This window comes from Antribacter gilvus (assembly GCF_003946865.1).
In the GTDB taxonomy this organism is placed as follows: Bacteria; Actinomycetota; Actinomycetes; order Actinomycetales; family Cellulomonadaceae; genus Antribacter; species Antribacter gilvus.
Genome location: NZ_QXTH01000010.1, coordinates 1 through 110278 on the forward strand (window position 1 = coordinate 1; position 110278 = coordinate 110278).

General features: G+C 71.8%; 113 protein-coding genes and 2 pseudogenes (1 of these 115 cut by a window edge). 44 read left to right on the forward strand and 71 right to left on the reverse strand.

Annotated features, from left to right (window positions below):
- Positions 1–77: 77 nt before the first annotated feature.
- Positions 78–1394, reverse strand: a complete 1317-nt coding sequence (locus D1350_RS17040; RefSeq protein WP_164545202.1) for a PAS domain-containing protein — start codon at positions 1392–1394, stop codon at positions 78–80.
- A 366-nt stretch (positions 1395–1760) separates the two neighbouring features.
- Here D1350_RS17040 and D1350_RS23815 point away from each other — a divergent pair, with 366 nt between their 5' ends.
- Positions 1761–2171, forward strand: a complete 411-nt coding sequence (locus tag D1350_RS23815) for a hypothetical protein (protein ID WP_164545203.1) — start codon at positions 1761–1763, stop codon at positions 2169–2171.
- Between the two features lie 43 nt (positions 2172–2214).
- Here D1350_RS23815 and D1350_RS17045 read toward each other — a convergent pair whose 3' ends face one another.
- Positions 2215–2607, reverse strand: a complete 393-nt coding sequence (locus tag D1350_RS17045) for a hypothetical protein (RefSeq protein WP_125777247.1) — start codon at positions 2605–2607, stop codon at positions 2215–2217.
- A 58-nt stretch (positions 2608–2665) separates the two neighbouring features.
- Here D1350_RS17045 and D1350_RS17050 point away from each other — a divergent pair, with 58 nt between their 5' ends.
- Entirely contained in the window at positions 2666–3511 is an 846-nt protein-coding gene (locus tag D1350_RS17050; protein WP_125777248.1) for an SDR family NAD(P)-dependent oxidoreductase, read from the forward strand.
- A 153-nt stretch (positions 3512–3664) separates the two neighbouring features.
- Here the strand turns inward: D1350_RS17050 and D1350_RS17055 are convergent, their stop codons facing one another.
- Together D1350_RS17055 and D1350_RS17060 are read right to left on the reverse strand one after the other, a co-directional pair.
- Positions 3665–4762, reverse strand: coding sequence for an acyl-CoA desaturase (locus D1350_RS17055; RefSeq protein ID WP_125777249.1), 1098 nt, complete (start codon positions 4760–4762; stop codon positions 3665–3667).
- A gap of 87 nt (positions 4763–4849) precedes the next feature.
- Positions 4850–6139 (reverse strand): sensor histidine kinase, encoded by a 1290-nt coding sequence (locus tag D1350_RS17060; RefSeq protein WP_125777250.1) that lies wholly within the window; start codon positions 6137–6139, stop codon positions 4850–4852.
- Between the two features lie 102 nt (positions 6140–6241).
- Here D1350_RS17060 and D1350_RS17065 point away from each other — a divergent pair, with 102 nt between their 5' ends.
- The 5 genes from D1350_RS17065 to D1350_RS17085 all read left to right on the forward strand — a co-directional run bounded on the left by D1350_RS17065 (position 6242) and on the right by D1350_RS17085 (position 11146).
- Entirely contained in the window at positions 6242–6931 is a 690-nt protein-coding gene (locus D1350_RS17065) for a response regulator (RefSeq protein ID WP_125777251.1), read from the forward strand.
- Between the two features lie 72 nt (positions 6932–7003).
- Positions 7004–7876: an oxygenase MpaB family protein gene (locus D1350_RS17070; protein WP_125777252.1), complete on the forward strand. Its 873-nt coding sequence runs from the start codon at positions 7004–7006 to the stop codon at positions 7874–7876.
- Between the two features lie 239 nt (positions 7877–8115).
- Positions 8116–9474, forward strand: coding sequence for an FAD-binding oxidoreductase (locus D1350_RS17075; RefSeq protein WP_125777253.1), 1359 nt, complete (start codon positions 8116–8118; stop codon positions 9472–9474).
- 299 nt (positions 9475–9773) lie between these two features.
- Positions 9774–10316, forward strand: coding sequence for a GNAT family N-acetyltransferase (locus D1350_RS17080; RefSeq protein ID WP_125777254.1), 543 nt, complete (start codon positions 9774–9776; stop codon positions 10314–10316).
- Positions 10313–11146, forward strand: a complete 834-nt coding sequence (locus D1350_RS17085; protein ID WP_125777255.1) for an ATP-grasp domain-containing protein — start codon at positions 10313–10315, stop codon at positions 11144–11146. The genes D1350_RS17080 and D1350_RS17085 overlap by 4 nt, the downstream gene beginning before the upstream one ends.
- Before the next feature lie 27 nt (positions 11147–11173).
- Here D1350_RS17085 and D1350_RS23820 read toward each other — a convergent pair whose 3' ends face one another.
- Genes D1350_RS23820 through D1350_RS17095 form a run of 3 tightly spaced genes read right to left on the reverse strand, consistent with a single transcriptional unit; the run spans position 11174 to position 13995 of the window.
- On the reverse strand, positions 11174–11737 hold the full coding sequence (locus D1350_RS23820; RefSeq protein WP_164545204.1) for a nucleotidyl transferase AbiEii/AbiGii toxin family protein: 564 nt from the start codon (positions 11735–11737) through the stop codon (positions 11174–11176).
- Positions 11676–12761, reverse strand: coding sequence for a hypothetical protein (locus tag D1350_RS23825; protein WP_164545205.1), 1086 nt, complete (start codon positions 12759–12761; stop codon positions 11676–11678). The genes D1350_RS23820 and D1350_RS23825 overlap by 62 nt, the downstream gene beginning before the upstream one ends.
- Before the next feature lie 55 nt (positions 12762–12816).
- The gene (locus D1350_RS17095) at positions 12817–13995 is read right to left on the reverse strand and encodes a phosphotransferase (protein WP_125777257.1); all 1179 of its coding nucleotides are present in this window, start codon (positions 13993–13995) and stop codon (positions 12817–12819) included.
- A gap of 223 nt (positions 13996–14218) precedes the next feature.
- On the opposite strand from D1350_RS17095, the gene D1350_RS17100 reads away from it, so the two are divergent.
- Positions 14219–14644 (forward strand): hypothetical protein, encoded by a 426-nt coding sequence (locus D1350_RS17100; protein WP_125777258.1) that lies wholly within the window; start codon positions 14219–14221, stop codon positions 14642–14644.
- A 482-nt stretch (positions 14645–15126) separates the two neighbouring features.
- On the forward strand, positions 15127–16539 hold the full coding sequence (locus D1350_RS17105) for an alkaline phosphatase (protein ID WP_164545206.1): 1413 nt from the start codon (positions 15127–15129) through the stop codon (positions 16537–16539).
- 502 nt (positions 16540–17041) lie between these two features.
- On the opposite strand, the gene D1350_RS17110 is transcribed toward D1350_RS17105, so the two are convergent.
- The 8 genes and pseudogenes from D1350_RS17110 to D1350_RS17140 all read right to left on the reverse strand — a co-directional run bounded on the left by D1350_RS17110 (position 17042) and on the right by D1350_RS17140 (position 22383).
- Positions 17042–19087 carry a heavy metal translocating P-type ATPase gene (locus tag D1350_RS17110; RefSeq protein WP_420807817.1) on the reverse strand — a complete coding sequence of 682 codons (2046 nt, stop codon included), beginning with the start codon at positions 19085–19087 and terminating at the stop codon, positions 17042–17044.
- Complete coding sequence (gene cmtR / locus D1350_RS17115; protein ID WP_125777260.1) at positions 19084–19488, reverse strand: Cd(II)/Pb(II)-sensing metalloregulatory transcriptional regulator CmtR; 405 nt, start codon at positions 19486–19488, stop codon at positions 19084–19086. Before cmtR ends, D1350_RS17110 begins: the two co-directional genes overlap by 4 nt.
- A gap of 82 nt (positions 19489–19570) precedes the next feature.
- Entirely contained in the window at positions 19571–19996 is a 426-nt protein-coding gene (locus D1350_RS24540) for an NAD(P)/FAD-dependent oxidoreductase (protein WP_240644171.1), read from the reverse strand.
- A 97-nt stretch (positions 19997–20093) separates the two neighbouring features.
- A pseudogene (locus D1350_RS24940) lies at positions 20094–20309 on the reverse strand (FAD-dependent oxidoreductase); the annotation flags it as partial.
- A gap of 98 nt (positions 20310–20407) precedes the next feature.
- Positions 20408–20653, reverse strand: coding sequence for an NAD(P)-binding protein (locus tag D1350_RS24945; protein ID WP_125777262.1), 246 nt, complete (start codon positions 20651–20653; stop codon positions 20408–20410).
- A complete protein-coding gene (locus D1350_RS17130; protein WP_206074582.1) occupies positions 20646–20969 on the reverse strand; it encodes a hypothetical protein in 324 nt (107 codons plus the stop codon). Before D1350_RS17130 ends, D1350_RS24945 begins: the two co-directional genes overlap by 8 nt.
- Positions 20970–21064: 95 nt before the next feature.
- Positions 21065–21985 carry a cation diffusion facilitator family transporter gene (locus tag D1350_RS17135; protein ID WP_125777263.1) on the reverse strand — a complete coding sequence of 307 codons (921 nt, stop codon included), beginning with the start codon at positions 21983–21985 and terminating at the stop codon, positions 21065–21067.
- Positions 21982–22383, reverse strand: coding sequence for an ArsR/SmtB family transcription factor (locus D1350_RS17140; RefSeq protein ID WP_125777264.1), 402 nt, complete (start codon positions 22381–22383; stop codon positions 21982–21984). Before D1350_RS17140 ends, D1350_RS17135 begins: the two co-directional genes overlap by 4 nt.
- A gap of 204 nt (positions 22384–22587) precedes the next feature.
- Between D1350_RS17140 and D1350_RS17145 the strand changes: the two are divergent.
- Positions 22588–23159, forward strand: a pseudogene (locus D1350_RS17145) (Nramp family divalent metal transporter); the annotation flags it as partial.
- Positions 23160–23517: 358 nt separating this feature from the next.
- Here the strand turns inward: D1350_RS17145 and D1350_RS17150 are convergent.
- From D1350_RS17150 to D1350_RS17165, 4 genes are all read right to left on the reverse strand, one after another.
- On the reverse strand, positions 23518–24537 hold the full coding sequence (locus tag D1350_RS17150; RefSeq protein WP_125777265.1) for a cytochrome c oxidase assembly protein: 1020 nt from the start codon (positions 24535–24537) through the stop codon (positions 23518–23520).
- On the reverse strand, positions 24507–25280 hold the full coding sequence (locus D1350_RS17155) for a copper resistance CopC family protein (protein WP_164545207.1): 774 nt from the start codon (positions 25278–25280) through the stop codon (positions 24507–24509). Before D1350_RS17155 ends, D1350_RS17150 begins: the two co-directional genes overlap by 31 nt.
- 89 nt (positions 25281–25369) lie before the next feature.
- The gene (locus D1350_RS17160; RefSeq protein ID WP_125777267.1) at positions 25370–26125 is read right to left on the reverse strand and encodes a C40 family peptidase; all 756 of its coding nucleotides are present in this window, start codon (positions 26123–26125) and stop codon (positions 25370–25372) included.
- A 108-nt stretch (positions 26126–26233) separates the two neighbouring features.
- Positions 26234–26674, reverse strand: a complete 441-nt coding sequence (locus tag D1350_RS17165; RefSeq protein WP_125777268.1) for a hypothetical protein — start codon at positions 26672–26674, stop codon at positions 26234–26236.
- Positions 26675–26884: 210 nt separating this feature from the next.
- Here D1350_RS17165 and D1350_RS17170 point away from each other — a divergent pair, with 210 nt between their 5' ends.
- The 5 genes from D1350_RS17170 (at position 26885) to lnt (ending at position 31817) form a co-directional block, all read left to right on the forward strand.
- On the forward strand, positions 26885–27253 hold the full coding sequence (locus D1350_RS17170) for a hypothetical protein (protein ID WP_125777269.1): 369 nt from the start codon (positions 26885–26887) through the stop codon (positions 27251–27253).
- A 277-nt stretch (positions 27254–27530) separates the two neighbouring features.
- The gene (ccsB, locus tag D1350_RS17175) at positions 27531–28445 is read left to right on the forward strand and encodes a c-type cytochrome biogenesis protein CcsB (RefSeq protein WP_125777270.1); all 915 of its coding nucleotides are present in this window, start codon (positions 27531–27533) and stop codon (positions 28443–28445) included.
- Between the two features lie 152 nt (positions 28446–28597).
- On the forward strand, positions 28598–29290 hold the full coding sequence (locus D1350_RS17180; RefSeq protein WP_125777271.1) for a DsbA family protein: 693 nt from the start codon (positions 28598–28600) through the stop codon (positions 29288–29290).
- A 7-nt stretch (positions 29291–29297) separates the two neighbouring features.
- A complete protein-coding gene (locus tag D1350_RS17185; RefSeq protein WP_125777272.1) occupies positions 29298–30026 on the forward strand; it encodes a cytochrome c biogenesis CcdA family protein in 729 nt (242 codons plus the stop codon).
- Between the two features lie 81 nt (positions 30027–30107).
- Positions 30108–31817 (forward strand): apolipoprotein N-acyltransferase, encoded by a 1710-nt coding sequence (lnt, locus tag D1350_RS17190; RefSeq protein WP_240644172.1) that lies wholly within the window; start codon positions 30108–30110, stop codon positions 31815–31817.
- Between the two features lie 158 nt (positions 31818–31975).
- On the opposite strand, the gene D1350_RS17195 is transcribed toward lnt, so the two are convergent.
- From D1350_RS17195 to D1350_RS17215, 4 genes are all read right to left on the reverse strand, one after another.
- Positions 31976–32548, reverse strand: a complete 573-nt coding sequence (locus tag D1350_RS17195) for a tyrosine-type recombinase/integrase (RefSeq protein ID WP_206074583.1) — start codon at positions 32546–32548, stop codon at positions 31976–31978.
- Between the two features lie 782 nt (positions 32549–33330).
- Positions 33331–34110 (reverse strand): F510_1955 family glycosylhydrolase, encoded by a 780-nt coding sequence (locus D1350_RS17205; RefSeq protein ID WP_125777274.1) that lies wholly within the window; start codon positions 34108–34110, stop codon positions 33331–33333.
- A gap of 155 nt (positions 34111–34265) precedes the next feature.
- Positions 34266–35276, reverse strand: coding sequence for a M56 family metallopeptidase (locus tag D1350_RS17210; RefSeq protein WP_125777275.1), 1011 nt, complete (start codon positions 35274–35276; stop codon positions 34266–34268).
- Positions 35273–35635: a BlaI/MecI/CopY family transcriptional regulator gene (locus D1350_RS17215; protein ID WP_240644173.1), complete on the reverse strand. Its 363-nt coding sequence runs from the start codon at positions 35633–35635 to the stop codon at positions 35273–35275. The genes D1350_RS17210 and D1350_RS17215 overlap by 4 nt, the downstream gene beginning before the upstream one ends.
- A 98-nt stretch (positions 35636–35733) precedes the next feature.
- Here D1350_RS17215 and D1350_RS17220 point away from each other — a divergent pair, with 98 nt between their 5' ends.
- On the forward strand, positions 35734–36192 hold the full coding sequence (locus D1350_RS17220) for a DUF2752 domain-containing protein (protein ID WP_206074584.1): 459 nt from the start codon (positions 35734–35736) through the stop codon (positions 36190–36192).
- A 55-nt stretch (positions 36193–36247) separates the two neighbouring features.
- On the opposite strand, the gene D1350_RS17225 is transcribed toward D1350_RS17220, so the two are convergent.
- The 6 genes from D1350_RS17225 to D1350_RS17250 form a co-directional block, all read right to left on the reverse strand.
- Complete coding sequence (locus D1350_RS17225; protein ID WP_125777277.1) at positions 36248–37030, reverse strand: cytochrome c biogenesis CcdA family protein; 783 nt, start codon at positions 37028–37030, stop codon at positions 36248–36250.
- Entirely contained in the window at positions 37027–37698 is a 672-nt protein-coding gene (locus D1350_RS17230; RefSeq protein ID WP_125777278.1) for a TlpA family protein disulfide reductase, read from the reverse strand. The genes D1350_RS17225 and D1350_RS17230 overlap by 4 nt, the downstream gene beginning before the upstream one ends.
- Before the next feature lie 199 nt (positions 37699–37897).
- Entirely contained in the window at positions 37898–39268 is a 1371-nt protein-coding gene (locus D1350_RS17235) for a phenylacetate--CoA ligase family protein (RefSeq protein WP_125777279.1), read from the reverse strand.
- A complete protein-coding gene (locus tag D1350_RS17240) occupies positions 39265–39918 on the reverse strand; it encodes a cation diffusion facilitator family transporter (protein WP_125777280.1) in 654 nt (217 codons plus the stop codon). The genes D1350_RS17235 and D1350_RS17240 overlap by 4 nt, the downstream gene beginning before the upstream one ends.
- On the reverse strand, positions 39915–40391 hold the full coding sequence (gene lspA, locus D1350_RS17245) for a signal peptidase II (RefSeq protein ID WP_240644174.1): 477 nt from the start codon (positions 40389–40391) through the stop codon (positions 39915–39917). The genes D1350_RS17240 and lspA overlap by 4 nt, the downstream gene beginning before the upstream one ends.
- 127 nt (positions 40392–40518) lie before the next feature.
- The gene (locus D1350_RS17250; RefSeq protein ID WP_476692389.1) at positions 40519–40908 is read right to left on the reverse strand and encodes an ArsR/SmtB family transcription factor; all 390 of its coding nucleotides are present in this window, start codon (positions 40906–40908) and stop codon (positions 40519–40521) included.
- Positions 40909–40958: 50 nt separating this feature from the next.
- Between D1350_RS17250 and D1350_RS17255 the strand changes: the two genes are divergently transcribed.
- From D1350_RS17255 to D1350_RS17270, 4 genes are all read left to right on the forward strand, one after another.
- A complete protein-coding gene (locus tag D1350_RS17255) occupies positions 40959–41591 on the forward strand; it encodes a class I SAM-dependent methyltransferase (RefSeq protein ID WP_206074585.1) in 633 nt (210 codons plus the stop codon).
- Positions 41588–42217 (forward strand): methyltransferase family protein, encoded by a 630-nt coding sequence (locus D1350_RS17260; protein ID WP_240644175.1) that lies wholly within the window; start codon positions 41588–41590, stop codon positions 42215–42217. Before D1350_RS17255 ends, D1350_RS17260 begins: the two co-directional genes overlap by 4 nt.
- A 2-nt stretch (positions 42218–42219) precedes the next feature.
- A complete protein-coding gene (locus D1350_RS17265) occupies positions 42220–42981 on the forward strand; it encodes an AraC family transcriptional regulator (protein WP_125777283.1) in 762 nt (253 codons plus the stop codon).
- A 94-nt stretch (positions 42982–43075) separates the two neighbouring features.
- Positions 43076–43984, forward strand: a complete 909-nt coding sequence (locus D1350_RS17270) for a sterol desaturase family protein (protein ID WP_125777284.1) — start codon at positions 43076–43078, stop codon at positions 43982–43984.
- A gap of 51 nt (positions 43985–44035) precedes the next feature.
- Here the strand turns inward: D1350_RS17270 and D1350_RS17275 are convergent, their stop codons facing one another.
- From D1350_RS17275 to D1350_RS17290, 4 genes are all read right to left on the reverse strand, one after another.
- Positions 44036–44644 (reverse strand): cadmium resistance transporter, encoded by a 609-nt coding sequence (locus tag D1350_RS17275; RefSeq protein WP_125777285.1) that lies wholly within the window; start codon positions 44642–44644, stop codon positions 44036–44038.
- Entirely contained in the window at positions 44638–45009 is a 372-nt protein-coding gene (locus D1350_RS17280; protein ID WP_125777286.1) for an ArsR/SmtB family transcription factor, read from the reverse strand. The genes D1350_RS17275 and D1350_RS17280 overlap by 7 nt, the downstream gene beginning before the upstream one ends.
- A 224-nt stretch (positions 45010–45233) precedes the next feature.
- On the reverse strand, positions 45234–47507 hold the full coding sequence (locus D1350_RS17285) for a tyrosine-type recombinase/integrase (protein ID WP_164545208.1): 2274 nt from the start codon (positions 47505–47507) through the stop codon (positions 45234–45236).
- Positions 47508–47566: 59 nt separating this feature from the next.
- A complete protein-coding gene (locus tag D1350_RS17290) occupies positions 47567–48805 on the reverse strand; it encodes a tyrosine-type recombinase/integrase (RefSeq protein ID WP_125777288.1) in 1239 nt (412 codons plus the stop codon).
- Positions 48806–48807: 2 nt separating this feature from the next.
- Between D1350_RS17290 and D1350_RS17295 the strand changes: the two genes are divergently transcribed.
- Both D1350_RS17295 and D1350_RS17300 read left to right on the forward strand, forming a co-directional pair.
- On the forward strand, positions 48808–49881 hold the full coding sequence (locus D1350_RS17295; protein WP_125777289.1) for a class I SAM-dependent methyltransferase: 1074 nt from the start codon (positions 48808–48810) through the stop codon (positions 49879–49881).
- Positions 49882–49902: 21 nt separating this feature from the next.
- Positions 49903–50907, forward strand: a complete 1005-nt coding sequence (locus tag D1350_RS17300; RefSeq protein WP_125777290.1) for a hypothetical protein — start codon at positions 49903–49905, stop codon at positions 50905–50907.
- A gap of 37 nt (positions 50908–50944) precedes the next feature.
- Here D1350_RS17300 and D1350_RS17305 read toward each other — a convergent pair whose 3' ends face one another.
- Positions 50945–51580 carry a transcriptional regulator gene (locus D1350_RS17305; RefSeq protein ID WP_125777291.1) on the reverse strand — a complete coding sequence of 212 codons (636 nt, stop codon included), beginning with the start codon at positions 51578–51580 and terminating at the stop codon, positions 50945–50947.
- Complete coding sequence (locus D1350_RS17310; RefSeq protein ID WP_125777292.1) at positions 51577–51969, reverse strand: DNA-binding protein; 393 nt, start codon at positions 51967–51969, stop codon at positions 51577–51579. The genes D1350_RS17305 and D1350_RS17310 overlap by 4 nt, the downstream gene beginning before the upstream one ends.
- 56 nt (positions 51970–52025) lie before the next feature.
- Between D1350_RS17310 and D1350_RS17315 the strand changes: the two genes are divergently transcribed.
- Complete coding sequence (locus tag D1350_RS17315; protein WP_125777293.1) at positions 52026–53204, forward strand: PEP/pyruvate-binding domain-containing protein; 1179 nt, start codon at positions 52026–52028, stop codon at positions 53202–53204.
- A 10-nt stretch (positions 53205–53214) separates the two neighbouring features.
- Positions 53215–53817, forward strand: a complete 603-nt coding sequence (locus D1350_RS17320; protein WP_125777294.1) for a histidine phosphatase family protein — start codon at positions 53215–53217, stop codon at positions 53815–53817.
- Between the two features lie 13 nt (positions 53818–53830).
- Here the strand turns inward: D1350_RS17320 and D1350_RS17325 are convergent, their stop codons facing one another.
- Positions 53831–54454 (reverse strand): HEAT repeat domain-containing protein, encoded by a 624-nt coding sequence (locus D1350_RS17325; protein ID WP_206074586.1) that lies wholly within the window; start codon positions 54452–54454, stop codon positions 53831–53833.
- Positions 54455–54722: 268 nt separating this feature from the next.
- Here D1350_RS17325 and D1350_RS17330 point away from each other — a divergent pair, with 268 nt between their 5' ends.
- Together D1350_RS17330 and D1350_RS17335 are read left to right on the forward strand one after the other, a co-directional pair.
- Positions 54723–55253, forward strand: coding sequence for an NUDIX domain-containing protein (locus D1350_RS17330; protein ID WP_125777295.1), 531 nt, complete (start codon positions 54723–54725; stop codon positions 55251–55253).
- Positions 55250–56053: a hypothetical protein gene (locus tag D1350_RS17335; RefSeq protein ID WP_125777296.1), complete on the forward strand. Its 804-nt coding sequence runs from the start codon at positions 55250–55252 to the stop codon at positions 56051–56053. The genes D1350_RS17330 and D1350_RS17335 overlap by 4 nt, the downstream gene beginning before the upstream one ends.
- A 22-nt stretch (positions 56054–56075) precedes the next feature.
- On the opposite strand, the gene D1350_RS17340 is transcribed toward D1350_RS17335, so the two are convergent.
- The 6 genes from D1350_RS17340 to D1350_RS17365 form a co-directional block, all read right to left on the reverse strand.
- Positions 56076–58892 carry a tetratricopeptide repeat protein gene (locus D1350_RS17340; protein WP_125777297.1) on the reverse strand — a complete coding sequence of 939 codons (2817 nt, stop codon included), beginning with the start codon at positions 58890–58892 and terminating at the stop codon, positions 56076–56078.
- 96 nt (positions 58893–58988) lie between these two features.
- Positions 58989–59699, reverse strand: a complete 711-nt coding sequence (locus D1350_RS17345; RefSeq protein ID WP_125777298.1) for a hypothetical protein — start codon at positions 59697–59699, stop codon at positions 58989–58991.
- The gene (locus tag D1350_RS17350) at positions 59696–60088 is read right to left on the reverse strand and encodes a PadR family transcriptional regulator (RefSeq protein WP_420807818.1); all 393 of its coding nucleotides are present in this window, start codon (positions 60086–60088) and stop codon (positions 59696–59698) included. The genes D1350_RS17345 and D1350_RS17350 overlap by 4 nt, the downstream gene beginning before the upstream one ends.
- A gap of 42 nt (positions 60089–60130) precedes the next feature.
- A complete protein-coding gene (locus tag D1350_RS17355) occupies positions 60131–60514 on the reverse strand; it encodes an ACT domain-containing protein (RefSeq protein ID WP_125777300.1) in 384 nt (127 codons plus the stop codon).
- 78 nt (positions 60515–60592) lie between these two features.
- On the reverse strand, positions 60593–61225 hold the full coding sequence (locus D1350_RS17360) for a dihydrofolate reductase family protein (RefSeq protein ID WP_125777301.1): 633 nt from the start codon (positions 61223–61225) through the stop codon (positions 60593–60595).
- Between the two features lie 118 nt (positions 61226–61343).
- Positions 61344–63146, reverse strand: a complete 1803-nt coding sequence (locus D1350_RS17365; RefSeq protein WP_240644176.1) for a cellulose-binding domain-containing protein — start codon at positions 63144–63146, stop codon at positions 61344–61346.
- Positions 63147–63300: 154 nt separating this feature from the next.
- On the opposite strand from D1350_RS17365, the gene D1350_RS24545 reads away from it, so the two are divergent.
- Positions 63301–63681: an MmcQ/YjbR family DNA-binding protein gene (locus D1350_RS24545; RefSeq protein ID WP_240644177.1), complete on the forward strand. Its 381-nt coding sequence runs from the start codon at positions 63301–63303 to the stop codon at positions 63679–63681.
- A gap of 12 nt (positions 63682–63693) precedes the next feature.
- Here the strand turns inward: D1350_RS24545 and D1350_RS17375 are convergent, their stop codons facing one another.
- Genes D1350_RS17375 through D1350_RS17385 form a run of 3 tightly spaced genes read right to left on the reverse strand, consistent with a single transcriptional unit; the run spans position 63694 to position 65966 of the window.
- Positions 63694–64116, reverse strand: coding sequence for a hypothetical protein (locus D1350_RS17375; RefSeq protein ID WP_125777303.1), 423 nt, complete (start codon positions 64114–64116; stop codon positions 63694–63696).
- Complete coding sequence (locus D1350_RS17380) at positions 64113–65312, reverse strand: sulfotransferase family protein (protein WP_125777304.1); 1200 nt, start codon at positions 65310–65312, stop codon at positions 64113–64115. The genes D1350_RS17375 and D1350_RS17380 overlap by 4 nt, the downstream gene beginning before the upstream one ends.
- A 48-nt stretch (positions 65313–65360) precedes the next feature.
- Positions 65361–65966, reverse strand: coding sequence for a dihydrofolate reductase family protein (locus D1350_RS17385; protein ID WP_125777305.1), 606 nt, complete (start codon positions 65964–65966; stop codon positions 65361–65363).
- 143 nt (positions 65967–66109) lie between these two features.
- Between D1350_RS17385 and D1350_RS17390 the strand changes: the two genes are divergently transcribed.
- The 4 genes from D1350_RS17390 (at position 66110) to D1350_RS17405 (ending at position 69806) form a co-directional block, all read left to right on the forward strand.
- A complete protein-coding gene (locus D1350_RS17390) occupies positions 66110–67216 on the forward strand; it encodes an FUSC family protein (protein WP_125777306.1) in 1107 nt (368 codons plus the stop codon).
- A 105-nt stretch (positions 67217–67321) separates the two neighbouring features.
- Positions 67322–68371, forward strand: a complete 1050-nt coding sequence (locus D1350_RS17395) for a LacI family DNA-binding transcriptional regulator (protein ID WP_125777307.1) — start codon at positions 67322–67324, stop codon at positions 68369–68371.
- A gap of 12 nt (positions 68372–68383) precedes the next feature.
- Positions 68384–68968 carry an NADPH-dependent FMN reductase gene (locus D1350_RS17400; protein WP_125777308.1) on the forward strand — a complete coding sequence of 195 codons (585 nt, stop codon included), beginning with the start codon at positions 68384–68386 and terminating at the stop codon, positions 68966–68968.
- Positions 68969–68972: 4 nt separating this feature from the next.
- Positions 68973–69806, forward strand: coding sequence for an arylamine N-acetyltransferase family protein (locus D1350_RS17405; protein WP_125777309.1), 834 nt, complete (start codon positions 68973–68975; stop codon positions 69804–69806).
- A gap of 6 nt (positions 69807–69812) precedes the next feature.
- On the opposite strand, the gene D1350_RS17410 is transcribed toward D1350_RS17405, so the two are convergent.
- Complete coding sequence (locus D1350_RS17410; protein WP_125777310.1) at positions 69813–71225, reverse strand: serine/threonine-protein kinase; 1413 nt, start codon at positions 71223–71225, stop codon at positions 69813–69815.
- 84 nt (positions 71226–71309) lie between these two features.
- Between D1350_RS17410 and D1350_RS17415 the strand changes: the two genes are divergently transcribed.
- Positions 71310–71759: an SRPBCC family protein gene (locus D1350_RS17415; protein ID WP_125777311.1), complete on the forward strand. Its 450-nt coding sequence runs from the start codon at positions 71310–71312 to the stop codon at positions 71757–71759.
- Between the two features lie 74 nt (positions 71760–71833).
- On the opposite strand, the gene D1350_RS17420 is transcribed toward D1350_RS17415, so the two are convergent.
- Positions 71834–72208, reverse strand: a complete 375-nt coding sequence (locus tag D1350_RS17420; protein WP_125777312.1) for a VOC family protein — start codon at positions 72206–72208, stop codon at positions 71834–71836.
- A 154-nt stretch (positions 72209–72362) separates the two neighbouring features.
- Here D1350_RS17420 and D1350_RS17425 point away from each other — a divergent pair, with 154 nt between their 5' ends.
- Entirely contained in the window at positions 72363–73187 is an 825-nt protein-coding gene (locus D1350_RS17425) for an HAD family hydrolase (protein WP_125777313.1), read from the forward strand.
- A 55-nt stretch (positions 73188–73242) separates the two neighbouring features.
- Positions 73243–74109, forward strand: a complete 867-nt coding sequence (locus D1350_RS17430; RefSeq protein WP_125777314.1) for a GNAT family N-acetyltransferase — start codon at positions 73243–73245, stop codon at positions 74107–74109.
- A gap of 72 nt (positions 74110–74181) precedes the next feature.
- Here D1350_RS17430 and D1350_RS17435 read toward each other — a convergent pair whose 3' ends face one another.
- Together D1350_RS17435 and D1350_RS17440 are read right to left on the reverse strand one after the other, a co-directional pair.
- Entirely contained in the window at positions 74182–75378 is a 1197-nt protein-coding gene (locus D1350_RS17435; protein WP_125777315.1) for a cellulose binding domain-containing protein, read from the reverse strand.
- 110 nt (positions 75379–75488) lie between these two features.
- Positions 75489–76388 carry a potassium channel family protein gene (locus D1350_RS17440; RefSeq protein WP_125777316.1) on the reverse strand — a complete coding sequence of 300 codons (900 nt, stop codon included), beginning with the start codon at positions 76386–76388 and terminating at the stop codon, positions 75489–75491.
- Between the two features lie 105 nt (positions 76389–76493).
- Between D1350_RS17440 and D1350_RS17445 the strand changes: the two genes are divergently transcribed.
- Positions 76494–77024 (forward strand): GNAT family N-acetyltransferase, encoded by a 531-nt coding sequence (locus D1350_RS17445; RefSeq protein WP_125777317.1) that lies wholly within the window; start codon positions 76494–76496, stop codon positions 77022–77024.
- A 33-nt stretch (positions 77025–77057) separates the two neighbouring features.
- Here D1350_RS17445 and D1350_RS17450 read toward each other — a convergent pair whose 3' ends face one another.
- Together D1350_RS17450 and D1350_RS17455 are read right to left on the reverse strand one after the other, a co-directional pair.
- Positions 77058–77603, reverse strand: a complete 546-nt coding sequence (locus D1350_RS17450; RefSeq protein ID WP_125777318.1) for a putative immunity protein — start codon at positions 77601–77603, stop codon at positions 77058–77060.
- Positions 77604–77614: 11 nt separating this feature from the next.
- A complete protein-coding gene (locus D1350_RS17455) occupies positions 77615–78874 on the reverse strand; it encodes a glycosyltransferase (protein ID WP_164545210.1) in 1260 nt (419 codons plus the stop codon).
- Between the two features lie 240 nt (positions 78875–79114).
- On the opposite strand from D1350_RS17455, the gene D1350_RS17460 reads away from it, so the two are divergent.
- The gene (locus D1350_RS17460; protein ID WP_125777320.1) at positions 79115–79600 is read left to right on the forward strand and encodes an aromatic ring-opening dioxygenase LigA; all 486 of its coding nucleotides are present in this window, start codon (positions 79115–79117) and stop codon (positions 79598–79600) included.
- Between the two features lie 142 nt (positions 79601–79742).
- A complete protein-coding gene (locus tag D1350_RS17465; RefSeq protein WP_164545211.1) occupies positions 79743–80018 on the forward strand; it encodes a zf-HC2 domain-containing protein in 276 nt (91 codons plus the stop codon).
- A gap of 6 nt (positions 80019–80024) precedes the next feature.
- Here the strand turns inward: D1350_RS17465 and D1350_RS17470 are convergent, their stop codons facing one another.
- From D1350_RS17470 to D1350_RS17520, 11 genes are all read right to left on the reverse strand, one after another.
- The gene (locus D1350_RS17470; RefSeq protein WP_125777322.1) at positions 80025–80312 is read right to left on the reverse strand and encodes a DUF1905 domain-containing protein; all 288 of its coding nucleotides are present in this window, start codon (positions 80310–80312) and stop codon (positions 80025–80027) included.
- A 28-nt stretch (positions 80313–80340) separates the two neighbouring features.
- Complete coding sequence (locus D1350_RS17475; RefSeq protein ID WP_164545212.1) at positions 80341–84807, reverse strand: FtsK/SpoIIIE domain-containing protein; 4467 nt, start codon at positions 84805–84807, stop codon at positions 80341–80343.
- Position 84808: 1 nt separating this feature from the next.
- Positions 84809–86224, reverse strand: coding sequence for a LysM peptidoglycan-binding domain-containing protein (locus D1350_RS17480; protein WP_125777324.1), 1416 nt, complete (start codon positions 86222–86224; stop codon positions 84809–84811).
- Positions 86225–86258: 34 nt separating this feature from the next.
- Positions 86259–86963 (reverse strand): hypothetical protein, encoded by a 705-nt coding sequence (locus D1350_RS17485; protein WP_206074587.1) that lies wholly within the window; start codon positions 86961–86963, stop codon positions 86259–86261.
- Positions 86960–87586 (reverse strand): hypothetical protein, encoded by a 627-nt coding sequence (locus tag D1350_RS17490; protein ID WP_125777325.1) that lies wholly within the window; start codon positions 87584–87586, stop codon positions 86960–86962. Before D1350_RS17490 ends, D1350_RS17485 begins: the two co-directional genes overlap by 4 nt.
- On the reverse strand, positions 87583–88992 hold the full coding sequence (locus tag D1350_RS17495) for a hypothetical protein (RefSeq protein WP_125777326.1): 1410 nt from the start codon (positions 88990–88992) through the stop codon (positions 87583–87585). Before D1350_RS17495 ends, D1350_RS17490 begins: the two co-directional genes overlap by 4 nt.
- A complete protein-coding gene (locus tag D1350_RS17500; RefSeq protein ID WP_125777327.1) occupies positions 88992–89285 on the reverse strand; it encodes a hypothetical protein in 294 nt (97 codons plus the stop codon). The genes D1350_RS17495 and D1350_RS17500 overlap by 1 nt, the downstream gene beginning before the upstream one ends.
- 33 nt (positions 89286–89318) lie before the next feature.
- The gene (locus tag D1350_RS17505; protein WP_125777328.1) at positions 89319–89615 is read right to left on the reverse strand and encodes a WXG100 family type VII secretion target; all 297 of its coding nucleotides are present in this window, start codon (positions 89613–89615) and stop codon (positions 89319–89321) included.
- 183 nt (positions 89616–89798) lie between these two features.
- Complete coding sequence (locus tag D1350_RS17510; protein WP_240644178.1) at positions 89799–90428, reverse strand: DUF6580 family putative transport protein; 630 nt, start codon at positions 90426–90428, stop codon at positions 89799–89801.
- Positions 90407–90820: a DUF4430 domain-containing protein gene (locus D1350_RS17515; protein WP_240644182.1), complete on the reverse strand. Its 414-nt coding sequence runs from the start codon at positions 90818–90820 to the stop codon at positions 90407–90409. The genes D1350_RS17510 and D1350_RS17515 overlap by 22 nt, the downstream gene beginning before the upstream one ends.
- A gap of 91 nt (positions 90821–90911) precedes the next feature.
- Positions 90912–93038 (reverse strand): DNA gyrase/topoisomerase IV subunit B, encoded by a 2127-nt coding sequence (locus D1350_RS17520; RefSeq protein ID WP_125777330.1) that lies wholly within the window; start codon positions 93036–93038, stop codon positions 90912–90914.
- 210 nt (positions 93039–93248) lie between these two features.
- On the opposite strand from D1350_RS17520, the gene D1350_RS17525 reads away from it, so the two are divergent.
- Both D1350_RS17525 and D1350_RS17530 read left to right on the forward strand, forming a co-directional pair.
- Positions 93249–93446 carry a DUF7455 domain-containing protein gene (locus tag D1350_RS17525; RefSeq protein WP_240644183.1) on the forward strand — a complete coding sequence of 66 codons (198 nt, stop codon included), beginning with the start codon at positions 93249–93251 and terminating at the stop codon, positions 93444–93446.
- Positions 93447–93541: 95 nt separating this feature from the next.
- Positions 93542–94042: a hypothetical protein gene (locus tag D1350_RS17530; RefSeq protein ID WP_125777332.1), complete on the forward strand. Its 501-nt coding sequence runs from the start codon at positions 93542–93544 to the stop codon at positions 94040–94042.
- A 62-nt stretch (positions 94043–94104) separates the two neighbouring features.
- Here D1350_RS17530 and D1350_RS17535 read toward each other — a convergent pair whose 3' ends face one another.
- From D1350_RS17535 to D1350_RS17545, 3 genes are all read right to left on the reverse strand, one after another.
- On the reverse strand, positions 94105–95757 hold the full coding sequence (locus D1350_RS17535) for an RNA polymerase sigma factor (RefSeq protein ID WP_420807819.1): 1653 nt from the start codon (positions 95755–95757) through the stop codon (positions 94105–94107).
- Between the two features lie 253 nt (positions 95758–96010).
- Complete coding sequence (locus D1350_RS17540; RefSeq protein ID WP_125777333.1) at positions 96011–96379, reverse strand: universal stress protein; 369 nt, start codon at positions 96377–96379, stop codon at positions 96011–96013.
- Positions 96380–96452: 73 nt separating this feature from the next.
- The gene (locus D1350_RS17545; protein WP_125777334.1) at positions 96453–97778 is read right to left on the reverse strand and encodes a DUF4192 domain-containing protein; all 1326 of its coding nucleotides are present in this window, start codon (positions 97776–97778) and stop codon (positions 96453–96455) included.
- 129 nt (positions 97779–97907) lie between these two features.
- On the opposite strand from D1350_RS17545, the gene D1350_RS17550 reads away from it, so the two are divergent.
- Positions 97908–98474: a hypothetical protein gene (locus tag D1350_RS17550; RefSeq protein ID WP_125777335.1), complete on the forward strand. Its 567-nt coding sequence runs from the start codon at positions 97908–97910 to the stop codon at positions 98472–98474.
- A gap of 73 nt (positions 98475–98547) precedes the next feature.
- The gene (locus D1350_RS17555) at positions 98548–99699 is read left to right on the forward strand and encodes a polyprenyl synthetase family protein (protein ID WP_125777336.1); all 1152 of its coding nucleotides are present in this window, start codon (positions 98548–98550) and stop codon (positions 99697–99699) included.
- A 9-nt stretch (positions 99700–99708) separates the two neighbouring features.
- Here D1350_RS17555 and D1350_RS17560 read toward each other — a convergent pair whose 3' ends face one another.
- Positions 99709–101814, reverse strand: coding sequence for a Stk1 family PASTA domain-containing Ser/Thr kinase (locus D1350_RS17560; protein WP_125777437.1), 2106 nt, complete (start codon positions 101812–101814; stop codon positions 99709–99711).
- Between the two features lie 178 nt (positions 101815–101992).
- Between D1350_RS17560 and D1350_RS17565 the strand changes: the two genes are divergently transcribed.
- Entirely contained in the window at positions 101993–102412 is a 420-nt protein-coding gene (locus tag D1350_RS17565) for an Rv2175c family DNA-binding protein (RefSeq protein WP_125777337.1), read from the forward strand.
- A 3-nt stretch (positions 102413–102415) separates the two neighbouring features.
- Here D1350_RS17565 and D1350_RS17570 read toward each other — a convergent pair whose 3' ends face one another.
- The 3 genes from D1350_RS17570 to D1350_RS17580 all read right to left on the reverse strand — a co-directional run bounded on the left by D1350_RS17570 (position 102416) and on the right by D1350_RS17580 (position 105922).
- Complete coding sequence (locus tag D1350_RS17570; RefSeq protein WP_125777338.1) at positions 102416–103765, reverse strand: class II 3-deoxy-7-phosphoheptulonate synthase; 1350 nt, start codon at positions 103763–103765, stop codon at positions 102416–102418.
- A 55-nt stretch (positions 103766–103820) separates the two neighbouring features.
- Positions 103821–105047 (reverse strand): pyrophosphate--fructose-6-phosphate 1-phosphotransferase, encoded by a 1227-nt coding sequence (locus tag D1350_RS17575; RefSeq protein WP_125777339.1) that lies wholly within the window; start codon positions 105045–105047, stop codon positions 103821–103823.
- A gap of 125 nt (positions 105048–105172) precedes the next feature.
- Positions 105173–105922, reverse strand: coding sequence for a lysophospholipid acyltransferase family protein (locus D1350_RS17580; protein WP_125777340.1), 750 nt, complete (start codon positions 105920–105922; stop codon positions 105173–105175).
- A gap of 53 nt (positions 105923–105975) precedes the next feature.
- On the opposite strand from D1350_RS17580, the gene D1350_RS17585 reads away from it, so the two are divergent.
- Positions 105976–106542, forward strand: a complete 567-nt coding sequence (locus D1350_RS17585; protein ID WP_125777341.1) for a hypothetical protein — start codon at positions 105976–105978, stop codon at positions 106540–106542.
- Positions 106543–106822: 280 nt separating this feature from the next.
- Here the strand turns inward: D1350_RS17585 and D1350_RS17590 are convergent, their stop codons facing one another.
- Complete coding sequence (locus D1350_RS17590) at positions 106823–107767, reverse strand: ROK family glucokinase (RefSeq protein ID WP_125777342.1); 945 nt, start codon at positions 107765–107767, stop codon at positions 106823–106825.
- Between the two features lie 225 nt (positions 107768–107992).
- On the opposite strand from D1350_RS17590, the gene D1350_RS17595 reads away from it, so the two are divergent.
- Positions 107993–109822, forward strand: coding sequence for an AMP-dependent synthetase/ligase (locus D1350_RS17595; RefSeq protein WP_125777343.1), 1830 nt, complete (start codon positions 107993–107995; stop codon positions 109820–109822).
- Positions 109823–109895: 73 nt separating this feature from the next.
- On the opposite strand, the gene D1350_RS17600 is transcribed toward D1350_RS17595, so the two are convergent.
- A protein-coding gene (locus D1350_RS17600) for a carbohydrate ABC transporter permease (protein WP_125777344.1) crosses the window boundary here: on the reverse strand, positions 109896–110278 show its 3' portion. The gene runs 526 nt beyond the window's last position; the window shows 383 of its 909 coding nt (coding positions 527–909); its start codon lies beyond the right edge, outside the window — the gene reads right to left on this strand; it ends in the stop codon at positions 109896–109898.

Genomic DNA, 110278 nt, shown 5'->3' on the forward strand with positions numbered 1-110278 from the left:
CCACCCGATACACCAAACGAGCCGCCTACTACCGGTCCGAACTCACGATCGCAGCCATCATCCTCTGGCTCCGCGATTCACAGGACACGCCCTAGGGCGAGCTCCTCGGCCGTCAACGCGTCCCTGCCCGACCCTCGGAACAGGCTCAGGGCGCCCACCGTTCGGCCACGCGCCCGCATCGGCAGTGCTGCGGCCGACATGGGGGCAAGCCGTGCGAGCAGGTCACGCGCCTCCCCTGGGTTTATCACGGACTGGATCAGGCGGGTGGTGGTAGGGCCGTGGATCTGAACAGCCGTGCGCGAGGCCAGCGCCCGTCGCAGGAACGAGTCGTCCTTGAGGTGGGCGAGGCGGATCTCGGCGTACCGCTCGACGATCGGACGGGCACGCTCGTCGACGTGCCACCAGCCGATGTCGCGCAGCCTCCTCTCCTGCTGCTCGTCCGCCAGCCAGGGCGCGATGTCGCGCAGCCGCCGGACAGCCCCGCTCCCGTCGTCGCCCTCGACGATGCTCACCACGCACCAGTCGGCAAGGGTCGGCACGACGATCCGGGCAAGACGAGCCACTGCCTCCTCCACGTCGAACGTCTCCGCGAGCTCCGTGCTCACCCGCGCCTCCAGGTCGGCGCGCTGCGTAGCCCGCGCCGACCGGTCCTCGGCCTCGCGGTGCGCGGTGATATCGAGGAAGTACACCGACAGACCGTCGGGGCTCGGCCACGCCCGCACCTCGTACCACCGGTCGAGAGGCGCCGGGTAGTAGGCCTCGAACCGCACCTGCTCCCCCGTGGTCATCGCCTGGCGGTAGTGGCGCTCGAAGTCGGAGCCGACAGTGGCGGGGAACAGCTCCCACAGGTCGCCGCCGAGGAGCTTCTCGCGCGAGCTGGACAGGATGCGTTCCGCCTCCGCGTTCACGTAGGTGAACCGCCACTCTCGGTTCAGGGAGAGGAAGGCCGAGGGCATGCACTCCAGGACCCGCTGGACGCGCACCTCGCTGTCCCGGGCGGCGGTGGCGTCGAAGGCGACCCCGACAAGTCGTACCGCCCGGCCGTCCTCGCCCGGGACGGCGCGACCGCGGCCCATGATCCAGCGTGTGGTCCCGTCGGGGAGGCAGGCCCGAGCCTCCGCCTCGTACTCACCGCAGGTGTCCCGCGCGCGCTTCATCGCCTCGCTGACGCGTGCCACATCGTCCGGGTGCAACCGGCGGAGGAGGCTGTCGATGGTGTGGTCGAACAAGCCGTCGTCGTACCCGAACAGCTCCAGCGCCCGACGGTCCCAGTGCAGCTCTCCCGTGACCAGATCCCACTCGAACGTGCCGATCTGGGCAGCCTGGACGGCGGCGGACAGCCCTGCCACCCCGGCCTGCGGGGTCGCCGGAAGACCCTCGCCTTCCTGGCCCAAAGGGCGCTCCTTCGTGTCGGGTTTTCGACCATATCGCGGGCGGACCAGGGCCCGCATGACGGAGAAAGGGCCCGCGTTGGTTTCCACCCGCCCAAGCCCCTGCGGGTCTTCCTCCGGCGGCGTTCGCCCGACCCGGCCGGGATGGTCGCTAGAGTCCGCCGCCATGGGACTCACGGCGACCACGATCTGGATAGGCGGCGAGGGCGGCCTCCCGACGCGGGGAGGGAGCCTGGCGCAGGGAGGGAGCCTGGCGCGCCGCGACATTCCAGTCCCGGGCGGCTGGTCGGTGTGGCGCCTCGATGCGCCGTCCTGGATTCCCGACGGCCCGGGCCCTGGCCTGCCCTGGCGGAGCAGGCAGGTGCGGCCTTGCTGGCCGCTACCGTCTTCGACTCCGACAGCGCCCACCTCGTCTTCTGTGACCGTACCGCCGGCACGTGGGAAGCATGCCTCGCAGCGGAGCAGCTCGTGTGGCACTTCCTCGGGGGCGTCGTCCCGTACGAGGTCCTCGCCGAGTTCCAGCCCATGTCTGCCGGCGAGTACGAGGACTACGCCCGTGAACGGGACGACGAGATGAACCGGGCGATCAACGGCCTCACGTCCCGTCTCGTCACCGGGGACGCCGTCGGAGCGCGGGCGCATCAGTGGGCGGTCGACGCGGGCCTACGCCCCGACTCCGCCGATGCACTCTCGGGCGCGGTGAACGAACCCTCAGAACCCTTCGCCGAGGACGCCGTCGACGGCCTGGTCCACGCGCTGGGCCTCCGCTCTCCGCGGTGATTCGCCGTGCCCCACACGTCGAGCGGCGCCCCTGGACGTCGAGCTACGCACCGACCCGCAGCACCACCGACCGCAGCCCGAAGCGCTGCGGCCCCTCTGCGAGCATCCCGGCCTCGATCAGCGCGTCGAGACCGACCCGCACCTTGTCGCGGTCGAAAGAGCTGGTGGTCGTCCCGGTCTTCTCGTACGACAGGACCTTCATGAGGCCGTCGTGGTCTCGCGGGTCGGTACCCGAGGCGAGCACGCGGGTCATCGCCTCGCGGAGGTCGTCGACAGAGGCGTCGTCCAGCAGGTACGGAGCCTGCGGGTCGTCGTCGGGCACCAGCCACGCGATGCGGATGAGCATCGGCATCGCGGCCGCCGCCCACCCCTCCTCGGGGATGACGTACTGGTCGCCGCCCACATCGAACGTGTAGGCGTTGCCGGGACTCGGCATGTCTTGCTCCACGGAGGAAGCATGCCACGGGTTCACCCGGCCACGGCATGATGTGCCCATGACCAGCACGAACGCCCAGAAGACCGTCATCATCACCGGAGCGAGCGACGGGATCGGCGCCGCGGCGGCCAGGCGGCTCGCGGGAGACGGGCACCGCGTCGTCGTCGTCGGGCGCTCGCGCGAGAAGACCGAGCGCGTGGCCGCCGAGACCGGCGCAGACCACTACGTGGCCGACTTCAGCCGGCTGGAGGAGGTCCGCGGGCTCGCCAAGGACCTCCTCGCCTCCTACGACCGCATCGACGTGCTGGCGAACAACGCGGGCGGGATGTTCGGCGACCGCACCCGCACGGCCGACGGCTTCGAGACCACCCTGCAGGTCAACCACCTCGCGCCGTTCCTCCTGACCACCCTGCTGATGGACCGGCTCGTGGAGAGCCACGCCTCGGTGATCCAGACGTCCAGCGTCGGCGCGCGTCTGATCGGCGGGCGGATCGAGCTGGACGACCTGAACCATGACCGGGACTTCAGGCCCGAGATCGCGTACGGCACGTCCAAGCTGGCCAACATCCTGTTCACCACGGAGCTGCACCGCCGCTACCACGCAGCAGGTCTGTCCGCGGCGGCCTTCCACCCGGGCGTCGTCGCGTCCGCCTTCGCGGCCGACAGCCAGAGCTTCATGAAGCGCGTCTACACCAGCCGGATCGGCCGGGCGTTCATGGTCACGCCAGAGAAGGGGGCGAGCCAGCTCGTGTGGCTGGCGGCGACCGAGCCCGGCACGGAGTGGCAGTCGGGCACCTACTATGAGAGCAAGCGCCCGGCCCGACGCCTCCACCCCCAGGCGCACGACGCCGAGCTCGCGCGGCAGCTCTGGGACCGCTCGGCCGAGCTCACGTCGGGCGACTGAGCGCAGCCCCGGACCGCCGTCGCACCGGGGGCAGGCGGTGGTGCGGCTGAGCCCGCCTGATCACGCTCGCTGTGACACCTTCCTCGCCAGCGATGTCACTCCTGGTGACGATGTCTACGCAGAGTGACAACGTGAGCACGCCCACCGCGCGTGTTACCGGTACTGCGCGGCGATCGGGCAGTCCATGGGGTCGGCGTAGCCGAGCCCCACGCGGTTCAGGTAGGCGGTGATGATCCCGTAGGACTCGAACAGCCCGGTCTCGGTGTAGGGGATGTCGCGCTCGGCGCAGAACGCCTGCACGATCGGTCGTACCTGCTTCAGGTTGACGCTGGCCATCCGCGGGAAGACGTGGTGCTCGATCTGGTAGTTCAGGCCGCCCATGGCGATGTCCGTGAACCAGCCGCCGCGGATGTTGCGGGAGGTGAGCACCTGGCGGCGCAGGAAGTCGATCGTGAGGTCCTTGGGCAGCAGCGGCATGCCCTTGTGGTTCGGTGCGAAGGTCGCGCCCATGTACAGGCCGAACGTCGCGAGCTGTACGACCATGAACGCCGCGCCGAGGGCGGGGCCGAGCGTGAGGAAAACAAGGGTCGGGAACCCGATGAGGCGGAGGCCCAGCAGCCAGCTCTCGGCGGCGCGGTGCTTGATCGCCGGGGTGGTGGCGAGGGTCTGGACGGCGTTGGCGTGCAGCACCGGGCCGAACAGCATCAGCATCGGGAAGAACAGGTAGCCCTGGTGGCGGGTGACCCAGCCCATGAACCCGGTGCGTCCTACCTCTTCGCCGGGCACGAACACGAGGGCGCCGGTGGCGATGTCGCCGTCCTTGCCGATGACGTTCGGGTTGCCGTGGTGCTTGTTGTGCTTGCGGGCCCACCAGCCGTGGCTGAGGCCGACGACGAGGTTGGCGATGATCCGCGCGAACCACTCGTTGTGGCGCCCCGAGCGGAAGACCTGCAGGTGCCCGGCGTCATGGCCGAGGAACGCGCCCTGGGTGAACACGATGCCGAACAGGACTGCCACGAGGAGCTGCCACCACGTGTCGCCCAGCGTCAGCAGCAGCGTGAACGCGAGCGCCAGGCCTGCCGCGAGGATGGCGGTGCGGGCTGCGTACCAGCCGACGCGACGCCCCATCAGGCCGGCGGCGGTGGCGCGCTCGGCGAGATCGAAGTAGTCGTTGGTCTGCTGGTTGCGCGCGGTGCGTGCTGGGCGGGGCTGGCGGGCCGAGCGAGGCGGCGCTTCGGTCGTGGTCGTCATAGGTGTCAACCTAGGAACCGGGTTGCTGGTTGCGCGTCACCCATGGGAGCCAACATCATCCCCTACGTGAGTAGTGGGTGGTCTCGCCTATGCGAGCCGTGGGTGCTCGTCCTCGCCGACGGGGAGGGTCGCGGAGATCTCGAAGCCGCCGTCCGGGGTGGGGTGGGAGGTGACCGTGCCGCCGAGGGCGGCTGCGCGTTCGCGGATGCCCGCCAGGCCCAGCTGGGCGCCTGGGGTGGTTTCCTCGCTGCGTGCGGGGGCCGTGTTGGTGATGCGGACGCGCAGGTCGTGCCCGCCCTCGGTGACGGTGACCGCGATCGCCGAGCCGGGAGCGTGCCGCAGGGCGTTGCTGAGGGCCTCCTGGACGACGCGGAAGCCGGTGAGCCCTACTGCGTCGGGAACCACTGCTTCCGTGCCCACGTAGGTGATCTCGGCGCCGGAGGCACGGGTCGCTCTGACGAGCTCGGCGATGTCGGACAGGCCTGGCATCGGTGCGGTGGGTGCGGTGTCCTGGCCGCGCAGGAGGCCGAGCAGTCCGCGCATCTCGCCCAGGGCGCGCCGGGAGGAGGCGGCGATCTCCTCGAACTCCTGCTGGATCGCGTCGTCGAGGCCGGGCTGCCGGTAGCGCGCGGTCGAGGCCTGGACGGTGATGACCGACATGCTGTGCGCGACGACGTCGTGCAGCTCCCTGGCGATCCGGTTGCGTTCCTCGAGCTCCCGGCGTCTGCCCGCCTCGGCGGCGCTGAGCCGTTCGGCCTGTTCCATGCGGACGACGCTGAGGATCCACAGACGCACGAGCACGCCGACCAGAGCGATCCCGCCGCTGAGGGAGACCAGCACTACACCGTTGGCGCCGGCGGACGCGTCGGCGTCGCCGACGATCAGCGCGGGGGCGAGGACCGTCAGCATGGCTCCCGCGAGCCAGAGGGATGCCGCCCAGTACCAGGAGTGGCGCAGGGCGAGCACGAACACCGTCAGGCAGTGCGTGAGCAGCACGGTGACCGGCCACGGCCAGGGCCACTCGGGGGCCGCGCCGGCGGTCACGATCATCAGGCCGAGCGCGGCCGGGACGGATGCGCCGAGCCCGGCCCATGCCCAGCGCACCGCCATGATCGCGGCGGCGCAGTGCACGATGGTCAGGGCCATGGCGGCTACCGGGTGGGTGTTGTACCCGGACGCGGTCACCGGCCAGCCGACGGCGACGAGCGCCACCGCGGCGATGGAGACCACTGTCCACATCCAGACGACCTCGCGCCGAGCGATCGAGAACGTGCTGAGGTCCAGCCGGGTCAGCGAACGCAGCCGCCAGTACCGGGCGCCACGGCTGGCCGGGGCGACGGCGCCCGGCGCCTGTGGAGGAGCATGTGGGTGGTCCATTCTCTGCAGGTTATGCGGCGCACGTGTGCGGCGCGTCACCCGCGAGAGGGATCCGGCGTCATACTTTCGGGTTTCCTTTCGGGCGTCGGTTACGTTGGTCCCATGCCTCCAGCTCCCGACGTTGCCGATAGTGCGATCCGGGTGCTGATCGTCGACGACCAGTCGATGATCAGGGCTGGGTTCGCCGCCCTGCTCGACGCCCACGAAGGGATCACGGTCGTCGGCACCGCCGAGGACGGCGCGGGGATCACCGACGTCGTGCGCCGCACCCAGCCCGACGTCGTGCTGATGGACATCCGCATGCCGAAGGTCAACGGGCTGGACGCGACCCGCACGATCATGGCCATGCCCGGCACACCGCCGAAGGTGATCATGCTGACCACCTTCGACGCCGACGACTACGTGTTCTCGGCCCTGCGCGCGGGAGCGAGCGGGTTCCTGCTGAAGGACTCCCCGCCCGAGGAGCTCACCCAGGCGGTCCGCGTGGTCGCCGCGGGCGAGGCGCTCCTGTCCCCGAAGATCACGCGGGCACTCATCGCCGACTATGCGGCCCGCCCGGAGCGGCCGGCCTCCGCGGACGCCAGGCTGTCCTCGCTGACCGACCGCGAGCTCGACGTCATGAAGCTGGTCGCCGCCGGCCAGTCGAATGCCGAGATCGCCACCGAGCTGTACCTGGCCGAGCAGACGGTCAAGACGCACGTCTCGCGCATCCTGAACAAGCTCGAGCTGCGCGACCGGACGCAGATGGTGGTCTGCGCCTACGAGTCGGGTCTGGTGCGCGCAGGCCACTGACCTGTCAGCGCCCACCCGTATACACCGGCCGCGGCATCGACCCACCGTCGGCGGCCGCGCCATACTGGCGCCATGTCCGTCGCGACGAACCCCATCAAGCAGGCCCGCGCGCGGGTGGGCGAGGCGATCTTCCTGCGCGTGGCGGGGCCGGACGGCTACGAAGCCCGCGACCGGATCCACCTCACCCCGGGTCCGCGCTGGTTCCCGCCCGAGAGCGCGGTGCGCGTGGTGCACGCCGACGCTGCCACGTTCGCGGGCGGGCTGCGGGCCCTGCTCCTGCAGTCGCTGCACCCGCTCGCGATGGCGGGGGTGGCCGGGCACTCGGGCTACCGCAGCGACCCGTGGGGTCGTCTGGCACGGACCGCCACCTTCCTCGCGGAGACGATCCACGGGACGGCCGACGACGCCCAGGCCGCCGTCGACCGGGTCCGCGCCGTCCACGAACGCATCCGCGGCAGGACGGCGGACGGCACCCCGTACCGCGCGAGCGACCCGCACCTCCTGACCTGGGTGCACGCCGCTGAGGCGGACTCGTTCCTCACCGCGCACCAGCATTTCGGGGCCCGACGCCTGAGCCCCGCCCAGGCCGACGAGTACGTGGCGCAGATCGGCCGGGTCGCGTCGGCGCTCGGCGCGCAGGACGTACCGCGCACCGTCGACGAGCTGGCCGCCTGCCTCGACGCGTACCGCCCCGAGCTGCGGCCCTCCCCCGAGGCGCTCGACACCACCCAGTTCCTCCTCCGCGAGCCACCCCTCCCGGGCCCCGTCCGCGCGCCGTACGCGCTCCTGGCCGCGGGCGCGGTCGCCACCCTGCCCACCTGGGCTCGCACCGAGCTCGGCCTGCAGCGGTGGCCCGACGGCGCCGCGGCTCGCCTGGCCGGCCGGGTCGCCGTCAGCGGGATCCGCTGGAGCCTGGGCGCGACACCCCCGCCGGGCAGGCGCTGAGCCGAGCCGCCGGCGCGTCCCGGAACGGACAGCTCGCCGCTTGGCACACTGCTTCTGGGCCTCAGTCGCTTGCGTTCGTGCCGCGGCCGAGCGACGACACGTCCTCACGCTTCCGGCTGATTCCTGACCGACCTGGGTGAAGTCACCTTCTCGTCAGGCGCGCCCCGGTGTGTCGCGCCTCGGGTCGGTGCACCATGCCAGGACAAAGGCGTGGCGCGAGACGACACCTGGGAGTGCGCATGACCACGGACTACGCAACGGACGCCGCGCGAGAGCTCTCGGAGCAGATCGGAGCGGAGCGGGTCCTGCAGCCCGGTGACGCCGCCTACGACGAGACGCTGCCGATCTGGAACGGCGCGGTGCGGAGCCGGCCGGCAGTGGTGGTGCGACCCGGGACCACAGCCCACGTCCAGGCGGCGGTCCGAGCCGCCGTCGCGCACGGCCTGTCCCTGTCGGTACGCGGCGGGGGTCACGACTGGGCTGGCCGGTCGCTGAGCGACGGCGGGCTGACGATCGACCTGTCGGCGATGCGCAGCGTCACGGTCGACGCGACGGCGCGGGTCGCTGTCGTATCCGGCGGCGCGCTGATCGGCGACGTGATCGCCGCCGCGGCCGGCCACGGCCTCGCGGCCGCAACGGGCACGGTCGGCGCCGTCGGGTTCGCCGGGCTCACCCTCGGCGGCGGGTACGGCCCGCTGGGCGGCATCGCCGGGCTGGCGCTGGACAACCTGCTGGGAGCCGACGTCGTGCTGGCGGACGGGCGCCTGGTCAGCACCGACAAGGACCACGAGCCGGAGCTGTTCTGGGCGTTGCGAGGCGGAGGCGGCAACTTCGGCGTCGTGACGTCGCTGCGCGTCCGGCTGCACGAGGTCTCGACAGTCCTGGCGGGCTTCGTCTTCTTCCCCTGGGACCAGGCGGCCGACGTATGGCGCGGCTACGCGGAGCTGGTCGCCGACGCCCCGGACGAGCTCACGGTGCAGACGGGCGTGCTGAGCGGCCCGGACGGCTCACCGTTGGTCCTCGTGTCACCGGTGTGGAGCGGGGACCCGGCCGACGGCGCCCACTGGGCCGAGCGGGTACGACAGCTCGGTACCCCGGTGATGTCGCAGCTCGCCCCGATGACCTACCAGGCGATGCTCAGCCTCTACGACGCGCACATCGCCAACGGTCGGCACTACACGATGCGCACGCGGGCGCTCACCGCCCTCACCGACGAGGCGATCGCCGTGCTGGTCGAGGCGGGCGCGACGCGCACCTCGCCGACCTCGGGCGTCGTCGTGCACCATTTCCACGGCGCGGCCACCCGGGTTGCCCCTGAGTCCACCGCGTTCGGGCTGCGTCAGCCGCACCTCATGCTGGAGATCCTCTCCGCCTGGGAGCCGTCGGATCAGGCCGCGACCCATGAGGCCTGGGCAGATCACCTGTCGGAGGCGCTGAGGCCGCACGCTCTTCCCTGGAGCTACCCGAACGTGCTCGGACCCGACGCGACCGACCAGATCGCCGACGCCTACGGCGCCAACACCGCGAGGCTCCTCGCGGCGAAGCGACGCTTCGACCCCGACGGCGTCTTCACGGCGATCCCCTTGCCCGCGGCCTGAGCCCGGCGAGGACGTCCGCGCAGGAGATCCCCTCCCGGACCGATCAGAATTTCCTCCGTCCGGAGTCAGCGTTGGAGCGGTCGAGCCCGGCCGCCCGATCAAGGGAGTCCTGCGATGAAGCGTTTCCTGATCTCGTTCACCGATACCGCGATGACCTTTCCGGGGGAAGACCTGCCCGAGGTGTCCAGGGCCGCGCACGCGGTGGTCCAGGAGGCCAAGGACGCCGGAGTGTGGTCCTTCTCAGCGATGAAGGGCGAGGCCCAGCATGCGTACGTCCCGCCACCGGTAGCCTGCGCCGCATGGCATACCTGGGACCAGTCACCTGGCCACCTGCCCCCATCCGGACCGGGCGGCTCGTGCTCCGCGCACCGGAGGCCCGCGATCGCGCAGCGGTCATCGAGCTGTATGCCTCCCCGGAGGTGGGCACGTACATCGGCGGCGCCCGGTCACGCGAGGAGCTCGAGCGGGCGATTCCGCAGGTTCCCACTGAGCGGCCCGGCGGATTCGTGGTCGAGCTCGACGGGGCGACGATCGGCGTCGTCACGCTGGATCGGCGCGACGCCGAAAACTTCCCCCGCCAGGTGGTGGGCAAGGTCGAGCTCGGCTACCTGATCCTCCCGGAGTTCTGGGGGCACGGCTACGCAACCGAAGCGTGTGCGGTTGCCCTCGACTGGTTCGCCGACGCGCTTCCCGCCGAGCCTGTGGCGCTGGTCACCCAGACCGCCAATCGTCCCTCGGTCCGCCTCGCGGAGAAGCTGGGGTTCACCGAGGTGGAGCGGTTCGAGGCGTACGGCGCGGAGCAGTGGCTGGGCGTGCGTGCCGCGCACGTGCCGTCGGTATGACCGCCCACGACCCGCGCGCCCGGGGGCGGGACGTCCTGCAGTTCGCGCCCGGGGTCCGCGAGCGGACGCCGCTCGCGCGAGCCGCCTGGTGGCGCGGGCTCCTGCCGGACGAGGCCCGGCCGGACGACCAGGTGCACTACTACGGTGGCCCCCTCTACGCGGACACTGTCCTGGACGAGCTCGGGCTCGGGCTGCTCGAACCATCCGACACGTGGCTCACCTCGTTGCCGTACGACCTGGTCAACCGGTCGATCCGCCTCACGACGCTCGAGGAGGCGTGGGGGCTCGACGAGCGGGCGTTCGTCAAGCCGCCGTCGTCCAAGGACTTCCCCGCGCGGGTCTACGACGACGGCGCCGACCTGGCCACCACGACCCTCGACCTGCCCGGCGAGACCGTCGCGCAGGTCGCGGAGGTCGTGCAGTTCGCAGCCGAATACCGGCTCTTCCTCCTCGACGGCCGTGTGCACGCGGCCTCCCGCTACCTGACGTGGGGCCATCTCGATCCTGCGCCCCTGAACGGGTCTCCTCACGAGGCGCGGGTGCTCGACCTTGTGGCCGTACTCGACCGGGCCGTCGGCGCGAGCCTGCCGAGCGCCGTGGTGCTCGACGTCGGGCTCCACGGCCCCGCCGACGACCCCGAACGCCACGTCAGCGCCGTCGAGGCGAACATGGCCTGGTACTCGCAGCCCTACCACGCAGACCTCGACCGCGTCCTCGACGTGGTCCTGCGCGCCGCGGGGCCTTTGACCCGGGTCACCGAGCGCGATCGGCCCTTCGTCCGAGCGGAGCAGGGGCTCGCCGTGCCCGACCCACAGAGGACGCCGCAGTGACGCTCGCCATCTCGGTGGACTTCCGGCCTACGCGGGTTTCGTAGCACGCTCCGAACGGTGGAGCGCGATCGCAAGCCGGTCGAGCCAGTCGCGCTGAGTGCCTGCGGTCCCAGGGCTTCCGGCGAGGTGGTTGTCCCAGTCGACGTCGAGGTCGAGGATCTTCTCGGCGGTGAAGGCATCGGCGTCGGCTCGCCGCTCGGGCCGGAGGACCTCTGCCAGGAGCGGCCACGGGACGTCGACGGCCTCAGCGAGAAGGACGGCGTCGTAGAGGTCCTTGCCCTGAGGAAACCCGTCCGTGGTGAGCCACAGGATCTTCCAGGCGAGCTGGAGCTCAGGCGGCGCGGCCCGGAGCCGCGCCCCGGACGGTGTCAGGGCGACCTCCACCGGGTCGACGGCGAGGGCTTCGTCGAACACGATGTCGATCTGGACCGTCGCCTCAGGCCACGGTCCCGGCTGGTCGATGTCGTAAGGGACAAGGAGGCGGCGACCTTCGGCGCGCTCGTACGTCCAGATGTCTTCAAGCACCGCATCAGCCGCGCGCAGCCCGGGGCCTGGATTCGCGGCGAGGGCCGCGACGATCCCTTCGAGCATCGCGGTGGCTTCCTCCGAGCCCGGCCCGGATGGTGCGGGGCGTGACGACGAAGTCGAGGTCGCCGGGTTCGCGGGCGGCCTCGCCGACCCAGGCGGACAGCGTCGCGCTTCCACGCGCGACGAGGTGGGTCTTCCACGGGCAGGCGGCAACGACGTCCAGGATGTGGTCCCGGGCAGCGGTCCGCCGGGCGGCCCACACGACGGCCCGCTCCGGGTCGTCGAACAGGGGCGCTCCGGCCTTGAACGCGTTGGGGAGCTGCTTGTGGGCGGGCTCGAAGATCGCATGCTGCTCGACGCCCTCGATCTCCACGATCGGGACGAAGCCGGCGGGGAATCCCTCGCGCTCGAGTGAAAGCATCTGTCGTACCCGCTGGTCGGTCTGCTCGGCATAGGTGGGCCCGATGACTGGCCCGTGGCCGACGAACCATCCGGCGTCGCACGCGAGGTTGTCGTCGACGGGGACGTACTCCTCCTCGACCTCGAGCACGTCGAACGCCGCCTGCTGGAGCGATGCAAGCAGAGCGTCGAGCCTGGGCCGGGAGGTAGCGCGCCCGACGCCGAAGCACCGCTGGGTCACGAACCGCTCCTCCCACCCGTCGGCGTCGGTACGTCGAGCGTTGCGCGACGGGCGTGCGTCATGAGTGCGGGCAACGCGGTCAAGCTCGAGCCGGCGCGCGAGGTCCCCGGCTGGGAGACGGACCTTGACGTGGTGCTCGAAGTACAGGCCGGCCGACGCCTCGTCGTCGGTCTGGGGGACGTCCGCGTTCCACGGTGTGGTCTCGATCTTGGCCCGCCTCACCTGCACCTGCGCCGCTCTCAGCTCGGCGCGCAGCTCCTCGACGCGCGCCTGAGCGTCGCTCAGAGACCCGCGAAGGGTGAGCGTGAGCATGGGCTGCAGCGGGTTGTCGCCCCGGTCGAGCTCGATCCGGGTCACCTTGATCCCGCGTGCTGCCGCGAACCCGTCGAGGTAGTCGGCATCGAAGTCGTCGACGGTCAGGTGGATCTCGAGCTCGCCTTCGTACACGGCCGTGATCCTGCCACAGGCCTGACGGCCCCCTGCGGCAGGGTCACCCACTCCCCTACGGCGCCAGCGGCACAACGACCGCGTCGAGGAGCCGCTCGAACGCCCGCTCGCTCGGCAGGTGCTCCAGCAGGTGCGCGACCGCCCGGTCGCTGTCGCTCCCCCTCGCCGACCTCCCGGACAGCACCGCCCCGACCAAGCCGTCGAGGTAGTTGACGATCCCGGTCACGTGCCCACGGAAGTCCTCCATGACCAGGTCCGGGACCTCCCCGGCGCCGTCGGCGTAGCCGTCCACGAGCGCCCTCGCCCCCACCACGTCGACCTCACCGCCAGGGGTCACGGCCCAGCTCGCCAGCGCGTCGGCCAGCTCCCACCGCGGCGGCTGCCCGCCGGCGTGCTCCCACGCGAGGATGACGAGTCGCCCGTCGGACCGCACCCGGCACTGCCCCGGCCCGAGCGTGTTGTGCGAGAGCACCGGCTCACCCGGGTCGCACCCCTCGCCCAGTGCGACGAGCCGGGCCAGCGTCGTCGCGGCGTCGTCGTACGCGGGGGCCCAGGCGAGCCCCGCCCTGCGGGCCTCGGCCGCCCGGTCCCGGAACGGCGTCCGGTCGAGCCGGGCCGTGTTCCACGGGCTGACCCGCTCCACGGGGAGATTCAGCCGGTGCAGGGTCCCGAGCGCCGCGCCCACCTGACGAAGGACGACGGCGCCGGCCGGTGCGGCGAGCGGCGGTCCGGCGGGCACGTGCTCGTGCGTCCACCACGTGTGCCCGACGGCGTCCTGGGTCACCTCGCCGGACACGCTGCGGACGGGCCGCGGGAGCGTCAGGCCCGCTTCGCGGGCCTCGGTCTGGAGAGCGAACGCGGTCTCCGCGTCCACGATGGGCCACCAGGTGTCCAGGGTGCGCGCCTCGAACCGGCCCTCGTCGGTGGTGAGGAGCCAGCGTCGGCCCGACTCGTCCGGCGGGGCGAGGGACCGCAGGGGGCCCGCGGCCCGGCCGAGGCCGAACGCGTCGGCGACCAGCTGGGCCCGCGCCACGTCGATCGTCTCGCCGGTCCCGGCACGGCGGTCCACCTCAGCCTTGAGCGCGGGCCACGAGGGGAAGCCGTACTGGGCGGCGAGCGCCTTCTGCGCACCCGCGAGGGTGGTGGACGGGTCGGTGTCGCGGAGCCCGGCGAGGAGGTCCTTGGCCTGGCGTCGCAGGTTGGTCATGTCCGGGCTGTCGGGGAGCGTCTTCATGATGAGCACCTGGGCCCGGGCTCGCTCGGGCGGTCAGGAGCGGGTCCGCTCACGTGAAGCCTCGGTTGCGGGGATGGCTTCGAGCCTGCCGGCGAGCCGCGGCGCGATCCCCGTCGCGCTCTCGCCAGCCTAGCCGCGCGATGCCGGGATGTGTCAACCGTTCGGCAACCCCGCCTCTGCTGAGCTCCGGTCGATAGTGTGGCGGGAGCCGACAGGAGGCGCCATGACGCAGACCGAGCCCGTCATCGCCGGTGCGACGCCGGACGAGTTGCCCGACAGCGCGACGCTGCGCGAGCAGCTGATCACCGACCTGATCGAGTCGGGCGTGCTGACAGACCGCCGGATCGAGGCCGCGTTCCGTGCGGTGCCGCGCGAGGTGTTCGCCCCACCCGGTACGCCGCTCGCCCTGCCGTACGCGCTCCACGACGTGGTCCTCACCCGGTTCACCGAGGACGGCACCCTGGTCTCCTCGTTGTCGGCGCCGTACATGCTTCTCCGCACTAATTCATCTATCTGGACAGGTCCTGAGTCGTGTGCGGGGGTCGCCCTGCGGTGCACCGGCATCGGTCTCGCTTGCGAGCCGCGTTCGCAGGTCAGCCGTCTGGGCGGCCTAGGCATCCAGGTCGCATGTGCGCGCGAAGCTGGATGAGGGTCCAAGAGGGGCGGTCGCGAGAGACAGTGTTTCCCACGTGACCGACAGCCCTTCAGCCCTGGACACCTTGGGCCACCTCCGCCCGTCCTGAGAGCACCGACTCGGCAAAAGTCTCCGCGGGCGCCAGGTCTCCAGCATGACCTCGGCCGAGACCGGCAGACCGGACCCGTCGCCGGATCCCCAGCCTGTCCACCTGCGCCAGATCCACGTCCGCCGGTGGGGTGTCCGATGTGCGGGAGTCGCCTTCGACCAAGGGAACCGCTCTACCACGGCCACCGCCATCGCGTGGTCGTCGACGCCGATGCACGGCGCCGACATTGCGACCGGGGGCACGTCCTACATGCCACCGGCGCAGGGCCTCCGCCGTCGTACTCCGATAAGGGGTCACCGGTTAGTCGTGCACATGACCACTCATGTTCGCCTTGCAGCCATCGTGCCGGACGAGCCTTCAGTCGTCGTTCCGACCGAGAGGATCATCCATGCGTCACAGCAAGACTGTCGTCGCCGTCGCAGTGCTCGCCAGCCTGATGGCAGCGGGGTCGGTAGGGGCGTACGCCGCCACCCAGAACGCCGCATCGAACCAGGGCTTCGCCGAGGGCTTCACCGCGGACCGTTCCACAGCCCTGGCCCAGCAGATCAGGTCGTCGAAGCCGCGCAACGTCATCTTGATCATCGGTGACGGCATGGACGACTCGATGATCACGGCCGCCCGCAACTACGAGCTCGGTGCCGGCGGCCGTTTCGCCGGTCTTGACTCGCTCCCGTTCACCGGTTCGATGACGACTTATGGCCTGAAGGTCGGCGCCGGGCCTGACTACCCCATCGCCTACGTGTCGGACTCCGCTCCGACAGCGAGCGGCTGGTCGACCGGCAAGAAGACCGTCGACAGCCGGATCTCCCAGGGGCCCAGCACCGCGGCTGACGTGCCAGGCGAGGACTACGAGACCGTTCTGGAGAAGTTCAGGGACAGCGGCAAGCTGGTCGGCAACATCACGACGTCCGAGCTCACCGACGCCACCCCCGCCGCAGCCGCGTCCCACATCAACGCCCGGGCATGTCAGGGACCGCTGGACATGGCAGCCTGCACATCCGCACGCAAGTCGGCCGACGGCAAGGGCTCGATCGCGGAGCAGCTGGTCGACAACGAGGTCGACGTCCTGATGGGCGGCGGGCTGAACCGGTACTCCCAGGCCACTGACGCCGGGCCCACCGTTCTGGACTACGCCCAGCAGGAACACGGTTACCGGGTGCTCGACGACAAGACCGACCTTGCTGGCGTCACCTCTCTGAAGAAGGGCCCGGTGCTCGGACTGTTCGCGCCCGGCAACATGACCCCGATGTACCAGCCGCTGGTCGCGACGGCACCTCCGGGCACCGGCGGCGCCACCACCAAGTGCCAGGACGCCGACCGCGGCAGCCAGCCCGACCTGTCCACGATGACCGCGAAGGCCATCCAGCTGTTGGACAACCGCAAGGGCTTCTTCCTTCAGGCCGAGTCCGCGATGATCGACAAGCAGGAGCACGGCTCAGACATCTGCGGCGCCATCGGCGACCTGCGCGAGCTCGACGAGGCGGTGCAGGTTGCCCTCGCCTTCCAGAAGAAGAACCCGGACACCCTGATCATCGTCACCGGTGACCACGCACACTCCACCCAGATCGTCGGCGGCGTCACCGACGGCAAGCAGGTTGCCACCCTGCAGACCGCCGACGGCGACCCGATGACCGTCGCCTACTCCACCAGCGACGTCGGCTCCGACCACACCGGCGCCCAAATCCGAGTGGCCGCCTCCGGGCCGCAAGGCGCCAACGTGACCGGCGTCATCGACCAGACAGACCTCTACCGCACCATGCTCGGACGCTCGCCGAGCAGGACGGTGGACTCCAGAGATTGAGCGGTAGGCAGCGCCCCGGCACCGCGGTGCCGGGGCGCTGTGGTCCCGAGCGCTGTATCTGAGTAGCATTCGGCAGATTCGGGACGAGACGTGGCAGGGCAGGCCGCTTCCCGTCCTCGTCCGAGCGTGAGGACATCGCGTTGCGTCAGCAGTGTCGGACTTCTCTGCAGTTAAGTTCAGCGGTGCCCGCCTCCAGCGCGGGCTGCTGGTCGGGTGCAAGTAAGGGTCGTTGTTGGCTGATGCGCCGATCGCCCGGCGCCCGTCGCCGATCTGGGAGAGCGACTTGCCTTCGCTGCGGTTCGTAGCGCAGCTGCCGGCGATTGTGCTGTGCGGTGGGCTGCTGACAGCCTGGCGGAAGGCTCGCGGGCACCTTCCTTTCTGTTGGCGAGTCCGGCATTTGCCGCGCCGAGGGGTCAGCTACGGATCGCGGCGTGGCTTGGGCGCCGCCCGGTGGCGTTGGCTGACTCCCTAGCCTTGCTCGGCGGGGACTGGCAGGGATCGATCAGGTCTGGCTCGGTGAGTTAAGGGCCCGCTGCTGGGTGGCGGTAGTAGTGGACGGCCGACGGGCGGCGCGGATGCCGTTGAGGATGACGATGACCTCGGCGATCTCGTGGACCAGGACCACGCCGGCCAGGCCGAGCACGCCGAACAGGGCCAGTGGTAGCAGCACGATGATGATGGCCAGGGACAGGCCGATGTTGCCGGTCATGATGCGGCGTCCGCGGCGGGCGTGGAGCATCGCCTGGGGGATGAGGCGCAGGTCGCTGCCGGTGAAGGCGACGGAGGCGGACTCGATGGCGGCGTCGGAGCCGGTGACGCCCATGGCGATACCGACGTCGGCCGCCGCGAGGGCCGGGGCGTCGTTGATGCCGTCGCCGATCATCGCGGTCGTGTGTCGTGCACTGTAGGCCTCGATGGTGGCGGCCTTGTCGGCGGGCAGGAGTTCCGCCCGCACGTTCTGGATACCGGCCTGGGCGGCGAGGGCGCCGGCGGTGCGTTCGTTGTCGCCGGTGAGCATGACGGTCTCGAAGCCCGCCGAGGTGAGGTCGCGGATCGCTTCGGCGGCTTCGGGCTTGAGCTCGTCGCGGATGCCGATCACTCCGGCGACGGCTCCAGCGATCTCGACGACGGCGACCGTCATGCCCTGGGACTCGAGGGCGCGCGCCGCCTCGTCCAGGGAGCGAGGTGGGACCCAGCGGGGTGAGCCGACCCGGACGGGAACGTCGTCGTGGAGCCCGGTGATGCCCTGGCCGGAGTGCTCGGTGATGTCGGTGAGTCGGGCAGGTTCGGGTGCGGCGGCCAGGATCGCGGTGGCCAGGGGGTGGGTGCTGTGGGCCTCGAGCCCGGCCGCGATGGCCAGCACCTGGTCCCGGTGACGGGTGCCGGTGGTCTCCACGGCGACGACCTCGGGTCGTCCGCGGGTGAGGGTTCCGGTCTTGTCCAGGGCGACGGTCCGGACTGCTCCGAGCTGTTCGAAGGCTTCGCCGGACTTGATGATCACGCCGAACTTGCTGGCGGCGCCGATGGCGGAGATCACGGTGACCGGGACCGCGATGGCCAGCGCACACGGGGACGCCGCAACGAGGACGACCAGGGCGCGTTCGGTCCACAGTGCGGGGTCGCCGACGATGAAGCCGAACACGACGACGAGGGCGGCGAGGATCAGCACGCCCGGGACGAGGGGGCGCGCGATGCGGTCGGCCAGGCGGGCGCGTTCGCCCTTGCGGGCGTTGGCATGCTCGACGAGTCGGACGATGGTGGTCAGGGAGTTGTCGCGGCCGTTCGACGTCGCCTCGATCTGCAGCGGGCCGTTGCCGTTGATCGATCCGGCTGCCACCGGGTCACCGGGTCTGATCTCGACGGGGATGGACTCGCCGGTGATCGCGGAGGTGTCGACGCTGCTGGTGCCCTTGACGACGACGCCGTCGGTGGCGACCCGCTCCCCGGGGCGCACCACGAGGATGTCGAGCTCCTGGATGTCTGCGGCCGGGATCTCGACGTCGCCGGACAGCTTGGAGACGGTTGCGGTCTCGGGGATCAGGGACAGCAGGGCGCGCAGGCCGTGGCGGGCGCGGTCCATCGCCCGGTCCTCCAGCGCTTCGGCGATGGAGAACAGGAACGCCAGCGCCGCGGCCTCACCCACGTGCCCGAGCAGGACTGCGCCGACGGCGGCGATCGTCATGAGCAGGCCGACACCGAGCCGGCCCTTCATCAGGCGCCTGATCGCCCCGGGGACGAACGTCCACGCGCCCACGGCCAGGGACAGGGCGAGCACGACGGTTGCGGCAGGTGCGAGGCCGGTCCATTCCAGGATGTAGCCGGCCAGTAGGAGCAGGCCGGAGCCCAGGGGCAGGAGCATCCCCGGGTCACGCCACCACGGACCCGCTTCGTCGTCGCCATGGTCGTGCTCGTCATCGTGGTCATCGACGTGGTCGTGGTCGTCGTGGGACTCGCTGCCGTGGTAACCGTCGGCGACAGGGGTCTGGAGTGCGAGGCGACGCTGGGTAGTCGTGTCCTCGGGGTCGGGACCGCAGCAGATGTCGTTCACCACGCACCCTCCCGCCCCGTAGGCAGGGTCGCGCCCGGGTTGTCCTGCGCTGAACCTGGCCCGCAGCACAGCGGCAAGTCGCAGTCCTCGTCCACACAGGGGACGCCGTCGTCGACCGCGAGCACCGTCTCCACCAGGGCGCCGATCGCGCGGGTCAGGTGGGGGTCGGCGATCTCGTACCGGGTCTGCCGCCCCTCGGGCGTGGTCACGACGATCCCGCACCCGCGCAGGCAGGCGAGGTGGTTGGACACGTTGGTCCGGGTCAGGTCAAGGTCGCGGGCCAGCTGGGCCGGGTAGCCCGGTTCGTCGATCAGGCTCAGCAAGATCCGGGACCGGGTGGGGTCGGCCATCGCCCGGCCCAGCCGGTTCATCACGTCCAACCTCGAAGCAAGAGTCAGCATGCGCTGACTATACAGTCAGCGCTGACCTATCGGGAGCTTGAGTGAGGTGTCTCATGGTCGGTTGTGCCTTGGTCACGGCGCCTCACCGTCGGGGAACTGTCCCTTTGGTCGCCATGCGTGTGGCGAGGAGGCGGGCGTCCTGGGCGACGAATCCCAGCAGGGCGGACCCGCGGCTGCGTTGCCAGCTCCGGCCCAGCACATGGAGCCCCGGTGTGGGGGTGTCCAGTCCGCTCGTGCGCACGGCACCGTCGTCGTCGAGAGCCCCGGGGATCTTGATCCAGCGGTCGTCGTGCCGGTAGCCCTTGGCCCACAGGACCGAGTCCGGGCGCAGAGAAGTACCGTCGGCGAAGGAGATGGTCCGGCCGGCGCCGGTCGCGGCGCGAGGACGGAACCGGATGCCGGCGGCGCGCAGGGCGGTGCGGCTGGTGTCGATGATCGGGTCGTTCGCGCGCAGACGTCGCCCGATCCTGGAGTCGGCCGGGGCGCTGACCACGCGGGTGCGGGTCAACCACCAGAAGATGTCGCGGGCCGCGATCCGTTGTGGGACGGTGCGCGCGCTGGCGCCATGGGCCAGGTGCACGGCCCGTGCCCGTGCCCGTGCCCGCGAGCTCGAGCGCGAGCTGGTATCCGGTGTTCCCGGAGCCGACGATCAGGACCACTCCTGCAGGGACATCTTGCGGGCGCCGGTAGTCGTCAGAGTGCAAGTTCGGCAGCTCAGTTTCGAGGTGGCGAGCGAACGCGGGCATGGCCGGCGTACTGAAGGCGCCGCTCGCTACGACCACCCTGTGCACCGAGACCGGCCCGGTGGGTGTGTCGAGAGTGAACCCGCTGTTGCCCCTTCACCAGCGATCGGACCGGTGACGCGGTGCGAACGGGCAGGTCGAAGTGCTCGGCGTAGTCGGCCAGGTGTCGGGCAACGTTATGGCCGCTCGGGTACCGGTCGCCCGGGCCGGGGAACGGGAGGCCGGGCAGCGCGCTGTAGGCGGCGGGCGGTGAACAGGCGCAGGGAGTCCCACCGGTTGGTCCAGCTCGCCCCGGGCTGGCCGGCTGCTTCGAGCACCAGGTGCTTAACGTCGGAGCGGGTCAGGTAGTAGCTGATCGCCAGCCCGGCCTGTCCGCCGCCGACCACGACGACCTCATGATTGGCCGTGCTCGCCTCAGCCATCCGTACCTGCCGCGGTCAGGGCCGCGGCGAGCGCAGCAGCGCTGGGGACGCCTCGCGGGCCCGCGGGCGTCACGTATACCCGGCAGGCCATGGCGGGCGTGCTGCCCCGGGGGAACAAGTCGCGCCCGTCGAGGTGGAACGAGGGCGACCCAACGAAGCCGAGGCGTTCGGCCTGGTCGAGGTCATCGACCTCAACGGTCTCGATCGTGGCCGCCAGGCCCGTAGCGGCCAGGGCGTCCCGCGTGAGCTCGATCGCGGAAGTGGCGTGCGGGCAGCCGGGAACGACGAGGATGGTCAGGGTGTGCTGGTCAGACAACGGCGTCTCCTTGGTGAGGGAACGAGCCCAGCGGGGGCTCGAGGCTCGCGGGCCGGTTCTTGAAATCGTGGCCGTCGGGACCGGGCCTCGGCCGGTCAGGCGTGGCTGGGGGCTTCGTGGTCGCGGTGGGCGACGGGCTCGATCTGGAAGGTCGAGTGCTCGACGGGCACGTCGAAGTGGGTCGCGACGCACTCCTGGAGACGGTCCAGGATCTGTGGAGCGTGCCCGTCCTTGAAGCATCCCTCCTCGACGACGACGTGGGCGCTGATGATCGGCAGGCCCGTCGAGATCAGGGAGGCGTGCATGTCGTGGACCCCGCGCACGTGGTCGATCTCGGTCAGATGGGTCCTGACCTGGTCGAGGTCGAGGCCGGGTGGCGTGGTCTCCAGCAGCACCGAGGCGGTCTCGCGCAGCAGCTTGATCGCGCGGGGCACGATCAGGGCGCCGATGAGCAGGCCGGCGATCGCGTCGGCCTGCTGCCAGCCGGTGGTGGCGATCACGATGGCCGCGACGATCACGCCGACCGATCCGAGCGCATCGTTGAGGACCTCGAGGAACGCGGCCCGTAGGTTGAAGTTGGCCGAGCGCCTGCTGGCGAGCACCAGCATGGAGGCGACGTTGCCGACCAGGCCGATGATGCCGAAGAGGAGCAGCTCGGTGGACGGGATCTCTGGTGGGCCGAACAGGCGCTGTACGCCCTCGATCAGGACGTAGACACCCACGGCCAGCAGGACCGCAGACTGGCCGAGCGCGGCCAGGACCTCGGCGCGCCGGAAGCCCCACGTGCGGCGAGAGGAGGCCGGGCGCAGCGTGAGGGAGGCGGTGATCAGGGCCAGCAGCAGGCCCGAGGCGTCGGTGAGCATGTGCGCGGTATCCACCAGCAGCGCCAGGCTCCCGGTCAGCAGCGCACCGATCGCCTGCGCCACCAGGATCGCGGCGGTGATCCCGAACGCGACCGCCAGCCGTCCGCGGTGGTCCTCCGCGCCCATGGAGCCGTGGTCGTGGTCGTGGCTCATCGCTCATCCTCCAGCCTGGCGCGCTCCTGCGGCCCGAGGTGGGTGCACAACGCAGCAGCTGACCCGGTGGCCTCCAGCAGACCTTCGGTGACGGCGAACAGCGACACCAGCCGCTCCGGGTCCACCAGGGAGAACATCGAGGCGCGGCCGTGCACCCGGGAGGTGACCAGCCCGCAGTCGCGCAAGCACGCCAGGTGCGCACTGACCGTGCTCTGCGCCAGGCCGAGATGTTCGGTCAGCTCTCGCACACGGTGCTCTCCGGAGAACAGGTGCTGCACGATCAGCAACCGGGTCGGCTCCCCGAGTGCCCGGTAGAGCGCTGCAGCCGGAGCAACCGCCGCGCCCTCGTCCAGCGGGGCATCCAGCCCCGGCCCTTCAACTTCCTGACTCATCGCCATGCACCGATGATATCGACGCGCGGCGGAATAGTCCAGGCCTGGCAACCGGAGCAGCCATGCCCCTCCTGCCTGCCCCGTGGGGTCCGACCTGCTCCGCGCCGCTAGTTCCGTGCGCCTGCGAGGCGGCGAAGTAACAACTGAAGGGGTATGAGTCCGGATGTCCGCGCGCTAGAGTTCTGATACCCGAACTTCTTGGGGGGGTGGATGACTCGCACCGTCGCAGAGCCACGCACACGCCGCGTACGCCTATTCATGCTGCTGGACCCGCGTTCGTAGCGGCCATCGCCTACGTGGATCCCGGCAACGTCGCCGCAAACCTCACGCCGGCGCCCGGTACGGCTACCTGCTCATCTGGGTGCTCCTGCGGCCAACGCGATGGCGGTGCTGGTGCAGTACCTGTCGGCCAAGCTCGGCGTCGTGACCGGCCGGTCGCTGCCCGAGGTGCTTGGGGACCGGCTGCCTCGCCCGGCGCGGATCGCCATCTGGGTGCAGGCCGAGATCGTCGCCGCGGCGACCGACCTCGCCGAGGTCATCGGTGGCGCCATCGCCCTCTACCTGCTGTTCGGCGTTCCGCCCGTACTGGGCGGGATCCTCACCGGGTGGTGTCGCTGCTGGTCCTGGCGGTCCAGCAGACCCGTGGGCAGCGAGCCTTCGAGGGCGTCATCACCACCATGCTCGCCGTGCTCACCGTCGGCTTCTGCGCCGGGCTCTTCTTCTCCCCACCCGACCCGGCAGGCATGCTCGCCGGCCTGGTGCCCCGCCTGGCCGGCGCCGATCCCGCACCCGTTCCTCCAACCCAGGCGCGCCGGCCAAACTCACACGGAGCTGCTGTGCACCGAAGCGCTCGGCCTGCTGCGCGCCGGCCAGCAGCGCACCGAACTCGGCCAACCGGAACGGTCGCTCGACGCTCGGAAGCGTGCATGCCTGCGGTGCCCAATCCAGACCTGCGGTTGTGTCCATGACCTCACGGCAAACCCGTACCCGGGTACCGGATGCAAGCCCCGGAGCCACTCGTCAGAGACCCATTTTTCGTGCTTGCGTCCCGGGTTCCTCGGCGAGCACATCCTGGACCAGGCTTTCCAGCGTCGAACGTTCGACCTCGCCAGCGGCGCAGCACTGTGCTCCGCCATATGGTCAGAGCCGTTGGTCACGGGCTGCCAGGCCCTTGAGGTAAGCGTTGTAGGCGTCCAGCTCCGGGTCGTGGTGCAAGGTCTGCTGGTCGGCGGCGGCAGTCTGCCGGGACTCGTCCTTGCGCCAGCGGACGAAGATGATCAACAGCACGATCAGGGCCGGCAGCTCGCCGTAGGACCAGGCCAGGCCCCCGGCGGTGACCTGGTCGGCCAGGACGTCGATGTCCCAGGACTGCGGCGGGTGAGTGAAGGCGCTGACCATCGGGGTGGTGGACATCATCACGATGACGCCGAAGAAGGCGTGGGTCGGCATCTCGATGAACATGTCGGCCGCTCGACCGAGGTGCCCCTGCGGACTGGGCAGAGGGTCCCGGGACAACACCGGGACCGTGAACAGGATGCCGGCGATCAGGAACAGCAGCTCCAGGCCGAGGTGGCCGGTCCAGGTGCTGAGCAGGCGCCCGGCCAGCGAGCTGAAGTAGAGGGCGTAGAAGCACAGCAGGAACACCGGGATCCTCAGCGCCGGATGCAGGAGCACGCGCCCGGCTCCGGAACGCAGCCCCCACCGGGCTGCGACCAGCACCGCGCTGCCGAAGCCGTGGTGGGGCACGGCGCGCAGCAGGAGCGTGCCGGGCCGGCCGAGCACGAGCAGGGGCGGGATGGCCATCATCAGGGTCAGCTGCTGGAACATAAACACGGAGAACATCTCCAGCCCGTAGCCCTCCACACCTGCGCCCATGACGACCACCAGCACCGCGCACCCGGTCAGGAACGACAGCGTCGCCCACGGCGACCAGCGCCTCCCGGTGATCCAGACCCGGATGGCTCCGGCCAGGTAGAGAGCAGCCAGTGCGAGCCCGATGATCGGGATCACCGGGATCGGCTGGATGGTGGGCGCCAGATACGTCTCCCACGAGGGCGGATCGGTGGGGATCCAGACAGGGCCGTCGACGTGGGTCGTGATCCCGGCCGCAGATCGGGTCGTCACCTGCGTCAGGGCCTCGCCGAGGGTGGCCGGGACCATTCCACTGTGTCGGGGCCGGTGATATCAGCAGGATCAGCGGTGCGGTCTCTGCGTCGGGTGACGTACGTGATCACGATCAGGACGGCGATGGCGACGGCGATGCCGACCGTCACCACCACGAGGGGGTCGGTGGTCCTGCCGTTGTCATGGGAGCCCGCCGCGGCTACTTGTCTCTGCCCTGCCGAGGACGACTCCTGGGTGTCCTGGGGCGGGGCAGCGCTGGTCGAGACCGAGCCGGGTTCGTTCTGCGCCGACCGAGTAGGTCCCGGAGACGACGCGGTGCCGGTCTCCGCGTCGGTCGGTTCGAGGCTGAACTCGAAGGCGCCCTCGATCGGGTGCCCGTCGGAGGACACCACATGCCAGGCCACGGTGTAAGCGCCGGACGGCCCTTGCCCGGTGACCGGGACGGTCACCCTCGCGGTGGCCTCATCGACGCTGATCGTTCCGGTGGGGACCATGTCGCCGTCCGCCGCCGTGATGACGACCTGTGCGCCGGTGGCCAGCGGCGCTTCGGACAGGGTCAGGATGATCTCGGGCGGCAGCGCGGTGATCGTCTTGCCGTCGCCAGGGGTGGAGGACAGCAGCTGGTCGTGCGCCCACGCGGGTGCCTGGGGCAGCACGAAGAGCATCAGCGTGACCAGCGCGGCGCCGGCCTGCCGCTGCCGCCGTCGGGAGGGCGGGACCGAACCTGATGTGGTGCCGGGTGCGGTGGTTGTCGGGTCAGGAATCACAAAGGGGTGCATCAGGGCTTTCATCTCAAGTGCAGGAGGCCTCGGGGCGGGCACCGTCTGGCGTGAGGGACGGGCTCGGGACCGCCCCTCACGCACGCGGGTCAGCCGACCCGGATGAACGTCGGGTTGGACTGCCAGATGCTGGTGTATCGCACGGTCTGGCCCGGGACCGGGGCCTCGATCTGCATCCCGTCGCCAGCGTAGATCGCGATGTGTCCGGGCGACCAGATCAGGTCACCGGGCTGTGCCTGGGAGGCCGGTACCTCGGGTCCGGCGTAACGCTGCTCGGACGAGGTGCGCGGCAGGTTGATCCCGACCTGTGCGTACACGTACGAGGTGAACCCGGAGCAGTCCATCCCCGCCGGGGTTGATCCGCCCCACAGGTACGGCACCCCCAGATACCGCATCCCGATCGACACCACCGCTGAACCTCGTTCTGCGGCCTCCTCGGCGGCGACCTGTGCCCGGTACTCCTCGTTCTCCGCAGCGGAAGTCACGGAGACAGCGGTCGTTTCGACCTTCAGCTCCGCATCAGGAGCGACGGTCACGACAGCGGCGGCGGCGACTGCTTGGCGGGCCTGCGAAGTCAGGGCATTGAGGCTTGCCGAGTCGAGCGTGCCCTGAATGGGCTTACCTGCCAGTGAGGTGTTGACCGCCGTACTGGCTGGGGCCGCCTGTGCCGGGGTGGCCACCAGGGTCAGTAGCACGCCGGAGCCGGCTGCGGCGACCACAGCGGTGCGTCCGGCAAACGCGCTCACGTGCTCGGTGGCCGCTTGGGCCACGGTAGCCAGAATGGGGCGGCGGACCGCCCGGTGACGACCACGGCTGGGCGTGGTGGAGGTGAAGCTGGGCTCCATGAAAGCGGGGACCTTTCGGATCGAGTAGAACCACGCACGCGTCCCGGGTCAGGGGCGTGCTGAACCGGTCGACACCCAAAGGGGTTGGTGCCGACGGGGTGTGGTGGTCTACGTCCGAGAGATCCCCAGCGCAGTCAACGATGGCGCAGCTGCGACCGTCCCGATGTGCCGGGCCGCGCGCTCCGCGTGCGCCAGATCCGAGACGAGCCATTGCACGCTGGAAGTCGGCGCCACGGCGGGCCCGGGCGAGGTCGGAGTGACCGGGTCGCACTGCGCGGTCGCCGAGTGGTGATCGGAGCAGCCGTGCGATCCGCCGCCCAGTGGTGCGGGAGCTGCCTCGACGACGGACGTCGGCGCGGACGCCTGCTCTGCGTCCGGCACGGGGGCCTGGTGCGAGTGCCCCGCGCTCTGAGCTGGTTCGTCCAGGTGCACGTTGCACAGGACATGCACGCTGACGACCGCGAGGACCAGGAACATGACGGTCAGGACGCTCGCAGTCTCTCGCCGGGGATCGGCGAGCAGCGAACGGAGGTGACGTGTCAGGCTCATGGCGAGCCAACAGTAACGGAGCGGACACGGTGCCTGGCAACACGGTGCGGTGATGCGGCCTTCCGCCCATGACGACCTGGCCGGGGCGTATGACAGCGCGCAACCGCATAGGCGCTGGGATCTCGCGCCTCGGTCGGAGCGTCAAGGTTGTGCGTCTAGGATGCTCCCACTATGAGTGTCCCGGTCCGACGTCGAGCAGGCTCGAGCGCCGTGCAGCGCGTGCTCGTGATCGTGCTGCTGGCGCTGACCGGTGTGCTCGGTGTGACCGCAGCAGAGCCGTCCTCCCCGACGGCCTCGGCAACGTCGGGTGTCGAACTGGTGGCGTGGCTCGGCGGCGAGAGCGCCGCCTCGGCCCATGATCCGGCTCCGGACGCCGGGACGCATGCCCACGACACGATCAGCCTGCTGTGCCTGTGCGCGCTTGTGGTTGCCGGAGTCCTCCTCGCTGCCGGGCGGAGTGCGCCGCTGCACCGGCTGCGCCGACGCGTCCCTGCGTCCGCGTGGCCGACCTGGGTGATGCGTGATGTCGCTCCGTTCACGTCGACGGACCCGTTGTCGTGGGGTGTGTGTCGACGGTAGACACGGCGAGCCGTTCGATGGTGAACGCTCTCCCGCATCGCTGATTCCGTAGCCGCTCCTGCACCTAGTGGCGGCTTGGCCGCGACCGCATCGTCGGCGTGAGGCCGGAATCGTGGCTCATCTCTGCCTGATTCCCCGAACGTCGGCATGCCGTCGCAAGCCCTCTGCGCGCCCCTGCAACAACTCACCCCTGCCGGTCGGCGCGCTGTTGATGACTACATCGCCTGTCCCACCTCCGGCGTCGGACATGGCTGATCTTTGGAAGGGACCCCCCTCGATGGAGATCTCTGCTCTGAGCGTGCTCCTTGTCTGGTCGGCGGCCACCGTTCTGGTGGTGGCGCTGATCGCGTTCGCGATCGACCTTTCGCGGCAAGCCGAGCACCGCGCAGCGCCCGCCTTCACCGGCGCGTCAGCGGTGGTCGCGCCCCGGCGCGCTGCGGCCGTTGGCGTGGCCACGACGTGGCTGGCCACGAGCCTGCTCATCGCGGCCATCGTGCTACGCGGCGTCGCGGCCGGCCGCACACCATGGTCGAACATGTACGAGTTCACGCTCGTGGGGACCTGCGCGGCACTGCTCGCGTTCGTCCTGCTCAACCTGCGCCGAGACGTGCGCTTCCTAGGAACCTTCGTCACCGGCATCGCGACGCTGTTCCTGGTGCTGGCCGTCAACGCGTTCTACACCCCGGCCACCGGCCTGTTCCCCGCCCTGCAGTCCTACTGGCTGGTCATCCATGTCGGCGTCGCCGTCGGCGCCGCAGGGATCTTCACCGTCAGCTTCCTGACCTCCTCGCTGCAGCTCCTGCGCGACGCGCGTGACAGCGGCGGGGCGATCGTGGGACGCCCCGGGTGGCGCTGGCTGGACAACCTCCCCACCGCCACCGCGCTGGAGGCGCTGTCGTTCCGGCTGACCGCTGTCGGGTTCGTGGCCTGGACGTTCACCCTCATCGGTGGAGCGATCTGGGCCGAGAGCGCCTGGGGCCGGTACTGGGGATGGGACCCCAAGGAGGTGTGGACCTTCATCATCTGGGTCGTCTACGCGGCCTACCTCCACGCCCGCACCACCCGGGGCTGGGCCGGCCGCAAGTCTGCCTACTTCGTCCTGGTGGGCTACGCCTGCGTCCTGTTCAACTTCACCGCAGTCAACCTGATCATCAACGGCAAGCACTCCTACTCCGGGCTGACCGCCGGATGAGCGGTCACCCCGGACGGCCGCATTCATCGCGGCATCCGCCCCTCGTCCTGCGCCAGTCGCCCTTCCCACTTTCTACAGAGGAACCCATGTCCGCTAAGCGTCCGACCGCCAATCCAGCCATCAAGCGTCCGAACGCTCAGGGTCCGGCGCCTATGCGCCCGGCCGCCAAGGGCCCGGCGCCCAAACGGCCGGGCAAGCAGCGCCTGACCTCCCAGCGTCTGCTGCAGTTCGTCCTGCTCGTCGGGGTGCTCACCTTGATCGGGCTCCTCGTTGCGGCGATCCTGTCCTCCGAACCCGAGACGCCTGCCTCCGACGCTCAGGTCGTGCGGGAGAACAGCCACGTCCTGAACCAGGCATCCGACGAGAAGGCGGTGCTGGTGGAGTTCCTGGACTTCGAGTGCGAGGTCTGCCGCGCCTATTACCCGACGGTCGAGCAGCTCCGTGAGGAGCACGCCGACGAGCTCACGCTCGTGATGCGGTACTTCCCGATCCCGGGGCACACCAACTCCGCCACCGCCGCGGTCGCCGTCGAGGCTGCAGCCGGTCAGGGACAGCTGGAGCCCATGTACCAGCGGATGTACGAGACGCAGGCCGAGTGGGGCGAGTCCCAGGACTCCAAGGCAGACGTGTTCCGCGGCTTCGCCCAGGGCCTCGGCCTGGACATGGACGCCTTCGACACCGCCGTCGCCGACCCCGCCACCACGGAACGAGTCCAGGCCGACTTCGAAGAGGGCCGCGCCCTGGGCGTGGAAGGTACCCCGACGTTCTTCCTGGACGGCGAACGGCTAGAAGTGGAGACCCCGGAGGACCTCGTCCAGGCCGTGCAGGCCGCGATCGAGGAATGAGCCGGCGATGAGCATCCCGGAGGTCGTCTTCTCCGGCGGCCTACTCCTTGCCGTGCCGCTCGCGATGCTCGCGGGGCTGGTGTCGTTCGCCTCACCCTGCATCCTTCCCTTGGTTCCCGGGTACCTGGGGTACGTCGGCGGCATGGGTCAGGACAGCTCGAGGAGACGCCTCCTGGCGGGGGTGGGGCTGTTCATCACGGGCTTCACGGTCGTGTTCGTCGCTTACGGTGCCCTGTTCGGGGCGCTCGGGTCCTGGCTGGTCCAGCGCCAGGGGTTCCTCCTACAGGTCCTCGGCGTCGTCGTGTTCCTGATGGGGTTGGTGTTCATCGGCCAGGTCGGACCGTTGCAGCGCACCGTCCGCCCGTCCTGGAAGCCTCGGGTCGGGCTGGCCGGTGCCCCGGTGCTGGGGATCGTGTTCGGCCTGGGCTGGACGCCCTGCCTGGGACCGACGCTCGTGGCGATCTCGGCCCTGAGCATCGATACAGGAACAGCGGCACGCGGCGCCCTGCTCGCCCTTGCCTACTGCCTGGGCCTCGGGCTTCCGTTCCTGGCCCTGGCGTGGGGCTTCGGCTGGGCCCGCCGCTCGACCACCTTCTTGCGCACCCATGTCCGTGCGATCAACCTGACCGGCGGGGCAGTGCTCATGCTCATCGGCCTGGCGATGGTCACCGGCCTGTGGACGAGCCTGATGGGCGCGATGCAGGGCTGGGTCGGCGGCTTCGTCACCCCCATCTAAGCCGCATCGACGACCAGAGTTGGCCGGAGACCGCTCGCACTCATCACGACTTCCGACTTCCGACTTCCGACTTCCAGGAGCGTGGGCATCGACCTCGACGACCGTACGACCGTGAACGACGCCGCGCATGCGTCTGACCCCACTCGCGGCTCCGGGCTCCGGAGACGATTGCCAAGCAGGACCACCCTGAAGGCAAGAGACGGCGAGCCGCCGCTCGTGCCTATGCCAGTTGCGCTCGCGCTGGCGGCGGCTGGCGGGTACGCGCTCGATGGGGCGTTTCCCGCGTTCGCTTGGTGGCCGCTCGCATTCGTCGCCGTCCCCCTCGCGCTCGTCTCTTTCATCGGACGGACCGTCGGTGGCGGGGTGCTCATCGGTGCGGCGTTCGGCGCCACTTTCTACTTTCCGCACCTGTCCTGGGCTAGGCAGTTCCTCGGCGACAACCCCTTCGGCTGGGTGCCGTGGGTGGCGCTGGCAACGGTGGAGACTGTTCTCTTCGCTGCGCTCTCTCCGCTCATCGTGCTGACCTATCGGTGGCTACCTCGCTGGCGTGATACCCGGATCGTGCGGCTCCTGGTGCTCCCTGCTCTGGTCGCAGGAGCGTGGATGGCGCGGGAACTGATCCTGGGTTCCTGGCCGTACGGCGGATTTCCCTGGGGGCGGCTGGGGATGAGCCAGTCGGCAAGCCCGATCGCGCCTGTCGCGTCCTGGCTGGGCGTGTCCGGGCTCGGGTTCCTCATGGTCGCCGTGTGCGCCGGCTCCATCGAGGCCGTCCGGTGGACCGTCCGCACGCGCGCGGTGCCAGGGGCGGACAATGGCGTTCGTCCAAGGTGCCGCTACTTTCTGCTGAGCGCGATCCCGGTCGGCCTGATCGCCATGGTCCTGCTCGTCGTCCCTCAGTTCCCGACCCGCGACGCCGGCATGATCCGGGTCGGTGCGGTGCAGGGCAACGGGCCCGCCGCGTATGCGGACGAGCGCGCCGCACACGAGGTGCTCGACTCGCAGCTGGCAGCCTCTGCCGCTTTGGAGGACGAGCAGGTAGACGTCGTGGTGTGGCCGGAGGGCAGCGTCGACAGCGATCCTGCCGCAGATCGTGACACCGCTCGGGTCCTTAGCGCGGCGGTCGCCGCCTACGGCGCTCCAGTGCTCCTGAACGCGGCGTCGGCCGAGGAAGGCCGCTTCTACAACACCTCGTTCCTCTGGACCAACGCCGGTCCTGAGGCCACGCACGCGAAACGCCACCCCGTCCCGTTCGGTGAGTATGTGCCCGACCGAGAACTGTACGAGGCGATTGCTCCGGGGCTCGTCGCCCTCCTCCAGCGCGAGTACACCCCGGGGAACGACTCGCCGGTCCTTGACGTGGATCAGGTGAGCGTCGGGCTGGCGATCTGCTTCGACGTGGTCTTCGACGACGTCATCCAGGAAGGCATACGCGACGGCGCGCAGGTGTTCATGTTCCAGACGAACAACGCCGACTTCCGTGGCACCGACGAAAACCTGCAGCAGGTCGCCATCGCACGCATGCGCGCGGTCGAGACCGGCCGCAGCGTCGTCAACGTCTCCACCACGGGCACCAGCCAGACCTTCACGGCCGAAGGACGCACGGTCCAGACTCTTGCGAGCGACGAGGCAGGGCTCATGATCGCCGGGGTCGAGCTCCGCGACGGTCTCACCGCCGGAGTCGTCCTCGGCCCATGGATTCAGAAGCTGTTGCTGTGGGGACCCTTGTTGAGCCTCGTGGCCGTGGCCTTCTGCGTTCGATGTTCACCACCCCTGAGCACCGTCGCGCAGTGATCGCGGGGTGGGCTTCGCACCCGATCGGTTCTTTGTCGGGATCGCTCAGGATGGGGCCCGAGTGGAAGTCCAGCTCTCCTTGGAGTCTCCGGACCGAGCGCACAGCTCCACCAGCACGCAGATTGCGCTGTCACGCGGAACCGACCCTGGGTGGGCATTTAGGCGAGCGCGTCAGACCCCGCTTCGTCGTTGTCGGCTTGCTGCAGCTGCCTTTCGGCCTGGCGTTTCTTGTCGGCGATGTGCCGCAGGTTCTCTTCGAGCGCGGAGACCTCGCCGAGCCATTGCAGGCGGTGGGCTTCCTCGAGGCGTTCGTGGGTATTGCGTTCGATCTGGAGCAGGCGTGGCATCTGGGCGGGGGCCATGCGGAGCATGGGGCAGCGGACGCAGGCGTGTTCGTGTTGGCAGGGGGTTCCGTAGGGGCGTTCGCAGGTGCCGAGTGCGACTTTGCGGAGGCTGAAGTGGTCGCGAAACTCGTTCCATTCGGCGTCGCTGGGTTCGCGGTATTCCTCGCTCGGGCGGCGCCCGCGGCGTTCGTCGATGAAGGCTCGGTAGCGGTTGATGACTTCTTCGGGGTAGACCGCGACGTAGCCCTGGGTGGTGTTCAGGTCCAGGTGGCCCAGTAGCTTCGCGGCGATGTGGATGGGCAGGCCGCCGTTGACGACCTCGGTGGAGAACACGCGGCGGAAGTCGTGCGGGGTGAACCGCAGTGGTGTTCCATCGACGTCGCGCACATGGTTGATCGTGCCGTCGCGTATCCGGCCGACGGCGACGGCCGGTCGGTCCGCGCGTTGATTGCCCCCGGCGCCGGCGAGCCTGGCCGAGACCGCTTCCTTGCGGGATTAACGCTCGTACGCAGCCACAGCACGACGTCACGAACCTCTACGCGCTGCGCCCGGTTCCATGGCACATCTACCGCAGCCAGAAACCGGAATCAGCGCAACAGGTCGTATGGGCACGAGCGGCACGACGACGCCCCGTTCCCGCACGCCAGGAGCTCACGCAGGAACTCGCTGACGGGCTCGATCGCCACGCCCGCGCCGACAAACGCGGCCCACGGCAGATCTGGGTTGCTGGTCGACCGGACCGCGCAGGTCCGCGCCACGACGAGTCCCGTGACAGAACGACCGCCGCCTTCACCATCTACGTCCAGTGCCATCGATGCCGCTCCTCGAGGTCGGGCCAGAGGGCATCAGCGTCAGCGCCGCCATCACGTGTTTCGGGGACGACACGCCAGTAGCGCGGTCAACAAGACTGGCTGCGTTCCTCAACAGCCAGGCCTGCTCCGAACAGCTGCCGCTGCGGCTCGCGATCTCCGCAGTGCGCAGTCCGGGGCGAGGAACCTCGCCCAGCTGGTGCTCGGTGCGGCGCCGATGTGGTTCTTCCTGACCATCTACCTGCAGCAGGTCCTCGGCGCCGGTGCGTCGCCGCTGGAAGCGGCCGTGCTGCCGATGACCGTGCTGATCGGACAAGCGCTTCTTCGCGCTTCAGGGACCCGGCGTGCGCGATGGGCCGCTCACTGGTCGAGCATCGGGGTGAACGTGGCGCCACCGTCGGTGGAGGCGAGCACGGTGGCGTTTGCTGCGGCGTAGATCTCCGTGGCCGAGTCGATGGTCAGTGCCTCAGGCTGCCCGTCCAGGCGGGCCCGCTCGGCCCACTCGCCATCGGGGTCTTCCGCTGTGTAAACGACGCCGTCGGGGGTCACGCCGGCCAGCGTGCCGTCGTCGGCCCAGCTCACGAAGACCATTACAGGTGCCGAGGCGACGAGCTCGAACGTGGCCCCGCCGTCGGCGCTCCGGGTCAGGCCCTGCTCGGTGGTGGCCACCAGCACGTCGGGGTCTTCCGGGCTGACCGCGAAGTCCGCGATCTCCTCCTGGCCTAGCGGTTCCCAGGTCTGCTTGTCCGTGCTGGTCAGCAGCTGGCCCGTCATGGAGTTGAGCCCGTACACCCGGTCGTGACGGTACTCGAGCGCGTGGAAGTCGGCCTCGCCGCTCAGGGAGAGCGTCTCCCAGGTCTCGCCGCCGTCGGTGCTCTCGATGAGCCCGACCGAGCCCGGGCCGCCCTGCCCCTCCCCGGGATGGCCACTTGCCAGGAAGTCGCCCGGGCCGGCGACCGTGAACCCCATGTAGTCCTGCACCTGCGAGACCCTCGTCGCGCGGCCGTCGGCGATCCGGAAGAGCCCATAGTGCGTCCCCGCGTAGACCGCACCGTCCGCAGGGTCGACGCCGATCCCGTGAATGTGCTCCATCTCCGGTGCCGCGCCGCCGCCGGCGTCGGCCGGGGTCTCGCTGTTCATCCTCAGAGCAACGAACGCGGCCACCACGAGAGCGATCGCGAGTATGACGGCCGCTGCAATCAGGATGGAGCTTCGACGAGCCACGACTGGGCCTCTCGGTAGGACTTCCCGGACCCCATCTACTATAACGGATAGTAGATGGGGCTGGCGCCGGATCAGCCCAGCCCGGCCACGCAGACCGGCATGGCCGCCGCGCACACGGCAGGTGCCATGACAACGGAGATCAGCTCCGCCAGCGCCAGCCCGGCACCGGCGACCAGCAGCATGGTCTGGGGCAGCCGTAGCCGCACCCGAGGCCCGCTGAGCCGGCGGACACGTGCCACCGCCGAGCCGCCCGCGCCGAGTGCGCCGGAAGGGGTGGCTTGTGCGCCGGCGAGCGTGACCAGCGCGTGAGCCAGCCGACGGCGGACGGCGGCCCGGTCGTTGGTGGCGGTCGCCGGACGCTCGACGCGCACTGCCCCGTCGTCGGCCGCCATCTCCAGGAGCGGGGGAACCTGCTGCTCCGCCCGGCGGAACGACCTCGTCCGGCCGAACGCATGCGCGAGGGCCACGGAGAGCTGGATCGCCAGGTGGTGCCGCTGGTGCAGGTGCGCGCTCTCGTGGGCGAGCACGAGGCGCACCTGGTCCTCGTCGAGCAGGGCCAGCGTGCCTGAGCTCACCACTATCGTGCCTCTGCCGATCAGGCCGCCGGGGAGGCAGTAGGCGGCAGGACGGGCATCGTCCAGGAGGATGCGGTTGTCTCGGTGCCGACTCGGAAGCCTGCGCCCGACGAGGGCGAGGCGGTCAAGCTGTTCATGTCGCTCGCGCCGCGCCCGCCAGGACTCCCGGACGAGGCTTCCCAGCAGCCGGGCAGTGACGACCAGCGCCAGCAGCATCCCGGCGACGCCGAGAACGACTCCGTGCGGACCAGTAGCCTCCGAGCGCAGGACAACCGCGCAATGCGCGAGAAAGCCACCAAGCACGGCGACCAAGGCGGGCGGTGCCACCAGCAGCACCGATGCCAAGCCGGCCAGCAGGACCGACGCGAGCGAGCCGAGACCGAGCAGGTGCCAGGAGGCGACGGTCAGCCGGGGCGCTGACGGTGCCCACGGAGCCCGCACCAGCAGCTGCCCGCAAACGATTCCGATGCCGACGACAGCAAGGAGCAGAAGCAGTATGGTCGTCACGAGCGGCCGGCCTCGTCCAGCAGCGCCTTGAGCTGGGCTGACTCCTCGGGTGTGAGCTGCTCGACGAAGTGCAGCAGGGCCGCACCCCGGTCGCCACCACCACTGGCCAGCGCGTCCTCCATCGCCTTGGCGGTGTGCTCGGCGCGGCCCTGTGTCGCCCAGTACACGTAGGCCCGGCCGGAACGCTCTCGCTCGACAAAGCCCTTCTGGAACAGGTTGTCCAGCACCGTCATGACAGTCGTATAGGCGCGTGTGCGCCCGTCCGGTAGGGCGTCTAGCACCTGGCGCACCGCCAAACGCCCGCCCGAGGACCAGAGCTGCTCCATCACGAGCGCCTCCAGGTCACCCAGCTTCCGCATCCTTGCTCCCATCCCTCGCCAACCTTGGCTGCCCGCCACGCAGGCATATCCTATGCAGGTTAGTAGATCGCTACTGCCGCCATGAAACAGGGCTCGCATTGCCGACAGCCACGACGCCCTTTCTCGGTCTCCAGGCCGAGCAGACCGATCGCCACCGGTGGCTGACCGGGGGCGCCACGCTGGCACTCGGGGCCGCCATCCTGATGGCCGTCTTCGGCCTGCCTCCGGTGGACCTGCACGGCCCGCTGCACCTGCTCGGGATCATGGACCCGTTCTGCGGCGGTACCCGCGCGGCCCGGTACGCCGCGCTGGGGAACCTCGTCGAGGCGTGGCGCTACAACCCGCTGAGCATCGTGATCGTGTACGGCGCGCTGACGGCGGTCGTCCGGGCCGGAGTGGGCCTGGTCACCCGGCGGTGGTTCACGCTGACGATCGGGTGGACTCCGGTCCGACGGCGCTGGGTGATCGCCGTCGCCCTCGTGCTGCTGGTTTTACTCGAGGTCCGACAGCAGCTGCGCGCCGACCTGCTCATGGCGGGCACCAGCACCTGGCCCTGACGCGGTCCATCCGGCACCTCTCAGGTCCCGGTACCACTCAAGGTCCAGGTATCGCTCAAAGGAGTGTGTTGAATCCGCCGATCCACCCCTGCATCTGACCGGTCAGGTAGCTCCAGAGACCCGTGGCCAGGGCCAGTCCGATCAGGACCAGCATCCCGCCGCCGGCCCGCATGATCGCGAGCCGGTGCCGGCGCAGGAACCCGAGCATCCGGTCCGACCCCAGGCCGAGCGCCACCAGCAGGAACGGGACCCCGAGCCCCAGGCTGTAGGCCAGGCCCAGGCCCACCCCACGCCCGGCCGACGCCTCGTCCAGGGCGAGCGCCTGCACCGCGGCCAGGGTCGGGCCCATGCAGGGCGTCCAGCCCAGGCCGAACACGATGCCCAGCAGCGGCGCACCCCACAGACCGGCGCGCGGGCCGATGTGCAGCCGTGCCTCGCGCTGCAGGAACGGGAGCGCGCCGAGGAACGCGAGGCCCATCAGGATCACCACGACGCCCAGGACCCGGGTGAGGACCTCTTCCCAGCGCACCAGGTACGCGCCGACCGCGCCGGCCGCCGCCATTAGCGCCACGAAGACGATGGTGAACCCGAGCACGAACAGCGCGACGCCGAGCACCACCCGGCCGCGCCCGGACAGGCCCGCCCGGCGGGGCGGCGTCGTCCCGCCCGAACCGGGGGGCGCCGCGCCGGCCGCCGCCATCCCGCTGACGTAGCCCACGTACCCGGGCACGAGCGGTAGCACGCACGGGGACGCGAACGAGACCGCGCCGGCGAGCACGGCGATCGGCACGGCGAGCAGCATCGAGCCGCTGAACGCCAGCTCGGCCAGACCGGTCATCGGGTGCTCCCGGAGCCCGTGCTCACAGAGCCCGTACCCTCGGCGAGCACGTCCTCGACCAGCGTCTCGAGGGTGGACCGATCGGCCTGCCCGATGACACGTGCCGCCACCATCCCGTCGCCGTCCACCACCACCGTGGTCGGCACCGCCTGCAGCGGCACGACGCCGTTCAGGTCGGCCACCACCCGCCCGGTGCGGTCCTGGATGCTCGGGTAGGGGATGTCGAAGGTGCGCTCGAAAGCCTTGGCCGTCGGGGCCTCGTCCTCGGTGTTGATCCCGAGGAACCGCACGCCGTCCGCCTCGAGCTGCCCGGCCAGGGTCACCAGATCTGGTGCCTCGGCGCGGCACGGCGGGCATGCGGCGTACCAGGTGTTCAGCACGAGGACGTCGGCCACCCAGTCGTCGGTGTCGACCTCCTTGCCGTCGAAGTCGGTCCCCGTGACCCGCACGGGACCCTCGCGGTCGCCCGGGTCCCAGGTCCGCACCGAGCCGTCACCGGACACGTAGCCCTGGTCCACCGCCTGGCCGGCGCCTGACTGAGCGGCACACCCGGCGAGAAGAACCACGGCCAAGACCGCGGCAAGTGCCACCACGGCACGACGACGGCGAAGGGCGTAACGCGTCGTTGCGCCCGTGGCGACGCTGGCAGGGGTACAGGTTGTGTTCATAGATGGGTTTCTCCTCATGCTCGACGGATGTGCCGAGCCTATTACTAGGTCGCATAGTAGTTTGTCGGGTGGTAGTTCGATCCGCGCACCCGGGTCGCGAGTGCTGGCAACTTGTGACCGGAGCTATCGTGTCCAATCGTCCAGGCCGAGGTGTGCCGAGGTGTGCAGGGTCGCCTCCGGTCGGCTGGGGCCTGTCCCGTCAGGTCAAGGGGATGACTGCGCGGTACTTCCCGCCCGAGGTGTACTGCGGTCGTTCGTCGGTGCGGGTGACCGTGACGTGGCCGAGTCGGTGGTCGGTGAGCAGCCGGGTGAGCGCGGTGTTCAGCGTCTGCCAGACCTGTTCGGTGTCGGCGCCGGGCGCTGGTCGCAGGCGAATGCTGAGGTTCGTCGGAGTGGTCTGCACGACCTGGAAGCGCTCAACTCCGGGCAGGCGTTCGAGGGCCAGGCTGATGCTCAGAGGCGCGATCGTGACCGGCTGGCCGCTGTGCGCCGGGAAGGTGAGCAGGTCGGCCGCGCGGCCTTGAACCTGGAGCGCGGGCAGCGGGTCGCCGCACGGGCAGGGGTCAGGCCGGACCAGGACGGCGTCGCCGAGGTCGTAGCGCACGATCGGCTGGGTGCGGTTGGCGAGGTTGGTCAGCAGCGCGGTGTGGGACCGCTGACCGGGCGGGACCGGTTGATGGTCCGCGTCGACTGGTTCGAAGATGGCCCAGTCGCTGTTGAGGTGTAGCCAGCCGTGCGCGCAGCTTTGGCTGAGGAAGGGGCATTCGTTCGCCGCGTAGCTGTGGCGCACCTTGGCGCCGAACGCTGTGGCGATTCGGTCGTACTCGGGTGCGGGCAGACCCTCGGCGGACAGGACCACCAGGGCCGGGTCGATGCGCAGGCGGCCGGCCTGCTGCTCGGTGGCCAGCAGGGCGCCCACGCTGGCGTAGGGGGCCAGGAGGGCTGGGCCGAAGGCGTTGAGCGCCTCGACCAGCTCGGGCATCGGGGTGTGCACGCCGAAGACCGCGATCCTGTTGCGGCGCAACCGGTTCTTGCGCAGCGCGGCGGCGGCGGTGGTGGAGGCGAAGTGGTCGCCGGTGGCGATGACCATGGCGGTGCGCCCGCCGCGAGCCACGACACGGGCGACGTCGGCCGCGGTGAGCCAGGAACTCAGCGTGCGTGCACCCACCGCGCCGGTGACGGCGAGGACACGCTGGTCGGTCAGGAAGATGCCGGGCGTGCCGGTGGTCCCCGAGGTGGTGGAGACCGTGTAGCGGCCGAGGAACTTCTGTCCGATCAGCGCGGGGACCTCGACGAACGCGCGTACCGCGGCGAGGGTGACGGACGGGTCGGTGACCCAGTCGTCGAACCGCGGCATGAGCTCGGCCTTGCTGGTGACCGGCAGCAGCGTCGGGTCGGTGACGCGTTCGGGCACGTTGCGGTAGTGCTCGCGGTAGTAGGGCGAGCGGGCGCGGGCGAAGGCGACCAGGTCGGCGAGCCGGTCACGCTGCCGCCGCGCAATCGCGTCCTTGCCTTGCCTGCGGGCGGCGCGCGCGTCACGCAGCAGCGACAAGCGGCTTTCCGTCGTCATGGCTGATCCTTGGTTGTGCTCGGGTGGCCCTCTGCAGGCGCGGTCTCGTTGGTCTCGTGCCAGGCTTTGCGGCCGGACTGCACCGCCAGGCCGGCCACGGCCAGGGCGACCACAGGGTCGGCCCACCACCAGCCGAGCGTGGCGTTGAGCCCTAGTCCGGCCAGCACGGTCACGGACAGCGCGTTGGACATCCAGGTCTCGGTGGACTGCGCCACCAGCACCGGGTTGTTCAGCTCCCGCCCGATGCGGCGCTGAGCCACCGCGACTGGGACCATCACGAGCAGGGCGACCACGTTGAGCACGATCCCGATCAGCGACTCGCCGGCCTTGTCCTGCGTGACCAGGTCACGGATCGACTCGAAGCCCACGAACGCGGCCAGGGCGTAGAAGGTGACCGCGATGGCGCGCAGTGCGGGTCGCTGTCGGGCGTGCGCACCCGCCCGCAGCTGCCAGATCACCACGCTGGCGGCGAAGACCTCGATCGCGGAGTCGATACCGAAGCCGACCAGGGCGATGGAGCCGACCGCCAGCCCGGCGGTCACGGCGACGACTCCTTCGACGACGTCCCAGACGATGATGAACCACGCCAGGGCCAGCCCGCGCCGCACGAGCGTGCCTTGCGCTGGTGTGCCTTGCGCTGGCCGGGTCACGGCGCTGCTTCTCTCACGGTGGTGCTGTCGGTGGTGCGCAGGCTGGCCAGGACGAGTGTTGCGGCGCCGAGAGTGAGGAAGACGTCGGCGAGGTTGAAGGTCGGGAACCAGCCGGAGTGCAGGTAGTCGGTGACGACCCCGTCAGCGGCGCGGTCGGCGAGGTTGGCGACCGCTCCGGCCAACATCGCGGCCAGGCCCAGCCGCACGGGCCAGGTCGCGGTGCGAGCGGTGCGCCAGGCGAACACCGCCAGCCCGGCGACGATGAGCCCGGTGCCGCCGAGCACGACCCCGGTGGGCAGCCTCTCGCCGAGGCTGAACGCCACGCCGGGGTTGAACGTCAGCCGTAGCTGGATCACCTGCAGATCCACGGAGGTGCCGTCGGCCAGTGCCCGGCTCGCCCAGGCCTTCAGGCCGAGGTCGAGCGCAGCCAGCACCGCGGCGGTCGCGGCCAGACCGACACGGGCTCGGATCACCCTGGCTGTCTGGTCTCGATCTTCGATGCTCATGACAGGGCCCCACGACGGCTGCGCGCTTCCGGCTTGCGTGACCCAGCGTCCACACCGAGTGCCGGTTCGTGGTGGGAGAGCCCGCGCGCGTCACTCATCGAGCACGTTCCGTCGTCTCCTGGACCACCTCGGCCGGGAGATCCGTGCCGTAGTTCGGGCACAGCGCCACGGCGTACCCGGTCGCGGCGAGCAGGGTTTCCGCCGCCGCCAGCAGGTCCATCAGCTCCGGGCGGGCGAGGCTGTAGAACACCTGCCGTCCCTGCGGGCGGCCCACCACCAGCGCACAGTCACGCAGGCAGGCCACGTGCGCCGAGATCGTGGACTGCGCCATCCCCAGCTCGGCGACCAGGTCCGCGACCCGCGCCTCACTCCGGGCCAGGCGTTGCACGATCGCCAGCCGCGTGGCGTCCGAGAGGCTGTGGAACAGCGCCACCGCCGGGTCCAGCCCCGCGCTCGACGCGAGGCACCCCTCCGTGCTATTCATCGTCATAACACGATGATACCAGTCATTCCGGATAGAAACGAGGTTGGGCGATGTTGATGAACAAGGCCGAGACCGTCCTGGTGAACTCCCCGCCCCGACGCTGGCTGCAACGCTTCTACGAGGTCCGGGTGCTGTTGCGGTTCGGTGGCCGGCTGCTCCCCGGGGCGCGGGCGCTGGAGATCGGCTGCGGCTCCGGGTACGGCTCGCAGCTGGTGCTGGAGCGGTTCGGCGCAACGAGCGTGGACGCCGTGGACCTCGACCCCGTGATGATCGAGCGTGCCCGGCGGCGCCTGGCTCGTTTCGGCGACCGGGTGCGGCTGGTGCAGGGCAGCGCGAGCGATCTACGTGCGGCGGTGGGTGCCGAGGATGGCGGCTATGACGCGGTGTTCGACTTCGCGATCGTCCACCACATCCCGCACTGGCGTGCGGCCGTCGCCGAGGTCGCCAGGGTGCTCGCCCCGGGCGGCCGGTTCTACTTCGAGGAGGTCACCGCCCACGCCCTGGCCCGCCCCACCTACCAGCGGCTGTTCGACCACCCCAGCGAGGACCGGTTCACCGCCGAGCAGTTCCTCGACGAGCTGGCCCGCCACGGGCTCGTCGTCCTCGGGTCGACCACCCGGATCTGCGGCGACTACCTGCTCGGTGTCGCGGCCAAGCCCGTGCCGGCCGGGAGCGACCGGTGACGGCCGTCGCCGCCTTGGCGCTGTTCGTCGTCTTCATGCTGCTCAGTGGTGGCGTACGGACGCTGATCCAGCGCCGCCGTACCGGTGACACCGGAAACCGGCGCAGGTCGGCGGCACGCGGCACGCCCGAGTGGTGGGGGCTCGCCGTGGCCGATCTCGGGTTCCTGATGGTGGGCCTCGGCGCCCCGGTCGCCGCCCTGGCCGGCGTCCCGCCGCTGACCGTCGCCGATCACCCGGCGGTGCATGGCCTGGGCATCGTGCTCGCGGTAGTCGGCATCCTCGCAACCTTCGGCGCCCAGCTGGTGTTGGGCGCCTCCTGGCGGATTGGGGTCGACCCGAGCGAGCACACCGCGCTGGTGACCACCGGTGCGTTCCGGCTGGTGCGCAACCCGGTCTTCACCGCCGCGCTCGTCACGTTCCTGGGGGTGGCGCTGATGGTGCCCAACGCCGTTGCGATCGCGGGCCTTGCGGTCACGCTCACCGGAATGGAGATCCAGGTCCGCCTGGTCGAAGAGCCGCACCTCCGCCGCGTCCACGGCGCCACCTACACCGACTACTCCTCACGCGTCGGACGCTTCCTGGCTGGCCTGGGCCGGCTGCGGGGCGACCACCCGCACGGGAGCTGACGATGTGGCAGGGAACCGTGGTGCTGCGACCCGGCCGCCTGATCTACGCCGGTCGGCTGGGTGTCGCCCATTCGCACCGGCATGCCGCGGTCCAGCTGGTGCTCGCCACCACCGAGCCGGTGCGGCTGCGCGACGAGTCCGGCGCCGAATGCCAGGGTCACGCGGCCGTCATCCCGTCCGGCGCAGTGCACGAGATGGCCGGCGGCTGCGCGGGGCTGATCGCGTGGATCGACGCCGACGGGCTGCTCGGCCAGGCACTGACCAGGCGGGTGCGGTGCACAGGTCTGCCACTCGACTCCGTCATCGCGTGGGCCGCGGCGGCGCAGCCGCTGCTCGACGACGACATCCGGGCCGCAGCCCTGGCCGGGGGCACCCCGAGCACAGTGATCGACCAGGTCCTGGGCACGCTCGCCGATGCAAGCCCGCTCGCCGAGAAGCCGCTGCACCCGGCGCTGCAGCGAGCAGTCGCCCTGCTGCCGACGCTGCTCGACGACTCGGTCCACCTGGGGCAGCTCGCTGGGGCGGCCGGAATCTCGGCCAGCCGGCTCGGGCACCTGTTCAGCGACGAGCTCGGCCTGCCGTTTCGGGCACATGTACGGTGGGCGCGCCTACAACGGGCGATCGACCATGCCCGGCGCGGCGTCACGCTCACCGAGGCCGCTCACGCCGCCGGGTTCGCGGACAGCGCGCACCTGACCCGCGTCTGCCACGAGATGTTCGGTCTGCCCCCGTCGCTCCTGGCTCGCGCCGTGGACTGGCACTGAACGACGCCCCAGAACGACGCCATGGAAACGCTGCCACGAGGGTTAGCGAGTTTGTTCAAGCCGCGGCGGATGGTCGGGCTGCAGGCTCATGGGCATGCGCACACTCGTCCGGTACGGCTACGTGCCCTTCATGCTCCTGGCCATCAACGGCGCCGGTATCACCATCGCCGCCTCAGGTGGCTCCAAGCTCTGGCTGCTCGGTCTGTTGCTGCTCGCCATCGCCAGCTCGTTCCTCGCCGAGCGCGTCCTGCCCTACCGGGAGGAATGGAACACACCGCACGACGACGACCACCGCGACACCGCCCACGCCACGGTGAACGAGACCCTCACCCTCGCCAGTCTCATCGTGGTGCCGGTCCTGACCGCGCTGACCCCGTTCGACGGACTGTGGCCGCACGAGTGGCCGTTCGTGCTGCAGGTGCTCGCCGCGATCCTGGTCGCCGACCTCGGAATTACGTTGGTCCACCTGGCCAGCCACAAGATCCCCGTGCTGTGGCGGCTGCACGCGGTGCACCACAGCGTCAAGCGCGCCTACGGGTTCAACGGCCTGATGAAGCACCCGCTCCACCAGACCCTGGAGACCGCCGTGGGCTTCGCGCCCCTCATCCTGCTCGGCCTGCCCACCCCCGTCGCCTTCGCCCTCGCGCTCTGCGCCGCCGTCCAGCTCCTCCTGCAGCACTCCAACGTGGACTACCGGGTCGGACCACTACGCACCGTGCTCGCGCTCAACCAGGCCCACCGGTTCCACCACCTCAAGTGGGCCGGTATCGGCGACGTCAACTTCGGACTGTTCACCCTGATCTGGGACCACCTGCTCGGCACCTACTCCTACGACCCAGAGCGCCGGTTCACCAGCGACGACCTCGGCATGGCCGCCAAACCCAACTACCCCAACGACTACCTCGCCCAGCTCGCGGAACCGTTCCGGGCGAGCGGTGCCTGCACAGACGAACCACAACCGGAAGGCGTAACCCAGCGCCAGCCCGACTCAGCAACGCATTGAGCAGCCTGCCCGGTCACGACGATCTCGTGACCGGGCGGGCCGGTGCTGCGGTTACAGCAGTGAGGCGATGTGGGCCAGGGTGCCGGACTCGATCAGGATGAAGACACCGAGGCCGATGAAGACCAGCGGCACGAGCCAGTGCTCGACCTTTTCCAGTGCTTCGGTGACGGTCTCGTTGGTGCCGATCGCCCGGGCGAGCAGGCACCACAGCGCGAGCAGCACGAGGAACACCACGATCGTGACCAGCGCGTCGGTGGTGGACATGGTGCGGAACACCGGGGTGTAGATCGCGATGTTGTCGCCGCCGTTGGCGATCGTGATCCCGGCGACGCCGAGCAGCCCGACGGCCTTGAGCGCGGACTCGGCCTCATCGTCATCGTCGGACCCGCGCAGGGTGCGCACCAGGCCGAGGACACCGATCGCGAGCGGGATCAGGCCGAGCAGGCCGACCCATTCGTCGGGCACGATCGTCAGGCCGAGCGCGGCGAGGAAGCTGACCGCGATCAGGGTGCTGAGGCCGAGGTACTGCCCGGCGACGATCTGCCATCCCCGCAGCCGTCCACCGCGCGCGGCGACGGCGAACAGGACGGTGAGGATCACGATGTCGTCGAGGTTGGTTGCGACGAACAACCCGGCTGCTGCCGCGATCGTGGTCAGCATGCCGAGTCCTGCCCGTCCACGCCGTAGGTCGGGCACAGGGCCACGACGCTACCGGTCGCCGCCAGCAGCGTCTCGGCCGCTGTGAGCAGGTCCAGCAGCTCGGGCCGGGCCAGGGAGTAGTACACCCGCCGGCCCTCCATGCGCCCGACGACCAGCCCGCAGTCCCGCAGGCACGCCACGTGCGCGGACACGGTCGACTGCGCCAGCCCCAGGTCACGAGTCAGCTCTGCGACCCGCGCCTCACCAGACGCGAGCCGTCGCGCGATCGCCAGCCGCGCGGGATCGCCCAGCGACCGGAACAACGCGACCGCCGGCTCGATGTCCGCCGTGCTCGCCGCACGCACCTCAGTTTCTATGATCGTCATACCGCGATGATACCCGGCCTTCGGCGATCATCAAGCCACCGTTGCTCTCCTGCTCGACTCCCACGACGATGGACCGGACACCTGACCGTGGGCGCGTGGCTCCACCCGCTAGGTTCGTGACCTCACGGACCGGGTCACGCGTGCGCTCGTGGAACCCATCACATAGCCCCCGCGGGTGCCAGCCCGGTACTGGGCTCGAAACTGCAGCCGACCTGCATGGCTATTCAGTCCAGCGCGTCAGACCCCGCTTCGTCGTTGTCGGCTTGCTGCAGCTGCCTTTCGGCCTGGCGTTTCTTGTCGGCGATGTGCCGCAGGTTCTCTTCGAGCGCGGAGACCTCGCCGAGCCATTGCAGGCGGTGGGCTTCCTCGAGGCGTTCGTGGGTATTGCGTTCGATCTGGAGCAGGCGTGGCATCTGGGCGGGGGCCATGCGGAGCATGGGGCAGCGGACGCAGGCGTGTTCGTGTTGGCAGGGGGTTCCGTAGGGGCGTTCGCAGGTGCCGAGTGCGACTTTGCGGAGGCTGAAGTGGTCGCGAAACTCGTTCCATTCGGCGTCGCTGGGTTCGCGGTATTCCTCGCTCGGGCGGCGCCCGCGGCGTTCGTCGATGAAGGCTCGGTAGCGGTTGATGACTTCTTCGGGGTAGACCGCGACGTAGCCCTGGGTGGTGTTCAGGTCCAGGTGGCCCAGTAGCTTCGCGGCGATGTGGATGGGCAGGCCGCCGTTGACGACCTCGGTGGAGAACACGCGGCGGAAGTCGTGCGGGGTGAACCGCAGTGGTGTTCCATCGACGTCGCGCAGGTCGGCGCGCCCGGCCACCTTGCGCAGCAGCGTGCGGATGCGTTCGGTTGAGATGACCTGGCGCTGGTAGTTGACGACGTGCTGGAACAGGTGCGGCAGGGGCGGGCCGAAGATCTGTTCGTGCTCGTCGAAACGCTGGACCAGAGGGACGCGTCCCGCCTCGTCCTTGACCCGGCGGATGATCTTCGCCAGCACGGAGACGAGGTCGGGGTCGGCGGGGATGACGCGTTCGGCGTCGGTCTTGGACGGGCTGATCTGCAGCAGGGGCACCATCTCGCCGGTGGGCGCCTGGTACTGGCGCAGTCCCACGTGCGTCAGCTCCAGGAGCTCCTCGACCCGGACGCCCGTGCGGCGCAGGACCTCGATCGTGGCCCAGGTCCAGAACGCGTCGGTATCGCGTTGTGCGACGTCGAACCGGGGGCCGGGATCGTCGAGGGCAAGGGCGTTGATCTTCCAGGTGGTCTTGGTGCGCTGGTAGCGGCGCCCATCGACAGTGACCTCGGCCAACGGTTCAGTGTGCTGCATCGCGGCCAGAAGTCTGCCAGTGTGCTCGAGCTCAGCCTGGGCGGTGGCGACCAGTCGTGGCAGGACCGGGACCAGGGTTCGGGTGCGGGCCTGCATGCGTGCCTTCAGGAGGCGGAGTTCCTTGATCTTGCCGCGGGTATCGGCCTCGGTGATCGGGCTCGGAGCGGCCCACTGGGCCCAGCGGGCTGGGTCTTCCAGAGCCCACTGCTGCAGGTCGAGGTAGAAAGCGCGCACCACGAGGAGGATGAGGTGGGTGCCCTTGCGCGGGCTGCCGTCGGGCAGGACCCGCAAGCGTTCCTTCCATCCCTGGATGGCCTGGTCGGACAGTCGTAGGGAGTTGATCCCGGGGTGGTGGCGTTCCAGGTCGCACCAGAACAGGTCGGCCAGGAGTTGGACCTGGCTGCTCAGGGTGCTGTAGTCCAGGACCGTCGAGCGTTCCACGAGGTAGTGCACGAGCAAGTCACGGATCCCGGAGTCGACGATCGGGTAGCGGTCCACCAGCTCGGCAACCGTGAGCTGCCCGCGGGCGATGGCCTGCCGCAGGGTCGGGGGCTGACCGACGAGTCCGCCGATCGCCTGCAGCGCCTCGTAGGCCAGGGGCAGCCCGATACTGGGACGCCCCGAAGCGGCTCGCGCGGCTCGGTAGGTGTTGAAGTCGGCCGTATCGATGTCTCGCGGCGACTTGCCGGTGACGATCGCGATGTGCGTCAGCACGGTCAGCGCGTAGGTGGCATAGCTGCCCGTGTCCGCGCGAGCGGTGTGAGGCTCGATCGCAGCGAAGACGGCGGCGTGGTTGTGCTGGCGGAACTGGGCGTAGACCCCGAGCAGGCGGCTGGCGAAGAACCACGCGTAGGTGGGCCGGATCGCGCGCAGCACGATCAGCATCCTGATGCCTGAGGTCAGCGAGTGTCGATGCTTGGGTGGGACGTCCGGGAGCCACCGGTGACCGACCTGGTCGGAACCGCTGTGTAGCCACCGCTCCTGCCAGTCCTCACCGTCGTAGGTCTCCAGCCAGTCCAGGGCACGACTGAACGCAAGGACGTGCTCCGCACGTTGCCGGGAGGTGGGCCGGCGGTCCAGCAATCCCTCGGCCAGGCGAACCAGCTCCTGCCGCGTTGCCCCCTCCTGACCCGGCAGCGCTGGGGCGTAGGCGGGAACGGCCGGGGCGGTGAGCACGCCGGGCTCCCGTCGGCTGACCGGTGTCACGCGGGTCGTTTGCCCGTGCCGCCCGACCATCAGTGCTCCCCGAACACGTCGGAGAGATCCTGCTCGTCATAGGTCCAGCCGGCGAGTGGGCGCGGTTCGGGTCGGGGGCGGGTGTAGTGCTCATGGACCCGGGCGATCACCTCGTCGATGCGAGGTCGCAGGTAGCGGCCTGTGGTCGTGATCTGCCGGTGCCGCAAGACCTGCTGGACGTCGACGAGGGTGACCTGTGGATCGGCGATCAGTCGGAGCCCGAGGGTGTGTCGCAGGTCGTGCAGCGTGACGTTCGCGCCGATCGACTCGTTGATGCGCCGCAGCACCGCGCGTACCGCGGTGTAGGACAGCGGCCTGAGCGGGTTACGTCGGGTCCACCACAGTGGCTCGTCCGGTTCGGGCCGGTGCCCCTCGCCCGCGAGCTCGCCGAGGTAGAGAGCGAGCCACGTGAACGCCTCCGGCGCCGCCGGGCACGCCTGCTTGATCCCACCCAGGCCCTTGGTCGCCACGTAGATACGCCCCTCGCCCGGGTGAGCATCCCCGACCGTCATACCCAGCAGCTCCGAAGCCCTCGCCCCACTGGACAAGTACATGCTGAACAGGGCCCTGTCCCTGTTGCAGCTGAGCCGAGCGAACAGGTCGTCCAGCACATCGTCGGGCACTGCACGCGGCGGCAGGTCCGGTCGCTTCTGCCGGTAGCTGCCCCGCTTGTGCAACGCGATCGGATCCATCGGGTTGTGATGGGAGTGGACACGCCCGCCACGACGCGACTGCGTCGGGACCGGCGAGACGATCGGCCCCCTGCCGGTCCGGACGTGGAAGGCGTAGAACGCCGCGACGACCGACAACGCATGATTGATCGTGGCCGGCGCGTATCCCGCGGACAGTGACGGCTTGCCGGTCCGAGCGTTGACCGCGCCCGGCGCCGGCGCGTCAGGCCGGGACCGTGCTCTCGCGGGGTTGACGCTCGTGCGCAGCCACAGCACGAAGTCACGGACCTCTACGCGTTGAGCCCGGTTCCACGGCACGTCTACTGTGGCCAGGAACCGGAACCAGCGCAGCAGGTCGTATGCGTACGAGCGGCACGACGACGTCCCGTTCCCGCACGCCAACAGCTCGCGCAGGAACTCGCTGACCGGCTCGATCACCACGCCCGCGCCGTCGAGCACGACCCACGGCAGATCCGCCACGCGGGTCGGCCGGACTGCGCCGGTCCGCGCCACGACGAGCCCTACGACGGAACGAACGCCGCCCTCACCATCTACGTCCAGTGCCATCGATGCCGCTCCTCGAGATCGGGCCAGAGGGCATCAGCGTCAGCGTCACCATCACGCGTTGCCGGGACGACACGCCAGTAGTGCGGTCAACAAGACACGCGGCGAACCTCGCCCAGGCCCGGGTCGAGCCCGGGCACCGCGTCCTGGAGATCGGGTCGGGCGGGCCGCTGGCCTCGATGCTCGCGCACCTCGTGGGCCCGGACGGCCAGGTCGTCACCGTCGACATCGACGACGGCGTGACCGCCCGCGTCCGTGCCGGGCTCGAGCGCCTCGGCCTGACCGACCGGGTCGAGGTCGTCACCGCCGACGCCGCGCACCATCTCGGGCGCGGGACGTTCGACCGCATCATGGTCACCGTCTCCCCCTGGGCCATCCCGCGGTCCTGGCTGGAGCAGCTCGCGCCCGACGGCGTCCTGGTGGTCCCGCTGCGCGTCGCGCCCGGCATGCAGCGGGTCATCGGGTTCCGCCACGAGAACGGCCACCTGGTGTCCGAGTCGGTGGTGGGCGGCGGTTTCGTGTTCCTCCAGGGCGTGGACCAGTTCGACCCGCCCTCGGTGGACCTGACCGGCCCGTCCGGCCATCGCGTGACGTTCCGCTTCTCCGGCCAGGTCCCGGAAGACTTCGCGGTGTCCGACGACGTCCTGGCCTCCACCGCGGTCGACGCCTGGTCGGGCGCGGCCTACGCGTCCGGGGAGCTGTGGCTCGACCTGCTCACCTGGACGCTGGTGCAGCCGGGAGGGTGCGCCATGGAGGTCGTGGTCCCGACGGACCGCGGCGCCGTGGACTCGTTCTACCCGGCGCTCGTGGACGGCTCGTCGTTCGCGTCCGTCGCCCACCGCTCCCTGCCGGACGGGACCCTGGAGATCGGCGCGGTCGGCAAGGGCCCGGAAGCCGCCCGGCTCACGGCACGGCTCGCCGAGTCGCTCCGGGTCTACGACACCGAGCACCGCGGCGTCGAGCCGCTGTTCCAGTGGTGGCCGGCGGACCACCCGCCGTCGGACCTCGCGCCGGGCGTGACCGTCCTGCCGCGCCCCCACGGCACCCTCACGATCACCTGGCTACCGGCGGGCCGGTAGCGGATTCGATACCTTGCCCCCATGAGCCCGAGCGACCCGTTGGCCGGGCTGGACGACGTCGGCTGGCGGTGGCTGTCCCACGCGTACGGGTCGGCGGCCGACGTCCCTGGCCTGCTCCGGGACCTGCAGTCGCGGGAACCCGAGGTCCGCGAGCGTTCCTTGAGCGTCCTGTCCAACGCCGTCGTCCATCAAGGCAGTCGTTGCTCGGCATCGGCACCGACCGCCCGGTTCGTCGTCGAGCTGGTCCTCTCCGGCGAGAACGATGAACGCGCCGGGCTGGTCGGGTTCCTCGTCCACCTCGCCATCGGCCTGGACTACGAGCTGCTGCCCGACGGCGTCCCGATCGCCCGGTGGCGCGCGGACGCGGCCACGCTCAATGCCGATCTGCCGTCGATCCTGGAGCACCACCGCCGGTGGGCCGAGCAGGACGACATCAGCCAGGAGGAGCGTGAGCTGTGGGAGCGCAACCCGTATGCCGGGCTGCGCGGGAGCCCGGACGACATCGCCGTCTACGACGTCGTCCAGGACGCGCTGCCCCGGCTCGTCCCGTTGCTCGACGCCGAGGACGCGGCTGTGCGCGGCCGGACCGCCTACCTCGTCGGCTGGTTCCCGGAGTCGGCACCCACCACCGCCGCGCACGTCGTGCGGATGCTCGAGCGAGAGACCGATCAGGACGCCGTGGCCCAAGCCCTGATCACCCTCTCGCTCGTCGCGCCGCCCGAGCAGGTCGCCGAGCACGCCGACCGCCACCTGCGCTCCGCCATGCCCCGCGCGCGGTGGGGCGCGGCGAACGCCTTGGCCCGCTGCGCCGTGCTGGCCGGCGCGCCTCCGCACCAGACCGTCGTCGACGAGCTGTTCGAGTGGACCGGGCACCCGGAGGTCCCTGAGCTGCTCGTCCACTACGGCGACGTGGCGATGCACGCCGCCACCAGCCTCCGGACGATCGCCCGGTGGCTCAGCCCTGACGAGCTCGCCCGCCTGCCCGGGCTCCCCCGGTTCGTCGACGACCCGTGGGCCTCGGGCTGATGATCCGAGGCGGAGGCTCGCCCGTCCGTGGGGCCCGTCAGACCTCCGCACCCCGGTCGATCCCCAGGGTCGCGACCAGGTCCTCGTGGAGCTCGAACCAGACGCGGTGACAGGAGTCGACGTCGGTCCGGTCGACCCAGCCGTGCTCCCCTGCCTGCGCGCGCCGCAGTGCCGCGGTAAAGCGCCGGTCGTACCCGCGGAAGCGCGCGAGGACACCCTCGAGCCGGCTCGCGAGCGGGACCAGACCCTGGCTCACGGCGGTGAGCTCGTCGAGGACGGCGGCGTCCCAGGCGGCGTCCCCGTGGTCGTTGGCCGCGAGCGGGTCGCCGGGGCCCGGCCGGAGCTGCCAGTCGGTGCAGGCCCGCTGCAGGCGGGCGTTCAGCGGGAGGAACGCCCGGTAGACCTCGCCGGCCTCCGCCCGGACGCCGGCCCGGTCCAGCTCCGCCGCCAGCTCACGCTCGTTCTCGGCCCTGCCCGAGGCGGTCAGGGACCAGCCCCCGAGCCCGCCGAAGGACGTGTACGTCACCCAGCCCCGCGCCTCGCCGTCGAGCATCAGGGACGCCGTCTCGTCCGGGTCGAGACCGTACCGCTGGGCGACGGCCACCGGCTCGCCGAACCCGAGGACGCGCACCGCGTGCAGCACGAGGAGCCCGGCCGACGACAGGCGGGTCACGCGTCGCCACCCTTCCGTCCGGTCAGGCGGTCGAAACGCTGCTGGCAGGCCTGCGGCGAGCCGTAGCCCATCGCGTCGGCGATCTGCACCCAGGTCAGACCTGCCCCGCGGGCGGTGAACAGCAGCCCCGCCTCGAGGCCCTCGACCTCTTCGCGGGCGGCGGGCAGGAGGGCCAGCGCACTGAGCAGGTCGTCCGGCTCGAGGTCCGTGGAGCGCCAGAGTGCGAAGTGCGCGAGGTCCACGGCCGACGGCGGGGCCGATCCCGGCCGCCAGGGCCGAGGCTCGAGCCCGTCGGCGCCGAGGCCCAGGAGGTGCTTCTGCGCGTCCTGCTCGCGCGCCGCCCGGGCCTGATCTGCGTGCGCTGCGTCCCGTGAATGCTTGCGTGCCATGGTCCGACCCTGCAGAATCAACACGACGTTGTCAATGTTTTGTTGAGAGGTGCGGGATGCTCGTCGGACTCCGGGACGCCACGGTGACCACCAGCGGCGGCAAGGCGGCCACGCTCGGCACGCTGCTGCGCGCGGGCGTACCGGTCCCCGACGGGTTCGTGATCCCCTTCGACGCGTACCGGGAGGTCCACGCGCTGGGCGACGACCGGCCCGGCGACCGGCCCGGCGTCGCGCTCGCCGGGCTGCCCGAGCCGCTCGGCGACGCCCTCGCTCGCGGGCTCCGGCGGCTCGGCGACATCCCGGTCGCGGTACGGTCGTCAGCGTCCGACGAGGACGCCGCGAGCGCCTCCACGGCCGGTCAGTACGAGAGCGTGCTGGGCGTGATCGGCCGGGACCAGGTGGCCCGCGCGGTCCGGCAGGTCTGGGCCTCGCTCGGCTCGGCGCGCGCGACGGCGTACCGCGGGGCCCTGGCGGGCACGCCGGCGATGGCGGTCCTGGTCCAGCCGCTGATCGACGCCGACGCCTCCGGGGTCATGTTCACGCCGTCGGCCGACGACGGCGCGACCGTGATCGAGTCGGCCTGGGGGCTGGGGCCGAGCGTGGTGGGCGGCACGGTCACCCCTGACACCTGTCGTGTCGGCCGCGACGGCTCCGTCACGATCGTCGTCGCGGACAAGCGCACCTTCGTCGGCCGCGACGGACCGCGGCCCGTCCCCGCCGCCGACCGCGAGCGCCCGTCACTGGGCGTCACGACCGCGGTCCAGCTCGCGCGCCTGGGCGAGCAGGTCGCGGAGGTGCTCGGCGGGCAGCAGGACGTCGAGTGGGCGGTCGCGGGCGGCCGGGCTTGGATCCTCCAGGCCCGTCCGGTGACGGCGGGCATCCCGCCGGCGCCCGACGACGTCCGGTTCGCCCCGCCCGGTGCGCTCACCGGGACGCCCGGCAGCGCGGGGTGGGCGTCGGGTCCCGCGCGGGTGGTGCGCGGGCCCGCGGACTTCCCCCGGGTGCGCCCGGGGGACGTGCTGGTCTGCCTGTTCACCGACCCTGCGTGGACGCCGCTGCTGCGGGTCGCGGCGGCGGTGGTCACCCAGACCGGGGGCATGCTCTCCCATGCGGCGATCGTCGCTCGTGAGCGCCGCATCCCCGCCGTCCTCGGCGTCCCGGACGTCACCACGAGGATCCACGACGGCGACCGCGTGACCGTCGACGGCGCCACCGGCGTCGTCACCCTGACCTGAGAGGACCATCATGGGGATCCGCCATCTCTACGTCGCCCGCCACGGCGAGGCCGACGCGTTCGGCGAGCTGACCGACGTCGGGCGACGGCAGGCGGACCTGCTCGGCGTGCGCCTCGCCGCTGTCCCTGTGGGCGTCGTCCGGCACTCGCCGCTCCCTCGTGCCTCCGCCACCGCACACGAGATCGCCCGCCACCTGCCGCCGGGCACGCCGGTCGCGGAGGCGGCCGAGCTGGTCGACCACGTCCCCTACATCCCCGGACCGGAGGAGGTCCCGGCGCCCTGGGCCGGGTTCTTCGACGGCTACGAGGCCGCGGAGGTTGCGGCCGGCCGTCGCACGGCCGACCAGCTGACCGCCCGCTTCCTCGACGCGCCCCCGCCGGACGACGACACGCACGAGGTGCTGGTCACGCACGGTTTCCAGATCGCCTGGATGGTGCGGCATGCCCTCGGCGCGCCGCCCATCCGCTGGCTGGGTCTGGACAGCGGCAACACCGCGCTGACCATGATCGAGCAGCGCCCGGGGCTCCCGCCCGGCGTCGTCATGTTCAACGACATGAGCCACCTGCCGACCGAGCTGCGCTGGACCGGGTTCCCGGGCGCGCGGCGGCCGTGAGCCTCGGTTCGGCTCACAGGTTGAGCTCGGGGTGCTTCTCCTCGATGGCTCGCATCGCCCTGCGCACCGCGCCGAGGAACGCCTTGTCCGTCTTCAGGACGCCCCGCACGACCGCCCAGGTGCCGCCCTTCTTGAGGAGTGGCGCGTACGCGCGCACGTCGCCGATCTTCCCGAGCGACTCGGCCGCGGCTTGCCTCACCTCGGACTCGGCGTCGTCGAGAGCCCTGATGAGCAGGTCGATCGTGCCGGCGTCCCTCGCGTCCGACAGGCAGAGCGCACCGATCGCCCGGACGCTCGGGTCCTTGTCCTCGGTCAGGAGCCGGCGCGCGTGCGGCAGCGCGCGGTCCGGCTCGATCCTGGACAGGGCCATGATGGCGAAGGTCCGGTCGATGGGGTTCTCGGTGCGGAGGACCCGTTCGATCGGCTCCCATGCCCGGATGAGCCGCTGCTCGCCGGCCGCGAACACCGCGCCGTTGCGCGCGCCGCTGTCCAGCATCGGGTCGGACAGCGCTCGGAGCAGCACCGCCTCGACCCGAGGGTCTGTCACGTGGGCGAGCTGGTGGAGCGCGTCACCGCGTCGCCTCGCGTAGGGGTCTGCGGCGATGGTGAGCAGGTCGTCGATCTCCCGCGTCGGCATGGGGTCATGCTGGCAGCGGGGCGAACCGCGCACAAGGGTGATCATCGCTTGCCCGGCGCACCCATTGCAGCCCGAAATCGGTTGACGGGCGACGGCGATTCCGACCGCACCCCGTCGAGCGGGTCTTGTGCCGCGGGGTATCCGATCGGTAGGTTTGCGCCGAACATCCGCTTCTAGGCGGATACGACGGCGCACCTCTGTCCGTGCTCCGTAGCGATCCACCGTCTCGCGACGCGAGCCGCCTTCCCGAGGTCTAGCGTGGAGATTCGTGAAGCTCCTCGAACGTGACGAGTACTACGCGACGCTCCCGCGGAAGCGGATTGCGGCCGGTGTCCTGTTGCGCGACGACGCCGACCGCGTCGTGCTCGTCGAGCCGACGTACAAGCCCACCTGGGAGATACCTGGCGGGGTCGTCGAGTCGGAGGAGCCGCCATGGGCGGCCGCGCGGCGCGAGCTGACCGAGGAGCTGCGCATCAAGCGCGGTGACATGCGCGTCCTTGTCATCGACCACGTCCCCCAGGCCAAGGACGGCCGTCCCGAGGGACTGGTCTGGATCTTCGACGGCGGCCTGCTCAGCACGTCCGAGATGCGTGCGGTCACTCGCCGCGAGGCCGACGACGAGGTCAGGGGCGCAGGCCTCTTCCCGATCGCTACAGCCAAGGACAGGACCTCGGCCGGCCTGGGACGTCGTCTCGAGGTGGCGCTGACCGCGGCCCTCAGCAACTCGGGTCCCGTCCTCTGCAACCACGGGTACCGGACCACCGAGACCATTCGAGAACCCGCAGGAGTAGCTCCTTGACCCTTCTTGCCGCAACACGCGCAGGCGACTCCGACAACAATCAGGACAGGTTCGTGGTGGGCGACGGGTTCGCCCTCGTGCTGGACGGCGCGACCTCCGTGGCTATGGACCGGTCTCACGACCCGGGGTGGTACGCCGAACGTCTGGGCAAGGAGATCGCGTCCCGCCTCCCCGAAGGGGTGTCGCTGCCCGACACCGTGGCGGCGGCGATCACGGCGGTGCGCGACACCTACGGCCTCGTGGCCAGGACAAGTCCGACCAGCACGGTCGCGATCGCCCGCTGGTCGACGCAGACCATCGAGACCTTCGTCCTGTGCGACAGCAGCGTGACCCTTCTCCATGACGACGGCACCGAGAAGGTCCACACCGACCTCGAGGTGGGAACGGCGATCGCCCGCCATCGGGAGCTGTACCGCTCCCGTCTCGCCACAGGCCACGGCTTCGACGACGGGCACCGCGCCCTGCTCGTCGAGCTGCAGGAGGAGCAGGCGCGCCGGCGGAACCGCCCGGGAGGCTACTGGGTCGCCGGCATCGAGCCGGAAGCCGCGTACCACGGCCACGTCGGCACCACGCACCGCGCGGGCGTCACGGCGCTGGTCCTGGCGACCGACGGGGTCGAGCTGGACCGGCACCCCCGTGCCTCGACGTGGCGCGACGTCTACGACGAGGCCCTGGAGCACGGCCCGGCACACGTGCTCGACGCCGTTCACGACGCCGAGGCGACCGACCCGGACGGCGTGCGCTGGGCTCGCGCCAAGCGCCACGACGACAAGACTCTCGTGATCGTCCGTCTCGCCTGACAGCGGGCGACGTCCCACCCGCTCAGCCGTCGCCGTCCAGCGAGATCCGCTCCTCCCTCAGCGCACGCGCCTCGTCCTCCCGGTCGGACCCGAGGAGCTCCGCCGCACAGCTGTCGAGCGCGGCCCGGTAGGCCGTGAGGAACTGGATGGCCCGCGCGCCGCGGGCATGGCAGTGGCGAAACAGGTTGAGAGCCTCGCGGTAGCGGTCGAGCGCCTCCTCGGTACGCCCCAGCCGGACGAGCGCCGAGGCGGCGACCGACTCCGACCAGGCCAGGTTCGGTTGGTACCGGGTGGGATTTCCTGTGGCCGCCGGCCGGTAGAGGCCGATCGCCTCACCGAGGAACGTCAGGGCCTCCTCGGCGCGGCCGAGCCGCTCGTACGCGACACCCAGGTTCGTGAGCGAGCGGGCAAGGCCGGTCTGATGACGGACCGGGTTCTGCGCCGCCAGGTGCCGCCACAGCACCAGCGCCTCCTCGTGCGCGGGCAGCGCGGCCCCCAAACGGCCGAGGAGCACGCACGCCGTACCGAGGTCACCCAGCGTCAGGGCGAGGTCCGGCTCGTAGCGTGTAGGACTCTCCGTCGTGACACGCCGCCAGACGTCCAACGCCTCGGCAAAAATGGTGTGAGCGCCGTCGACGTCCTCCAGGTCCAGGAGGCAACGCCCGATCGAGCTGAGCGACCGGGCGAGCGCGGGCTCGTGGCGCGCAGGGTTCCGCGCCGCGAGACTCCGACGGGTTCGTAGGGCCTCACGGTGGTGGTCGAGCGCCTGCCGCGGCCTTCCGAGGTCCCGGTGCGACACGCCCAGCGTGTACAGGGACTTGGCATAGGCCGGCGCGCGGCGCCGGTCCGCGTCGGCATGATGCCGCCAGAGCTCGACGGCCTCGCGGCGCACGGTGAGGGCATCGTCGTGGCGTCCGAGCACCGCGTACGAGTCGCCGAGGTTGTTGAGCGCCTGCGCGAGGCCCGGACCGTGCCGCTCCCGGTTCTGGGCGGCGAGCCGCCGGAAGACGCCGAGGGCCTGCTCGCGCGCCTCGAGCGCTTCGTTGTAGTGGCCCAGGGTGTAGTACCAGTTGCCCAGGACGTGCTGGGCGTGCGCTGCCTGGTGCCCCGGCGCGAGCCGCCCGTAGAACGGCACCGACTCCACCAGCTTCTTCGCCACATGAAGCCCCGGCTCGTGGAGGGCACGCGGCGGATCAGGCCACGGCAGCACCTCGTGCACCTCGTTCACGAGGTCCCACCGCGCTGGGATCCGGTCGATGAGCTCGAGGGCGAGCCGGGCGACGTCGCTCGCGTGCCGCACGTCGAGCGGCCCCGGCCCGCCCGGGGAACGCGGTCCGGCGGCCGTATCACGCGACGGGTCACCGGCGGCACGTGAGAGGACGATCATCGCCTGGACCGACTGCCGGTCGTCGAGGCCGCCGAGGAGCGCGTCTCGCCGTTCGTCGCTGACCCGCTCCCGCGCGTCGGCCGGCACGTCGGTGGCGGCCAGGGTGGACACCACGAGGTGCTCGGCGAGCCGGTCCGGGTGGAGCGACCCCAGCCACCCCGGGTCGCCGACGAACGCATCGGACTCGCTCGGCGCGGTGTGCGGCGGGTATTGCCCGCGGAGCCAGCGAGCGACCCGCACCGGGTCCAACCGCTCCTCGTGCGGAAAGAGGGCCGAGACCCGGCGCACGAGCGCCTCGGCCTCCGCCGGGTCGGACGCCCCCAGGAGGCACGTGGCCGCGACGAGGGTCCGCAGGATCTCGTCGGCGGCGGGGATCCTCGCCTCCTTCGCCGACCACGTCCAGTGCCCGGCCTCGTGGCGCAGCAGCTCGTCGAAGACGGCGTGCACGGTCGTCTCGAGGTGCGCCGGGCCGCCGTCGGCCCGTAGCACCGCCACGAGCGCGATCGAGAGGAGGTCGAGCATCCGCCCGCCGGGCACCACGCCCGGGAGCTGCACGCGCGGGACGGGCCGTCCGAGGTGGGCCGCGAAGCCGCGCACCGCGATGTCGACGATCGCCTGCTGCTCGGCGAGCAGGCCCCCGGCGACCTCGCCGGGCACCACGCGGGCCTGGAGCTCGAGGACCGGGAACGCGCCGACGACGGCACCGACGTCGGGCAGCTGGCACAGCTCCTTCCACCATCGGCCGCCCTGCCGGGCGAGGAGCAGGATCCGCACGGTCCCGTGGTCGCGGTGGGCCTGCCGCACGAGCTCGGCGATCGCGTCGTCACGGTTCTCCGCGTAGTCCACGATGAAGAGGACAGGAACGTCCCCGTGGACCCGCCGCAGCACGCCCAGCGCCTCGGCCTCAGCGCCTGAACGCAGGTTCCGGCACTCCCAGCCGGCGGTCTCCGTCCGGGTCTGCAGCTCCTGCGCGAGACGCGTCTTGCCGATGCCGCCCGGACCGGTCACGAGACGGACCCGCAGCGAAGCCCGCTCCCGCTCCTGGGCTCCGGTGCACCACCGCACCAGGTCGTCGAGCTCGTGCTCCCGGCCGAGAAATCCGACCACCTGGTACCCGCCCTCGCGGACGGGTGCCAGGAGCCGGCCCGGAGCCTCGTCGTCGCGCATCGCCCGGACGCCGAGACCCAGGGAGGCCAGCCGGTCGGCCTCCTCGCGGCCCGCGTCGTCACGCAGGCGCTCGCGCTCGGCGATCCATCGTTCGACGAGCGGGGCGCCGAGCACTCCCGCGAGCACGCCCAGGACCAGGAGGGCCTCCTTGACCCCGGACGGCACCGAGTCCGGCAGGATCGCCGCGGCGACGAGCACCACGACCGTGAGCGCGGAGGCGATCCCGTACGCCCAGAGCCGCCGGTCGCCGCCGCGGGAGCCTCGTCCAGTACGCCGCTCGGTCACGGCGGCCACGGTAGCCGAAACAGACATTTCGGCCCGGTAGGCTCGCCCGCTAACGCCGGGCTCCCCCGATCGCCTTCGCCGGCCGGGACCCGGCGGTCAGCCGTCCACCCGGCCGGACGGCGATCCGTCCTCGACGGCGTCGAACGGCGTGGTGACGGGATCGGCGAGCCGTCGAAGGTGCCGCACCCAGAGGATGCCGCCGCCGAGCAGCAACGCCAGCCCGGCGACGAGCGCCGGAACAGCCGGTGCGGTGAGGACCTCGCTCCGGAAGAGCCCGTCCGGGAGGACTGCTGCCACGGCCGCGACGACGCCGGTGGGGACCGCAACAGCGAGGACGAACAGGAAGACCGCGGCGACCGGATGCTCGACGAGCCAGCGGAGGAACCGATCGGCCAGGTGCCCCGCCAGCAGGACAAGGCCGAACACGACGAGCACACCGAGAAGAGCGCCCACCGTCACGGTCATGGGCTCGCCGCGCACAACACCGAACGCCGCCGTCACGACCCACGAGAACAGCAGGATCTCTCCGAACACCAGCAGCATGGTGCGCACCGAGAATCCCGACTGCTCTGGATCCGCCGACAGACCGAGGCTGCGGGCGTACTCCTTGGCGTCGCCGAACGCCTCCGGGGCACTCTCGCCGCTCTCGGCCAGGTGCGACTCGACCTCGGCGACGGCAGCGCCGATACGCCGGCCCGATACACCCAGCAGCCGGAGCTCCAGGAGGAAGTTCTCGTCCCACGTCCTGACCCCCTCGGGGGTGAGACCGGTCACGGCCGCTACTCGGGGGATGCTCTCGTCGCTCATCTGCTGGCCTCCTGGTCGTTCGGTCCGACGGGTTCGTCGGCCGGCCCCGCCTCGGACTCCCCGAGGATGAATGCCGTGGTGATGCCGGCGAACGCCGACCACTCGCGCCGACGTTGCTCGAGGGCCGCCCGGCCCTCGGACGTCAGCTCGTAGTACTTGCGCCCCGGGCCACCAGCACCCGGCTGCCACTGCACCGCCACCCATCCCGCGTCCTCGAACCGGCGCAGCAGCGGGTAGAGGGTGCCTCCCTTGATGGTGCCCAGGCCCGCCTCGGACAGTCGCGTAGCCACCGCGTAGCCGTACGTGGGGCCGTCGGCGAGCGCCCGCAGGACGCAGACCTCGAGCACGCCACGCAGCCAGTCGGCAGGCCAAGCCGCTTCGTGTTCCACAACTAGATTGTGGAACATACTAGATTGCCTGTCAATCTACTCCTAACGCCGGGCTCCCCCGATCGCCTTCGCGTCCACCGGATGGCCCGCCTCGCGCAGCACGTCGACGGCAAGCTCGAGCCGGTCCTCGGGGACCAGGACGAGGTCGGCATGGAACGTCGAGGACACGAGCGCCTCGATCCCCGCCTCGGCGAGCGGCCCGACGACCGACGCCAGCACGCCGGCCACCCGCGCGCGGTGCGGGTCGCCGTAGAGGCCGGCCCAGCGTTCGCCGTCGGGCGCGAAGGGCGACGCGTGCCGCAGGATCGTCAGGCCCTCCGGGGCGCGCACCAGCGCGACCCACTCGTCGTCCTCGGGGAAGACCGACCCGGCCTGGTGCTCCAGGACGAACCTGTCGGGCAGGACCTTCAATGACAGCTCAGACATGCGCGGAGCCTACGGCCGGCCACTGACGCTGCCGCGGCGGCGCTGCGGGACCGGCCGACCCCGCGGAGGACCGCCCGGTCACACCCCGCGGTCCGGCGCGGCCATGTCCCCCGTCCGGGGCGTGCCCTCGGCGAGCCCGTAGCGCAGGAACACGGTGCCCTTCGGACTGGCGACGGGCGGCTCGAGGAGCGTGATGTTCGTGGGCACGGCGCCGTCCTCGAACACCTTCTTGCCCACGCCGAGCACGATCGGGTGCACCCAGAGGTCGAGGCGGTCGAACAGCCTCTCGCGCAGGAGGGTCTGCACCAGGTCCAGGCTCCCGACGACCCGGATGCTCTCGTGCCGGTCGCGGATCTCCCGCACGGCGGCGGGGAGGTCCGGGCCGAGCTGGGTGGACCCCTCCCAGGAGAGGTCGGGCGTGCCACGCGAGGCGACGTACTTGGGGATGCGGTTGAAGAGCGTGGCGAACTCGTTGTCCTGCCCGCCCTCCTGGTGGGGCCAGTAGGACGCGAAGATGTCGTACGTCCGCCGGCCGAGGAGGAGGGCGTCCGTGCCCTCGTACGCGGCGTCGATCTGGGCACCGGCTACGTCGTCGAGCAGCGGAGCCTGCCAGCCGCCGAAGGGGAAGCCCTCGGGGTCCTCGTCGGGCCCGCCGGGCGCCTGTCCCACGAGGTCGAGGGTCGTGAACATCTCGATCTGGATGATTCCCATCATTGCTCCCTGAAGAGTCCGGCTCGGTCAGGAGGTAGACCTGGGGACGTGGCCGAACTCATCGCAGCACACCTCCGGCCCGGCCGCGCGAGCGACCGGGCCGGGGCGTGCCGCGCGGTCAGTTCGGCAGGTGCACCCCCTGGGCCGCCCAGTCCTTCGAGGCTCCCCGGATGTACATCGAGGACCCGGTGCTCCCCGAGAAGAACTGCTTGATCGACCCGGCGAACGGAGACGTCGACGGGTTGCGCCCGTACGCGTCGGTGTAGATCGTCGTCGGGCCGCTGGTGGTCAGCGAGAGGCTGCCCACGCGGTACTCACGGAACGTGCCGGTGAACGGCGACCGCGGGTCGTCCCACGGGATGTTGCCGCCCTGCGACCGGACCTGCTGGCACAGGCCGCCGCCGATCCGGGTGTCGCTGCAGAGCTCCACCTGCCTCCCGAGGTTGTTCGGCTTGCTCGGGTCGTAGTAGCGGCCCGGGTTGAGCACGTAGAACAGCGGGCTCATGCTGAACGAGACGCCCGCCCCGCTGACGGACGCGTTCGCGAACCAGAACTCGTGCAGCTGGTAGGAGTCCAGCGGCACCTGGCCGCCCGAGATCGGGTCGTAGCGCAGCACACGGTCCCGGATGGCCTGGGCGCAGGCCGGCCCGGTGATCAGCCGGCCGAGGCTCGTGGTGTCGGACGGGCTGTCCGCGGGGACGGCCGGGCCGACGTTCGTGAACCCCTGGCCGATAGGTCCGGGGCAGTCCGTGCCGCCGAACCCGCCGGGCCGTCCGCTGGGGATCAGCGCGGTGTAGCGCACCTCGAACGTCTGCCCGTTCGAGCGCCGGCAGTCCTGGTTGAGGATCAGCTCGTGGACGTTGTTGGTGAAGGCGTCCGGGGAGTGCGTGCCCTGGTGGAACTTCAGCAGCACGTCGCAGGTGGCGATCGTCGTGCCGCCCGGGGCGGTGAAGTTGCCGTTGTCGCCCTGGACCACCGCGAGGTTGCTCACGGCCACGACCTTGTGGCCCACGTGGTCCTCGTGCCGGTGGCTGCCCGACGACGTGGACTCCATCAGCGCCTCGCTCGTGACCCCGAACGCCGGCCAGCCGACGCCGCTCCTCGTGAAGACCGCAGCGTTCCGCGGGTCGTCGCCGTGCTCGTGCCCGAAGTAGCAGCCGCTCGAGTCACGGGTCGGGTGCCAGGTCGGGTAGACCTTGCCGTCCGGCCCGTACGTCCAGTACTCCGCGTGGACCGCCTTGGAGCACTCGCCGCTCTTCGGCGTGTAGCCCTTGTCGTCGGCCCGGACGATCAGGTCGTAGGCCATGCTGGTCCGCGCCCCGGCGGGCGGCAGCGAGGTGCCGGGCGTAGGGGCCGACGGCGGCGGGGTCGCCGTCGAGGTCGGCGTCGGCACCGGGGTGGTCGGGCCGGGCGACGGCGTGGTCGGGCCGGGCGACGGCGTGGTCGGGCCGGGCGACGGCGTGGTCGGGCCGGGCGACGGCGTCGTGGTGCCGCCGCCGCAGACCTCGCCGTTGACGCGGAACGTGGTCGGGACCGTCGCCGAGCTGCCGGACAGCACCGCCCCGAAGACCTCGCGGGACGCGCCCGCCGCGATCGAGCCGTTCCAGCCGACGTCCCTCGCGCTCACCGTCGAGCCCGACTGGGACAGCGTCGCGTTCCACGAGCTGGAGATGGCTACACCCTGCGGCAGGTCGAACTGCATCGTCCAGCCGTTGAGCGCCTCGCTCCCCGCCGTGATCGAGATGTTCGCCTGATAGCCGCCGTTCCAGCTGCTCACGATGGTGTACCGCACGGCCTGGCACGCCGCCGCCTGCGCCGGAGCCACGGCCACGATCGCCGTTGCTGCCGCGACGAGCACGCCAGTCGCCGCCGCGAGCGCTCTGATTCCTCTACGTCGTCGTCGTTCTCTCGTTCTCTCCATCGTCGTACTCTCCTTGATCCGATCTGGTGCGAACCGGTCGATACCAGGACGCCACCGGAAGACCGGGCCTACGAGCGTGCTAAACGTTTTACATCCCTGGGCCCCGCCTGACCCCCATCTGGGCACTGTCAGTGGCGGGTGCGAGACTCCTGACGTGGCCGAGCGAGCACCTGTCCCCGCCGACGTCGTGAGCCGACTCGGCGCCATCTTCGAGCGTCTCCCCGAGTGCGCGGAACGGGACGCGTGGACCGGCGTGGCCTGGAAGGTCCGCGACGCCACGGTCGCGCACGTGTTCGGCGGCGAGGACGGCCTGGTCCGGGTCACGTTCCGCGCGGAGCCCGACGAGCTCGCGGCGTTCGCACACCTCGGTTCGCCGTACTTCAAGACGGAGTGGGGCAGCAACGTCGCCGGCCTGGAGCTCAACGACGGCACGGACTGGGACGAGCTCACCGAGCTGCTCACGGACTCCTACTGCATCCAGGCACCGGAGAGCCTGGCGGCCCAGGTGAGCCGGCCGGACCGGCAGGAGGCCTGACGACCGTCCGCGTCAGGTCCCCGGCGACTGCTCCCCCGGCACGCGCGGCGACCGGGTCACGCGATTCAGCTCGAACAGGGCCGTCGCGACCGCAGCGGCGACGTCCGGCAGGGACATCGTCGACTGCACCACCCAGAACTCGCGCTCGACCCCTTCGGCCCGTTCGATGCCGGGCTGCCGGACGAGGACCGCCTCGAAGTCGTCAGCGACGTCCGCGATCTCGAGGATCCCGTCACGGAGGATGACCTCGGTGTTGTAGCCGGGTTCGCCGTCGGTCAGGTCGCTGACCTGGATGAGGTCACGCAGCTCGCCCAGATCAGGGGGCGGGCCGGGCGACCTCGGGACCAGCTCCGGCGCGGCCGCGACGGCCTCGCCCAGGGGGTCTTCCGAGGTGGGCGCCGTGCGGCCCGGCAGGTCCTGCACGGGATGCCTCACCTCAGCACCGACGCCGGCACCCGGTAGTCCGCGAACGCCGCCGCGACCTTCGCCTCGTCCAGGCCGTAGCGCTCCAGGGTGTAGCGGTGCCCGCGGTGCCCGGTCCGGTCGAGGGCGGCCGCGAGGTTGGCGTCGTCGGCCTCGCCCCAGGGCATGCCGAGGCGGTCGAAGACCCCGCGCATCACCGTCTCGGGGGCCGCGACGAGGTCGTCGTAGACCACGTCGACGACGGCGTCCTCGGGAAGCCCCGCGCGCTGGGCGAGCGCGCGGTCCACCCCGGCCGCGGCGACCGCCAGCCAGTCCCGGCCGATCTGCTCCAGGTCGACCCTGCCGGGCTTCAGGAAGATCCGGCGGGCGGCCTCCGCCATGGAGCACCCCGAGGCGACGGCGGCGCCGGGCGAGCGGTGAGTCCAGACGAACCGCGCACCCGGGAAGGCCCGCAGGATCTCGGGCATCCGCCACAGGTCCGCAGGGTGCTTGAGGACCCACCGGTCCGGTGCCTCACCCGCCGCGATCACCTGCAGGGCGTCGCGCAGGAACAGGTAGTCGTCGGTCAGGTCGGCGCCCGCGAGGTGCTCGAGGTACCGGGGCAGCGTCCCGGACGTGCAGTACAGCTCGCTGTGGGCCCGGAGGAAGAAGTCCTCCTCCTCGCTCTCCGGGATCAGCGGGTGCACGTCGGCCCAGGCCGGGTTGAGCTTCGCCACCACGGCGTACCGCTTGTGCGTCTGCTCGATCAGCCGGGCCCGCTCGGCCTCCGGACGCGGCGGCCCGAGGTGAGTCATCTCCCAGAGCCGCGGGCCGCGGCTGCCCGGCGAGCGGGCGATCAGGTTGTACGTGAGCGTGGTCCCGGTCCGCGCCAGGCCGACGACGAACACCGGCGCGTCCACCGGCTCGTCACGCACTCCGGGCCGCTGGGCCTGGACCTGGCGCACGACGGCGCGGTTCAGCACCCGCGACCGGACCTGGTCCTGGGCGCCCTTCCAGCCGAAGGCACTGAGGTCGGGCTCGCCTGCGTGGTCGGTGAGCAGCAGGCGCAGGCCGTCGATCCCCGCGAGGTCGTCCGCGGTGAGCGGCGCGTGCCGGCGCTGCGCGTCCGCGACGATCCGCGCGAACACGGCGTCGGGATCCTTCCGGGTGCGCAGCCCGGGGGCGAGCACGACGTTGAGCAGGCGGAGCAGCGGCGCAGTCTCGGACACACCGGACATACTGCCCATCTGCGGCCCTCACGGCAAGGGCTTTCGACGTCAGCCGCCAGGGTGCAGCGGTGGGTGGTCGAGCACACGAGGCCGGTACTCGACGAGCTGGATGCTGTCGTCGAACGTGCGGTGACCGGTCATCGCGAGGGCGACGTCCGGGTAGCCGTCGTAGATCCGCTCGGCGCCCGTGGCTCCGGTGATCACCGGGAACATCACGACCCTGAAGCGGTCGACGAGCCCGGCTCGGAGCAACGACCGGCACAGTTTGAGACTGCCGATCGTGCTCAGGAGGCCGGAGTCCCGCCCCTTCATCGCCCGGACCGCCTCGACCGGGTCGTCTCGCACGAGCGTGGAGTTCGCCCACGTGAGCGGCTCGTCGAGCGAGGTGGAGAACACCACCTTCGACGCCTGGGTGAGCTCGTCGAAGGACACCTCCTCGTCGAGTCTCAACTCGTCCTTGCCCGCCGACATCTCGCCGGCGGCGAAGCCCGACATGAGCCGGTAGGTGTTCGCCCCCATCAGATACGTGACCTCGGGTTGCTCGCCCAGCCAGGCCAGGTACTCGGGCCCCTCGAGACCCCATAAGCCGGGCCAGCCCTCCCCCGAGGCGTAGCCGTCGAGCGAGGTGATGAAGTCGACCAGAAGCTCTGACATGGGCGTGTCCGTCCTCCAGCAGTTGGGCGCCTCCTGCCGTGCTACCACGGCCGCACGAGGTTGGCCAGCGCTGCCCCCGCCGCGAGACCTCGGACGCCGTGGCCGCCCGGCGACCGTCCCGCATCGCCCGTAGCGTTTCAAGGATGGACGAACGGCTGAACGGGGTGCTCGACCAGGCGCGCCGGTCCCGGGCCGGCCGGGTGGCGCAGGGCGCGCACCGGCTGTGGGTGCTGCACCCGTCATGGTCGATGGCCGTCAAGGGGGCGGTCGCGGCGGCGCTCGCGTGGTTCCTCGGCCTGGTCGCGCCGGCGCCGTTCTCCGAGTACCCGTACTACGCCCCTCTCGGCGCCGTGGTGGTCACCACGGGCACGCTGGTGCGTTCGGCCCGGGCGGGCCTGCAGGCCGCGGGCGCCATCCTGATCGGAGCGGCCATCGCCCGCGGGGTCGACCTCGTCCTCGAGCCGGGCGGAGCGGCGATCGCCCTCGCCGTGGGGCTCGCGCTGCTGTGCGCGGGCTGGAGCGTGCTGGGCGACATGGGCACCTGGGCCGTGACGTCGGCGCTGTTCGTCCTGATCATCGGGGCGTCCGACCCTGCCGACTTCGTGGGCGCGTACGCCGGTCTGGTCGTCGCCGGGGCCTTGATCGGCATCGGCGTCAACCTGGTCTTTCCCCCGCTCCCCCTGACGCCGTCCGAGATGGCGCTCGACCGGCTCCGGGACGTGCTCGTGGAGCAGCTGGACCTGCTCGCGGACGGGCTCGACCGCGAGGTCCCGCCCTCGCAGGAGGAGTGGGGCGAGCGGCGCCGGTCCATCGAGCCGACACGTGCCCGGGCCCGCGAGTCGGTGCAGCAGGCGCGGGAGGCCGTGCGGGCGAACCGCAGGGCACGCCGCTATCGCGAATGGGCGACGTCCCAGGTGCGCAGGGCCGGCTCGCTCGGGACGTCGGCCGACGTCGTGGACGAGATCACGCGGCTCGTCGCCGACTGGGAGACACGGGACCGGGAGGACGTCGCCCTGGGGCCGCCGCTGCGCCCCGTCGCCGCCGACGCGTTCCGGGCGTTCGCCCAGGTCCTGCGGACGCTGGACCGCGAGGGTCCCGACGCCGACTCCTGCGGCGCCCTCGACGCGGCCACCGAGAAGCTGCGCCGCGGCGTGCACGTCGTCCGCGCCGACAGCGAGCAGGACTACTTCGTCGCGGGCGCCCTCGTGCTGGCCCTGCGGCGGGCGGCCGCGGCGCTCGCCTCGGTGTGAGCCGCGGCCGCCCCGGACGCGCCGCCCGCCCAAAAAGAAGGGCTTGACTGGCCACAGCGCTTCTGAAACGATCTACTAAATCGTTCAAGTGGAGAGGGGGACAGCATGTCGAGCAGACCCAGTCTCAAGGCCGTCGCTGTCGCCGCCGGCGTCTCCCCCGCCAGCGTCTCGAACGCGTACAACCGGCCCGAGCAGCTCTCCGCGGCCGCCCGCGAGCGCATCCTGGACCTCGCGGCCCAGATGGGTTACGCCGGCCCCCACCCGAGCGCGAGCTCCCTGCGCAGCAGGCACTCGGGCTCGATCGGCATGCTGTTCGCCCAGGACCTCACCTATGCCTTCGACGACCCGTACTGCACCGTGCTGATGGGGGGCCTCGCCGAGATCGCCATGGAGGCAGGGGCCAACCTGCTGCTCCTGCAGGTCGGTCCGCACGTGGTCTCGCAGGCGTATTCCCGCGACGAGGAACTGCGTCTGGTCCAGGGCGCCCGGCGCGCGGCGCTGGACGGCGCGGTCGCGGACGGAGTACATCCCGCACACCCCGTCCTGCGGGTCCTGGCCGAGCGCGACGTCCCCGTCGTCAGCACGGCCGTCGGCACGGGCGAGCGCTGCGTCCTGATCGACGACCGCGGCTCGGCCGTGGAGCTCGGCCGGCACCTGCGCTCGCTGGGGCACCGGCGGGTGGTGGTCGTCACCGACAGCATGGACGAGGGCGACCCGTCGCTCGCGCCGGCCGACACCCACCTCTTCCCGTACGCACGCCTCCGGGTCGACGGCCTACGGGAAGGGCTGGGCGGTGCCGAGGTGACGGTGGTGTCCGCGGGGAGCAACACCCAGGCGTCGGGGCGGAGGGTCGCCGACCTGGTCCTCGCGATGACGGCACGCCCCACGGCCGTGGCCGCGACGTCGGACACGCTGGCGCTCGGTCTGCTCCAGCGGTTCCGCGAGGCCGGGCTCGAGCCGGGGACCGGCATCTCCGTCACCGGGTTCGACGACGTACAGCAGGCGGGACCTGCCGGGCTGACGACGGTCCGCCAGCCAGTCCGGGAGAAGGGCCGGACGCTCGGTCGGATGCTCCTGGACCCGTCGTTCACCGAGACCCGCGTCACGCTCGCCACCGAGCTCATCATCCGCACCAGCACGGCACCTGCCCCGTAACAAAGGAGACCCATGCTCAGCTCGCCGTCGGACCTCAAGGTCACGCTCATCGTCGCCAGCGTCCGCCCCGACCGGTTCGGGCCTACCGTCGCCGCCTGGGCCACCCGGCGCGCCCTCGCTCACGACGGTCTGGTCCTGGACGTCCTCGACCTCATGGACCTCGACCTTCCCGCGGGCCTCGACGGTTCGGGCGACACCGGCCTCCTGCGCTCGCGCATCGATGCCGCCGACGCCTTCGTCGTCGTGACCCCTGAGTACAACCATGGCTACCCCGGCTTCCTGAAGACCGCGATCGACACGGTGGAGGCCGCCGCGTGGCGTGCCAAGCCGCTCGGACTGGTCTCCTACGGCGGGGGCGCGGGCGGTGCCCGGTCCGCTGAGCAGCTCCGCCAGGTCTTCGCGGAGCTGGAGGTGGTCACCGTCCCCGAGGCGGTCACGCTGGTCCGGGTCTGGGACCTGTTCGACGACGCCGGTCGGCTCCTCGACCCGGCCGGCCCGGACAGCGCGATGCGTTCCATGCTGGACCAGCTGCTCTGGTGGGGTCGAACGTTGCGCGCGGCGCGCGAGCAGGCCGTGCCCGTGGGTGCGGAGGCGTGACGAGATGACGACCGACCTGTGGCACACCGACCGCCTCGACCTGGACGGCTACCTCGCCCGGCTCGGCCTCCCGGCACGCGCGCCGAGCCGGGCCGCGCTCGACGAGGTGCACGAGCAGCATGTCCGCACGTTCACGTTCGACAACGTCGACGTGCTGCTCGAGCAGCACCCGGGGGTCGCGCTCGACGCCGCGCAGGAGAAGTTCGTCGTACGAGGTCGGGGCGGCTACTGCTTCGAGCACTCGACGGTGCTCGCCGCAGCGCTCGACCGCCTCGGCTACCAGGTGGTGCGGCGGCTCGCCCGGGTGAACGGGGGAACCGACACCCCGCTCGGGCGCACCCACCTGGTCGTGGAGGTGGCCCTCGACGGCGAGCGGCTGCTGTGCGACCCCGGGTTCGGCATGGGACTCCTGCGGCCGGTCCCCCTCGTCGACGGGCACGAGGACGACCAGGACGGCTGGCGGTACCGGGTGACACGGGTCGACGGGCCGACCGTCTGGCAGCTCCACCGCGCCCGGGACGACGGCTGGGAGCTCATGCACACCACCGACGAGCTCCCGGTCGTCCCGGAGGACGTCGTCATCGGGCACCACTACACGAGCACGTTCCCGGGCTCGCACTTCACCCAAGGCCTCGTCGTGGCCCGGCACCTTCCCGGCCATCACGTCACGATCTCCGCCACGACGGTCACCGTGCGTCGTCCCGGTCTCCCGACCGAGCACCGCGCGCTCGCCGAGGGCGAGCTCCTCACGTGGCTCGACGTCCTCGGCGCCTCCTCCCTGACCGGCGACGAGACAGCGCGCCTGTGCGCGATGCCCGTGCCGGGCAGCGAACGCTGAGCTGGGTCAGGCTGCCGCCCGGACGGCGTCGATCGCCTCTCGTATCCGGGCGGCGGCACCGGCGTCGAGCCTGCCACCTTGCTCGAGCTCGTCGAGCTTCTTCTCGAGCTCTTCCAGCTTCTTGACGTTCTCGTCAGCCTTGCCCTGCTCGAGCTTCTTCTCGAGCTCGCGGACCTGACGTTCGAGCTCTGCGGCGTCCTTGCCCTCGAGGCTGCCGTCGGCGCCGGCCTGCTGGACCGCGTCTCGGAGGCCGGCCAGGGCAGCGGTCAGGCTCGTCGTCCCGTCGCCCGACGGCGCGGCCGGTCCCGCCGGGCTCGACGCCGGTCCGGCCGTGCCGTCATCAGCGACCGAACCGGCCGGGTCCGGGTCGGTCGGGATGTCGTCGCCCGCACGCTGCCAGATCAGTCCGGCGACCAGGAGCAGGACGATCAGCCCGGCGGCGGCCAGCAGCAGCGCACGGCGCGGGAACCCCGTGCGTTCGGGCGGAGCCGGAGGTGGGGGCTCGACGGTCGGCAGGACGGCGGTCGGGGCGAGCGGTGGGACCGGCGGGACCGGTCCTGGCGGGGTCGGCAGGACAGCGGTCGCCCCCGCCCCGTGGGCCCCCGGTGTCGCCGCCTGGCTCAGGAGCACCGCGACGGCACCCGCCCGTCGTCCCGGGTCCTTCGCGAGCAGGCCGTCGACGGTCTCGTCGACCCAGTCCGGCACGTCGGGACGCCGGTCGCGCACTCGGGGCGGCCGCGCCTCGACGTGCTTGCGCAGCAGTCCCATCGGGTGCTCGGCGGCGAAGGGCGGCTGCCCGGTCAGCATCGCCATCAGCACGCAGCCCAGGGCGTACTGGTCGCTGGCGGCGGTCGCCCCCTCTCCCCGCGCCTGCTCCGGCGAGAGGAAGGCGGCGCTGCCGATGACGTCGCCTGCGGCGGTCACCTGGTGCGCCGTCGCCTCCGCGAGCCGCGCGATCCCGAAGTCCACCACCTTCAGCCGGCCGTGCCGATCGAGCATCAGGTTGCCCGGCTTCACGTCGCGGTGCACCACCCCGACACCGTGAACGGCCTCGATCCCCTCCGCCGCCTGCCGGGCGAGATCGACGGCGCGGTCTACCGGGAGGGGTCCCTGCTGCTCGATGAGCTCAGCCACCGTCGGTCCGGACAGCAGCTCCATGACGAGGAACGCGAGGCCCTTCTCGACACCGGCGTCGTAGACCGCCACCACGTGGGGGTGCGACAGCGCAGCGGCGGTGGTCGCCTCACGGCGGAACCGCTCCGCCGCCAGATCGTCCTCCGCAGCACCGATGTCGAGCACCTTCAGCGCCACCTCGCGGCCCAGCACCCGGTCGTGGCCCACCCACACCTCGCCCATGCCGCCGCGGGCGATCGCCTCACGCAGCTCGTAGCGCGCAGCGAGGACCTGGCCGGGAGTCATCTGGCCATCATGCCGTTCGAACGCCCACCGTCGCCCGCCGCCTCACCGGCGGGGTACGGTCGTGTCCGGAGAACGGGAGCACTCATGAGTTCTGACACCACGAGACATACCGTCACCGCGACGACGCACATCGCCGAGCCGCCGGAACGTGTGTGGGCCGAGCTCATGCACCCCGGTGCGCGGTGGGTGCTGGGCGCCAACATGGAGACCGACTTCCAGCCGGGCAGCCCGATCACGTTCGAGGGGCACTTCTTCGGCCGGGTGTTCGCCGACAAGGGCCAGGTCATCGCCGTCGAGCGGCCGCGGCTGCTGCACTTCACGCACTTCGCGCCGCTGAACGGCCTCGAGGACGTGCCCGAGAACTACCACGAGATCCGCATGACGCTCGAGCCCGACGACGGCGGCACCCTCGTCACCGTCGTCCAGGAGAACATCGACACCGAGCGGTACGCCGCAGCCGCCGAGGGGTACTGGAAGGACGCGCTCGCCACGCTCGCGCACCGGGACGACGGAACCCGCACGTCACACCGGTGAGAAGGACTGATCCACGGGAACGTGACTGTCTTCCTCACGCACCGAGGGCCGGCGTCTTCACGGCGCACTCCTGATCACTGGTCCGCGCCGGCCGGCTCCCAGAGCTGGACGGGATTTCCCTCCGGGTCACGGCAGTCTGCGAACCGCCCGTTGGGGTACGTCTCGGTGTGCACGTCCACCGCGACCCCGGCAGCCCGGAGCTGCGCCACCATGGCGTCGAGGTCGTTCACCCGGAAGTTGACCGCCCACTGCTGGCCCTCGACGCCGAAGTGCTCGGAGTCGGCCGGGAGCGGGGCGAACACCGTCGGGCCTGCGTGCTGACGCCAGGACGAGACGTCGTACGACTCCGGCGGGGCGTCGACCCCGAGGTGGTGCGCGTACCAGCGGGAGAGCCCTTCCGGGTCACGCGCCCGGAAGAAGACCCCGCCGATGCCCGTCACTCGCTCCATACGGCCACCATCGCACGGGGCGCGGTCGCGGACCCCTGCACTCTCCCGCGCGGCACACGATCGAGAGCGGCTTAACCGTTTGACCTCCGAGACCTGAGCGTCCGTCGCGCCACAGAATGCCGGACCACGACGAACCGCCGCGCGAGGAGGACCCATGAGAAGAATCCCGAAGGGCCCAGAGCTCCTCGTCGCCCTGGACATCGACGGCACGCTCGTCGCCGAAGGCTCGTTCCACGTCCCGCAGGCCACCCGCGAGGCGGTGGCCGACGTCGTCGCGGCCGGCTACCGCGTCGTCCTCGCCTCCGGCCGTTCCCTGGTGGGCATCCTGCCGGTCGCCACCGTCCTCGGCCTCCACGGCGCATGGCTCGTCGCGTCGAACGGCGCGGTCACGGCCCGGATGGACCGGACCATGCCGTGCGGGTACCGGGTCGAGAGCTGCCAGGTGCTCGACGTCGCACCCGTGGTCCGGCTCGCCCGCCGCCTGTGCCCCGGCGTGCGCGTCGCTGTCGAGGAGGTCGGGTGGGGCTATCGGGTGTCGACGCCCTTCGGAACCGACGAGCTCAACGGGCGACAGACCGTCGTCGGCCCGGAGGACCTGGTCGAGGCACCGACACCGCGGGTCGTCCTGGCCGGGCGCGCCGCCGCCTCGCGCCTCCTGGGGCCGGTGCGGTCGCTCGGCTGCACGGCCAACCCCGCGAACCCGGACTGGGTCGACGTGACGCCCGAGGGGGTCTCGAAGGCCACAGCGCTCGATGCGGTGCGCCGGCACCTCGGGATCGACGAGACGGCCACCGTGGCGATCGGGGACGGCGTCAACGACCTGCAGATGCTGGCGTGGGCCGCACGTTCGTTCGCGATGGGCCACGCGTCCCCCGTCGTGCAGGAGGCTGCGGGGGCGGTGACCGGGACCCTCGCCGAGAACGGGGCCGCGACGGTCCTCCGGTCGCTGCTGGCGGCGCCCGTCGTGGTCGGAGCCTGAAGAGCGGCGCCTTAACAGGTCGATCACGCGCACCCGCGTGGTGTGTGATCGGCCCATGACGATCGAGCTGACCAGGCCCGGGATCGACCTGCTGGGTGAGGCCGTGGGTGCGCTGCGCCAGTGGCAGCGCGAGGGCACGCCGTTCCAGCTGCATCCTGGCGACCTGGGCTGGTTCAGGCGGTTCGGCGCGGAGGCGACGACCGCCGCGGTCCGAACCTGGAGCCGGGGTGGGCGAATCCTCGTCGTCGGCCTGCTGGACGGCCCCACGCTGCTGCGGCTGACGATCGCGCCGGACGCCCTCCAGGACGAGGAGCTGGCGCAGCGGCTCGTCGACGACGTGAGCCAGCCGGGGCGCGGTGTCCTCCCGGAGGGTCGGGTGAACATCGAGGCGCCGTCGACCGCTGTCGTCCAGGACCTGCTGGCCGCGGCGGGCTGGGCCACCGACGAGCCGTGGACGCCGCTGCGCCGCGACCTCACGGAGCCGGTGCTGGATCCCGGCGTGCGCGTCGAGTCGGTCGGCCCGGAGCGAGCGCACGAGTGGGCAGCCGTCCTGAGGGCATCCTTCGACGGGTCCACCTTCACCGAGGATCGCTGGCACGCGATGGCGGCGGGATCGCCGTTCCACGACGCCTGCTGCCTCCTCGGGTACGACGACCGCGGCCACGCGGTGGCGGCGGTGACCGTCTGGTCGGCAGGCCCGGGGCGGCCTGGGGTGCTCGAACCGATGGGCGTGCACCGCGACCACCGTGGTCGCGGCCACGGCAGGGCGATCACCGTCGCCGCGGCCGCCGCGCTCCAGGAGCTGGGCTCGTCGAGTGCGATCGTGTGCACGCCGAGCTCCAACGTCGGTGCCGTCGCCACGTACGTGTCCGCGGGCTTCCTCCCGCTCCCCGAGGTCCGCGACCGGTACCGGGCCGCATAGCCGCGCCGGTGCTGGACGACGGCTCGGCCGGACGGGAGGCGAGCGATCCGCCTCCCGTCCGGGGCCCACGAGCTACGGGAGGACGCGGTCGAGCGCCGCGAACCACTTCGCGGCGATCTTGACGTTGCCGCTGTCGTCCGGGTGGACGCCGTCGTACGCGTCGACCGCCGGGTCGAAGCCGGTCCACTGGTCGACCACGACGATCGGTGACCGCGCGGTGGAGAGACCGGCCGCCCAACCGGGGATCTGGGCGTTGAGGTTGACCGCCCGCTGCCCGCAGTCGGTGCAGCCGAACGACGCGGCGGGCTCGAGGGGGATGATCTGGGCGACCAGGATCGTCGCGTCCGGGTTCACCCTGCGCAGGTCGGTCACGATCGTCGTGTACGCGCCGAGGATCTGCGCCGGCGCGACGTTCGACCAGGCGTCGTTGGTGCCGAAGTGCAGCAGCAGCACGTCGGGCGTGTTCTGCTCCAGCCAGCGCCGGGTGTCACCGTTCGCGACGGCGCGGGTGACCAGGACACCGCCGTGGCCCTCGTGGTGGGCGTCCGAACCTGTCGGGGCACACCCCTGCTGCTGCGATCCGACGAAGTCGACCCGGTGCCCGGCGTCGGTCAGGTGCTGCCACAGGTTGCCCCGCCAGCACCCGGGGCTGCCGGTGATCGAGTCGCCCATCGGCATGATCCGGACCGGGCCGGCCGGCTGCGTCGGGCTGGGCGTCGGGGACGGTGTCGGGCTGGGCGTCGGGGACGGTGTCGGGCTGGGAGTCGGGGACGGTGTCGGGCTGGGGGTCGGCAGGACGGGTGTGGGCGTCGGCGTCGGGAGGACCGGCGTGGGGGTCGGCGTCGGCCCGCTCTGCCCGTCGCACAGGACGCCGTTGATGGAGACCTGCGTCGGGGCGGCGGTGCTGCCCGAGCCGACGAACCCGAACACCTGCACGGTCTGACCCGGAGCGATCCGTGCGTTCCAGCCGACGTCGGAGCCGGTGAACCGCGAGCCGCTCTGGCTCCAGCCCACGTTCCAGGCGCTGCTGACCGTGGTCCCGGCCGGGAACTGCCAGGTGAGGTCCCAGCCGTCGATCGCCTCTCCCGCGGTGATGGAGACGTTCGCCTGGAAGCCGCTGCCCCAGGAGCTGACGACCCGGTAGTCGACCTCGCAGCCCGCCTCGGCGGACGCCTGTCCGGCCAGGACCACGGGCAGTGCGCCGACGGCGAGCGCGGCCACCGCCGCGCCGATCATCGAAGGGCGTCGTCGCTCTCGATCTTCTCGCATGGTCCACGTCCTCACGATGGGGGTGTCGAAGCGCTTCCGCGAGCAACGTAGTGGTCTCGGCAGTCCGGCACAGTGGACTTAAACGTTCCGGCCCGGACCGTGGTCGACCGTCACGCCGCTTCTCCCTGGGCGCGGCAGTAGGCAGCCAGCACGGCCCTCGTCTCCCCGCCGGTGTGCAGGTACTCGGCGTCGAGGACCTGCGCGAGGCCGGACAGCGCGACGTCGAGCACCCCGCCGGCGTGCCGCACGCCCGCCGAGTCCGACTCCCCTGCCGCCGCAGCGAGCTCCAGCGCGTACGGGACCGACGCGGCGAGGGACGTGGCCTCGTGCGGGTCGACGAAGTAGTAGATGACCTCGTACTGCATGAAGTCGACCCGGACCTGGTTGATGCCGGCCGCCAGGCCACGCAGGACCGGCGCCACCATCCCTGGTTCGATCCGGTCCAGGAGCTCCGCCGTCCGGGTCAGGCGGAGGCCGTGGACCTGGAGCGCGACGGCGCGGCGCCGGGCCAGCGCGGGATACACCTCCAGGATCCACGAGACGCCCGCGGTGAGCAGGGCAAATCCGATCAGACCCTCGACCGGGGCGACCAGCCTCAGCCACCAGACCGTGGGCACCACGTCGCCGAAGCCGAGCGTGGTCAGCGTGACGGCCGAGACGTAGAAGGCGTCCACGAGATCGTCGCGCCGTGCCGGCTCGAGGTCGGTGCTGTACGAGAACCCGGTCTGCAGGTGCGGCCAGTACACCAGGGCCCATCCCACGACGATGCACCCCACCCAGACCACCGTCACGGAGGCCATCGCCGCCGGGCCGCTCAACCGGGCCGCCCGTGCCCCGAGCCGACGACAGACCCGCCACACGAGGCCGGTCACCACCACGCTGACGCGGCCCTGCCCGCTGGGGTGCAGCAGGGTGTCGAACACGTCGCGCACCGCCACGAGCACGAGGACGACCCCGGCGACGGTCGCGAGCACGGTCAGGACCACGGCCGTCCGCCCCGGGATCGCCATCCGAGCTCCGCCAGCGCCACCGACCCGTCCATGGCCCCGACGCTACGGACCACCACCGGGCCTCGCATGCTGCGCCTCGGCCGGCGGACGCGCGACACTCAGGTCGTGGACGTCGACATCAGACCCGTGACCCCTGCCGAGCACCGGCCTCTCGGAGAGCTCACCGCGCAGGCCTATCTGCGCGAGGGCTTCCTCGGCGGCGACCAGGACCCGTACCTGCCGTTCCTGCGCGACGTGAGCGGGCGGGCGTCGTCGGCCCTGGTGCTGGTCGCCGTCGACGAGGACCGCCTGCTCGGCGGGGTGACGTACGTGCCCGGGCCCGGGCCGATGGCCGACCTGGCTCGCGAGGGCGAGGCCGAGATCCGCATGCTGGCGGTCGACGCCGAGGCCCGCGGGCGCGGCGTCGGCGAGGCGCTCGCGCGGGCCTGCCTCGATCAGGCGAAGGCCGCCGGTGTCGGCCGCGTGGTCCTCTCGAGCCAGACGGCGATGCGCGCCGCCCACCGGCTCTACGAGCGGCTCGGCTTCCAGCGGCTCCCGGAGCGCGACTGGAGCCCGGAGAACAAGCCGGGCCTGGTCCTGGTCGCCTACGCGCTGGATCTGGACCCGGACCTGGATCCGGGCACCGCGACCAGGTAGCTGTTCCCCGCCCCGCGCGGGGAAGGGGATCAGCTACCTGGTCGCCCCGGCGGGCGAGTCGTCGAAGACGTTCCAGCAGATCGCGCTCCGACGCCGCTGGTCGTCCAGGACCAGCTCCCGGAGCCCCGCGGGGATCCGCTCGCGCTGCCAGTCCCGTTCGGCCAGGCGCGCCGCCTCGGCGTCGTCGCCCGCGGAGGCAGCGGCAGCCGCGACGGCCCTGATCGCGTACGCCGCGGCGCCCAGCGCGTGGGCGGCGACGTGCGCGACCGCCACCGCCTGTCCGGCCGCGAGCGCCGCGTACTTCGCCGGCGCGTCCTGGTCCTTGCCGGCGGCGTTCGCGACGAACGCCGTCCGGTGGGCCTCCTTCATCGGCACCTCGCCGCGGATCCAGGCGCGGCCCACCTCGATGGCGTCCCGCGGGCGGGGGTCGTCGGGCTTGTCCTGCTCGAAGAGAGGCAGGACGTGCTCGGCGCAGACTGCTGCCCACTCCGCGAGGAGCTGGTGGTGCTCGTCGGTCAGCGTGCCGCCGCGGCGCACGGTGATCAGTCGGGGGTCACGTTCGGCGGGGAGGATCGGCACGAGGATCGACTCTAGCGACGGCCCACGATGCCCTCCAGGACCCGGACGCCTTCGGCGAGCCCGTCCTCCGTGCGGATCGCCGCGCCCACCTCGCCGGCGCGCACGGCGTAGGAGGACGTGGTGGCGAGGTCGCCGATCCGCTCGGTGAGCCCCGCCGCGATCCGCCTGGCGGCGAGCGGGGCCGGTCCGGCGCCGATCGCGTGCACGCGCGCTCCCCAGAACGGCTGGTCCCCGAGGAAGGGGACGATCAGGGTCGGTCTCCCGGCGCGCAGCCCGGCCGCCGTGGACCCCGCTCCCCCGTGGTGCACGACGGCCGCGACCCGGTCGAAGAGCCAGTCGTGCGGGGCGCCATCGATCACGAGGACGTCGTCGGACGGGGCGGGACCCGGGGCGATGCCGCCCCAGCCGGTCGCGACGATGCCGCGCAGGCCGTTCGCCCGCAGGGCGGTCAGCACGGCCTCGCGGCGCACGTCGGCGCCCTTGCCGAAGCCCATGGAGCCGAACCCGACGTAGACGGGCGGGTCGCCTGCCGCGAGGAAGTCGGCGAGCTCGGCGGGCGGCGTCCAGTCGCCGCCGTCCAGGAACCAGTAGCCGGTCACGTGGGCCGACGGCGGGTAGTCCGCCGGGACCGGCACCACGTTCCGGCTGTAGGGGTACATCGTGTGGACGGGGCTGCCGTCGGGGTTCTTGAGCGGGTCGGCGAGCCGGCCGGTGCGGGCCAGCCCCACCTCGCGCCGGAAGTCGTTGATCATCCCGCCGTACATGATCCCGGCCATGCGGTTCATCGCGTAGGTGGCGCGGTTGCCCCGCGCCCCGAGCGACGCCCCGCCGAAGAACGGCAGGGGGTAGTCGCCGGTGGGCGTGTAGTACGGCAGCGGGAGGGACAGCACACCAGGGACGCCGAGCGCCTGGGCGATGTGCGGCCCGGCCAGGCACTTCGGGTGGTGCACGACGACGTCCGGGTGCGCCTCGCGCGCGGCGGCCCAGCACTCGGCGTTCAGCTCGCGCATCGCGGACTTCATGATGCCGAGGGTCTTGAGCGCGTCGCGCGGCCCGCTGAGCTCGGGCAGCACCTCCTGGAGGAGGCGGAGCATGGTGGAGCCGGCGGGGCGGTGGGTGACGGTGCCGGGACCGCCGTGGGGCACGAGGTCGGCGAAGCCGTCCGGGACGGCGAGCGTGACGTCGTGACCGTCGCGGGCGAGCGCCCCGGCGAGGGCTGCGTAGGGCTGGATGTCACCGCGGGTCCCGAAGGACATGATGAGAGCGTGCACGGGCGTGCTCCTCGAGGCTGCCGGCAGGGCCGCCCGGGGACGGGGCGGCGTCGTCGCCGACCAGACTTCCCGGCACACCTGCGACGACCCTACTCCTGCCGTGGGCGCCTGGGGAGCCCTCGACATAAGGCTTGACGCGCCTCACCCCCCGCGCCGACAAGCGCGCCAACAGGCGGTTAAAGAGATACAAAACGTTTAGCCAGATGTTCGCGATGCGCACGCATCCCTACCCTGACCAGCATGAACCCACCACTGAACGCACGTGACCGCGGCTTCCAGGCCGCGGCAGTCTTCACGATCGTGGCCGGCGTCGTCATGGCCCTCATCGGGATCGCGGCCTGGGGCCTCGTGTCCTCACAGCTCTCCGCGGAGGGCATCACCGTCCACGAGGACTCCACGATGATGGGCGGCGCCCTCGTCGGCGACCCGGTCCGCGACCCCTTCACCGCCTATGCCCAGGCGGAGGTCATCGCGGGCCACGCCATGGAAGCGTCGGGCGGCAAGACCTACGCCGAGCTCGACCGCGAGGACCCCGCACGGAACACCGTCCAGACGGCGGCGTTCCTCCGGGCCTCGCTGTTCACGTCGGTGATCTCGTTCGGGATCTGCGCGCTCGTGATCGGGCTCGGGATCCTGTTCGTGGTCGTCGGCGGGGCGCTCCGGCGGGTCTCCGCCGTCGACCCGGGTGCCGAGGAGGTGCGGGAGAAGAGCCTGGCCTCGGTCTGACGCCCGCGCCCGTAGTGCCGTGGGTACACGCATGGTCGCCTCCGGGCCACGCGAGGCGACCATCCGTGTACCCACAGCGGCTTTATCGGAAGAAATCTCTCGAAGTGCTGTGACATCCGGTGGGCTCGCGCGTCTGAGCTGCATGGCACACAACGCACCGGCCGCTCTCGCCGTCCCGATCCCCGCGCCGCAGGCCGCCTGGGGGGTCACGATCGACCGTGTCGTCGGCTGCACCGCCGTCCGCGCGGCGCTGCGCGACTACCTCCGCTCCACCCTGATGCCCGCCGAGCGCCGTCGTCTCGACGACCACCTGGTCGGCTGCCCGGGCTGCCTGCGCGCGTTCACGGACACGCGTGTGGCCGCCTGGACCAGCCCCGCCACCACCCGCCGCCTGCGGCAGACCCGCGTTGCGGCGTAGGGACGCTCAGCGGCGGGCGACCCGCATCGACACCTGGACCAGGTCGCCCTCCCCGACGCCCTCCGCCCGCTGGACGGCGACCTTCACGGGGAGCAGGTACTGGCCGTCCTTGGGGAAGAGCGCCGTGGTGAACTCGGTGCCCCCGATCGTCGCGACCACCGGGACCTGGCCCCAGTAGACGACGTCGCGCGCCGCCTCACGGATGTCGTCGCTGTCGTCCTCGGGGATCGCCACGAAGAAGTACGGCGCCGGGCCGCGCCACTCGACGACCGGGCCGGTGAAGGTCCACTCCATGCGCCCAGTGTGCCCGGCCCCGCGCCGCTCAGGACAGGGGCGCGTCGGACGGCGCCGTCGGCGTCGTCGGCGTCGTCGTCGGCACCAGGAGCGTCACGAGGTCGCCGGTGCCGAGGTGCACCAGCGCCCGCCCGGGCGTCACCTGGGACGACACGGACGAGCGTGGCAGGCGCACGCCCACCAGGTCGCCGTCGAGCGGAGCCTGCGGGCTCAGCAGCGCTCCCCGCCGGCCCTTCTTGGCGTCCACCTGCCACCCGGAGAAGCCCGACGCGACCTCCGTCGCGTCGCCGCCGAGGACCAGGCCGCGCCGGTGGTCCTGCGCCGTGCGCAGGAAGGAACGCAGCCAGGCCTTGGCCGGGACGTCCTGCAGCAGGCCGCCGTCGTCCACGACGAGGACCACGGGCGTGCCGTCGGGGTCCAGGTGCGGGGCGAGGTCGTCCTCGGTGAGCTCGGTCCCGGTCAGCATCGCGCGGACGCCGGGGCGTCCGTCGAGGTCGCGCAGCGTGCTCGGCCGCGGCGCGAGGACCACGAGCTCGGTGCCTCCCCGCAGCAGGGACTCCGCCATCACGGCGAGCAGCGTGCTGCGGCCCGACCGGGCGGGACCGGCCACGATGAACGTGGGCGCGTCGCCGGCGAGGTCCATGCCGAGCGCGGCGAGCTGGTCGCCGCCCACGCCCACCATCGCCCACATCGGCCTCGCGGCCTCCGGACCGGCGTACGCGTAGGCGGCGTCGAGCGTGATGGTCGAGGGCAGGTCGTCCACGCGGAACGGGCCCGTGCCGGGCACCACCTGCTCGCGCTCCCGCACGACGGCGGAGAGCCCGCGCACTGCGTCGGTCTGACCGCGTCCGCCCGGGTCGTGCCCGACGATCGCCACCTGCACCTCGCGCCCCGTCCCACCTCGGAAGGCCCGCCCCGGGAGGATCTCCTCGGGCAGCTTGCGGTAGGCGATGCCCGCCATGCCCGCGTCGGCCCGGTCGGTGAGGCGCAGCACCAGGACGTCGTCGGTCAGGACGCTCATCCGGCTGGTCAGCAGCGTCCGGTCGCCCGCCACCAGAAGGTGCACGCCCGCGCTCGCGCCGTCGCGCAGCAGCTCGTGGACGATGTCCACGAGAGCCCCGTTGTCGACCTCGCCGAAGGACGACACGAAGCTCTCCCAGCGGTCGACCAGGAGCAGCACACGCGGCAGGCGCTCGTGCGCGGGCGCCAGCGAGCGCTGCTCGGTCACGTTCGCGTAGTTGCCCTGCGACAGCACCTGCTGGCGCCGGGCGAGCTCGGCGCGAAGGCGGTTCAGCAGCCGGGCGGCGCGGTCGGCCTGGGTGCGCTGCACGACGGCGCCGGTGTGCGGCAGCTCGTCGAGGACGGCGAGAGCGCCGTTGCCGCAGTCGACGGCGTACACGTGGAGGTCCCGGACCGGGTTCGCCAGGGCCGCCGCGACCGCCGTCGTGCGCAGCACCGTGGACCGGCCCGAGCCCGGGGCGCCGACGACATACCGGTGCCCGAACGTGTCCAGGTCGATCGTCGCGGGCTCCTGGCGCTGCGCCCCCGGGTCGTCCTCCAGGCCCCACGCGAACGTGCCAGGCGCCGCGGGCGCCGCGAGCCCTGAGAGCTCCCCTGGCTCCGCGAGCACCCCGGGCGCCGCGCCCTTCCCAGGCTGCCCGCGCTCCCCCAGCTCGGCGAGCGTGAGCAGGCCGGGCAGCGCCGGGAGCCAGGGGCTGCGCGGGACGGGATGGCCGCCGAGCGCCGCCGCCTCGCGCAGCGTGGTGACGATCGCCGACAGGTCGGTGTCGTCCTCGACGCGGCGAGCGGCCCGCGGCCGGGCGGGCGCCGGCTCGCCGAGCCCGGAGGGCAGCAGCCGCGCCACGAACGGCGGCTCGACCTCCACGGCCTCCGTGCGGCGCAGGCGCCGTCCGCCCACCCGGGCCGCCTGGAACGGCACCAGCGACGAGTGCCCCAGCCGCGCGTAGGCGCGACCGGGCTGAGACTTCGCGATCTGGGCCGCCTCGGGGGCGTCGATGACGTCGGACGACTCGCTCGTGTCCGTCATGCGCAGCGCGACCCGGAGGTTCGTGTTCGCACGGATCGCCGGCGAGATCACGCCCGACGGCCGCTGCGTGGCCAGGATCAGGTGGATCCCGAGCGAGCGCCCGCGCTGGGCGATGTTCACCAGCCCGTCCACGAAGTCCGGCAGCTCCTTGGCCATCGCGGCGAACTCGTCGATGACGATGAGCAGCCGGGGCAGCGTCGGCCCGGCGTGGCCGCGGCGCTGGGCGTCGAGGTAGTCCTCCAGGTCCTTCGCGCCGGCGGCGGAGAGCACGTGCTCGCGGTGGGTCAGCTCGGCGCGGAGCGAGTCGAGGGCGCGCTCCACGAGGTGCGAGTCGAGGTCCGTGACCATGCCGACGGTGTGCGGCAGCAGGGCGCACTGGCTGAAGGCGGCGCCGCCCTTGTAGTCGACCAGGACGAACGTCATGGTCTCCGGCGGGTTCGCCACGGCGAGGGAGGCCACGACCGTCTGCAGGAACTCCGACTTTCCCGAGCCCGTGGTCCCGGCCACCAGCCCGTGCGGACCGTCCTTCACGAGGTCGAGGGCGAACGGCCCGTCCAGCGACACGCCGACGACGGCTCGGGTCGTCCCGCTGCCGGACCGCCAGCGGGCGACGACCTGCTCCGGCTCGAGGTCCTCGATCCCGAGCACCTCGACCAGGCGCGCGGAGTCCGGGATCAGCCCCTCCGACTCGGTCGCGCTCACGTCACGCACCGGGGCGACGGCCCGCGCCACCTCCTCGAACCAGTCGTCCGCCACCTCGTCGACGAGGATCCGGCCGAGGTCGTCGAGGTTCTGACGGCGCAGCAGCATCCCGCCCTCGGCACGGGCGTGCGCCACGACCGTGCACTCCTCGGGCAGCAGCTTCTCGTCGCCGTCGAGGCAGACCACGCTGACCCCGACCGCGGGTCCGTCCCGCAGGATCGTCACCACTCCCGGCAGGGCGCGCAGCCGCCGCGCGCCGTCGAGCACCACGACGATCTCGGGCGCGAACGCCGTCGTGCGCCCGGACGCCTTCTCGCTCGCGGCGCGCCGCTCGGCGACGAGCGCCCCGAGCTCCGCGACCCTGGCCGCGAGCGTCTGGGTCGTGGCACCGATCGTCGCGACGGTGTCCTGGCCGAGCGCGGGCCGCAGGTGCGGCAACCAGGCCGCCCACGCCCACTCGTCCAGGTGCTCCGGCGACGTGAGCACGTACAGCTGGACGTCGCGCGGGCTCTGCAGCACGCCGAGCTGCCCGACGAGCCAGCGCGCCCGGCTGCGTGGCCAGTCCCCCGGTCCGGCGATCCCCACCACGCCCGCGTCGCGCAGCCCCACCGTCACGGGCACGGCGGGGAGCGTGGCCTGGGTCTTGCGCCGGTGCTCGGGCTCGTTCAGGTCCTCGACCTCGACCCGGCTGGTGGCGTCGGCGAGGCCGAGCCGGACCGCGAGGTGGTCGGCGTCGGTGGGACGCCGCTCCCACAGCCGGCGGGTCGGCGTGGTCGCGATGGTGCGGAGCTCGGCCGCGCCGGGGCTCGACAGCCGGCGTCGGTGCTGCTCCCGCCGCGCGGCCTCGAGCACCTCGGCCTCCAGCGCGGTGCGCTCTGCGGCGTGCTCGCGGAGCAGGTCGCGGTGCGACCGCACCCCGTTGCGGCGGGCGGTCCACCAGGAGCCCACCGCCATGAGCGGCGACGCGAGCGCCAGCATGAGGAACATGGGCGACTGGAACACCAGCGCCGTCACGACGCCCAGGACTGCGGGCATCGCCGCCGCCAGCCACGGCAGCGGGTTGCGGGTGGGCGGCGGAGGCGGGGCGGGCAGCCGGAACCTGGTCCCGCTGAGCGGCGGCAGGAGCCGCGGCGGCCGGTTGTAGTCGAGCGTCCCGTCGCCGGGCCGCAGGTCGGCGTCGGGCCGCGCCGCGGGCTGGACCGTGAGGGCGCTCCCGCCGAGGGTCAGCTGCGTCCCGGCGGTCCACCGGACCTCCTCCTCGCCGAGCGGCTCGTCGAGCGTGTCGAGCGTGACGGCCCGGCTCGCCGAGCGCGGGTCGAGAACCCGGCGCACGCGGACCCCGCCGTCGAACCCGACGACGACGGCGACCTGGGCGCGTCCGCCCTCTGCCGGCTGGTCGATCAGCAGCCGCCCGGCGTCGGCCTGGACCACCGTCTCGCCGACGCCGAGGCGCACGACGGTGCCCGCCCCGGCCCCGCCCGTGACGCACAGGTCGACGGGCCCGGCGGCGGGCTCGGGCGGTGGCGCGCCGCCGAACCGGAGGAGCGCGCCGTCCCTCAGCCCGGCGTCGGCGGCCGCGGCGCCCGCGTCGACGGGCCTGCCGTCGACGGTCGCGGCGGCGCCCCGCGGGGCGCCGACCTCGGCGCCCAGCCGCTCCAGGAGGTCGGCCGCGGTGACGCGCTCGTCGGAGTCCACGAGCACGAGAGCCGCACGCGGCCCGTGCTCGACCGTCAGGTGGACCCGCACGTCACTTGCCGCCCTTGCGTGCCGACGGGCCGTCGACGTACCGGACGTCCGGCAGGAAGCTGCTGCGCAGCCAGCCCTCGCCGTCGACGGTGAACCGCCACCGCGCCGTCGGGACCGCACCCAGCACCACGACGACCCAGCGGAACGCCGGGCTCGCGAACCGCTGGGCGAGCATCGCCTGCTGGGCCGTCGACGGCGCCTGCGCGAGCACGAGCACCCCGTGGCCCTCGCTCTCCAGCTCGGGGACGAGCTGCTCCAGGTGCGCGAGGTGCTCCACCGACTCCTGCTGCGGCATCCCGTTGCCCACCACCACGACGCGCGGGTCGTCCGACCACGGGTTCGCCGTCAGCTCGCCGAGCCACCGGCGCAGCACCTCGTGCTTGGCCCGGGTCGGGCCGTCGAGGCTGATGGTCCCGCGCGCCGCGGAGAAGTCGACGAGCACCCGGCCCGTCTCGGCCATGCCGACGGTCACGAGCCGGGCGAACCGCGTCGTCGGCTCCTCCGACGCGGGGGCCGACTGGAGCCGCGCCAGCGGGGCGGCCCAGCTCTGCCCGTCCTCCGACGCGACCCACGGCACCGGCGCGGGCGAGACCGGCCCGGCGAGCCGCAGCCGCAGCCCGGACCCCTCGACGAACACTCCCGCCAGGCGGGGGACGTCCGTCCCGTCGCGCTCGCACGAGGCGACCAGGACGCGCAGCGCCCGGTCCACCATCCAGGACGACGACGTGTCGGGGCGCAGGAGGCTGTCGTCGAACGGCTCCTCGGCCGCGGCGGCGGCCCGACGGCGCAGCAGGTACCAGACGCCGGCCGCGAGCGCCGCGAGCACGAGCAGGGCCAGGACGACGAGGAGGACCGGGGAGCCTCCGTCACCCTCGGACGTGCCGCCGCCGGCCGCCTCGCCGGGCGAGGTCTCCTCGGTGCCGCTGGGCTCGGCGGACGACGTCGCGCCGTCGTCCTCCGGGGTCGCCGTACCCGCTCTCGACTCCTCGCTGCCCGGGGCGGGCGACAGCCGGGGGGTGCGCGGCGTCACGAGCGCGGTCGGGAGGGGACCGGACTCAAGGCCGGGACCGTCCGCGCCGTCGGGCATGACCAGGACCCACCCGGGAAGGAGGACCGACGGGTCGGTGAGCGCGAGGCCGTCGGGCTGGATACGGCCCTCGTTGAGGTCGAAGATCTCCTGGTACCGGTTGCCGTCGCCGAGGAACCGCTGGGCGATCTCGAAGAGGAACTCCGGCTCACCGTCGGTGATCGTGGGGACGACGTAGTAGGTGACGTCCTCCTGCTCGGCCGACCGCAGGCTCGCGGCGGGCCCGGCGGGGGCCGCCGCGGCGGGAGCGGCCGTCAGCGCGGTGAGAGTGAGGGCGAGGCAGGCGGCGGCCGTGATGACGGCGAGCCGGCCGGCGGCGGTGGGACGCACGGTTGCTCCGAATCGAGGGCAGAAGAAGGTGAGGTCAGGCGTCGTCGGCCACGGGGCCGGGAGCAGGGGCGGACCCGGGCACGGACCCGCCGGGAGAGGCTGCGCCGGGCTGTGCGCCCGGGCCGGCCCAGCGGAAGGTGCCCATGAGGGCGTCGAAGAACAGGACCAGCGTGTCGGCGAGGCGCTCGGTCTCCGCGGTGGTCCACACCACGTGGAAGGACAGGACCAGCCACTCCCCCGCGTCCTCGTCGCGGTTGAGGCCGTAGAGCACCTGCCGGCTGGACACCATGGGCAGGTCGTCGTCCTGCTCGACCTCGTGGAGCGTGGAGACGACCCGCACGCCGGGGCGGCCGTCGACCTCGACGGCCTCGCTGTCCTCGTAGCCGTCCGCCAGGACGCTCGAGACGATCTCCCGCGGGTCCGTCCCGGCGTCCGTCGTGAGCTCGAGCTCCACGAGCGAGCAGGGCAGGACAACCCCCTCGAAGGTGTCGTACGGCAGGTAGACGGCGTTCGCGCCCTCCGCCCCGGCGGCAGCGATGCCCTGGTGCAGGCGCTCACGCAGGAGGCGCCGGTACGGCTCGGCGGTGTCGCGGGGCAGGTCGGCGGGCAGGGCCCGTACGACGACGGACTCGATCGCCTCGTCGAGCTCGCGCTCCCGGCCCTCGCCGACGGGGAAGCGGGCCCAGCCGGGTGGCAGGAGGAAGACCCAGGCGTCGGTGGGGCGGGCGTCGAGAGTCATGCGTCGCTCCTTGCGACGTGCACCGCGGCCAGCAGCTCGTCGAGCAGCTCGACCATCGCGGGCAGGAGGACCAGGTCGGTGGTGCGCCAGACGAGGAGCGTGTCGATGACGGCGTCCGGGTGCTCGACGCGACGGCCGAGCGCCACGCTCGCCCACACGTCGCCGGACCTCTCCCCCACGTCGAGCCGCACGACGCGCACGCCGTCGCCGTCGGGCAGGTCGAGGTGCTCCACCCGCGGGTCCTCCACGGGGCTGCCGCCGCTCGCCCCGCACAGGGCGAGCAGGTCGGCCGGTTCCGCGCCGTCCTCCGCGACGTCGACGGCGACGAGGACCGGCACCGGTGTGCGGTCGAGGAGCCCGACCGCCGCGACGACGCCGCCGCCCGGCCCGACCCCGTCGGCGAACGCGCACAGGTTTGCGACCGCCTCCTCGCACATCCGGGTGATCTCGGGCGAGCCGAGCGCGTCGGGCCCCTCCGGCCCGGTCTGCTCGGTGACGAACGCGGCGATCGTCTCGCGGGTCGCGGCGACCACGGCCGCCACCCACGGCGCGGGTGCTTCCTGAGGCACGACCAGCCAGCGGCCGGGGTCCACCTCCACCGACCAGGACCAGGGCCCGGTCACAGGTTCTGCCCCGAGTAGAACCCGGCGTAGTTCGCGTCGGTCAGCAGCGTGCCGCTGCGGAGGTCGGGACGGCCCGCCAGGCTGTTCAGGTAGGAGGGCGTGCCGCCGATGCCGAACCCCGCGAAGCTCCACCCGGCGAGCTTCTGGGAGAAGCCGCCCGCGTACATCCAGGCTGTCGGGCCGCCCATGGGCCCCACGCTCGGCAGGATCTTGGACACCCCTGCGCTCCACGTCTTCCAGTCGACGGCTCGGTCCACGCCGAACACCTTGTCGATCCGCCAGTTGCCGCGGGGGTCCGCGAACCGGGCCCTGTCGAACTTCAGGTAGTCGGGGTGCCTCGTGCGGAACCACTCCGGCTTGACCGGGTTCTTCTTCAGGAACGCGCTGAGGTCGTCCAGCCGCCCGAGCCGCGCGTCGAGGTGCGGGACGTTCCGGAACTGCTGGTAGCCGGTCGACCTCTGGAACTGAGGTGCCCAGTTCCGCAGGAGACGCAGGTGAGCGATCTCGTCGACCATCCCGGACCGGGCCGCCCCGTGCACGCCCAGGAGTCCCTTGGTCGCGGCCCGCGTGGCGAACGCGGAGAACGCGTACAGCCCCAGCCCGACGATGCCGAGGGCGACCGCCAGCCAGCTCCCCTCGCCCTGGGCGGCGAGGATGATGTTGGCCACCACGGAGATCGCGCCCGCCACCAGCGCTGTGACGGTCAGGAAGCCGACGCCGGGTATGAGGACGCTCAGGACCGCGAGCGCCAGGCCGATGTAGCCGAGGATCTCGACGAGCCCCTTGAGGAACTTGTTGAACCCGTGGACGAACTTGTCCCAGCCGCTGGCGTGCAGGCCGTCGGTGTGCCAGTCCTTGCGGATCGCGTCGGCGGCCCGGCGCGCGGCGCCGTCGAACCGCTCCATGGCGACCCGGGCGCGCTCCTTGGCCTTGGCGAGCGCCTCGGCGGCGCCCTCCAGCGCCGTGCCACGGGCGGCGGACTGCTTCTCCTCCTCGGGGGTGAGGGGCTCCTCGCCCTCGGGGCGCGGGTCCGGCATGCCGTCCGCGGTCCGTTGCGCGGCGACCGCGTCCTCGGCGTCCTTGACGGCGAAGCCCGTCTCCGAGCGCGCGTGCGCGAGCTCGGGCTGGTACTCGACGAGCGCGGCCTGCATCTGCTCGTACCGGTCCGCGGCCTTGCGCAGGGCGTCGTGGGACTCCCCGGCGCGCTTGCGCATCGCGTCGGCAGACACGCCCTGGAGCAGCGTGGTGTCGCCGTCACCGATCTGCTTGAGGACCCGCGCCTCGGTCGACATCATGTCGGCGAGCTTGCCGTAGTACTGGATGACGTCGTCCAGGGCGCTGCCTTCGCTGGGGACGGGGTCGCGGTCGTAACCGACGAGGTGCCATTCCCGGGTGCGCGCGGCCATCACGCGCCTGCCGGGGGCTCGAGCGACTTCGACAGCTCGATCTCGAGGTCCGTCCAGGCCTGGGCGGCCTGTTCCATCTTCTTCTGCAGGTCCTTGAGGTTCCCGGTGAGCTTCTCGCGCTTGACCCACCAGTCCTCGACGAAGTCGTACATCGCCGACCGGACCTGCGGGTGCCCCCAGATCTCGGCGTTCTCGTCGCGCTGCTTGTTCGCGCCCTCGAACTCCGCGACGATCTTCTTGATCTGCTCGGCGGCGTCGTCGACGGCGATCTTCGTGACGACAAGGTCGCTCACCGGGGGTGCCCCTCTCGCAGTGGCTCGGCGGGACTACTTGTTGAGGGCCTTGGCCAGCTCCTCGTCGGTGCCGCGGAGCGCCTCGGCCGCCGCGTCGAGGTACTGCGAGATGCCCTCGAGGCCGCCGATGCACTGCGTCGCGCCCGTGTTGAACTCGCCGTACGCGGAGTTGAAGGCCACCGAGGACTTGTCGGTCACGTATCCGCCGTTCACGAGCTGGTCGACCAGGTTCTTGAGCTCGCGGAGCTTGGTCTCCATCTCCGCCTGACCAGCGGTGATGCGCTTCGCCGCGTCCTGCATGTCGGCATACGTCACGTTGATGTTCGCCATGGCTCCAGCCCTTTCGATCGACCTGCGGACCAGGCGAATCTAGGCAAACCGGACTAACCCTGGATGAACGGGGCAACAACCCCGCGCGAACTGCTGGAGACCGCGAACTGCTGGAGACAGAGCAGACCCGCCGGCCGCGAGGGGTACCTCGCGACCGGCGGGTCTGTCAGGCGGTGACGGAGGTCAGGCTGCCGGGTTGGGCTGAGCGGCCGGGGCGAGCTGCGGGACCCGGCGCTCCAGGCGCTCCACCACGCCGACGGCGGCCGCGGCGAGGGGCAGGAGCACGAGGTTGCCCAGCAGCATCGTGCGCAGGAAGGGCAGGCCCGCGGCGTAGCTGGCGAGCAGCCCGTCGAGGCCCGGCGCGTAGTAGGCCTCGCGGCCGAGGAGCCAGACACCGAAGTTGGTCCACAGGAAGAACCAGACCGACCCGCCCAGCCCGAGGCCGATCGCCGCGCCGTACCGGCGCACGCCGGTCGTCCGGCGGCCGAGCAGCGCCGCCACCCCCACGACCGCCCAGGCCGTCCAGGTGAAGAGCAGGATCGACGAGTTGCCGAGCAGCACGTCGCTCAGCGCGACGGCGGCCAGCGGCACCAGCAGCGCCACGCGGTGGCGCAGCAGCACGGCCGCGAAGAACGTGGCGGCGGTGAGCAGCTCGAGGTTCGGCGGCGCGCCCACGTCCTCGCGCACGAAGCGCCAGCCCACGGCGGCGCCCAGCGCGACGATCGCGAGGGCCGGCCGCCACCAGCGGGCGAGGAGGTCCCGTGCGGTGAGGTCGCGCGCCGCGCCGGTCATCAGAACGTCTCGAGCTTCCATGTGATCTCCTGTCCGTCCTCGGTCACGAGCGCTCCCGCCCCGACCGTCGCCATCTCGCCGTCGACGTACAGCGCCCAGAACTCGTTCGCGGCCTGGTCGGCGACGCGGCCGTCGATGCCGGTCACGTAGGCCATCTCACCCTCGCCGCTGATCTCGGCCGAGGGGTCGGACTCCAGCAGCAGCTCGAGAGCCGTGCGGCCGGTCTCGCCGGCGTACGACCACTCCGTCGCCTCGTCGGTGGCCGCGGACGAGGCCGACGCGTCCGCGGAAGCGCTGACCGACGGCTCGACGGCCGTGTCCTCGGTGGTGGCTGAGCAGCCGGCCAGCAGGCCCGCCGTCAGCAGGGCGGTGAGGGCGAGCGGCAGCGTACGGGCGCGGAAGGTCGAGATCATCACGCGCCAAGCCTAGGTCGTCGTCCGCCCGCCGGGCAGGGTCGTCTCACGAACGGCGCCGCTGTATGCCGACGCCGCTGTGTGCCGCAGGTCACGCGTCGATGCGGTTGCGGTCCAGCTCGTCCGCGCCCGCGATGATGAACTCCTTGCGCGGCGCCACGTCGGACCCCATCAGCAGCTCGAACACCCGCTCGGCGGCCTCGACGTCGGACGCCGTGACGCGGCGCAGCGTGCGGTGACGCGGGTCCATGGTGGTCTCGGCCAGCTGGTCGGCGTCCATCTCGCCCAGGCCCTTGTAGCGCTGGATGTCCTCCTTGTAGCGCCGCCCGGCCTTGTCGAGCTTGCGGAGGGTCGCCTGCAGCTCCGCCTCCGAGTACGTGTAGATGTACTCGTTCGCCTTCCGGCCGCTGCCGACGACCTCGACGCGGTGCAGGGGCGGCACCGCCGCGTACACCCGCCCGGCCTCGACCAAGGGCTTCATGTAGCGGTAGAACAGCGTCAGCAGCAGGGTGCGGATGTGCGCCCCGTCGACGTCGGCGTCGGTCATCAGCACGATCTTGCCGTAGCGGGCCGCCTCGAGGTCGAAGGACCGGCCCGAGCCTGCGCCGATCACCTGGATGATCGCCGCGCACTCCGTGTTGCGGAGCATGTCGCTGACCGACGCCTTCTGGACGTTCAGGATCTTGCCGCGGATCGGCAGCAGGGCCTGGAAGTCGCTGGAGCGAGCGAGCTTGGCCGTGCCGAGCGCGCTGTCGCCCTCGACGATGAACAGCTCGGAGCGCTCGACGTCGTCGCTGCGGCAGTCCGCGAGCTTCGCCGGCAGGGACGAGGTCTCCAGCGCGTTCTTACGGCGCGAGATCTCCTTCTGCTTGCGGGCCGAGACCCGCGCCCGCATCTCGGCGACGATCTTGTCGAGCAGGAGGGACGCCTGCGTCTTCTCGTCGCGCTTCGTGGAGGTCAGGATCGCGTTGACCTCCTTCTCGATCACGCGCGTGACGATGGCCCGCACCGGCGCCGTGCCGAGGACCTCCTTCGTCTGGCCCTCGAACTGCGGCTCAGCCAGGCGGACCGTGACGACAGCCGTGAGACCCGCCAGCACGTCGTCCTTCTCGATGCGGTCGGCGCCCTCCTTGGCGGAGATCTTCAGCCGGCGCGCGTTGGTCTCCACGGCCTTGCGGAGCACCTTGAGCAGGCCCTGCTCGAAGCCGGCCATGTGCGAGCCGCCCTTGGGCGTCGAGATGATGTTCACGAACGAGCGGATCTCGGTCTCGTAGCCGGTGCCCCAGCGCACCGCGATGTCGACCTCGCACTCGCGCTGGACCGCCTGCGGCGACATGTGACCACGCTCGTCCAGGACCGGGACGGTCTCCGTGAACGTGCCCACGCCCGTCAGGCGCCACGTGGCCGTGACCGGCGAGTCCGGCGCCAGGAACTCGACGAAGTCGACGGTGCCGCCGGTGTGCTTGAAGACCTCCTCGTGCGGACCGCCCTCGCCCGGCGTGCCGGGGAGGCCGCGCTCGTCGCGCACACGGATCTCCAGACCGGGCACCAGGAAGGTGGTCTGCCGCGCACGCGTGACCAGCTCGTCGTAGCTGAAGACCGCGTTCTTCGGGAAGATCTGCCGGTCGGCCCAGTACCGCACCCGCGTCCCGGTGCGGCCTCGGGCCACCTTGCCGACGACGGCGAGCTCCGAGTGATCGACGAATGGCTGGAACGGCGCGTCGGGCGACGGCCCGTCCGCCGGGTCCGCGAAGTTGCCCGGCTCACCACGGTGGAACGTCATGCGGTAGGTCTTGCCGCCGCGGTCCACCTCGACGTCGAGGCGCGACGACAGCGCGTTCACCACGGACGCGCCCACCCCGTGCAGGCCGCCCGACGCCTGGTACGAGCCGCCGCCGAACTTCCCGCCCGCGTGCAGCTTGGTGTAGACCACCTCGACGCCCGTCAGGCCGGTCTTGGGCTCGATGTCGACCGGGATGCCCCGCCCGTCGTCACGCACCGTGACCGAGCTGTCCGCGTGCAGCACCACGTCGATCTGCGTGGCGTGACCGCCGAGCGCCTCGTCCACCGAGTTGTCGATGATCTCCCAGAGGCAGTGCATCAGGCCGCGGGAGTCGGTGGTGCCGATGTACATGCCGGGTCGCTTGCGCACCGCCTCGAGGCCCTCGAGGACGGACAGGTGGCGTGCGGTGTAGCTCGACTCGGAGGTGGTGGTCACGGCGCCCAGCGTAGACGAACCCACCCACACACCAGGTGAGGCGCTCCACGGGGCGGGCAGCGCGAGGCCATGGCGATTATTTCCCTCTTAGCGCAATTGCCCGGTACGCCGTACCCGGACTGTGACACGCGCCGCTATGCTCGCAGCGAACCGGCGACCTCGGTCGGCATGGACCGCGGCCCTGGATGGTTGGATGGAGACGTGACCACCATGACGACCGAACCGCTCACCGCCGCCGACCGCTGCGACCGCTGTGGTGCCCAGGCCTACGTCCGCGTCGTTCTCCCCGTGGGCGAGCTGCTCTTCTGCGGCCACCACGGCCGTGCGCACGCCGCTGCGTACTCTGGCGTCGCCAAGCACGTCCAGGACGAGACCGACCGCCTCCTCGCCGAGCACGGCAAGGCCTGACGCCAGGCGCTCGCGCACCCAGACCACACACGTCGACGGCCCGCCCAGGGGGCGGGCCGTCGTCCTGTCCGGGGAGCGCTGCTACCTTCCGGGGCATGAGGAAATCCCTGGTAGCGGCCGCTGCCGTCGCGCTCAGCGTCCTTGCCGTCGCCGGCTGCACCGAGAGCCCGACAGCATCCGAGCCGCTCCCGTCGTCTCCCAGCGCGTCGTCGGCACCGACCACCGACGCATCGGCCACAGCCACAGCCACAGCCACGATCCCCCTGCCGATCCCGGAGGAGGTGGCGATCACCGGGAGCACCAATCCGCTCACCGTGGTCTGGGTCGCCGTCTCCCTCGACCCCGACGAGCTGGTCGAGGCCGAGGCACGGGTCGCGACCGTCGCCCCCGAGGGCCTTACGGCGATCAGCACCCCGCTCGAGTGCCAGTCGGCCGCCCACGAGCAGCTCCTTCCGGAGGTCACCGGACCCGACGTCTACAAGTGGGGCGTCCCCCTGTACTACGCGGACGCCCACGACGCTCAGGACGCCGCTGAGATCCTCGGCGAGCCGATCGCGGGGATCATCACCGGCGACGTGTTCTGCCACTTCGACTGACCCGCTCCATGGGAGAAGGCCCCGCTCGGTGAGCGGGGCCTTCTCGCATCAGCTTCCGGACGTCAGTCCAGGTAGTCGCGCAGAACCTGCGACCGCGACGGGTGCCGCAGCTTCGACATCGTCTTGGACTCGATCTGGCGGATGCGCTCGCGCGTCACGCCGTAGACCTTGCCGATCTCGTCCAGCGTCTTGGGCTGGCCGTCCTGCAGGCCGAACCGCATGGAGACCACGCCGGCCTCCCGCTCGGACAGCGTGTCGAGCACCTGGTGCAGCTGCTCCTGGAGCAGCGTGAACGACACGGCGTCCGCCGGGACCACGGCCTCGGAGTCCTCGATGAGGTCACCGAACTCGCTGTCGCCGTCCTCACCGAGGGGCGTGTGCAGCGAGATGGGCTCGCGGCCGTACTTCTGGACCTCGACCACCTTCTCGGGGGTCATGTCCAGCTCCTTGGCCAGCTCCTCCGGCGTGGGCTCGCGGCCCAGGTCCTGGAGCATCTGGCGCTGGACGCGGGCCAGCTTGTTGATGACCTCGACCATGTGCACCGGGATGCGGATGGTGCGGGCCTGGTCGGCCATGGCGCGAGTGATCGCCTGACGGATCCACCAGGTGGCGTACGTGGAGAACTTGTAGCCCTTGGTGTAGTCGAACTTCTCGACCGCGCGGATCAGACCGAGGTTGCCCTCCTGGATCAGGTCCAGGAACAGCATGCCGCGACCCGTGTAACGCTTCGCGAGCGAGACCACCAGACGCAGGTTCGCCTCGAGCAGGTGGTTCTTCGCGCGCTTGCCGTCGTGCGCGATCCACTTGAGGTCGCGCTCCATGCGCCGCTGGTCGGGGTCGGCCCGGTCGAACGTCTGGGACGCGAGGCGCTCCTCGGCGAACAGGCCGGCCTCGATCCGCTTGGCGAGCTCGACCTCCTGCTCGGCGTTCAGCAGCGCGACCTTACCGATCTGCTTCAGGTAGTCCTTGACCGGGTCCGCCGTAGCCCCGGCGGTCACGACCTGCTGGACGGGGGCGTCGTCCTCGTCCGCGTCGGACACCACGAAGCCCGTGTCCTCGTCGGCCTCGACCTTCGCCGCCACCACGGGCGCGACGACGGCCGCCTCGTCGGTCCCGGCCGGGATCTCGACGTCGTCGACCTCGATGTCTGCCTCGAGCTCCTCGATGGGGACGTCCTCGAGCTCCTCGTCGTCGCCCTTGGCCTTGCCCTTGGCACCCTTGGCGGGGGCCTTGGCGTCGCCGGCCTTCGGGGCAGCCTTGCGGCGCGTCGCGGGCTTCTTGGGCTCCTCGACGACCTCGGGCTCGGGAGCGACCTCGGCGCCCTTGGCCGCGGAGGTGCGGGACTTGGCCGCCGCACGGCTCGTCGACGCGGAGGTACGGGTGGTGCGCCGTGTCGTGCCCGTCGCGGCCTCCCCCTCGGCGGGGGCCTTCGCCGCGACGGTGGTGGAGCGCGCGGCAGAAGCCGCGGCCACCTTGGTCGCGGTCGGCACTCCCACCTCGACGCCGGCGTTCGCAAGAGCGCGGAGCACGGCCTTCAGCCGCTTGGCGTCAGCGATCTGCGCTGTCTCGCACGCGGTGCGGAAGTTCTCGGCCTCCACGCGCCCGGCAGCCACGCCGCTGTCGAGCAGTTCCTTCAGCGCGGGGTGCTCGAACTCGCGGGGCAGATTGTCGCGCGCAGCGTCACGAACAGGGGCGACGTTCTGGGGATCTTTCACGGAAGTGGGCGCCACAAACCGACCTTTCGGTAATCGAGGGGGCGGCGTACCGCCGTCGGGGCCTTCACCGGATCTTCTTCAGCCGCCGGCGGACAAGAGATATTGTACCGTCGGGAGCCGTCCGCGCCGCCTCGGCACGACGATCCGGGCGAATCCGTGCGGATTATCACCTTGCGGTACGTGCCTGACCTCGCAGTCCGGGAGAATTCTTGTTCCCCTGACAACGGTCGGGGGCACCCGGGAATTCCCGTTCTCAGACCTTGACGGTCAGCACCGGGCACGGCGCCTCGATGAGGATCCGCTGGGCTCCCGCGCCGAGGATCAGCTTCCCGACAGGGCTCCGGCGGCGCAGCCCGATGACCACCAGCTCGGCGCCGGTGTCCGTCGCCGCGCGGACGAGGTCGTCCGCGAGGTCGCCGGTACCCGGGACGACCCGCACCTGGAGGCCGGACTGCTCGAGGCCGCCGGTGAGCTCACCCAGGCCGGCGTCCGAACCGTCCTCCGCGCCCTTGCCGGTGGTCACCACCACCAGCGGCAGACCGCGCTGCCGCGCCTCCTCGACTGCGGCGCTCAGCGCCTCCCGGCCCTCGGGGGTGGCCAGGTGGCCCACGACGATCGTCATGTCTCCCGACGCTACCCGACTTCGGGGTGGCGCTCAGCCCGGCGCCACCCCGAGCCCGGGCTCTTCTCGCCGGTCAGCCGGCCCGAGCGCCCAGCGACGGGCGGGGCGCCGCCTCCCTGCCCCGCGACTCCTCCTCCTCCCGGTACACCCGTCCCACCCAACCAGGCGGCACCCCGCCCTGCAGGGCGCTCCCCAGAAGGACCGCGAGCCGGTATCCCGGCTCGGCCCGGAGCGCCTCCGTCACCCGCTCGCCCGCCCCTCCGCCGTCGCCGTCCCACCACGACAGCAGCCCGAGGAGGAGGCACGCGGGCGCCCAGCGCCGGCGCGGCACATGGGCCACGACCGCCTCGAGGACCACGCACGCCGGGGCCGTGAGGCGCCGGTCGGGCTGCTCCCCGACGCCCGGGTCGACGATCCGGGCCATCACGGAACCGATCGCGGCGTCCCGTGCGGGATCCGCCTGACGCCTGGCCGTGGCGCTCGCCAGCTCCTCGGTGCCCGGGACGAGGCTCAGGAGGACCGCGTCGCGGATCCAGGTGTCCGAGAGCCCCGCCGCCAGCCTGCCCAGAAGGACGGGGGCCAGGACCACCTGCTGCCCCGGCTCCACCGCGGCCTGCCGGGTGAGGGTGCGCCACAGGTCGAGCACCTCCGCGCCCCTCTGGCTGAGCGACCGCACCGCACGGGCCGCGTCCGGGCCCGTGCCGGCCGCCGCCACGACGATCCGGTCGTGCTGCTGCTGCCAGCGGCCCGCGGCCCGGCTCGCCTGGGCCCGCGCCTCCGTGGCCGCAGGCCGGATGGCGTACCGCTCCGCCCGGCTGGGGGCGACGGTACGTCCCTCGAGGACCATGCCGGCGCTGACTCTGCTGCCCTCGATCTGCGTGAGCGGCCGACCGCCAGGCGGGCAGCAGACCTGGTCGGTGCAGCCCAGGGCGCGGTACCCGGTGGGAGCCACGACCCACGCCTCGGTGCCCGGCAGCACCCGGTCGAGACGGGCGCGGACGAGGTCGACGGCCCGCCGCTCGGCGCCGCGGGGACGCCCGTCGAGGTCGGCTGCCGTGTACACGACCACGACCGCCCGGTCCGCACCGTCCGCGACCGTGTGCTCGACGAGCCAGTCCGCGAGCCCCGCCCCGCCCGGCTCCCCGCCCCCGCCCGGCTCCCCGGGTCCGTCTGTCCCAGCCCCACCTGTCCCCGCCGGCCCGGCCCCCGCCGGCCCGGCCCCGACCGGCGGGGCGAGCGTGAGGTCGTCGAGGTCGACGCGGGCGACGAGCCCGACCGAGCGTCTCGGTCCGCGGAGGCTGACGACGACGAGGGAGTCCTGGGGCCGGAACCCGAGCCGGAAGGGGATGTATGCGAGGAGGTCCTGGGGTCCGCCGACCCGCACCGTGGCTGTTGTCATGCCCCGATCCCACCCGCCCGGCCGCCGCGCGGCCGGGTGGGACGGCCGTTGTGGAGGCGTCCGCGCTTGTGGTCGGGCTCCGCGCCCCGCCTTGTGGTCGCGCGGGTCGGTCCGGGTACGGTGTGCCTCGTGCCAGCCCGCACCGTCGACCCGCGTCCCGCCTCTCGTGCCCCCCGCCTGCCCGCCCGGGCGCGGAGCGCCGTGCTGGTGGCGGTCGTCGTCGCCCTGACGGCCGCCGCGTGCGGTGAGCCGGCCGCCGAGGGCGAGGACGCCGTCGTCGGGCAGGATGCCGTCGCGTCCCTGCCGGCGTTCGACCCGTCCTCCGCGGTCGGCAGGTATGTTCCCGGGTTCCCCCAGGAGCTGCTGCCGGTGCCGGCGTCGGCCACGCTGCTCGCCACGTCCGCGCAGCCCTCCGAGGGGTCGGTCCCGCCGCAGACGCAGATCACCATGAACCTCACCTCGTCGCTCACCCCGCAGGAGGTCCTGGACCAGTTCGCCGCGTCCCTCGGCGGTCAGGGGTTCGCGCCCGTGGAGGCGCCGGACGCCACCGGCCTCACGGCCCAGGCGGCCTACACCCGGCAGTCGCCCACAGACGCCGGCACCGCCACGGAGTCGCTCCTCGTCGGCATCCTGGACGACGGCGCACGCCGCCTGGTGACCGTCACCGGCACGGTCCTGGCACCCGCCGCGCCCTGACCGCCAGGAACAGGTCACGCGTCACACCGCCCCACGCCCGCGAGCACCGCGCCTCGCGGCCTAGGCTGGGACCGTGCCTTCCCTCGCAGCCCACTCCCCCGCAGCGCCGGCCGCCGCGGCGGCGCTCGTCGACCTCGAGAACCTCCGCACCGACGTCGACTCCGCGGTCCGCGCGCACCTCGACGCCCTCGCGACCGAGGTGGAGCGGATCGGCGCGGGAGCCAAGGCCCTCACCGACCAGGCCGCCGACCTCCTGCTGGGCGGCAAGCGGCTGCGCGCCGCGTTCTGCTACTGGTCGTTCCGCGCGCACGGCGGCGCCGGGCCCCTCGACGGGGACGACGCGGCCCGCACCGCGGCGGTCCGGGTGGGCGCCGCGCTCGAGCTCTTCCAGGCGGCCGCCCTCCTGCACGACGACGTCATGGACAACTCCGACACGCGACGTGGCCGTCCCACCGCGCACCGCGCCTTCGCCGCGCGGCACGTGGTCGCCGGGTGGGCCGGCGGGAGCGACGCGTTCGGCGAGGCCGCTGCCATCCTCCTGGGCGACCTGGTGCTCGTCGCCGCCCAGCGCGAGCTGAGCGCCGCGCTCGACGGCCTCCCCAACGGCGTCGCCCGCGCCGCCCGCGCCACGTTCGACGCGATGCAGAGCGAGGTGGTCGTCGGTCAGTACCTGGACGTGCTGGTGCAGGCCGAGCCGTGGGGCGCGGACCCCGCGTCGGACGAGGAGCGGGCCCGTGCCGTGCTGCGCGCCAAGTCGGCGACCTACTCGGTCGCGGCGCCCCTGGCCCTCGGCGCGGTGCTGGCCGGGGCGTCGCCGGAGCGGGTCGAGGCGGTGCGCGCCGCGGGCCTGCCGCTCGGCGAGGCGTTCCAGCTGCGCGACGACGTCCTGGGCGTCTTCGGCGACCCGGCAGTGACCGGCAAGCCCGCCGGGGACGACCTGCGCGAGGGCAAGCGCACGGTCCTCATGGCCCGCACGATGGCCGGGACCGACGACGCGGGGCGGGGCCTCGTGACGCGCCGCCTCGGCGACCCCGCCCTGACCGACGACGCCGTGGCCGAGCTCCGCGGCACGATCGTCGGCTCGGGGGCCCTCGACGCCGTCGAGGCGGTCATCGACGAGCTGGCCACCCGTGCCCACGTGCGCCTGGCTGCCGCCGGCCTGGCCGAGCCCGGGCGTACGGTGCTGGCCGACCTGGCGCACGCGGCCGTGGACCGGGCGGCCTGACGCCGCTGGTCAGAAGCCGGCGATCGTCACGGTGCTGCCCTCGTTCGCAGTCTCGCCGGCGCCCGGGACCTGGCGACCGACCTTGTCGCCCGTGAAGGCGAAGGTCCAGTCCTCCACCTCGACGACGAACCCCGCGGCCTCCAGCGCGGTCCTGGCCTCCTCGCGCGACAGGTCGACCACGCTGGGCACCTCGACCTGCACCGGCCCGGTGGAGACCAGGAGAGTCACCGGGTCGCCACGGCGGACCTGGGTACTGTTCTCCGGGTCCTGCGCCACGACATGGCCTGCCTCGTGGTCGTTCGAGGCCTCCTCGATGACCTCCACCCGGAGACCCAGGTCCTCCAGGGTCTTCCGGGCCACCTCGACGGCGGTCCCCACCACCTGGGGCACGGCGACCGGCGGAGGGCCTGCGGAGACGGTGAGCGTGAGGGTGGTGCCGCGCTCCAGCGAGGCCCCCTCCTCGACGGCGCCCTCCGGGCCTGAGACCGCCATCACCTGTCCCTCGGGGATCGCGTCGTCGTTCGTCGAGGTAGCGGTGCCCAGCATGAAGCCGGCGTCCTGAAGCGCCCTGCTCGCGGCGTCCTGCATCTTGCCCACCACCCCGGTGGGGACCTCGATCAGGTCGACACCGAGCGACACCAGGAGCTCGACGGTCTCGCCCTCGTTCAGCGTGGCGCCCGAGGCCGGGTCGGTGGAGATCACCGAGCCCTCGGCCACCGTGGCGTCGTGCTGCTCCGCCTTCGCCACGACGAGCCCCACGGCCTCGAGCCTCGACTCCGCCTCGGCCACCGGCAGGCCGGTCAGCCCGTCGGGCACGGTCGCCGTGCTCACCGCCTGGCTCCGGATCCACCCGAAGAGGGCGATCAGCAGGACCAGCAGCACGATCGCGGTGACGATCGTGCCGGTCGCCCGCTTCTTGTCGAGACGCGGCGTCTCCGGCGGGGCGCCCCCCGCCGTGAGCCCTGCCGGGCGCCGGTCCGCCGGGACCATCGCCTGGCCCGGGTACCCGGGCTGCTGCCCGTAGACGCCAGGAGCGGCGTGCTGGCCGGGCGTGCCGTAGTACGGGCCGGGCCGGCCCGGGAGCATCGTCGTGGGCATGGTGCCCTGGCGGGCACCTTCTGCGGGGCCGCCCACGGCAGGCATCGCCGTCGTCGGCGGCATCCCCCGCGCGGGAGCGACCGTGCCCGACGCCGGGCCACCGTCCGACGCGGCAGCCGCAGCAGCCGCGGCCGCGGGATCTCCGACCACCGAGTCGAGCACGCCGTCGGGCAGCGAGTGCCGCACACCGCGCAGCACCTCGAGGGCTGCGGCCGCGTCCATGGGCCGCCCGTCGGGGTTACGGGCCGCGAACGAGCACACCATGTCGTCAACGGCGGGGCCGAGCTGGGGCGCGAGCGACGACGGCCGGGGCACGTCGTTGTTGACGTGCGCGAACGCGATCTGGATCGGGGTGTCCCCCGGGTGCGGCAGCCGGCCCGTCAGCATCTCGAAGGCGAGGATGCCCACGGCGTACACGTCCGCGCGGGCGTCGCACCTGCCCGTGGAGATGACCTCCGGGGCGAGATAGGCGACCGTGCCGAGGACGGTGCCCGTCGAGGTCGACGTCACCTCCGTGACGGCACGCGCCAGGCCGAAGTCGGCAACCTTGACCTGCCCGCTCTCCGCGGTGATCAGCACGTTCTCCGGCTTGATGTCGCGGTGGACCACGCCCTTGCGGTGCGCCACGGAGAGCGCGGCGAGCACCTGCTCGAGGATCGCGAACGCCCGCCGGACGGTCATCCCACCGTTGCGGATCTCCCGGCGCAGGTTGGTGCCGGGTACGTACTCCATCGTGAGGTAGCTGGTCTCGCCGTCGAGCCCCTGGTCGAAGACCGCCACCACGCCGTGGTGGGTGAGGCCCGCGGCTGCGCGCGCCTCCCGCCGGAAGCGCGAGAGGAAGTCGTTCGCCTCGGCACCCTCCGCCAGGTGCGGGTGCATGACCTTGAGGGCCACCTCCCGGTCCAGGCGGCGGTCGAGCGCACGGTAGACCGTGGCCATGCCGCCGCGAGCAACACGCTCGAGTACCTCGTACCGCCCGTCGACCAGGCGGCCGAGCAGGGGGTCCGTCGTCACCATGGCCACGGGGCCGAGTCTAAGCGGGTGAGACGGGCCCACGGCGGAGCCCACCACGCGCGGGTGTCGCACCGTTGCACGATCGTTGCCGGGAGTTCACCCGGCCTTAGCACCCACGACGGGGACGCCCGCCCGGCGCCCGTCGCCCTGCGCACCCCGGTCACGGCTTAGGCTTGTGGGCGTGAGTGAAACCGCTGCCCGTCTCGACGACCTCGTCGACGACTGGCTGACCCTGCCCGACCTCGCCGAGGTGCTCGACATCGACCTCGGCAAGACGCGCCGCCTCGTTCAGGACCGGCACCTCGTCGGGATCAAGCGCGGACCCGGCACCACCTTCCAGGTCCCGGCCCGCTTCGTCGTGCCCGACCCCGACCGGAGGCCCCGCGCGGGCGACGACGGCGACGACGCCGACCCGGGCGGCTCGATCGTCATCCCGACGCTGCGCGGCACCATCGTGCTGCTCTCGGACGGCGGCTTCACCGACCCCGAGATCATCGAGTGGCTCTTCACCCACGAGGACGCGCTGGGCACCCGGCCCGTCGACGCGCTGGCCTCGGGCCGGCGCGCCGAGGTCCGCCGGGTGGCCCAGACGCACCTCTGACCCTCAGGCGCGGAGCATCTCCGCGACCTGGAAGGCCAGCTCCAGCGACTGCTGGTGGTTGAGCCGCGGGTCCACGAGGGTCTCGTAGCGCAGCGCGAGGCCCTCGTCGGAGATCTCCTCGCTGCCGCCCAGCACCTCGGTGACGTCGTCGCCGGTGAGCTCGATGTGGAGCCCGCCCGGCACGGTGCCCTGGGCGCGGTGCACCTCGAAGAAGCCGGCCACCTCGTCGAGCACGTCGGACAGGCGGCGGGTCTTGTAGCCGCTGGCCGACGTGATCGTGTTGCCGTGCATGGGGTCCGTCACCCAGGTGACCTGGGCGCCCGAGCCCGTGACGGCCTCGACCAGCTTGGGCAGCGCGTCACGGATCGTGGACGCGCCCATGCGGGTCACGAACGTCAGCCGGCCGGGCGTGTTGTCGGGGTTCAGGCGCTCGATCAGCGCGAGGGCGTCCTCCGGCACGGTGGTGGGCCCGAGCTTCACCCCGATGGGGTTCGCCACGCGGGACAGGAAGTCCACGTGGGCGCCGTCGAGCTGGCGCGTGCGCTCCCCGATCCACAGGAAGTGCGCCGACGTGTCATAGGCGCGGCCGGTGCGCTGGTCCTGGCGCGTCAGGGCGCGCTCGTAGTCGAGGATCAGGGCCTCGTGGCTGAGGAAGAACTCGACCGTCTTCAAGGCATTGAAGTCGGCTCCGCAGGCCTCCATGAAGCGGATCGCGCGATCGATCTCGTCGGCCGTCGACTCGTAGCGGGCGTACGCCGGGTTCCGCATGAAGCCGCGGTTCCACTCGTGCACCCGGCGCAGGTCGGCGAAACCGCCCTGCGTGAACGCGCGCACCACGTTCGCCGTCGCCGACGAGATCCGGTACGCCTGCTCGAGCCGCTCCGGGTCGGGAACTCGTGCCTCACGCGTGAAGGGGAAGCCGTTGACCATGTCGCCCCGGTAGGCGGGCAGCGTCACGCCGTCGCGCTCCTCGAGGTCCGACGAGCGCGGCTTCGCGTACTGCCCCGCGAGGCGGCCCATCTTCACCACGGGAGTGCTCGCGCCGTGCGTGAGGATGACGGCCATCTGCAGGATGGTGCGGACCTTGTTGCGGATCCGGTTCGCGTTCGCGTCCGCGAACGTCTCGGCGCAGTCGCCGCCCTGGAGGAGGAAGGCCTCGCCCCGGCCTGCGGCGGCCAGCCGCTCGCGGAGCGTGTCGGCCTCGGCCGGCACCACGAGGGGGGCCGCCTGAGAGAGTCGCTCCGAGACGGCGGCGAGCGCCCCGGCGTCGGGCCAGGTCGGTTGCTGACGAGCCTCGAGCGTGCGGAAGTGGTCAAGTCCTGCAGCCAGCGCGGTGTCCGCGACCGTGCTCATGCGAGTGCCCTTCGTAGGTCCGGCCCCGGGGCGCGAGCCCCGGGGCCGGAGAAGATCAGTGGGCGGCTGCCGTCGCGGGGACGAGCGGCTGCCCGATCGCGGCGAGGATCTCGCCGAACCACTCCTGCGTCACGTCGAAGGCCTTGCCGCCCGCGATGCGGGGGAACGCGATCGCCTTGAGCCGGTCGCCGTCCTCCTCGTCGTGGCCGATCACGCCGGACTCGCCGCGCAGCGCGCACTCGACCGCGAGGTCCGTCATCGACTTGATGAGGCGCAGGTCCTCGGCGTTCGCCGCGGCGGCGCGCGAGTAGTAGCCCGACTTCTGGACCATGACCTTCTCGGCGCCGAGCTTCTCCGCGAACTGCTTCGCGAACCACTGGCCCGGGTTGATCGTGTCGAGCCTGACGTGCCCGAACGGGTCCCGCGGCACCTCCTCGCCGGCGGCCTCGAGCTGCGCGACGATCTCGTGCATGCCCGCGCCCTCGGAGAGGAAGATGTTGACGTTGCCGATCTCGTCCATCACGGCGCGCAGGCGCTTCGCCTCCGCCTCGATGTCGAGCTCGAGCTCCGGCAGGAACACGGCGTGGACGTCCCAGCGCTCCTTGGTGAGGCCCAGCGCGGGGGCCCACTCCTGCTGGTCGAGCCACTTGCGGTACTCCTTGGCCGCGGCGGCGGTGAGCCACCCGCAGTGCCTGCCCATGACCTCGTGCACGATGAGCATGCGCGGGCCCGAGCGGTGCTCGCCGATGACGTTGGCCGCGAAGCCGGCAGCCTCCTCGGCCGCGGTCCAGGCGCCGAGCGACTGACGGATCGGGATCACGTCGTTGTCGATCGTCTTGGGCAGGCCCACGACCGTGAGCTCGTACCCGTTCTCGTGCAGGTAGGCCGCGAGGTCGGCAGCCGTCGTGTTCGTGTCGTCGCCGCCGATGGTGTGGAGCACGTCCACGCCGTCGGACTTGAGCTGCTCGGCGGCCACGTGCAGCGGGTCCTGGCCCTCCTGGACCAGCCCGCGCTTGACCGCGTCGGCCACGTTCGTCAGCTTGACGCGCGAGTTGCCGATGGGCGAGCCGCCGAACCGGTGCAGGATCCCGGCCTGCTTGCGACCCTCCTCGTCGATCTCGATCTTCGTGCCCGTCAGCAGGCCGTGGTAGCCGTACTGGTAGGCGATGATCTCGATCGTGGGGTCGAGCTCTGTATAACGCTCGATGAGCCCACCCACGGCCGAGGAAAGGCAGGGGGCAAAGCCGCCGGCGGTCAGCAGAGCCACGCGACGAACAGCCATCGGACTAGCACCTCTCGTTGGGGACTGGCGGGACCGGCGCCAGGCGCCGGGCCCTCGCTGCCATCCTACTGACGGCCCGCCCTGACCAGCGCCGGTTCCGCCCCCTGGACGGTCCTCCCCGGGGCCTATCTCGCGGGGGGCTCCGGGAGGGGCTTTCCACCGGGTGCGACGTCGGCCGCGGGGCCCGCCTCGTTGCCCGCGGCCAGCCGCGCCTTCGCCGTGGCGGCGTACACATCCACGTACTCCTGGCCGGAGAGCTGGAGGATGGCGTACATGATCTCGTCGGTGACGGCCCGGAGGACGAACCGGTCCTCCTCCATGCCCTTGTAGCGGGAGAAGTCCAGCGGCTTCCCGACGATCGCGCCGAGCGGCATGAGCTTGGGGATCCGGCGCCCGATCGGCTGGGCCACGTCGGTGCCGACCATCACGATGGGGATCACCGGGGCGCCGGACTCGAGCGCGAGCCGCGCCACGCCGGTCTTGCCGCGGTACAGGCGGCCGTCGGGGCTGCGGGTGCCCTCGGGATAGATGCCGAAGAGGCCGCCCTCGCGCAGCACGCGCAGGCCGGTCTCCAGCGCTGCCTCGCTGGCCCTGCCGCCCGTGCGGTCCACGGGGATGGTGCCGACGCCGCGCATGAAGCCCGCCACGATGCGGCCCTTGATGCCCGTGCCGGTGAAGTAGTCGGACTTGCCCAGGAACTTGACCTGCCGGTCGAGGAGGAGCGGCAGGATGAACGAGTCGATCACCGCGAGGTGGTTTCCGGCCAGGATCGCCGCCCCGGACTCGGGCACGTTCTCACCGCCCCGGACCCACGGGCGGTACGCCAGCCGGAGCAGCGGCCCGACCAGCACGTGCTTCATCACCCAGAAGAACAACTTTCCTCCTCCGACCCCCGCGCGGAGCCACGATCCGACTCTAGAGTGTGCGCATGGCCGCATCGAACACGGACGACCGCGACGACGACCAGTCCCCGGACGGCTCGGGAGAGCTGCCCGACCACGACGTGGAAGCCCGCTGGGCGGACATCGTGGCGACGCTCGGCGACATCAGCCAGCCCGGTGACGACGACGGCGAGCGTCCCGCGCCCTCCGGCACAGAGCCTGGCAGCACATCTGCCAGTGCGCCCGGTGACGTCGCCGCGACGGACGACGCCTCCGCGCCGCCCGCCCGGATCGTACGGCCTGCCGGGCCGCGCGACTGGCCCGCCTCCGACGAGGTGGAGGCGCTCGAGGAGGTGGAGTCCCACTTCACCCCACCCGAGCCGCCGCCGCTCCTGTCGAAGGACCCGCTGCTCACGATGGCCTGGGGCTTCGTGGTGGGCATCCCGGTGCTCTCGCTCGCGACCGTGCTGGTCGTCTCGGCGTTCCCCTCCGTGCACATCCCGCCCCTGGCGGGGCAGATCGGCATCGGCCTGTTCGTGGCAGGTCTCGGCGTGCTGTTCTGGCGGATGCCGCACCACCGTGACGGAGACGACGGCCCTGGGGCCGTCGTCTGAGACCGGAACGCAGCGCAGGGTGAGGGCCGAGGAACGAGGCCCTCGCCCGGAGCGGAGTGCAGGTCTCAGACGACAAAAAACACAGTCTGAGACAGGACCGGCCCACAGACCAGACCCGCGGGCCTTGGCCTGAGACCAGGACCGGCCGGCAGACGAGATCCGCGGGCCTTGGCCTGAAACCGGCCCGACCACAGACCAGATCCGCGGGCCGTCGCCTGAAACCAGTCAAGGCCCACAGACCAGATCCGCGGGCCGCAGCCTGAAACCAGCCCCTACCCCCTCAGCGTCGTGCCAGGTCTGCCGCTCCGATGATCCCGGCCTCGTTCCCGTGGTGCGCCAGCTCGATGGCCGCGACCGGCCGGTGGCCCAGGGCGGAGAGCTGCGCCTCGTAGCCGCGGCGGACCGGGCCGAGCAGCAGCTCGCCGGCCGCGCCGACCCCACCGCCGATGACGACGAGCTCGAAGTCGAGCAGCGCGGCGACGGACGCGGCGCCCTCGCCGATCCAGCGACCGAGGGTGGCGAGCAGCTCGACGGCGAGCTCGTCGCCGTCCTGTGCAGCCTGCGTGACCTGCGGGCCGGTGATCTTCTCGGGGTCTCCCCCGGCGCCCTCGAGCAGGCGCGCCGCGCGGTCGGGCGAGGCGATGGCCGCGTGCTGCGCGTCGCGCACCAGGGCGGTCCCCGAGGCGTACTGCTCCCAGCAGCCCTCGTGGCCGCAGCCGCAGTAGTGGCCCTCGGGGACCACGCGCATGTGGCCCACCTCGGCGGCCATGCCCCACTTGCCGCGGACGAGCTCGCCGCCCACGACGATGGCGCCGCCCAGGCCGGTGCCGACGGTGAGCAGGAGCATGTCGGTCACCTCGCGCCCGGCGCCGAACCGGAACTCGGCCCAGCCGGCGGCGTTGGCGTCGTTCTCCACGACGATGGGGACGTCGACGTGGATCAGCTCGCCCACCTTGGCGGCGAGCGGGTACTCACGCCAGGCGATGTTGGGCGCGAACTGCACGGACGTGCGGTCGGGGCTGATGAACCCGGCGGCGGCGAGGCCGATCGCGCCGACCTTGTGCTCCTTGGCGAGCTCGTCCACGGCGTCGGCGATGGCGCGGTCGATCTGGGCCACGTCGTCGGCGTCGGTCTCCCGGCGCACCTGCGCCAGGATCTGCCCCTCCTCGTCCACCACGCCGACCGCGATCTTGGTGCCGCCGATGTCGACTCCGATGGCGTGCATGCGTCCTCACGTTCTCTCGCTGCAGGGCGGCCGGGCCCGGAGGCGACCGCAGGGTGTTCGCGCCCGTGGACGCACGGCCCCAGCCTAACGACCGCCGGGACCGATGGGGCCATGGCACCCGGTTCGTGGACAGGCGCGACGGTCCGGTGTGCGGCTGCTCACACCGGAAGGGGGATTACCGGTATCTTTGCAGCCACGGTCAGTACTGCCACTGGAGTCAGACACATGGACGAGATCCTCAGCCCACAGCTCATCGAGCTGCCACCGACGTCGAACCTGAACGATGTGCTCGCGACGCGGGTCTCCGCCGGCGCGCACCGGCCGTTCGCCGAGGTGCCCGGCGCGAACGCGAGCGATCCGTGGTCGGTGGTGACGGCCGGCGAGTTCGACGCGCAGGTCGTCGCCGTGGCCAAGGGTCTCGTGGCGCGCGGGATCCAGCCGGGCGACGCGGTGGGCATCATGTGCCGCACCCGGTACGAGTGGACGCTCCTCGACTTCGCCGCCTGGGCGGCGGGCGCTCTACCGATCCCCATCTACGAGACGTCCAGCGCCGAGCAGGTGCAGTGGATCGTCAGCGACTCCGAGGTGAAGCTCCTGGTCACGGAGACCGCGGAGCACGCCGCGACGGTCGCCGAGGTGAGCGACCAGACCCCGAGCCTCCAGGACGTGCTCGTCATCGACGACGGCGCGATCGCGACGCTCACGGCCGACGGCGCGGACGTCACGGACGAGGAGATCGCCCGCCGCCGCGCCATCGCGAACCTCGACGACCTCGCGACGATCATCTACACGTCCGGCACCACGGGCCGCCCCAAGGGCGCCGAGCTGACGCACGGCAACTTCGCGTCGCTCACCATCAACGCGATCGAGGTGAACCCGGAGGTGTTCGCCGAGGGCGGCCGCACGCTGCTCTTCATCCCCCTGGCGCACGTCTTCGCCCGGTTCGTCGAGGTGCTGGCGGTCGCCGGCGGCGTGGTCCTGGGCCACACGCCCGACACCAAGCAGCTCCTGCCCGACCTGGCCGCGTTCAAGCCCACGTTCATCCTCGCCGTGCCCCGCGTCTTCGAGAAGGTCTACAACTCGGCGGAGCAGTCCGCGGCAGCCGGCGGCAAGGTCAAGATCTTCCACTGGGCCGTGGCGACCGCGATCGCCTGGTCGCGCGCCCAGGACACCGACAAGGGCCCGGGGCTCTGGCTGAACGTCCAGCACAAGGTCGCAGACATCCTGGTCTACTCCAAGCTCAAGGCGAAGCTGGGCGGGGCCGCGCGGCACGCGGTGTCCGGCGGCGGCCCGCTGGGCGAGCGCCTCGGCCACTTCTACCGCGGCCTGGGCCTCATGATCCTCGAGGGCTACGGCCTGACGGAGTCCACAGCGCCCACGTCGGTCAACCGGCCGGACGCCATCAAGGTCGGCTCCGTCGGCCTCCAGCTGCCCGGCTGCGGCGCGAAGATCGCCGAGGACGGCGAGATCCTCCTCAAGGGCATCCACATCTTCCGCGGCTACCACAACAACCCCGAGGCCACGGCCGAGTCGTTCACCGACGACGGCTGGTTCCGCACCGGCGACCTCGGCGTCCTGGACGACGACGGGTTCCTCACGATCACCGGCCGCAAGAAGGAGATCATCGTCACCGCGGGCGGCAAGAACGTGGCGCCGTCGGTCCTCGAGGACCGGATCCGCGCGCACGCGCTGGTCAGCCAGTGCGTCGTGGTGGGCGACAACAAGCCGTACATCGCCGCTCTCGTCACCATCGACGAGGAGGGCCTGCCCGGCTGGCTGAACATGCACGGCAAGCCCGCCATGTCGGTCGACGAGGCCCGCAAGGACCCGGACGTGCTCGCCGCGCTCGACCAGGCGGTCATCCGGGCGAACAAGGCCGTCTCCAAGGCGGAGTCGATCCGCAAGTTCACGGTCCTCGAGCAGGACCTCACGATCGAGAACGGCTACCTCACGCCGAAGCAGAGCGTGCGCCGCTCGGTCTTCACCGCCGACTACGCGGGCGAGATCGAGCGCCTGTACTCGGACACCAACAAGGACTCCCTGCACCTGATCTAGCGAGAGGTTGCTCGACGACGGCTGTGGCCGCCTTCCGTACGGAAGGCGGCCACAGCCGTCGTCGGGCGCCGTGCTATTTGATGCCCGTCGTGGCGATGCCCTTGACCAGGTACTTCTGGCCCAGGAGGAACGCGATGAACAGCGGCAGCAGGGACACCACCGACATGGCGAACATGCCGCCGTAGTTGGAGCTGGACGACGAGTCCAGGAAGCCCCGGAGGGCGATCGACACGGGCCAGTTCTCCTCGCGGGTGAGGTAGAGCAGGGGGCCGAAGAAGTCGGACCAGGTCCAGATGAACGTGAAGATGGCGGTCGTCGCGAGCGCCGGGACCATGAGCGGCAGCACGATCTGGGCGAAGATCCGCAGGTGCCCTGCACCGTCGATCCGGGCGGCCTCGTGCAGCTCCTTGGGCAGCCCGCGGATGAACTGGACCATGAGGAACACGAAGAAGGCGT

What these genes read in the sequence shown, in the direction of transcription:
- D1350_RS17045 (WP_125777247.1), bottom strand. Translation starts at nt 2,607, where the DNA reads ATGCCGAGTCCCGGCAACGCCTACACGTTCGATGTGGGCGGCGACCAG.
- D1350_RS17050 (WP_125777248.1), top strand. Translation starts at nt 2,666, where the DNA reads ATGACCAGCACGAACGCCCAGAAGACCGTCATCATCACCGGAGCGAGC.
- D1350_RS17055 (WP_125777249.1), bottom strand. Translation starts at nt 4,762, where the DNA reads ATGACGACCACGACCGAAGCGCCGCCTCGCTCGGCCCGCCAGCCCCGC.
- D1350_RS17060 (WP_125777250.1), bottom strand. Translation starts at nt 6,139, where the DNA reads ATGGACCACCCACATGCTCCTCCACAGGCGCCGGGCGCCGTCGCCCCG.
- D1350_RS17065 (WP_125777251.1), top strand. Translation starts at nt 6,242, where the DNA reads ATGCCTCCAGCTCCCGACGTTGCCGATAGTGCGATCCGGGTGCTGATC.
- D1350_RS17070 (WP_125777252.1), top strand. Translation starts at nt 7,004, where the DNA reads ATGTCCGTCGCGACGAACCCCATCAAGCAGGCCCGCGCGCGGGTGGGC.
- D1350_RS17075 (WP_125777253.1), top strand. Translation starts at nt 8,116, where the DNA reads ATGACCACGGACTACGCAACGGACGCCGCGCGAGAGCTCTCGGAGCAG.
- D1350_RS17080 (WP_125777254.1), top strand. Translation starts at nt 9,774, where the DNA reads ATGGCATACCTGGGACCAGTCACCTGGCCACCTGCCCCCATCCGGACC.
- D1350_RS17085 (WP_125777255.1), top strand. Translation starts at nt 10,313, where the DNA reads ATGACCGCCCACGACCCGCGCGCCCGGGGGCGGGACGTCCTGCAGTTC.
- D1350_RS23820 (WP_164545204.1), bottom strand. Translation starts at nt 11,737, where the DNA reads ATGCTCGAAGGGATCGTCGCGGCCCTCGCCGCGAATCCAGGCCCCGGG.
- D1350_RS17095 (WP_125777257.1), bottom strand. Translation starts at nt 13,995, where the DNA reads ATGAAGACGCTCCCCGACAGCCCGGACATGACCAACCTGCGACGCCAG.
- D1350_RS17100 (WP_125777258.1), top strand. Translation starts at nt 14,219, where the DNA reads ATGACGCAGACCGAGCCCGTCATCGCCGGTGCGACGCCGGACGAGTTG.
- D1350_RS17105 (WP_164545206.1), top strand. Translation starts at nt 15,127, where the DNA reads ATGCGTCACAGCAAGACTGTCGTCGCCGTCGCAGTGCTCGCCAGCCTG.
- cmtR (WP_125777260.1), bottom strand. Translation starts at nt 19,488, where the DNA reads ATGCTGACTCTTGCTTCGAGGTTGGACGTGATGAACCGGCTGGGCCGG.
- D1350_RS24945 (WP_125777262.1), bottom strand. Translation starts at nt 20,653, where the DNA reads ATGGCTGAGGCGAGCACGGCCAATCATGAGGTCGTCGTGGTCGGCGGC.
- D1350_RS17135 (WP_125777263.1), bottom strand. Translation starts at nt 21,985, where the DNA reads ATGAGCCACGACCACGACCACGGCTCCATGGGCGCGGAGGACCACCGC.
- D1350_RS17140 (WP_125777264.1), bottom strand. Translation starts at nt 22,383, where the DNA reads ATGGCGATGAGTCAGGAAGTTGAAGGGCCGGGGCTGGATGCCCCGCTG.
- D1350_RS17150 (WP_125777265.1), bottom strand. Translation starts at nt 24,537, where the DNA reads ATGGTCCCGGCCACCCTCGGCGAGGCCCTGACGCAGGTGACGACCCGA.
- D1350_RS17155 (WP_164545207.1), bottom strand. Translation starts at nt 25,280, where the DNA reads ATGCACCCCTTTGTGATTCCTGACCCGACAACCACCGCACCCGGCACC.
- D1350_RS17160 (WP_125777267.1), bottom strand. Translation starts at nt 26,125, where the DNA reads ATGGAGCCCAGCTTCACCTCCACCACGCCCAGCCGTGGTCGTCACCGG.
- D1350_RS17165 (WP_125777268.1), bottom strand. Translation starts at nt 26,674, where the DNA reads ATGAGCCTGACACGTCACCTCCGTTCGCTGCTCGCCGATCCCCGGCGA.
- ccsB (WP_125777270.1), top strand. Translation starts at nt 27,531, where the DNA reads ATGGAGATCTCTGCTCTGAGCGTGCTCCTTGTCTGGTCGGCGGCCACC.
- D1350_RS17180 (WP_125777271.1), top strand. Translation starts at nt 28,598, where the DNA reads ATGCGCCCGGCCGCCAAGGGCCCGGCGCCCAAACGGCCGGGCAAGCAG.
- D1350_RS17185 (WP_125777272.1), top strand. Translation starts at nt 29,298, where the DNA reads ATGAGCATCCCGGAGGTCGTCTTCTCCGGCGGCCTACTCCTTGCCGTG.
- D1350_RS17205 (WP_125777274.1), bottom strand. Translation starts at nt 34,110, where the DNA reads ATGAACAGCGAGACCCCGGCCGACGCCGGCGGCGGCGCGGCACCGGAG.
- D1350_RS17215 (WP_240644173.1), bottom strand. Translation starts at nt 35,635, where the DNA reads ATGCGGAAGCTGGGTGACCTGGAGGCGCTCGTGATGGAGCAGCTCTGG.
- D1350_RS17225 (WP_125777277.1), bottom strand. Translation starts at nt 37,030, where the DNA reads ATGACCGGTCTGGCCGAGCTGGCGTTCAGCGGCTCGATGCTGCTCGCC.
- D1350_RS17230 (WP_125777278.1), bottom strand. Translation starts at nt 37,698, where the DNA reads ATGAACACAACCTGTACCCCTGCCAGCGTCGCCACGGGCGCAACGACG.
- D1350_RS17235 (WP_125777279.1), bottom strand. Translation starts at nt 39,268, where the DNA reads ATGACGACGGAAAGCCGCTTGTCGCTGCTGCGTGACGCGCGCGCCGCC.
- D1350_RS17250 (WP_476692389.1), bottom strand. Translation starts at nt 40,908, where the DNA reads ATGAATAGCACGGAGGGGTGCCTCGCGTCGAGCGCGGGGCTGGACCCG.
- D1350_RS17255 (WP_206074585.1), top strand. Translation starts at nt 40,959, where the DNA reads ATGTTGATGAACAAGGCCGAGACCGTCCTGGTGAACTCCCCGCCCCGA.
- D1350_RS17265 (WP_125777283.1), top strand. Translation starts at nt 42,220, where the DNA reads ATGTGGCAGGGAACCGTGGTGCTGCGACCCGGCCGCCTGATCTACGCC.
- D1350_RS17270 (WP_125777284.1), top strand. Translation starts at nt 43,076, where the DNA reads ATGCGCACACTCGTCCGGTACGGCTACGTGCCCTTCATGCTCCTGGCC.
- D1350_RS17275 (WP_125777285.1), bottom strand. Translation starts at nt 44,644, where the DNA reads ATGCTGACCACGATCGCGGCAGCAGCCGGGTTGTTCGTCGCAACCAAC.
- D1350_RS17280 (WP_125777286.1), bottom strand. Translation starts at nt 45,009, where the DNA reads ATGACGATCATAGAAACTGAGGTGCGTGCGGCGAGCACGGCGGACATC.
- D1350_RS17290 (WP_125777288.1), bottom strand. Translation starts at nt 48,805, where the DNA reads ATGGCACTGGACGTAGATGGTGAGGGCGGCGTTCGTTCCGTCGTAGGG.
- D1350_RS17295 (WP_125777289.1), top strand. Translation starts at nt 48,808, where the DNA reads ATGCCGCTCCTCGAGATCGGGCCAGAGGGCATCAGCGTCAGCGTCACC.
- D1350_RS17300 (WP_125777290.1), top strand. Translation starts at nt 49,903, where the DNA reads ATGAGCCCGAGCGACCCGTTGGCCGGGCTGGACGACGTCGGCTGGCGG.
- D1350_RS17310 (WP_125777292.1), bottom strand. Translation starts at nt 51,969, where the DNA reads ATGGCACGCAAGCATTCACGGGACGCAGCGCACGCAGATCAGGCCCGG.
- D1350_RS17315 (WP_125777293.1), top strand. Translation starts at nt 52,026, where the DNA reads ATGCTCGTCGGACTCCGGGACGCCACGGTGACCACCAGCGGCGGCAAG.
- D1350_RS17320 (WP_125777294.1), top strand. Translation starts at nt 53,215, where the DNA reads ATGGGGATCCGCCATCTCTACGTCGCCCGCCACGGCGAGGCCGACGCG.
- D1350_RS17325 (WP_206074586.1), bottom strand. Translation starts at nt 54,454, where the DNA reads ATGCCGACGCGGGAGATCGACGACCTGCTCACCATCGCCGCAGACCCC.
- D1350_RS17345 (WP_125777298.1), bottom strand. Translation starts at nt 59,699, where the DNA reads ATGAGCGACGAGAGCATCCCCCGAGTAGCGGCCGTGACCGGTCTCACC.
- D1350_RS17355 (WP_125777300.1), bottom strand. Translation starts at nt 60,514, where the DNA reads ATGTCTGAGCTGTCATTGAAGGTCCTGCCCGACAGGTTCGTCCTGGAG.
- D1350_RS17360 (WP_125777301.1), bottom strand. Translation starts at nt 61,225, where the DNA reads ATGGGAATCATCCAGATCGAGATGTTCACGACCCTCGACCTCGTGGGA.
- D1350_RS17365 (WP_240644176.1), bottom strand. Translation starts at nt 63,146, where the DNA reads ATGGAGAGAACGAGAGAACGACGACGACGTAGAGGAATCAGAGCGCTC.
- D1350_RS17385 (WP_125777305.1), bottom strand. Translation starts at nt 65,966, where the DNA reads ATGTCAGAGCTTCTGGTCGACTTCATCACCTCGCTCGACGGCTACGCC.
- D1350_RS17390 (WP_125777306.1), top strand. Translation starts at nt 66,110, where the DNA reads ATGGACGAACGGCTGAACGGGGTGCTCGACCAGGCGCGCCGGTCCCGG.
- D1350_RS17395 (WP_125777307.1), top strand. Translation starts at nt 67,322, where the DNA reads ATGTCGAGCAGACCCAGTCTCAAGGCCGTCGCTGTCGCCGCCGGCGTC.
- D1350_RS17400 (WP_125777308.1), top strand. Translation starts at nt 68,384, where the DNA reads ATGCTCAGCTCGCCGTCGGACCTCAAGGTCACGCTCATCGTCGCCAGC.
- D1350_RS17405 (WP_125777309.1), top strand. Translation starts at nt 68,973, where the DNA reads ATGACGACCGACCTGTGGCACACCGACCGCCTCGACCTGGACGGCTAC.
- D1350_RS17410 (WP_125777310.1), bottom strand. Translation starts at nt 71,225, where the DNA reads ATGACTCCCGGCCAGGTCCTCGCTGCGCGCTACGAGCTGCGTGAGGCG.
- D1350_RS17415 (WP_125777311.1), top strand. Translation starts at nt 71,310, where the DNA reads ATGAGTTCTGACACCACGAGACATACCGTCACCGCGACGACGCACATC.
- D1350_RS17420 (WP_125777312.1), bottom strand. Translation starts at nt 72,208, where the DNA reads ATGGAGCGAGTGACGGGCATCGGCGGGGTCTTCTTCCGGGCGCGTGAC.
- D1350_RS17425 (WP_125777313.1), top strand. Translation starts at nt 72,363, where the DNA reads ATGAGAAGAATCCCGAAGGGCCCAGAGCTCCTCGTCGCCCTGGACATC.
- D1350_RS17430 (WP_125777314.1), top strand. Translation starts at nt 73,243, where the DNA reads ATGACGATCGAGCTGACCAGGCCCGGGATCGACCTGCTGGGTGAGGCC.
- D1350_RS17435 (WP_125777315.1), bottom strand. Translation starts at nt 75,378, where the DNA reads ATGCGAGAAGATCGAGAGCGACGACGCCCTTCGATGATCGGCGCGGCG.
- D1350_RS17440 (WP_125777316.1), bottom strand. Translation starts at nt 76,388, where the DNA reads ATGGCGATCCCGGGGCGGACGGCCGTGGTCCTGACCGTGCTCGCGACC.
- D1350_RS17460 (WP_125777320.1), top strand. Translation starts at nt 79,115, where the DNA reads ATGAACCCACCACTGAACGCACGTGACCGCGGCTTCCAGGCCGCGGCA.
- D1350_RS17465 (WP_164545211.1), top strand. Translation starts at nt 79,743, where the DNA reads ATGGCACACAACGCACCGGCCGCTCTCGCCGTCCCGATCCCCGCGCCG.
- D1350_RS17470 (WP_125777322.1), bottom strand. Translation starts at nt 80,312, where the DNA reads ATGGAGTGGACCTTCACCGGCCCGGTCGTCGAGTGGCGCGGCCCGGCG.
- D1350_RS17485 (WP_206074587.1), bottom strand. Translation starts at nt 86,963, where the DNA reads ATGACTCTCGACGCCCGCCCCACCGACGCCTGGGTCTTCCTCCTGCCA.
- D1350_RS17495 (WP_125777326.1), bottom strand. Translation starts at nt 88,992, where the DNA reads ATGGCCGCGCGCACCCGGGAATGGCACCTCGTCGGTTACGACCGCGAC.
- D1350_RS17505 (WP_125777328.1), bottom strand. Translation starts at nt 89,615, where the DNA reads ATGGCGAACATCAACGTGACGTATGCCGACATGCAGGACGCGGCGAAG.
- D1350_RS17510 (WP_240644178.1), bottom strand. Translation starts at nt 90,428, where the DNA reads ATGGAAGCTCGAGACGTTCTGATGACCGGCGCGGCGCGCGACCTCACC.
- D1350_RS17515 (WP_240644182.1), bottom strand. Translation starts at nt 90,820, where the DNA reads ATGATCTCGACCTTCCGCGCCCGTACGCTGCCGCTCGCCCTCACCGCC.
- D1350_RS17525 (WP_240644183.1), top strand. Translation starts at nt 93,249, where the DNA reads ATGACGACCGAACCGCTCACCGCCGCCGACCGCTGCGACCGCTGTGGT.
- D1350_RS17530 (WP_125777332.1), top strand. Translation starts at nt 93,542, where the DNA reads ATGAGGAAATCCCTGGTAGCGGCCGCTGCCGTCGCGCTCAGCGTCCTT.
- D1350_RS17540 (WP_125777333.1), bottom strand. Translation starts at nt 96,379, where the DNA reads ATGACGATCGTCGTGGGCCACCTGGCCACCCCCGAGGGCCGGGAGGCG.
- D1350_RS17545 (WP_125777334.1), bottom strand. Translation starts at nt 97,778, where the DNA reads ATGACAACAGCCACGGTGCGGGTCGGCGGACCCCAGGACCTCCTCGCA.
- D1350_RS17560 (WP_125777437.1), bottom strand. Translation starts at nt 101,814, where the DNA reads ATGGTGACGACGGACCCCCTGCTCGGCCGCCTGGTCGACGGGCGGTAC.
- D1350_RS17570 (WP_125777338.1), bottom strand. Translation starts at nt 103,765, where the DNA reads ATGAGCACGGTCGCGGACACCGCGCTGGCTGCAGGACTTGACCACTTC.
- D1350_RS17575 (WP_125777339.1), bottom strand. Translation starts at nt 105,047, where the DNA reads ATGGCTGTTCGTCGCGTGGCTCTGCTGACCGCCGGCGGCTTTGCCCCC.
- D1350_RS17585 (WP_125777341.1), top strand. Translation starts at nt 105,976, where the DNA reads ATGGCCGCATCGAACACGGACGACCGCGACGACGACCAGTCCCCGGAC.
- D1350_RS17590 (WP_125777342.1), bottom strand. Translation starts at nt 107,767, where the DNA reads ATGCACGCCATCGGAGTCGACATCGGCGGCACCAAGATCGCGGTCGGC.
- D1350_RS17595 (WP_125777343.1), top strand. Translation starts at nt 107,993, where the DNA reads ATGGACGAGATCCTCAGCCCACAGCTCATCGAGCTGCCACCGACGTCG.